The sequence below is a fragment of the Phytohabitans sp. LZ39 genome, assembly GCF_059359075.1.
On the sequence record NZ_JCADBM010000025.1, the window covers coordinates 1 to 112835 of the forward strand.

Annotated in this window: 107 protein-coding genes (1 of these 107 running past the window's edge); 54 read left to right on the forward strand and 53 right to left on the reverse strand. The window is 70.8% G+C overall.

The genetic code is table 11. From position 1 onward, the window contains the following. Positions 1 to 456: 456 nt before the first annotated feature. Positions 457 to 1653, reverse strand: a complete 1197-nt coding sequence (mqnC, locus tag AC5L36_RS36255; RefSeq protein WP_441223318.1) for a cyclic dehypoxanthinyl futalosine synthase — start codon at positions 1651 to 1653, stop codon at positions 457 to 459. A gap of 183 nt (positions 1654 to 1836) precedes the next feature. Between mqnC and AC5L36_RS36260 the strand changes: the two genes are divergently transcribed. Beyond that, on the forward strand, positions 1837 to 3384 hold the full coding sequence (locus AC5L36_RS36260; RefSeq protein WP_441223319.1) for a phospholipid carrier-dependent glycosyltransferase: 1548 nt from the start codon (positions 1837 to 1839) through the stop codon (positions 3382 to 3384). Here AC5L36_RS36260 and paaE read toward each other — a convergent pair. From paaE to paaA, 5 genes are all read right to left on the reverse strand, one after another. Further along, positions 3372 to 4478, reverse strand: a complete 1107-nt coding sequence (paaE, locus tag AC5L36_RS36265) for a 1,2-phenylacetyl-CoA epoxidase subunit PaaE (RefSeq protein WP_441223320.1) — start codon at positions 4476 to 4478, stop codon at positions 3372 to 3374. The genes AC5L36_RS36260 and paaE overlap by 13 nt on opposite strands. A 61-nt stretch (positions 4479 to 4539) precedes the next feature. Beyond that, the gene (paaD, locus tag AC5L36_RS36270) at positions 4540 to 5007 is read right to left on the reverse strand and encodes a 1,2-phenylacetyl-CoA epoxidase subunit PaaD (protein WP_441223321.1); all 468 of its coding nucleotides are present in this window, start codon (positions 5005 to 5007) and stop codon (positions 4540 to 4542) included. Then, positions 5001 to 5696 carry a 1,2-phenylacetyl-CoA epoxidase subunit PaaC gene (paaC, locus tag AC5L36_RS36275; RefSeq protein WP_441223322.1) on the reverse strand — a complete coding sequence of 232 codons (696 nt, stop codon included), beginning with the start codon at positions 5694 to 5696 and terminating at the stop codon, positions 5001 to 5003. Before paaC ends, paaD begins: the two co-directional genes overlap by 7 nt. After that, on the reverse strand, positions 5693 to 5980 hold the full coding sequence (gene paaB / locus AC5L36_RS36280) for a 1,2-phenylacetyl-CoA epoxidase subunit PaaB (RefSeq protein ID WP_441223323.1): 288 nt from the start codon (positions 5978 to 5980) through the stop codon (positions 5693 to 5695). Before paaB ends, paaC begins: the two co-directional genes overlap by 4 nt. Next, entirely contained in the window at positions 5977 to 6990 is a 1014-nt protein-coding gene (paaA, locus tag AC5L36_RS36285) for a 1,2-phenylacetyl-CoA epoxidase subunit PaaA (protein ID WP_441223324.1), read from the reverse strand. Before paaA ends, paaB begins: the two co-directional genes overlap by 4 nt. A 244-nt stretch (positions 6991 to 7234) precedes the next feature. Between paaA and AC5L36_RS36290 the strand changes: the two genes are divergently transcribed. Next, positions 7235 to 8140, forward strand: coding sequence for a hypothetical protein (locus AC5L36_RS36290; protein WP_441223325.1), 906 nt, complete (start codon positions 7235 to 7237; stop codon positions 8138 to 8140). A 5-nt stretch (positions 8141 to 8145) separates the two neighbouring features. Beyond that, positions 8146 to 9054, forward strand: coding sequence for a serine hydrolase (locus AC5L36_RS36295; RefSeq protein ID WP_441223326.1), 909 nt, complete (start codon positions 8146 to 8148; stop codon positions 9052 to 9054). Here AC5L36_RS36295 and AC5L36_RS36300 read toward each other — a convergent pair. Genes AC5L36_RS36300 through AC5L36_RS36310 form a run of 3 tightly spaced genes read right to left on the reverse strand, consistent with a single transcriptional unit; the run spans position 9044 to position 11780 of the window. After that, a complete protein-coding gene (locus AC5L36_RS36300; protein WP_441223327.1) occupies positions 9044 to 9883 on the reverse strand; it encodes a menaquinone biosynthetic enzyme MqnA/MqnD family protein in 840 nt (279 codons plus the stop codon). The genes AC5L36_RS36295 and AC5L36_RS36300 overlap by 11 nt on opposite strands. Before the next feature lie 34 nt (positions 9884 to 9917). After that, complete coding sequence (locus tag AC5L36_RS36305; protein ID WP_441223328.1) at positions 9918 to 11159, reverse strand: MFS transporter; 1242 nt, start codon at positions 11157 to 11159, stop codon at positions 9918 to 9920. Between the two features lie 45 nt (positions 11160 to 11204). Then, complete coding sequence (locus AC5L36_RS36310; RefSeq protein WP_441223329.1) at positions 11205 to 11780, reverse strand: ArsR/SmtB family transcription factor; 576 nt, start codon at positions 11778 to 11780, stop codon at positions 11205 to 11207. Positions 11781 to 12031: 251 nt separating this feature from the next. Here AC5L36_RS36310 and AC5L36_RS36315 point away from each other — a divergent pair, with 251 nt between their 5' ends. The 4 genes from AC5L36_RS36315 (at position 12032) to AC5L36_RS36330 (ending at position 16151) form a co-directional block, all read left to right on the forward strand. Then, a complete protein-coding gene (locus tag AC5L36_RS36315; protein WP_441223330.1) occupies positions 12032 to 14035 on the forward strand; it encodes a HelD family protein in 2004 nt (667 codons plus the stop codon). A gap of 27 nt (positions 14036 to 14062) precedes the next feature. Further along, positions 14063 to 14614, forward strand: a complete 552-nt coding sequence (abmR, locus tag AC5L36_RS36320; protein ID WP_441223331.1) for an ATP-binding transcription factor AbmR — start codon at positions 14063 to 14065, stop codon at positions 14612 to 14614. Positions 14615 to 14647: 33 nt separating this feature from the next. Next, a complete protein-coding gene (locus AC5L36_RS36325) occupies positions 14648 to 15805 on the forward strand; it encodes a 4-hydroxybenzoate 3-monooxygenase (RefSeq protein WP_441223332.1) in 1158 nt (385 codons plus the stop codon). Positions 15806 to 15887: 82 nt separating this feature from the next. After that, entirely contained in the window at positions 15888 to 16151 is a 264-nt protein-coding gene (locus AC5L36_RS36330) for a hypothetical protein (RefSeq protein ID WP_441223333.1), read from the forward strand. Here AC5L36_RS36330 and AC5L36_RS36335 read toward each other — a convergent pair. Beyond that, the gene (locus AC5L36_RS36335; protein WP_441223334.1) at positions 16148 to 16933 is read right to left on the reverse strand and encodes a DUF6082 family protein; all 786 of its coding nucleotides are present in this window, start codon (positions 16931 to 16933) and stop codon (positions 16148 to 16150) included. The genes AC5L36_RS36330 and AC5L36_RS36335 overlap by 4 nt on opposite strands. A gap of 353 nt (positions 16934 to 17286) precedes the next feature. Between AC5L36_RS36335 and AC5L36_RS36340 the strand changes: the two genes are divergently transcribed. The 3 genes from AC5L36_RS36340 to AC5L36_RS36350 are packed head-to-tail and all read left to right on the forward strand — an operon-like array spanning position 17287 to position 21011. Beyond that, complete coding sequence (locus tag AC5L36_RS36340; RefSeq protein ID WP_441223335.1) at positions 17287 to 18732, forward strand: FAD-linked oxidase C-terminal domain-containing protein; 1446 nt, start codon at positions 17287 to 17289, stop codon at positions 18730 to 18732. Then, positions 18729 to 19760 (forward strand): FAD-binding oxidoreductase, encoded by a 1032-nt coding sequence (locus AC5L36_RS36345; protein ID WP_441223336.1) that lies wholly within the window; start codon positions 18729 to 18731, stop codon positions 19758 to 19760. Before AC5L36_RS36340 ends, AC5L36_RS36345 begins: the two co-directional genes overlap by 4 nt. A 9-nt stretch (positions 19761 to 19769) precedes the next feature. Then, entirely contained in the window at positions 19770 to 21011 is a 1242-nt protein-coding gene (locus AC5L36_RS36350; RefSeq protein WP_441223337.1) for a (Fe-S)-binding protein, read from the forward strand. Here the strand turns inward: AC5L36_RS36350 and AC5L36_RS36355 are convergent. Further along, the gene (locus AC5L36_RS36355) at positions 20953 to 21819 is read right to left on the reverse strand and encodes a helix-turn-helix transcriptional regulator (protein WP_441223338.1); all 867 of its coding nucleotides are present in this window, start codon (positions 21817 to 21819) and stop codon (positions 20953 to 20955) included. The genes AC5L36_RS36350 and AC5L36_RS36355 overlap by 59 nt on opposite strands. A 116-nt stretch (positions 21820 to 21935) precedes the next feature. Here AC5L36_RS36355 and AC5L36_RS36360 point away from each other — a divergent pair, with 116 nt between their 5' ends. Beyond that, positions 21936 to 22691: an SDR family oxidoreductase gene (locus tag AC5L36_RS36360; protein ID WP_441223339.1), complete on the forward strand. Its 756-nt coding sequence runs from the start codon at positions 21936 to 21938 to the stop codon at positions 22689 to 22691. 3 nt (positions 22692 to 22694) lie between these two features. Here AC5L36_RS36360 and AC5L36_RS36365 read toward each other — a convergent pair whose 3' ends face one another. The 3 genes from AC5L36_RS36365 to AC5L36_RS36375 form a co-directional block, all read right to left on the reverse strand. Next, the gene (locus tag AC5L36_RS36365; RefSeq protein ID WP_441223340.1) at positions 22695 to 22973 is read right to left on the reverse strand and encodes a hypothetical protein; all 279 of its coding nucleotides are present in this window, start codon (positions 22971 to 22973) and stop codon (positions 22695 to 22697) included. Between the two features lie 76 nt (positions 22974 to 23049). Then, positions 23050 to 23577 carry a SigE family RNA polymerase sigma factor gene (locus tag AC5L36_RS36370; protein WP_441223341.1) on the reverse strand — a complete coding sequence of 176 codons (528 nt, stop codon included), beginning with the start codon at positions 23575 to 23577 and terminating at the stop codon, positions 23050 to 23052. Continuing rightward, a complete protein-coding gene (locus tag AC5L36_RS36375; protein WP_441223342.1) occupies positions 23574 to 25052 on the reverse strand; it encodes a sodium:solute symporter family protein in 1479 nt (492 codons plus the stop codon). The genes AC5L36_RS36370 and AC5L36_RS36375 overlap by 4 nt, the downstream gene beginning before the upstream one ends. On the opposite strand from AC5L36_RS36375, the gene AC5L36_RS36380 reads away from it, so the two are divergent. From AC5L36_RS36380 to AC5L36_RS36440, 13 genes are all read left to right on the forward strand, one after another. Further along, positions 25007 to 25303 carry a DUF3311 domain-containing protein gene (locus AC5L36_RS36380; RefSeq protein ID WP_441223343.1) on the forward strand — a complete coding sequence of 99 codons (297 nt, stop codon included), beginning with the start codon at positions 25007 to 25009 and terminating at the stop codon, positions 25301 to 25303. The genes AC5L36_RS36375 and AC5L36_RS36380 overlap by 46 nt on opposite strands. A gap of 16 nt (positions 25304 to 25319) precedes the next feature. After that, a complete protein-coding gene (locus tag AC5L36_RS36385) occupies positions 25320 to 27515 on the forward strand; it encodes a carbon starvation CstA family protein (protein ID WP_441223344.1) in 2196 nt (731 codons plus the stop codon). Further along, positions 27512 to 27694, forward strand: coding sequence for a YbdD/YjiX family protein (locus AC5L36_RS36390; RefSeq protein WP_441223345.1), 183 nt, complete (start codon positions 27512 to 27514; stop codon positions 27692 to 27694). Before AC5L36_RS36385 ends, AC5L36_RS36390 begins: the two co-directional genes overlap by 4 nt. A gap of 893 nt (positions 27695 to 28587) precedes the next feature. Beyond that, the gene (locus tag AC5L36_RS36395; protein ID WP_441223346.1) at positions 28588 to 29520 is read left to right on the forward strand and encodes an ABC transporter substrate-binding protein; all 933 of its coding nucleotides are present in this window, start codon (positions 28588 to 28590) and stop codon (positions 29518 to 29520) included. After that, entirely contained in the window at positions 29517 to 30575 is a 1059-nt protein-coding gene (locus AC5L36_RS36400) for a FecCD family ABC transporter permease (protein WP_441223347.1), read from the forward strand. The genes AC5L36_RS36395 and AC5L36_RS36400 overlap by 4 nt, the downstream gene beginning before the upstream one ends. Continuing rightward, complete coding sequence (locus AC5L36_RS36405; protein ID WP_441223348.1) at positions 30572 to 31342, forward strand: ABC transporter ATP-binding protein; 771 nt, start codon at positions 30572 to 30574, stop codon at positions 31340 to 31342. Before AC5L36_RS36400 ends, AC5L36_RS36405 begins: the two co-directional genes overlap by 4 nt. Before the next feature lie 63 nt (positions 31343 to 31405). Further along, the gene (locus tag AC5L36_RS36410) at positions 31406 to 32743 is read left to right on the forward strand and encodes a GlnX family signal transduction membrane protein (RefSeq protein WP_441223349.1); all 1338 of its coding nucleotides are present in this window, start codon (positions 31406 to 31408) and stop codon (positions 32741 to 32743) included. Further along, the gene (locus tag AC5L36_RS36415; RefSeq protein WP_441223350.1) at positions 32740 to 33717 is read left to right on the forward strand and encodes a glutamate ABC transporter substrate-binding protein; all 978 of its coding nucleotides are present in this window, start codon (positions 32740 to 32742) and stop codon (positions 33715 to 33717) included. The genes AC5L36_RS36410 and AC5L36_RS36415 overlap by 4 nt, the downstream gene beginning before the upstream one ends. Then, entirely contained in the window at positions 33660 to 34928 is a 1269-nt protein-coding gene (locus AC5L36_RS36420; protein ID WP_441223351.1) for a hypothetical protein, read from the forward strand. Before AC5L36_RS36415 ends, AC5L36_RS36420 begins: the two co-directional genes overlap by 58 nt. Beyond that, positions 34925 to 37192: a serine/threonine-protein kinase gene (locus tag AC5L36_RS36425; protein ID WP_441223352.1), complete on the forward strand. Its 2268-nt coding sequence runs from the start codon at positions 34925 to 34927 to the stop codon at positions 37190 to 37192. The genes AC5L36_RS36420 and AC5L36_RS36425 overlap by 4 nt, the downstream gene beginning before the upstream one ends. Beyond that, positions 37189 to 38154, forward strand: a complete 966-nt coding sequence (locus tag AC5L36_RS36430) for a PP2C family protein-serine/threonine phosphatase (protein WP_441223353.1) — start codon at positions 37189 to 37191, stop codon at positions 38152 to 38154. Before AC5L36_RS36425 ends, AC5L36_RS36430 begins: the two co-directional genes overlap by 4 nt. Then, the gene (locus tag AC5L36_RS36435; protein WP_441223354.1) at positions 38151 to 39446 is read left to right on the forward strand and encodes a VWA domain-containing protein; all 1296 of its coding nucleotides are present in this window, start codon (positions 38151 to 38153) and stop codon (positions 39444 to 39446) included. Before AC5L36_RS36430 ends, AC5L36_RS36435 begins: the two co-directional genes overlap by 4 nt. Beyond that, a complete protein-coding gene (locus tag AC5L36_RS36440) occupies positions 39446 to 40141 on the forward strand; it encodes an FHA domain-containing protein (protein ID WP_441223355.1) in 696 nt (231 codons plus the stop codon). Before AC5L36_RS36435 ends, AC5L36_RS36440 begins: the two co-directional genes overlap by 1 nt. A gap of 67 nt (positions 40142 to 40208) precedes the next feature. Here AC5L36_RS36440 and AC5L36_RS36445 read toward each other — a convergent pair whose 3' ends face one another. Beyond that, a complete protein-coding gene (locus AC5L36_RS36445) occupies positions 40209 to 42065 on the reverse strand; it encodes a M14 family metallopeptidase (RefSeq protein WP_441223356.1) in 1857 nt (618 codons plus the stop codon). A gap of 157 nt (positions 42066 to 42222) precedes the next feature. Here AC5L36_RS36445 and AC5L36_RS36450 point away from each other — a divergent pair, with 157 nt between their 5' ends. Together AC5L36_RS36450 and AC5L36_RS36455 are read left to right on the forward strand one after the other, a co-directional pair. After that, positions 42223 to 43560, forward strand: coding sequence for a C39 family peptidase (locus AC5L36_RS36450; protein ID WP_441223357.1), 1338 nt, complete (start codon positions 42223 to 42225; stop codon positions 43558 to 43560). A 59-nt stretch (positions 43561 to 43619) separates the two neighbouring features. After that, positions 43620 to 44042 carry a PPOX class F420-dependent oxidoreductase gene (locus tag AC5L36_RS36455; RefSeq protein ID WP_441223358.1) on the forward strand — a complete coding sequence of 141 codons (423 nt, stop codon included), beginning with the start codon at positions 43620 to 43622 and terminating at the stop codon, positions 44040 to 44042. On the opposite strand, the gene AC5L36_RS36460 is transcribed toward AC5L36_RS36455, so the two are convergent. Genes AC5L36_RS36460 through AC5L36_RS36470 form a run of 3 tightly spaced genes read right to left on the reverse strand, consistent with a single transcriptional unit; the run spans position 44039 to position 45282 of the window. Next, positions 44039 to 44305, reverse strand: coding sequence for a DUF4229 domain-containing protein (locus AC5L36_RS36460; protein WP_441223359.1), 267 nt, complete (start codon positions 44303 to 44305; stop codon positions 44039 to 44041). The two genes, AC5L36_RS36455 and AC5L36_RS36460, sit on opposite strands and share 4 nt — an antisense overlap. A gap of 10 nt (positions 44306 to 44315) precedes the next feature. Then, positions 44316 to 44738 carry a hypothetical protein gene (locus AC5L36_RS36465; RefSeq protein ID WP_441223360.1) on the reverse strand — a complete coding sequence of 141 codons (423 nt, stop codon included), beginning with the start codon at positions 44736 to 44738 and terminating at the stop codon, positions 44316 to 44318. A 40-nt stretch (positions 44739 to 44778) separates the two neighbouring features. After that, the gene (locus AC5L36_RS36470; protein WP_441223361.1) at positions 44779 to 45282 is read right to left on the reverse strand and encodes a hypothetical protein; all 504 of its coding nucleotides are present in this window, start codon (positions 45280 to 45282) and stop codon (positions 44779 to 44781) included. 125 nt (positions 45283 to 45407) lie between these two features. Here AC5L36_RS36470 and AC5L36_RS36475 point away from each other — a divergent pair, with 125 nt between their 5' ends. Continuing rightward, complete coding sequence (locus AC5L36_RS36475) at positions 45408 to 46937, forward strand: C40 family peptidase (RefSeq protein WP_441223362.1); 1530 nt, start codon at positions 45408 to 45410, stop codon at positions 46935 to 46937. Positions 46938 to 47066: 129 nt separating this feature from the next. Here the strand turns inward: AC5L36_RS36475 and AC5L36_RS36480 are convergent, their stop codons facing one another. Continuing rightward, positions 47067 to 48266 carry a hypothetical protein gene (locus tag AC5L36_RS36480; RefSeq protein WP_441223363.1) on the reverse strand — a complete coding sequence of 400 codons (1200 nt, stop codon included), beginning with the start codon at positions 48264 to 48266 and terminating at the stop codon, positions 47067 to 47069. A gap of 124 nt (positions 48267 to 48390) precedes the next feature. Here AC5L36_RS36480 and AC5L36_RS36485 point away from each other — a divergent pair, with 124 nt between their 5' ends. The 3 genes from AC5L36_RS36485 (at position 48391) to AC5L36_RS36495 (ending at position 51906) form a co-directional block, all read left to right on the forward strand. Next, the gene (locus AC5L36_RS36485) at positions 48391 to 49587 is read left to right on the forward strand and encodes a hypothetical protein (RefSeq protein WP_441223364.1); all 1197 of its coding nucleotides are present in this window, start codon (positions 48391 to 48393) and stop codon (positions 49585 to 49587) included. Between the two features lie 277 nt (positions 49588 to 49864). Beyond that, on the forward strand, positions 49865 to 51154 hold the full coding sequence (locus AC5L36_RS36490) for a DEAD/DEAH box helicase (protein ID WP_441223461.1): 1290 nt from the start codon (positions 49865 to 49867) through the stop codon (positions 51152 to 51154). Positions 51155 to 51282: 128 nt separating this feature from the next. Continuing rightward, positions 51283 to 51906 (forward strand): putative glycolipid-binding domain-containing protein, encoded by a 624-nt coding sequence (locus AC5L36_RS36495; RefSeq protein WP_441223365.1) that lies wholly within the window; start codon positions 51283 to 51285, stop codon positions 51904 to 51906. Here AC5L36_RS36495 and cds1 read toward each other — a convergent pair. Both cds1 and AC5L36_RS36505 read right to left on the reverse strand, forming a co-directional pair. Continuing rightward, positions 51872 to 52984, reverse strand: a complete 1113-nt coding sequence (gene cds1, locus AC5L36_RS36500) for an L-cysteine desulfhydrase Cds1 (protein ID WP_441223366.1) — start codon at positions 52982 to 52984, stop codon at positions 51872 to 51874. The two genes, AC5L36_RS36495 and cds1, sit on opposite strands and share 35 nt — an antisense overlap. Then, entirely contained in the window at positions 52962 to 53438 is a 477-nt protein-coding gene (locus AC5L36_RS36505) for an Lrp/AsnC family transcriptional regulator (protein WP_441223367.1), read from the reverse strand. The genes cds1 and AC5L36_RS36505 overlap by 23 nt, the downstream gene beginning before the upstream one ends. A gap of 184 nt (positions 53439 to 53622) precedes the next feature. Here AC5L36_RS36505 and AC5L36_RS36510 point away from each other — a divergent pair, with 184 nt between their 5' ends. Further along, the gene (locus AC5L36_RS36510; RefSeq protein WP_441223368.1) at positions 53623 to 53937 is read left to right on the forward strand and encodes a BldC family transcriptional regulator; all 315 of its coding nucleotides are present in this window, start codon (positions 53623 to 53625) and stop codon (positions 53935 to 53937) included. A gap of 48 nt (positions 53938 to 53985) precedes the next feature. Here the strand turns inward: AC5L36_RS36510 and AC5L36_RS36515 are convergent, their stop codons facing one another. Continuing rightward, on the reverse strand, positions 53986 to 54690 hold the full coding sequence (locus AC5L36_RS36515) for an SRPBCC family protein (RefSeq protein WP_441223369.1): 705 nt from the start codon (positions 54688 to 54690) through the stop codon (positions 53986 to 53988). 81 nt (positions 54691 to 54771) lie between these two features. Between AC5L36_RS36515 and AC5L36_RS36520 the strand changes: the two genes are divergently transcribed. Then, positions 54772 to 55503: a TetR/AcrR family transcriptional regulator gene (locus AC5L36_RS36520; RefSeq protein ID WP_441223370.1), complete on the forward strand. Its 732-nt coding sequence runs from the start codon at positions 54772 to 54774 to the stop codon at positions 55501 to 55503. Here AC5L36_RS36520 and AC5L36_RS36525 read toward each other — a convergent pair. Beyond that, a complete protein-coding gene (locus tag AC5L36_RS36525; RefSeq protein WP_441223371.1) occupies positions 55500 to 56120 on the reverse strand; it encodes a UbiX family flavin prenyltransferase in 621 nt (206 codons plus the stop codon). The two genes, AC5L36_RS36520 and AC5L36_RS36525, sit on opposite strands and share 4 nt — an antisense overlap. Before the next feature lie 61 nt (positions 56121 to 56181). Here AC5L36_RS36525 and AC5L36_RS36530 point away from each other — a divergent pair, with 61 nt between their 5' ends. After that, positions 56182 to 57111, forward strand: a complete 930-nt coding sequence (locus tag AC5L36_RS36530; protein WP_441223372.1) for a terpene synthase family protein — start codon at positions 56182 to 56184, stop codon at positions 57109 to 57111. Positions 57112 to 57365: 254 nt separating this feature from the next. Here the strand turns inward: AC5L36_RS36530 and mqnP are convergent, their stop codons facing one another. The 3 genes from mqnP to AC5L36_RS36545 all read right to left on the reverse strand — a co-directional run bounded on the left by mqnP (position 57366) and on the right by AC5L36_RS36545 (position 61778). Continuing rightward, positions 57366 to 58220, reverse strand: coding sequence for a menaquinone biosynthesis prenyltransferase MqnP (mqnP, locus tag AC5L36_RS36535; RefSeq protein WP_441223373.1), 855 nt, complete (start codon positions 58218 to 58220; stop codon positions 57366 to 57368). Next, positions 58217 to 59680 carry a menaquinone biosynthesis decarboxylase gene (locus AC5L36_RS36540; protein WP_441223374.1) on the reverse strand — a complete coding sequence of 488 codons (1464 nt, stop codon included), beginning with the start codon at positions 59678 to 59680 and terminating at the stop codon, positions 58217 to 58219. The genes mqnP and AC5L36_RS36540 overlap by 4 nt, the downstream gene beginning before the upstream one ends. Before the next feature lie 103 nt (positions 59681 to 59783). Next, a complete protein-coding gene (locus AC5L36_RS36545) occupies positions 59784 to 61778 on the reverse strand; it encodes a S8 family serine peptidase (RefSeq protein WP_441223375.1) in 1995 nt (664 codons plus the stop codon). 410 nt (positions 61779 to 62188) lie between these two features. Between AC5L36_RS36545 and AC5L36_RS36550 the strand changes: the two genes are divergently transcribed. Next, positions 62189 to 62719 (forward strand): hypothetical protein, encoded by a 531-nt coding sequence (locus AC5L36_RS36550; protein WP_441223376.1) that lies wholly within the window; start codon positions 62189 to 62191, stop codon positions 62717 to 62719. Positions 62720 to 63767: 1048 nt separating this feature from the next. Here AC5L36_RS36550 and ccsB read toward each other — a convergent pair. The 6 genes from ccsB to hemL are packed head-to-tail and all read right to left on the reverse strand — an operon-like array spanning position 63768 to position 69527. Then, positions 63768 to 64736 carry a c-type cytochrome biogenesis protein CcsB gene (ccsB, locus tag AC5L36_RS36555; RefSeq protein ID WP_441223377.1) on the reverse strand — a complete coding sequence of 323 codons (969 nt, stop codon included), beginning with the start codon at positions 64734 to 64736 and terminating at the stop codon, positions 63768 to 63770. Continuing rightward, entirely contained in the window at positions 64736 to 66280 is a 1545-nt protein-coding gene (gene resB, locus AC5L36_RS36560; RefSeq protein ID WP_441223378.1) for a cytochrome c biogenesis protein ResB, read from the reverse strand. The genes ccsB and resB overlap by 1 nt, the downstream gene beginning before the upstream one ends. Next, the gene (locus AC5L36_RS36565; protein ID WP_441223379.1) at positions 66280 to 67032 is read right to left on the reverse strand and encodes a cytochrome c biogenesis CcdA family protein; all 753 of its coding nucleotides are present in this window, start codon (positions 67030 to 67032) and stop codon (positions 66280 to 66282) included. Before AC5L36_RS36565 ends, resB begins: the two co-directional genes overlap by 1 nt. A gap of 1 nt (position 67033) precedes the next feature. Beyond that, entirely contained in the window at positions 67034 to 67579 is a 546-nt protein-coding gene (locus AC5L36_RS36570; RefSeq protein WP_441223380.1) for a TlpA family protein disulfide reductase, read from the reverse strand. Beyond that, positions 67579 to 68229: a histidine phosphatase family protein gene (locus AC5L36_RS36575; RefSeq protein ID WP_441223381.1), complete on the reverse strand. Its 651-nt coding sequence runs from the start codon at positions 68227 to 68229 to the stop codon at positions 67579 to 67581. The genes AC5L36_RS36570 and AC5L36_RS36575 overlap by 1 nt, the downstream gene beginning before the upstream one ends. Then, a complete protein-coding gene (gene hemL, locus AC5L36_RS36580) occupies positions 68226 to 69527 on the reverse strand; it encodes a glutamate-1-semialdehyde 2,1-aminomutase (protein WP_441223382.1) in 1302 nt (433 codons plus the stop codon). Before hemL ends, AC5L36_RS36575 begins: the two co-directional genes overlap by 4 nt. Before the next feature lie 101 nt (positions 69528 to 69628). On the opposite strand from hemL, the gene AC5L36_RS36585 reads away from it, so the two are divergent. Continuing rightward, entirely contained in the window at positions 69629 to 69946 is a 318-nt protein-coding gene (locus AC5L36_RS36585; protein ID WP_441223383.1) for an STAS domain-containing protein, read from the forward strand. On the opposite strand, the gene AC5L36_RS36590 is transcribed toward AC5L36_RS36585, so the two are convergent. After that, positions 69896 to 71527 carry an AfsR/SARP family transcriptional regulator gene (locus tag AC5L36_RS36590; protein WP_441223384.1) on the reverse strand — a complete coding sequence of 544 codons (1632 nt, stop codon included), beginning with the start codon at positions 71525 to 71527 and terminating at the stop codon, positions 69896 to 69898. The genes AC5L36_RS36585 and AC5L36_RS36590 overlap by 51 nt on opposite strands. Positions 71528 to 71644: 117 nt before the next feature. Here AC5L36_RS36590 and AC5L36_RS36595 point away from each other — a divergent pair, with 117 nt between their 5' ends. After that, positions 71645 to 72409, forward strand: coding sequence for a hypothetical protein (locus AC5L36_RS36595; RefSeq protein WP_441223385.1), 765 nt, complete (start codon positions 71645 to 71647; stop codon positions 72407 to 72409). Between the two features lie 57 nt (positions 72410 to 72466). Here AC5L36_RS36595 and AC5L36_RS36600 read toward each other — a convergent pair whose 3' ends face one another. Together AC5L36_RS36600 and AC5L36_RS36605 are read right to left on the reverse strand one after the other, a co-directional pair. Then, entirely contained in the window at positions 72467 to 73012 is a 546-nt protein-coding gene (locus AC5L36_RS36600; RefSeq protein ID WP_441223386.1) for a hypothetical protein, read from the reverse strand. Further along, on the reverse strand, positions 73009 to 74037 hold the full coding sequence (locus AC5L36_RS36605) for a helix-turn-helix transcriptional regulator (RefSeq protein WP_441223387.1): 1029 nt from the start codon (positions 74035 to 74037) through the stop codon (positions 73009 to 73011). Before AC5L36_RS36605 ends, AC5L36_RS36600 begins: the two co-directional genes overlap by 4 nt. Positions 74038 to 74289: 252 nt before the next feature. On the opposite strand from AC5L36_RS36605, the gene AC5L36_RS36610 reads away from it, so the two are divergent. The 3 genes from AC5L36_RS36610 to AC5L36_RS36620 are packed head-to-tail and all read left to right on the forward strand — an operon-like array spanning position 74290 to position 76666. Beyond that, positions 74290 to 75048: a hypothetical protein gene (locus tag AC5L36_RS36610; RefSeq protein ID WP_441223388.1), complete on the forward strand. Its 759-nt coding sequence runs from the start codon at positions 74290 to 74292 to the stop codon at positions 75046 to 75048. Then, the gene (locus AC5L36_RS36615) at positions 75045 to 75803 is read left to right on the forward strand and encodes a hypothetical protein (RefSeq protein WP_441223389.1); all 759 of its coding nucleotides are present in this window, start codon (positions 75045 to 75047) and stop codon (positions 75801 to 75803) included. The genes AC5L36_RS36610 and AC5L36_RS36615 overlap by 4 nt, the downstream gene beginning before the upstream one ends. A gap of 56 nt (positions 75804 to 75859) precedes the next feature. Further along, positions 75860 to 76666 (forward strand): hypothetical protein, encoded by an 807-nt coding sequence (locus AC5L36_RS36620; RefSeq protein WP_441223390.1) that lies wholly within the window; start codon positions 75860 to 75862, stop codon positions 76664 to 76666. A 91-nt stretch (positions 76667 to 76757) separates the two neighbouring features. On the opposite strand, the gene AC5L36_RS36625 is transcribed toward AC5L36_RS36620, so the two are convergent. Both AC5L36_RS36625 and AC5L36_RS36630 read right to left on the reverse strand, forming a co-directional pair. Then, positions 76758 to 77300, reverse strand: coding sequence for a response regulator (locus AC5L36_RS36625; protein ID WP_441223391.1), 543 nt, complete (start codon positions 77298 to 77300; stop codon positions 76758 to 76760). Beyond that, on the reverse strand, positions 77300 to 81670 hold the full coding sequence (locus tag AC5L36_RS36630; protein WP_441223392.1) for a HAMP domain-containing protein: 4371 nt from the start codon (positions 81668 to 81670) through the stop codon (positions 77300 to 77302). Before AC5L36_RS36630 ends, AC5L36_RS36625 begins: the two co-directional genes overlap by 1 nt. A 104-nt stretch (positions 81671 to 81774) precedes the next feature. On the opposite strand from AC5L36_RS36630, the gene AC5L36_RS36635 reads away from it, so the two are divergent. Then, positions 81775 to 83853: a SpoIIE family protein phosphatase gene (locus AC5L36_RS36635; protein WP_441223393.1), complete on the forward strand. Its 2079-nt coding sequence runs from the start codon at positions 81775 to 81777 to the stop codon at positions 83851 to 83853. A gap of 54 nt (positions 83854 to 83907) precedes the next feature. On the opposite strand, the gene AC5L36_RS36640 is transcribed toward AC5L36_RS36635, so the two are convergent. Next, the gene (locus tag AC5L36_RS36640; protein ID WP_441223394.1) at positions 83908 to 84351 is read right to left on the reverse strand and encodes a YciI family protein; all 444 of its coding nucleotides are present in this window, start codon (positions 84349 to 84351) and stop codon (positions 83908 to 83910) included. A 73-nt stretch (positions 84352 to 84424) separates the two neighbouring features. Then, entirely contained in the window at positions 84425 to 85705 is a 1281-nt protein-coding gene (locus AC5L36_RS36645) for an FAD-binding oxidoreductase (RefSeq protein ID WP_441223395.1), read from the reverse strand. 66 nt (positions 85706 to 85771) lie between these two features. Between AC5L36_RS36645 and AC5L36_RS36650 the strand changes: the two genes are divergently transcribed. Next, a complete protein-coding gene (locus AC5L36_RS36650) occupies positions 85772 to 87859 on the forward strand; it encodes a S9 family peptidase (protein WP_441223396.1) in 2088 nt (695 codons plus the stop codon). Between the two features lie 59 nt (positions 87860 to 87918). On the opposite strand, the gene AC5L36_RS36655 is transcribed toward AC5L36_RS36650, so the two are convergent. After that, complete coding sequence (locus tag AC5L36_RS36655; protein ID WP_441223397.1) at positions 87919 to 88728, reverse strand: Ldh family oxidoreductase; 810 nt, start codon at positions 88726 to 88728, stop codon at positions 87919 to 87921. Between the two features lie 101 nt (positions 88729 to 88829). After that, entirely contained in the window at positions 88830 to 89771 is a 942-nt protein-coding gene (locus AC5L36_RS36660; protein ID WP_441223398.1) for a threonine ammonia-lyase, read from the reverse strand. 65 nt (positions 89772 to 89836) lie between these two features. On the opposite strand from AC5L36_RS36660, the gene AC5L36_RS36665 reads away from it, so the two are divergent. Both AC5L36_RS36665 and AC5L36_RS36670 read left to right on the forward strand, forming a co-directional pair. Then, positions 89837 to 90376, forward strand: a complete 540-nt coding sequence (locus AC5L36_RS36665) for a DUF4352 domain-containing protein (protein WP_441223399.1) — start codon at positions 89837 to 89839, stop codon at positions 90374 to 90376. 61 nt (positions 90377 to 90437) lie between these two features. Further along, entirely contained in the window at positions 90438 to 90797 is a 360-nt protein-coding gene (locus tag AC5L36_RS36670; protein WP_441223400.1) for an STAS domain-containing protein, read from the forward strand. A 10-nt stretch (positions 90798 to 90807) separates the two neighbouring features. Here AC5L36_RS36670 and AC5L36_RS36675 read toward each other — a convergent pair whose 3' ends face one another. The 3 genes from AC5L36_RS36675 to AC5L36_RS36685 are packed head-to-tail and all read right to left on the reverse strand — an operon-like array spanning position 90808 to position 94859. Further along, on the reverse strand, positions 90808 to 92496 hold the full coding sequence (locus AC5L36_RS36675) for a glycerol-3-phosphate dehydrogenase/oxidase (protein WP_441223401.1): 1689 nt from the start codon (positions 92494 to 92496) through the stop codon (positions 90808 to 90810). Next, a complete protein-coding gene (glpK, locus tag AC5L36_RS36680) occupies positions 92493 to 94007 on the reverse strand; it encodes a glycerol kinase GlpK (RefSeq protein WP_441223402.1) in 1515 nt (504 codons plus the stop codon). The genes AC5L36_RS36675 and glpK (AC5L36_RS36680) overlap by 4 nt, the downstream gene beginning before the upstream one ends. A 12-nt stretch (positions 94008 to 94019) precedes the next feature. Next, entirely contained in the window at positions 94020 to 94859 is an 840-nt protein-coding gene (locus AC5L36_RS36685) for an MIP/aquaporin family protein (protein WP_441223403.1), read from the reverse strand. 126 nt (positions 94860 to 94985) lie between these two features. Between AC5L36_RS36685 and AC5L36_RS36690 the strand changes: the two genes are divergently transcribed. From AC5L36_RS36690 to AC5L36_RS36700, 3 genes are all read left to right on the forward strand, one after another. Further along, on the forward strand, positions 94986 to 95846 hold the full coding sequence (locus tag AC5L36_RS36690) for an IclR family transcriptional regulator (RefSeq protein WP_441223404.1): 861 nt from the start codon (positions 94986 to 94988) through the stop codon (positions 95844 to 95846). Then, complete coding sequence (glpK, locus tag AC5L36_RS36695; protein WP_441223405.1) at positions 95843 to 97333, forward strand: glycerol kinase GlpK; 1491 nt, start codon at positions 95843 to 95845, stop codon at positions 97331 to 97333. The genes AC5L36_RS36690 and glpK (AC5L36_RS36695) overlap by 4 nt, the downstream gene beginning before the upstream one ends. Positions 97334 to 97557: 224 nt before the next feature. Then, on the forward strand, positions 97558 to 97986 hold the full coding sequence (locus AC5L36_RS36700) for a GNAT family N-acetyltransferase (protein ID WP_441223406.1): 429 nt from the start codon (positions 97558 to 97560) through the stop codon (positions 97984 to 97986). Here AC5L36_RS36700 and AC5L36_RS36705 read toward each other — a convergent pair. From AC5L36_RS36705 to AC5L36_RS36735, 7 genes are read right to left on the reverse strand one after another with little or no spacing between them, the layout of a single operon-like run. Then, positions 97970 to 98440, reverse strand: coding sequence for a hypothetical protein (locus tag AC5L36_RS36705; RefSeq protein ID WP_441223407.1), 471 nt, complete (start codon positions 98438 to 98440; stop codon positions 97970 to 97972). The genes AC5L36_RS36700 and AC5L36_RS36705 overlap by 17 nt on opposite strands. Before the next feature lie 13 nt (positions 98441 to 98453). Further along, complete coding sequence (locus tag AC5L36_RS36710) at positions 98454 to 99644, reverse strand: ABC transporter permease (RefSeq protein WP_441223408.1); 1191 nt, start codon at positions 99642 to 99644, stop codon at positions 98454 to 98456. Beyond that, complete coding sequence (locus tag AC5L36_RS36715) at positions 99641 to 100336, reverse strand: ABC transporter ATP-binding protein (protein ID WP_441223409.1); 696 nt, start codon at positions 100334 to 100336, stop codon at positions 99641 to 99643. Before AC5L36_RS36715 ends, AC5L36_RS36710 begins: the two co-directional genes overlap by 4 nt. Continuing rightward, the gene (locus AC5L36_RS36720; protein ID WP_441223410.1) at positions 100333 to 101559 is read right to left on the reverse strand and encodes an efflux RND transporter periplasmic adaptor subunit; all 1227 of its coding nucleotides are present in this window, start codon (positions 101557 to 101559) and stop codon (positions 100333 to 100335) included. The genes AC5L36_RS36715 and AC5L36_RS36720 overlap by 4 nt, the downstream gene beginning before the upstream one ends. Before the next feature lie 41 nt (positions 101560 to 101600). Then, positions 101601 to 103097 (reverse strand): sensor histidine kinase, encoded by a 1497-nt coding sequence (locus tag AC5L36_RS36725; protein ID WP_441223411.1) that lies wholly within the window; start codon positions 103095 to 103097, stop codon positions 101601 to 101603. 2 nt (positions 103098 to 103099) lie between these two features. Beyond that, positions 103100 to 103816 (reverse strand): response regulator transcription factor, encoded by a 717-nt coding sequence (locus AC5L36_RS36730; protein WP_441223412.1) that lies wholly within the window; start codon positions 103814 to 103816, stop codon positions 103100 to 103102. 44 nt (positions 103817 to 103860) lie between these two features. Continuing rightward, the gene (locus tag AC5L36_RS36735; protein ID WP_441223413.1) at positions 103861 to 105108 is read right to left on the reverse strand and encodes an efflux RND transporter periplasmic adaptor subunit; all 1248 of its coding nucleotides are present in this window, start codon (positions 105106 to 105108) and stop codon (positions 103861 to 103863) included. A 185-nt stretch (positions 105109 to 105293) separates the two neighbouring features. Between AC5L36_RS36735 and AC5L36_RS36740 the strand changes: the two genes are divergently transcribed. After that, positions 105294 to 105842, forward strand: a complete 549-nt coding sequence (locus AC5L36_RS36740) for a hypothetical protein (RefSeq protein WP_441223414.1) — start codon at positions 105294 to 105296, stop codon at positions 105840 to 105842. A gap of 131 nt (positions 105843 to 105973) precedes the next feature. Here the strand turns inward: AC5L36_RS36740 and AC5L36_RS36745 are convergent, their stop codons facing one another. Then, positions 105974 to 107203: a CynX/NimT family MFS transporter gene (locus tag AC5L36_RS36745; RefSeq protein WP_441223415.1), complete on the reverse strand. Its 1230-nt coding sequence runs from the start codon at positions 107201 to 107203 to the stop codon at positions 105974 to 105976. 188 nt (positions 107204 to 107391) lie between these two features. Between AC5L36_RS36745 and AC5L36_RS36750 the strand changes: the two genes are divergently transcribed. The 7 genes from AC5L36_RS36750 (at position 107392) to AC5L36_RS36780 (ending at position 112480) form a co-directional block, all read left to right on the forward strand. Beyond that, on the forward strand, positions 107392 to 108018 hold the full coding sequence (locus tag AC5L36_RS36750; protein WP_441223462.1) for a FadR/GntR family transcriptional regulator: 627 nt from the start codon (positions 107392 to 107394) through the stop codon (positions 108016 to 108018). A 25-nt stretch (positions 108019 to 108043) separates the two neighbouring features. Then, positions 108044 to 108490: a large conductance mechanosensitive channel protein MscL gene (gene mscL, locus AC5L36_RS36755; RefSeq protein WP_441223416.1), complete on the forward strand. Its 447-nt coding sequence runs from the start codon at positions 108044 to 108046 to the stop codon at positions 108488 to 108490. Between the two features lie 28 nt (positions 108491 to 108518). Further along, positions 108519 to 108746 (forward strand): hypothetical protein, encoded by a 228-nt coding sequence (locus AC5L36_RS36760; RefSeq protein ID WP_441223417.1) that lies wholly within the window; start codon positions 108519 to 108521, stop codon positions 108744 to 108746. 23 nt (positions 108747 to 108769) lie between these two features. Further along, a complete protein-coding gene (locus AC5L36_RS36765) occupies positions 108770 to 109111 on the forward strand; it encodes a PadR family transcriptional regulator (protein WP_441223418.1) in 342 nt (113 codons plus the stop codon). Continuing rightward, positions 109108 to 109935, forward strand: a complete 828-nt coding sequence (locus AC5L36_RS36770) for an ATP-binding cassette domain-containing protein (protein ID WP_441223419.1) — start codon at positions 109108 to 109110, stop codon at positions 109933 to 109935. Before AC5L36_RS36765 ends, AC5L36_RS36770 begins: the two co-directional genes overlap by 4 nt. Then, positions 109932 to 110618 (forward strand): hypothetical protein, encoded by a 687-nt coding sequence (locus tag AC5L36_RS36775; RefSeq protein WP_441223420.1) that lies wholly within the window; start codon positions 109932 to 109934, stop codon positions 110616 to 110618. The genes AC5L36_RS36770 and AC5L36_RS36775 overlap by 4 nt, the downstream gene beginning before the upstream one ends. 419 nt (positions 110619 to 111037) lie before the next feature. Continuing rightward, positions 111038 to 112480, forward strand: a complete 1443-nt coding sequence (locus AC5L36_RS36780; protein ID WP_441223421.1) for a stress response protein — start codon at positions 111038 to 111040, stop codon at positions 112478 to 112480. A gap of 10 nt (positions 112481 to 112490) precedes the next feature. Here AC5L36_RS36780 and AC5L36_RS36785 read toward each other — a convergent pair whose 3' ends face one another. Next, positions 112491 to 112835, reverse strand: partial view of a sensor histidine kinase gene (locus AC5L36_RS36785; protein WP_441223422.1) — the end only. It continues 1257 nt past the right edge of the window; 345 of the gene's 1602 nt are visible here — the last part of the coding sequence; the start codon falls outside the window, past its right edge — the gene reads right to left on this strand; the stop codon is at positions 112491 to 112493.

Below are 112835 nucleotides of genomic sequence, written 5' to 3' on the forward strand. Positions count from 1 at the left end.
AAGACCCGAAGTCAGTCCGTCGTAGGGTCAGACCCCCGACGGGAGGTGCTCACAAACATCATCTCTGTCCGTCGTGGTCCCGACCGTCGCTCCCGCGGCCTCACCCCTGCTTCGTTGGTCGCGCCGCGACAACGGATCGTGGTACCTAGCTGTCCCTATGGCGGCAGCTGAGTACCACGATCTTTTGAGTTGAGCGCTCGACGGATCAGCAGAAGGCTCCCACTTACCCAGGACAACGACGCTCGGCTCGCCTGTCGATCCAGCGAAAGAGCACTGGGGTGGGCGTGACCCGCGGACCCGGCAGTGGAGGTCGGGGTTTCGGCGAGCCCCGCGAGCCGCCGACCGGAGCGGTGCCCGCGGGAGCATACGGTCCGCAGCTGGCGCGGGCCGGGGCGTATGAGACGGATTGCGCCGGGCGGAAGCCGCAGCGATGCGGGGGGCTGGACCTTTATTCGGCTACTTGCTGTCGACCAACGGGAGGTCGATGCGGGTGCCGGCGCCGCCGCCGGGGAGGGCGATCGACGAGAAGTGCGAGACCACGCGGTCGTCCACCGGGTCGTCGGCCGGCGTGTGGTGCACGGCCAGGTGGCGGTAGAGCGTGTCGCGCTGCGCCGGGATGCGGCCCGCCGACCGGATCATCCAGATCAGGTCGTGCAGGTTGGAGCGGTGGCGGGCGCCGGCCGAGGAGATCACGTTCTCCTCCAGCATGATCGAGCCGAGGTCGTCGACGCCCATGTGCAGCGAGAGCTGCCCCGCCTCCTTGCCGGTGGTGAGCCACGAGGCCTGTAGGTGCGCCACGTTGTGCAGGAAGATCCGGGCGACCGCGATGAACCGCAGGTATTCGATCGTGGTGGCCTGCGTGCGGCCCTTGAGGTGGTTGTTTTCCGGCTGGTAGGTCCACGGGATGAACGCCCGGAAGCCGCCGGTGCGGTCCTGCACGTCACGGATCATCGCGATGTGCTCGATCCGCTCGGCGTTGGTCTCGCCGGTGCCCATCATCATCGTGGCGGTCGACTGGACGCCCAGGCGGTGGGCCGCCTCCATGACCTCCAGCCAGCGCGCGCCCGACTCCTTCAGCGGCGCGATCGCCTTACGGGGGCGGTCGGGCAGCATCTCCGCGCCCGCCCCGGCGATCGAGTCGAGGCCGGCGGCCTTGATGCGCACGATCGCGTCTTCGATCGAGACGCCGGAGACCTTGGCCATGTGCAGGATCTCGCTCGGGCCGATCGAGTGGATGGCCAGCTGCGGATACGCGCGCTTGACCGCGGAGAAGAGGCCCTCGTAGTACTCCACCCCGTACTCCGGGTGGTGGCCACCCTGGAGCATGACCTGCGTGGCGCCGAGCTCGACCGCCTCGCCGCACCGCCGCAGGATCTCCTCCATCGGGTGCGTCCAGCCCTCGGCGTGCTTGGGCGCCCGGTAGAACGCGCAGAACTTGCACGCCGTCACGCAGACGTTCGTGTAGTTGATGTTGCGGTCGATGAGGTACGTCACGATGCCGTGGGGGTATCGGCGGCGACGCACCGTGTCGGCCGCCTCGCCCAGCGCGTGGAACGGCGCATCGGTGTAAAGCAGGAGCGCCTCGTCGGGCGTGATCCGCCCGCCACCGGCCCCACGCTGGAGGATGTCGTCGATCTCAGCGCTCGCGTTCACGAATCCGAGACTACGGGAAGGTGAGCGCCTCGATATGCTGGCGCCGCGATCTGTGAAGGGCGCCGCACAGCGGGCATTGTCCAGGCTGTGGGGTGCGCCGGCATGGGCTTGCCCAATTCGCCTCAAGTGCGGGCAAAGGGCTCCTAGTCTGACGGCTGACCGCCACCGGAAGCGAGGCGATCCGTGACCGCCACCCTCAGCCACGACGACGTGGAGGCGCAGCCGGCACCCGCCGACCCGCCAAGCCGACGAAGGCGCATGGAGCGGCTCTTCCGGCTCGCCCGGCGCCACAGCGCCTTTCTCGCGATCATCGCGCTCGGCGGCCTACTGCGGGCGCTGTTCATGCTCTCGTACAAGCCGGCCTTCTGGTACTTCGGCGACAGCGGCGTCTACATCTCGATGTCCGAGGCCAAAGACCTCGTCGCCAGCCCCACCCGGGCCCTGGGCTACGTGGTGGCGCTGAAGTTCCTAGAGCCCACCCACACGTTCATGTCGCTGATCTTCCTTCAGCACCTGGCCGGGCTCGTGCTGGCCGCCACCATGTACGCGTTTCTCCAGCACCGCGGCGCGCCCCGCTGGCTGTCCTGCCTGGCGATCGTGCCGGTGCTCTTCGACTCGCTCTTCCTCACCGTCGAGCACTACCTGCTGCCCGACCTGATCCTCACGTTCTGCATCGGCATGGCCATCATCGCCGTGCTCTGGAACAAAAAGCCCAGTTGGCGGGCGACCGGAGTGGCCGGCTTCCTGCTGGCCTGCGCGTGGTTCACCAAGCCGACCGCGCTGCCCGTCGTGGTCCTCATCGGGCTCGTGCTGATCATCCGTTGGGTGGGCTGGCGCGCGCTCGTCGCCTACGCGGTCACGTTCCTCATCCCGTACCTGCTGGTGATGAACTGGATCGGCGACCGGCAGAGCGTCTACGGCTCGCAGTCCGGCATCGCCCTCTACGGGCGAGCCGCGATGATCGCCGACTGCTCCCGGATCGATCTCACCTTCGAGGAGCAGACCCTCTGCCCGACCCGGCACTTCGACCGCGCCGACGCGTACTTCTGGACGAGTCCGCCGAAGCGGCGCTACATGGCGTACACACCGGAGGGCGCCAAGCTCTACACCGACTTCTCGATGGCCGTGATCAGGCAGCAGCCGGGCGACTACCTGCGCTCGGTGGGCAAGGAGAGCCTCGCGCACTTCATCCCCGGCTTCCGGCTCGGGCCGGACAACGACTGCCTGCGCCTTCGCTGGTCGCCGCCGACCGAGTTCCGCGATACGCAAACCGTGCCCAACCGCTGCTATCCGGCACAGGCACGGGGCGATTTCCAGAGGTGGGCGGCCGATCCGAAGACCGGTCCGGAGGCGACGGCGGTGACCCGCACCCTGCACTGGTACGGCCAGTATGTGCGGTTCATCCCGACCACGCTGTCGATCAGCCTGCTGCTCGTGATCGCGTCGCTCGTCTGCGGCGTGCGGCTTTTCCGGTGGCGCAGTCCCGGCCCCATCGTGCCCGGACGCATCCGGCTCGACGTGGTCGTGCTGCTCTTCGCCGGTGTCGGCCTCACGATCCTCACGGTCGCGATCGGCATGTACGAGGCCAGATACGCCATGCCCGCAGTGCCGCTCGCCTCCCTGGGCGCCGCACTCGCCATATTCGGTCTCACAAGCGGGAGAGTGCGGCCGTCACCCCCGGACGATGCGGAAAAGGCGGAAGAGGAGAAACCTGAGCCTCAGGCGTCGTAGTCGACGATCAGCCGCTCGGTGTCGGGGCTGGACTGGCAGGTCAGCACGTAGCCGGCGGCCACCTCGTCGGGCTCGAGCGCGAAGTTGCGCGCCATGGTGACCGAGCCCTCGACCACCCTGGCCCGGCAGGTCGAGCAGACCCCGCCCTTGCACGCGAACGGCAGCTCCGACCGCACCTTGAGCGCCGCGTCGAGCACCCGCTCGCCAGCGCCCATCGTGAAGCTCGACGCCCGCCCGTCCAGCAGGATCGTCACCTCGGTGCCGCCACGTCCGTCGGGCTCCGGCCGCCGGGGCGGCTCCGGCACCTCGTCGACGTGGAAAAGCTCGGTGTGTACGGCCTTGTCCGGCACGCCCCGCCCGGACAGCACCGCCCGGGCGTCGGTGACCATCCCGTACGGCCCGCAGAGAAACCACTCGTCGATCGAGTCGCCGGGCACGAGCGTGTCGAGCAGCTCGGCCAGGCGCGCCGCGTCGACCCGGCCGGAGAGCAGCCGCGCCTCCTGCGGCTCGCGGGAGAGCACGTGCACCACGTGCAACCGGTGCCGGTGCACGTCTTTCAGGTCGGCCAGCTCCTCGGCGAACATGACGCTGCGCGCGTACCGGTTGCCGTACACGATGGTGAACCGGCTGGCCGGCTCGACGGCAAGGGCGGTCGCGACAAGCGAGAGCACCGGGGTGATGCCCGAGCCGGCGACCACCGCGCCGTAGTGGCGGGCCCGGTCGGGCGCGAACCCGGTCGTGAAGTGCCCCAACGGTGGCATGACCTCGACGGTGTCGCCGCGCCGCAGCGAGCGGGCGGCGTAGGCGGAGAACGCGCCGCCCGGGATCTCCTTCACGCCGATCCGGAGGCGGCCTTGTGCGGCCAGGTCGGCCGGGGTGGAGCAGATCGAGTACGACCGGCGCACGTCTTCGGCCTCGCCGGCGAGGCGCACGGTCAGGTGCTGCCCGGCCCGGAAGTCGAACGTCTCGCGCAGCTCCGGCGGCACCTCGAAGGTGACCGCCACCGCGTCGTCGGTCAGCCGGTCGACGGCCTCGACGGTCAGGTGGTGAAACACCGGCCGGCGGCGCACCGGCGTCTTGATCGTGACCGTCATAGCGCCCTCACGTGGTCGTGCCGCGGCGGACGCTGAGCCGGCGGCCTGGGCAGCGTGCGCGTCATAGCGCCTTCATGTGGTCGAACGGCTCGGAGCATGCGCGGCACCGCCACAGCGCCTTGCACGCCGTGGAGCCGAAGCGGCTCAGCTGCTCGGTGTCCGGCGAACCGCAGCGCGGGCAGCGCACGCTCAGCGTGAGCGTGACCGGACCGGCGGGGTGCGGCGGCGCGATGTGCGCCGCGGCCAGCTTCGCCCGGCCCGACTCGCTGATCCAGTCGGTCGTCCACGGTGGACCGAAGACGGTGCGCACCTCCGCGTCGGCGTGGCCGGCGGCGGTGAGCGCGGCGCGGATGTCCGCGCGGATCACGTCCATCGCGGGGCAGCCGGTGTACGTCGGTGTGATCGTCACCGTCACGTGACCGGTGCCGGCGTCGACGCTGACGTCGCGCAGGATGCCCAGCTCTTCGATCGTGACCACGCGCAGCTCGGGGTCGACGACGGCCGCGGCGGCCTCGCGGGCGGTCACCATTTCGCCCCCGGATGGGCGCGGTGCAGCACCTGCATCTCCGCCAGCAGGTACGACAGGTGCTCGGTGTGCACACCGGCCCGGCCACCGCCCGGCGCCCAGCCGTCAACGGGCCGGTCGAGCGTCGCCTCGGCCAGCACCGGCTCCACGTTGGACAGCCAAATGTCGCGGCTCACGTCACCGCTGGTCAGCTCGTGCGTGTACGGCCACAGGGCGTCGACCGCGTCCTGCGCGCGCCGGTGCGACTCCTCGGTGCCGTCACCGAGCCGGATCATCCACTGTGCACTGTGGTCGAGGTGGTACGCCGACTCCTTGCGCGCCTTGGCCGCGATCGCCGCCAGCCGCTCGTCGTCACCACCGGCCAGCTTCGTATAAAGCGGCAGCTGGTACGCGGACAGGAACAGCAGCTTGGCGATCGTGACCGCGAAGTCGCCGTTGGGCAGCTCGACAAGCAGGCAGTTGCGAAACTCCCGGTCGTCGCGGAGGAAGGCGAGCGCGTCTTCGTCGCGGCCCCGCCCCTCGATCTCGCCGGCGTACGTGAGCAGCAGCCGCGCCGCGCCGAGCTGGTCGAGGGCGAGGTTGGCGAGCGCGACGTCTTCCTCCATCTCCGGGGAGCTGGCATGCCACTCGGCGAGGCGCTGCGCCGCGATCAGCGCGTCGTCACCGAGCTGGAGCAGGTAGTCGGCCTTCACAGGTGCTGTGTCCCCTCGGGCACCTCGTAGAAGGTGGGGTGCCGGTAGACCTTGTCGGCGGCCGGGTCGAAAAACGCGTCCTTTTCGTCCGGGCTCGACGCGGTGATCTCGGCCGCCGGCACCACCCAGATCGAGACGCCCTCCTGGCGACGGGTGTAGAGGTCGCGGGCGTTGCGCAGGGCCATCGTGGCGTCCGGTGCGTGCAGGCTCCCCACGTGCCCGTGTGACAGCCCGCGTCGCGGCCGGATGAACACCTCCCACAGCGGCCAGTCGTTTCCGCTCATGCCGCCGCCTTCTTCTTGGCGTACGCGGCGGCCGCCTCGCGCACCCAGGCGCCTTCGTCGTGGGCCCGGCGGCGGTGTGCCATCCGCTGGCGGTTGCACGGCCCGTCGCCCTTGATGACGCGCATCAGCTCGTCGTAGTCGGGCTGGGTGTAGTCGTGCGCCTGCCGCTCCTCGTCCCACCGGAGGTCGGGGTCGGGCAGCGTCAGGCCGAGCACGCCGGCCTGCTGCACGCACATGTCGACGAAGCGCTGGCGCAGCTCGTCGTTGGAGAAACGCTTGATCTTCCAGGCCATCGACTGCTCGGAGTGGGTGGAGTCGGCGTCCGGCGGGCCGAACATGGCCAGCGACGGATACCACCACCGGTCGACCGCGTCCTGCGCCATCGCCCGCTGCGCCTCGGTGCCGTGGGAGAGCGTGTGCAGGATCTCGAAGCCCTGCCGCTGGTGGAAGGACTCCTCCTTGCAGATGCGGATCATCGCCCGCGCGTACGGCCCGTACGAGCAGCGGCACAGCGGCACCTGGTTGACGATCGCGGCGCCGTCGACCAGCCAACCGATCGCGCCCACGTCGGCCCAGGTGAGCGTCGGATAGTTGAAGATCGAGCTGTACTTTTGCCGGCCGGCCAGCAGCATGTCGACGAGCTCGTCGCGGCTGACCCCGAGCGTCTCGGCGGCGGCGTACAGGTAGAGGCCGTGGCCCGCCTCGTCTTGCACCTTGGCGAGCAGGATCGCCTTGCGCTTGAGCGTGGGTGCTCGGCTGATCCAGTTACCCTCCGGCTGCATGCCGATGATCTCGGAGTGCGCGTGCTGGGCGATCTGCCTGATCAGCGTCTTACGGTACGAATCCGGCATCCAGTCGCGCGGCTCCACCTTTTGGTCCGCCTGGATCACGGCATCGAAGTACGCGACCTCACCATGGGTCGCCTCAGTGTCACGGGCCGCAGCCTCGCGAAGTGCCGCCTCGGCCGCCTCAACCTCGCCCAGGAGGTCCGGGATGTCGTTGCCGTACACCTCCCGAGTGTTACATCTCGTGGACGTCTTGGCCAGTACGTGTAATAGATCAGGGCGGAAAGTAACGCCGCCGTAACCGTGGGTATCCACTGTGGAGTGAGCCGCGTCACGGACGCTTCGGTAATACCGGCTTCTATGTACCGATAAGGGCGCAAATGGGTTCGAGTACTCATGGCAAGGCGAGTTTGGAGCCGTAGACTCCGGGACGCACATCCCTCGGTATTGACCCCATGAAAGCCCCCTCATGCGTCTTCGCACGACGGGCCTCGCTATCGCCGCACTCGTTCTCGGTGGCGGAGCCCTGTTCGCCGTCACCTCGCAGTCGGGTGACGATCCGGTGACGCCGGCCGCCAGCGGCGTCGGCGCGGGTGGTGCCGTACCCACAACACCGTCGCAGTCACCGTCTTCCTCGCCGGAGACCACCATGGCCACGCTCGCCGCCGGTCCAGTCGAGGTCTCGGTGGACGGGTTCGCGGCCTGGGCGCTGCTCCACCGCCAGACCGGCAAGATCGCCGGCTCCGACAACATGACCGCGACCAGCTCCACCGAGTCGATGATCAAGGTCTGGCTCGTCGCCGACTACCTGCGCCGCAACCCCGAGCCCTCGGCCGACCGCCTGGCCGAGGCGAGCACGGCGATCCGCGACAGCGACGACGACGCGGCCCAGTCGCTGTACCTGGCCGGCGGCGGCGACGAGGTCGTACAGCGAATGATCTCGATGTGCGGCCTGACCGACACGAGCATCGCCCGGCCGGGCTGGTGGAGCTACACCCAGATGTCCCCGCGCGACGCCGTGCGGCTCGGCGAATGCGTGAAGAACGGCACCGCGGCCGGGTCGAAGTGGACCGCGTGGGTGCTCAAGGAGATGACGCTCGTCCGCGGCACGACCGCGGCCGAAGACCAGCACGAGACGTCCGGCGGCGGCCGGTGGGGCATCATCGACGGCCTGCCCGAGGAGATCGTCAAGCAGGGCGTCGCCATCAAGAACGGCTGGACGGCCATCTGGGCCGACGGCAACTGGCACGTCAACTGCCTGGCCGTGACCGACGACTGGGTGCTCGCGGTGATGCTGCGATACCCCACCGCGCACGGGCTCGACTACGGCGCCAACATCTGTCGCACCATCACCGAGCAGCTCGTCCGGAGGTAGTTCGAATGGCGGCAAAGCGGCAGTCCAACCGATGGATGTGGTGGCTGCTCGGCGGCACCGCGCTGCTGGGGCTGGTGCTCGCCGGTGTCGGCCTGCGTACGCTCCCCGGCTCCCCGATCTCCGCGAATGCCGCGTCGCGTTTCGAAACCGCGACCCCATCGGCGTCCCCGTCGGTCAAGCAGACACCGAAGCCCACGCCGAAGCCCACTCCCTCGCTCAAACCCCTTGCCGTACACCCGGCGAAGGTCACGATCGACTCCAGCGGCTGGTGGTCGTGGTCGATGATCGACCGCCGCACCGGCAAGGTCTACGGCTCGTCCAACATGACGCAGACCAACACCACCGCCTCGCTCATCAAGTCGTGGATCGGGGCGGACTACCTGCGCCGGGCCGCCGAAAACGGCCAGACCCCGAGCGCCGCCCGCATGCAGCAGCTCAGGATCATGATCCGAGACAGCGACAACCAGGCCGCGCAGTCACTGTGGGAGGCGAGCGGCGGCTCCGCGTCGATCAGCCGACTCATCAAGACGTGCAAGCTGACCGACAGCAGCGCGGACAAGACGAGGTGGAGCAACACCAACCTCTCCGCCCGCGACACCGCGCGGCTGGGCGTGTGCATCGCGGACGGCCGCGCCGCCGGCCCCAAGTGGACGAAGTGGCTGCTCAACGAGATGCGCGCGGTACGCGGCGTGGGCGACTTCGGGATCCGCAAGGCGTTCCCGGCGACCACCCAGAAGAACATCGCGATCAAAAACGGCTGGGTGACCCGCGACGCGCTCGGCGAATGGCACGTCAACTGCCTCGCCATCGGCGACGGCTGGACGATGGGCGTGATGACCCGCTACCCGGCCAGCCTCGGCTACACCCACGGCGCCAAGATCTGCGAAAACGTGGCCCGCCAGCTCAAGAGCTGAAGAACGCCGGCCCGTCCGCGGGCAACGACGGCACGTCGCCCCGCTCCGCGGCCCGGGCGGCAAACTCGCGCAGCCCGGCCACCTGCCGTTCGCCGAGCGAAAAGTCCAGCGTCCGGAAGTACGACGCGAGGGTCGCCGCGTCGAACGGCTCCCACCGCGCCGCGCTGGCCGCCACGTCGTCGAGCTCGGACAGGCACAGGTCGCGCGAGTGCAGGAACGACTCGTGCACCTCCTTGACCACGCCCGGATGGTCGGCGGCGAAGTCGCGGCGCACCGCCCACACGGCGAAGACCATCGGCAGGCCCGTCCACTCCCGCCACGCCTGCCCCAGGTCGGTGACCGAGAGGCCGCGGCGCGGCGCCTCGTACAGCGCGCGCAGGGCCACGTCGCCGATCAGCACACCGGCGTCCGCCTCCAGCAGCATCTGGGTGAGGTCGGGCGGGCAGCTGAAGTACTCGGGCCGGGCGCCGTACCGCTCGGCGAGCAGCATCTGGGCGAGCAGCACGCCGGTGCGCGAGGTCGAGCCCAGCGCCACCTTGGCGCCGTCGAGGTCGGGCAGCGGGCGGGTGGAGACCACGTTGACCGAGAGCACCGGACCGTCGCTGCCGACCGCGAGATCGGGCAGGAGCAGCAGGTCGTCGGCCTTGCGCAGGTACTCGACGAGCGAGATCGGCCCGATGTCCAGGTCGCCGGCGACGAGCGCGGCGCTGAGCCGGTCGGGCGAGTCTTTGTGCAGGTCGACGTCGATGAGGGCGCCGGAGCGCATGAGGCCCCAGTAGATCGGCAGGCAGTTGAGGAACTGGATGTGGCCGACTCGTGGACGCCTCATGATCCCCACCGTATCGGCCGGTAGGCGTCAGGAATCAGGCGGATGCCGCAGAAGTGGCCCACGCCGCACGCGGTGCTTTTCGTTCACCGCGTACCGCCCGCGTCACGGGGATCGCCACCAGCGCGACCACGACGAGGCCGGCCAGGCCGCACGCGGCGACGAGGGGCCGCGGCGCGAAGCTCTCCAGCAGCAGCCCACCCGCCAGGTATCCGAACATGCCGGCACCTTGGATCGCCGCCCCCTGCACCGCGAAGGCTCGCCCACGCGCCTCCGCCGGCACCCGCCGGGCCATGACCATGGCGAGGAAGACGTTGAGGCCGCCGTTGAGCACGCCGCCGGCCAGCCAGAGCGGCACGAGCCAGCCCACGGCGGGCACGGCCGCGCCGGCCAGCACCGCCAGACAGCACAGCCCGAGCATCAGCACCAGCCCGTTGACCAGCGCACCGTCGTCGGCCGCCCGTCGCGCCGGCCGGGTGAGCAGCCACGCGCCGGCCAGCATGCCCGCCGTCCAGGTGGCCTGGACCAGCCCGAACGCGGTGGTCGAGCCACCCAGCGTCTCCCGCACGAAGAAGATCTCCACGACGCTCACGGCACCCACCCCGGCGATCGTCGCGGCCACGGCCGCGGTCACCGCCAACACCATCGGATCCCGCCGCAGCCGCCACGCGACAGTCGCTGTTTTGTGGGTGTTCCGGCTATTTCTGGTGGTACGCAGGAGAAGTCCTGCCGCCACCAGAGCGAGATAACTCGCACCATCGATGAGCAGCGGGACCTTGGTGCCGAACTCCCCGACCAGCAGGCCGGCGAGCGCGGGCCCGACCAGCACGCCGACCGAGCCGGCGGTCTGGTTGAGCGCGGTGGCGCGAGGCAGGTCGTCCCGGCGCACCATCTCGGGCAGCAGCGCGGAGAGCGTCGGCTGGGTCACCGCCAGCCCACAGGCGAGCAGCGCCACCAGCGCGATGATCAGGGCGGTGCCCTCCGCGTACGCCAGCACGACGCAGATCCCCGCCTGCGCGACACCCGCGCCGACCAGCAGCGTGCGGCTGTCCACCCGGTCGGCGAGCCGCCCGGTGAGCGGGGCGAGGACGACCAGCGGCAGCACCGCCGCCAGCATCAGCCCGGAGACGGCCAGCCCGCCCGCACCCGCCGACTGGAGGGCCAACGCCAGCGCGGTCGCGGCGAGAAAGTCACCGCACGTCGAAACCCCACGCGCCCCTGCCGCGAGGTAGACGTCACCCCACCGTGAACGCGCCTGTTCGGCAGATGCGAAAGACATACTTCGAAAGTAATGCTTCACATCTGCGAGGGCAAGGGGTGGCGTTCAGTCGAGCGGCACCGCCTTGTAGGTGACCGCCACGGTCCGCGCCCCCTCGGGCGGGTCAGCGACGCGATGCCGCCGCTTGTACGGCTCGATCAACCGCATCACCTCGGCGTTGAAGGACCTGAGCTCGTCGGCGGTGAGCAGCAGCACCGACTCGTTCATCAGCGCGGACGACGCCCACTCCGCCGGCTCGTCGCCCACGCGGGACAGCCACCCACGGATCCGGTCGACCTCCCGGGACAGGTACGCGTCGACCAACGCCCCCTCGGCCGCCTGCGTCTCAGGATCACCGGACACACCGGGATCCACCTGCCACGAATGCACCGTGCTGCGCCAGACCCGCTCGCGCGCGTCACCCCGGCTCGGCGCCTCCTCGACCAGCCCGTAACGCGCCAGCGCACGCAGGTGGTAGCTGGTCGCACTCGGCGAAAGCCCAGCCACCTCGGCCGCCTCGGTCGCCGTCAGCGCCGCACCGCTGGTGCCCAACTCCTCCATGATCGCCAGCCGCGCCGGATGCGCGAGCGCCCGCATCACCTGCGGGTCGGTGATCGTTAACCGCTGCTGCTCCGCCGTCACCCCCGTAGTCTCCCGCCCCCTCATGCGATGGCCGCAATGTCCCCGTCGTCGCGAGCCCGTCGCCGCACCTGCTCGGCGGGAACGTCCAATTCGCGTGCCCTCGATAAATGGATGGAGGTAGGCGGGCTACGGAGCGTAATCTGGATGGCCGCTTGACGGCCGTGGTGAGCATGCACCGCATCGGACGTCCCCTACGCGCCGAGGCCGCTTGTTTCTCGGATACGCGAGCAGTCACCAACCACTGCTGAAGGATGACCGTGCCCGCACAGGATCTTGACACCGAACTCACTGCCGAACAAGAACATCTGGCCGCCTCCCGGGCGGCGCTGAAACGGATGCGGGAGCGGGCCGAGGCGCTCTTCGCTACCGGTGACCAGGTGGCCGGCGACGCGTACGCGGCCGAGACGCTCGGGCGTACCCTCTCGCGCCGGGTGGCCGAGCTGGCCGACAGCCCGGACACGCCGCTGTTCTTCGGGCGGCTGCGATTCTCCGAGAGCGACCACCACATCGGACGGCGGCATGTCGTCGACGCGGTTGGTGAGCCGATGGTGCTCGACTGGCGGGCGCCGATCTCGCGGGCGTTCTACCGGGCCAGCGCCCGCGACCCGCAGGACGTGCGGGTGCGGCGCCGCTTCGGCTACAGCGGTGGCGTCCTGACCAGCTTCGAAGACGAGCACCTCGACCGGGGTGAGGAGCTGGGCACCGCGAGCCGCATCCTCACCGCCGAGATCGAGCGGCCGCGCGTGGGGCCGATGCGCGACATCGTGGCCACGATCCAGCCGGAGCAGGACGAGCTGGTGCGCGCGGACCTGGCCGACTCGATCTGCGTGCAGGGCGCGCCGGGCACGGGCAAGACCGCGGTCGGCTTGCACCGGGCGGCCTACCTGCTCTACCTGCACCGCGAGCGGCTGCGCCGCAACGGCGTACTCATCGTGGGGCCCAACCGGGCGTTCCTGTCGTACATCTCGGCGGTGCTGCCCGCCCTCGGCGAGGTCGAGGTGGCGCAGACCACGTTGGAAGACCTGATCGCCCGCGTACCGGTACGTGCCACCGACCCGCCCGAGGTGGCCGCCCTCAAGCACGACGAGCGGATGGCCAGGGTGCTGCACCGGGCGCTGTGGGGCGGCATCCGCAAGCCGGACGCGCCGATCGTGGTCTCCGACGGCTCGTACCGGTGGCGGATCGCCGAGGAGCCGCTGCGCCGGATCGTCGACGAGGCGCGCCGCGAGGGGCTGCCCTACGAGACGGGCCGCGAGCGGGTACGCGCCCGCGTCGTCGGCCTCCTCCAGCGCCAGAGCGAGGCCCGCCGCGGCGACTCGCCGGGCGAAGCGTGGCTGCGGCGGATGGGGAAAGCCAAGCCGGTGACCGAGTTCCTCGACGCGGTGTGGCCGGCCGCGACGCCCGAAGGGCTCGTGTACCGGCTGCTCGCCGACGCCGACACGCTCGCCCGCGCGGCCGGTGACGCGCTCACCCCCGAGGAGCAGGCGGCTCTACTGTGGACGAAGCCGGCGCGTACCCCCAAGGCGACGCGGTGGAGCGCGGCCGACGCGGTGCTGCTCGACGAGGCGGCCGGGCTGATCGAGCGGCCCGGCGGCTTCGGCCACGTCGTGCTCGACGAGGCGCAGGACCTCTCCGCCATGCAGTGCCGCGCGATCGCCCGCCGCAGCGAGCACGGCTCGATCACACTCCTCGGCGACCTGGCGCAGGGCACCGCGCCGTGGGCCGCCACCGACTGGCGGGAGTCGCTGCGTCACCTCGGCAAGCCGGACGCGCCGGTGGTGCCGTTGACGGTCGGCTTCCGGGTACCCGAGGCGGTCGTGGCTCTCGCCAACCGGCTGCTGCCGGCGCTCGCGGTGCGTGTACCCGAAGCTCGGTCGCTGCGGCATGACGGGGAGCTGACGGTTCGCGCGGCGGACGACCTGGATGCCACGACGGTGGGTGAGGTGCGGGCGGCGCTGGCGCACGAGGGTTCGGTGGCGGTGATCGCGGCGGACGCCGCAGTGGAGCGGCTGCGCGCGGCGCTGGCCACGGCCGGCGTGGCGGCCGCGACCCTGGAGGACCAGGAGGCGCGGGTCACGGTGGTGCCGGCGAGCATGGCCAAAGGCCTGGAGTACGACCACGTGGTGGTCGTCGAGCCGGCGGAGATCGTGGCCGCGGAGCCGCGCGGGCTGCACCGGCTGTACGTGGTGCTCACCCGCGCCGTGTCCCGCCTCTCCGTCGTCCACGCACAACCACTGCCGGCGGCCCTTGTGTAAGACGTGTTGCAGTGTAATTGTGTAATCATGCGCGACAGGACATGGGCGGGAGCCCGCCAGGAGCCGCCGCCGGCACACGACGCGGCGGCGTGGGTCACGGGTGCGGTGCCGGAGGGGTGGTTCACCGAGCCGCCCGAGATCGTCATCGACCGGGACGAGATCGTGATCGTCGGGCGGCTGCCCGAGCCCCAGCTCGCCGAGGGTGCGAGCGACACCGACAAGGCCGCCGCCGAGGCCGGCCGGATCAACCAGCACCGCGAGGACACCCGCGACCGGCGGATCAAGATCGCACAGCAGCTTGAGCGCCGCTACCAGCGCAAGGTGGCCTGGGGAGCAGCGTGCGGCGGCACACAGGTGCTCTTCACCAACCTCTCCGCCCCCGTCATGACCCGGCTCCGCCAGCCCGAGCGCCAGGTGCTCGACACGCTGGTCGAGGCCGGCGTCGCCCGCTCCCGCTCCGACGCGCTCGCCTGGTGCGTACGGCTGGTCGGCGAGCACACCAACACCTGGCTCGACGACCTGCGCGGCGCGATGGGCGCGGTCGCCGAGTTGCGCAAACGAGGTCCAGAGGTCTCCTAGCGTCGAGAGACGCGACGGGGCAGCATGCAGGACATGCGTACCCAGGTTGCGATCGTCGGTGCCGGCCCCGCCGGCCTGATGCTGGCCCACCTGCTGCGGCTCGGCGGCATCGACTCGGTGGTGCTGGAGCGGCGCAGCCGCGACTACGTCGAGCGGCGGGTCCGCGCCGGCGTGCTCGAGCACCCCACCGTCGAGCTGCTGCGGGAGGCCGGCGTCGCCGACCGCCTCGACCGCGAAGGCATGCCACACCACGGCATCTCGCTGCGCTTCGACGGGGCCGACCACCGCATCGCGCTGTCCGACCTGACCGGCAGGAGCATCACCGTGTACGGGCAGCAGGAGGTCGTCAAGGACCTCATCGCGGCTCGGGTGGCCGCCGGCGAGCCGCTGCTGTTCGAGGTCTCGGACGTGATGCTCGACCCCGCGACGCCACTGGTCACCTTCACCGACGCCGGCGGCACGCGGCAGGAGTTGGAGTGCGACTTCATCGCCGGCTGCGACGGCTCGCACGGCGTCTGCGCGCCCCACGTGAAGGCGACGGTGCACGCGCACGACTACCCGTTCGCGTGGCTGGGCGTGCTGGCCCAGGCGCCCCCGTCGCACAGCGAGCTGATCTACACGCACCACGAGCGGGGCTTCGCCCTGCACAGCATGCGCACACCCGAGATCACCCGCCTGTACCTCCAGGTCGCGCCGGACGAGCGGATCGACGACTGGTCCGATGACCGCATCTGGGACGAGCTGGGCAGGCGGCTCGCGGCGGACGGGTTCACGCTGGCGACCGGCCCGATCCTGGAGAAGGGCATCACGACCATGCGCAGCGTGGTCACCGAGCCGATGCGCCAGGACCACCTCTTCCTGGCCGGCGACGCCGCACACATCGTCCCGCCCACCGGCGCCAAGGGCATGAACCTGGCCATCGCGGACGTGTGGGTGCTGGCGGAGGCGCTGGGCGCGTATCTCAGGGAGGGCCGCTCGGACCTGCTCGACGCGTACGACGAGACGTGCCTGCGGCGAGTGTGGCGGGCCGAGCACTTCTCCTGGTGGATGACCAGCATGCTGCACCAGGCCCCCGGCGCGGACGACTTCCAGCGCAAGCTCCAGCTCGCCCAGCTCCGCTACGTCGCCTCATCCGAGGCCGCCGCGACAAGCCTCGCCGAGAACTACGTCGGCCTTCCGCTACGACGTTGAGCCGAACAGACCGCCATATCGGAGTCTCAATCTCCGCGTGCCGACCACCACTGTGGACGATCATCCGCTAGCGTTCGGGCCTGTGTCTCCCGACCATGGCGCGCCCTTCGGGCGGATCGATCGGCGACTGGGGTCGACGCCCCAGGAACGCGGCAGTATGGACAACGGCACGTGCCCGGACATTTTTGAGCTGAGCGATGGCCGGTTCGCCATCGTCGGCACCGACGCCACCGCCGAACTCGACGGGCACCTACCTGCCGACGCGGGCAGGGCGAGCTATGAGCGCATCGTCGTCATCAGTAGGGAGACGCTTCTGCACGCCAAGCGCCACATTCCCGATCTTTAACCAGAGGGATTCGTCACGGGCCGTGCGTCCGCGTCTAGGTGTTTCCAGGCCTTGGACGGCGTCTCCCGCCCCTGATCAGCCGATCGCGCAGCCGCGAGGAGGTCTTCGTACTCCTCGCAGATGCGATTCGCCGCGGACGCGAAGGCGTACTCGTCGGTGCCCGGGACCAGCGACGTACGCGCCTTGGCGGCCGCGCGCCAGTACTCTCGCATGAGCGAGCTGGTGAAGAGCTGGCGCAGATGGTTCTGCACTTGTTCGTCGGTGGTGTAGTCACTGATGCGCAAGCCCAGGCGCATGTGCTGAAAGATCAGGTTTGCGTAGAGGTACTGACGCTCTTTCTCGCGGGATACGCCAGGTTCCAGGGGTGGCCACACGGCAGCCAACGAGGGGTCGTCGATGCTCATGCGGATAAGATCGACATGCAGCATCCGCAGGCTAGCTTCGGCACTACGATGCAACTCGATTTGGGATTGGTGAAGCGACTCACGCTGCATCGCGAGCTCGGTCCGCTGCAACGCCAGCTCCCGAGACTGAAGCCAGAGCGTAGCGATCAGGGCCGCCAGCGCGAGCCCGGAAACGATCGCGTTGACCACACCGAAGCTGTCGCCGACACTCGCCCGCTCAGCCCAGTCAGTGGGTGTGTCCAGTCGTTGCAGTGCGGCCACGACTCCCAGCCCCAGCAGCAGAATAACGAAGATCACCAGCGCGGACGCGGCTATCCACTTACTGGTTCGGACCGTGACCTCGGCATTGATCTCGGGGCCACCGGATCTCGTACTCATGGCTGTTCCGTTAGAAGTACCGAACTTGCATACAGGAACCCGTCCGCTACAGGCCAGTCCTGCAATTGCAATTTTCGGCGCGTGAACCCGATCGCCACTATTTCCGCACGGAGATCTTTGCGTCGAACGCCGTCGTTCCTCCCCATGGATACATAGTGTGCTAACCTGCGCAAGGTTGCCAGCATGCAGCGATGACTGATTGATGAAAGCCGCCTTCACGACATTCAGTCGGCACAGTCATCAATGCGAAATGAAATCTGTCGAATAGCCACGTGGCGATTGGCAACCTCTCTGATCTCGGCAATAGCCACCCGCCTGGACGGCTGCTAGCGTCGGGGCGGGAGGAGGCGCCGATGTCCCTCGCTGAGCTGCGTGACGAGCTGACCGCCCGCCTTGGCCGTGACGGGGTGATCACCGATCCGGCGCACCTGCGGACGTACGAGTGTGACGCCCTCACCGGCTACCGCGTGGTGCCGGCCCTCGTTGCCCTGCCGCGCGACGCCGCCGGGGTCGCGGCCGCCGTCGCCGCATGCGCCGCCTACAAGGTGCCCTTCGTGGCGCGGGGCGCGGGCACGGGGCTCTCCGGTGGGGCGTTGCCGGTCGCCGACGGGGTGGTGATCTCGCTACAGCGGCTGCGGCGGGTGGTCGAGGTCGACCCGGTCGACCGGCGGGCCACGGTGGAGCCGGGCGTGACCAACCTCGACATCAGCCGCGCCGCCGCGCGGTACGGGCTCTACTACTCGCCCGACCCGTCCAGCCAGCAGGTCTGCACGATCGGCGGCAACGTGGCGGAAAACTCGGGCGGGGCGCACTGCCTCAAGTACGGGTTCACGGTCAACCACATCCTCGCGGTCGACGTGGTCCTTCCCGACGGGAGCACCACGCGCCTCGGCGGGGACGCGCCGCACCAGGCGGGGTTCGACCTGCTCGGGGCGTTCGTGGGCACCGAGGGCACGCTGGGCATCGTGACCGGCGTGGTCGTGCGGCTGCTGCACACGCCGGCGACGGTGCGCACGCTCGTCGCCAACTTCGACTCGACCAAGGACGCCGGCGACGCGGTCACCGCGGTGATCGCGGCGGGCATCGTGCCGGCGGCGATCGAGATGATGGACAACCTCGCGATCCAGGCGGTCAACCAGGCCGTCGACGCGGGCTTCGACCCGGACACCGCGGCCGCGCTCATCGTGGAGCTGGATGGGCCGGCCGACGAGGTGGAGGCGCGCTTCGCCGACCTCACGCGGCTCTGCGCCAGGGCCACCGAGGTGACGATCGCGCGGGATGCCGCGCACCGGGCGAAGATCTGGCAGGGGCGGAAGGCGGCGTTCGCGGCGGTGGGCCGGCTCAGCCCCAACTACTTCGTGCAGGACGGGGTCGTGCCGCGCACCCGGCTGGGCGAGGCGCTCACCCGGATCGCGGAGATGGGCGACGCGGCTGGCATCCGTGTGGCGAACGTCTTCCACGCCGGCGACGGCAACCTCCACCCCCTCGTGTTGTACAGCGAGGAGCGTGGCGAGCACGAGCGGGCCGAGGCGCTCTCCACCGCGATCGCCGAGCTCTGCGTCGAGCTGGGCGGCTCGCTCTCCGGCGAGCACGGCATCGGCACCGACAAGGCCTGTTCGATGCCGCGCATGTTCTCCGAAGACGACCTGGCCACGATGCAGCGGCTGCGGGCGGCGTTCGACCCGGAAGGGCTGTGCAACCCGGGCAAGGTCTTCCCCACCCCGCGGCTGTGCGGGGAGCGGCCGGGGCCGTACCGCCCGCACCCGCTGGAAGCGGCCGGCGTCATCGAGCGGCTATGAGGCCGGGGTCGCTGGCCGAGCTGCGTGACGCGGTACGCGACACGCGCGGCACCCTGCTGGTCAAGGGCGCGGGCACGGCGCAGGGCTGGGCCGGCTCGCCTGACCCGACCGACCATGTGCTGGAGACGACCGGGTTGACCGGTGTGGTCACGTACAACCCCGCGGACATGACCGTAGCGGTGCGGGCCGGCACGCCGTTGACGGTGCTACAGCAGGAGCTTGCGGCGGGCGGGCAGCGGGTCTCCCTGGATCCCGCCCGCCCCAAGGCGACCGTCGGCGGCCTCGTCGCCACCGCCGACTCGGGGCCGTTGCGGCACGCGTTCGGCGGGCCGCGCGACCTGCTCATCGGCGTCACCGTGGTGCTCGCGGACGGCACTGTCGCCCGCTCCGGCGGCCACGTCATCAAAAACGTCGCCGGGTACGACCTCGGCAAGCTGCTCTGCGGCTCGTTCGGCACGCTCGGGGTGATCGCCGAGGTGGTGCTGCGGGTACACCCGCTGCCGCCCGCCTCCCGGACGGTCTCCATCCCCTGTGACGCGGCGGAGGCCGTCGAGCACACGGGACGGGTGCTGGAGGCGCGCCTGGAGCCGGCCGCGCTGGAGTGGTGCGACGGCGAGCTGCTCGCCCTGTACGAAGGCGTCGAGTCCAGTGTGGAGCTTCGTGCGGCCGCGACGCCCGGCGGTACGACACTGTCCACAGCGGACGCCGAGGCGGCATGGCGGCGGGTTGCCGCGGTGCACGACGGCGACGTGGTGGTGCGCTGCGGCAGCCGGCCCAGCCAGCTCGCCGCGGTCGCCAAGCACGCGACGTCGATGACGAGTAGCGCGGCGGTGGGCGTGCACACGCTCGAAGTGGCCGACGTCGATCGGCTGCGCGAGGAGTTCGCGCAGGTGACGACGATCCGCCGGGCGCCGGACACCGCAGCCTGGGGCGAGCCACACCCGGCAGTGCCACTCATGCGCGCGGTCAAGCAGCGCTTCGACCCGGACGGGCGGCTCGGCCCCGGCCGGTTCAGGCCGTGGTTCTAAGGGGGAGACGTGGCCTTCGACCTGGACCGGGCCCTGCTCGACGAGTGTGTCCACTGTGGCTTCTGCCTGCCCACCTGCCCCACGTTCGTCCTGACCGGTGACGAGGCCGAGTCGCCGCGCGGCCGCATCTACCTCATGGGCCTCGCCACCCGCGGCGAGGCGCCGGTCGCCGGGCCGGTCACCCAGCACCTCGACTCCTGCCTGGGCTGCCTCGCGTGCGTGCCGGCCTGCCCGTCCGGCGTGAAGTACAACGCGTTGATCGAGTCGGCCCGCCCGCAGATCGACCGCGAGGTGCCCCGCGACAGGTTCTTCCGGTCGGCGGTGTTCGCGCTCTTTCCTTATCCACGACGGCTGCGGGCGGCCGCGCTCCTCGGTCTGCTCTACCGGCGGCTGGGCATCCGCTGGCTGACTCACCGCTCAGGTTTGCTGAAACGCCTGCCGGCCAGGGCGCGCGCGCTCGAAGGGCTGCTGCCGCCGGTGCGGCTGAAGGACCTGTTCACGAAGACGAAGGGTGATGAGAAAGGCACCGTGGCCCTGCTCACGGGCTGCGCCCAGCGGGTCTTCTTCAAGCCGGTCAACGACGCGACCGCGCGCGTCCTCGCGGCCGAGGGCTGCGCGGTCGCCGTGCCGAAGGGGCAGGGGTGCTGCGGCGCGCTCAGCCTGCACACCGGGCGCGACGAGGAGGCGCGGGCGTTCGCGCGGCGCACGGTGGACGCGTTCGAGGGGTACGAGACGGTCGTCGTCAACGTCGCGGGCTGCGGCTCGGTGCTCAAGGAGTACGGCGAGCTGCTGCGCGACGACCCGGAGTACGCCGAGCGGGCGGCCGCGTTCGCCGGCCGGGTGCGAGACGTGAGCGAGGTGCTCGCCGGGTTGGAGCCGGTGGCGCAGCGGCACCCGCTGCCCATCCGTGTCGCCTACCACGACGCCTGCCACCTGGCGAACGCCCAGCGGATCACCCGCGAGCCGCGCGACGCGCTGCGCACGATCCCCGGGCTGGAGCTCGTCGAGGTGCCCGAGGAGAAGATCTGCTGCGGATCGGCGGGCGTCTACAACCTGCTCCAGGCCGGCACGGCCGAGCAGCTCGGGCGGCGCAAGGCGGAAAACCTGACGTCCGCGCGCCCCGATGTGATCGCGACCGGCAACGCCGGATGCCTGCTGCAAATCCGCCGGTACACAGAGGACGGTCCGCTGATCATGCACCCGGTGGAACTGCTCGACCACTCAATTCACGGGCGTCCGCTGACGCGGTGACGCTGCCGAGCAATGCCAGCGCCTGCGCGGACGGGCTGCCCGGCTCGGCGTGGTACACGACAAGGAACTGCCCCGGGCTGCCGTTCACCGCGAACGTCTCGTACGCCAGCGTGAGCTCGCCGACCAGCGCGTGGAGGAAGCGCTTGGTGCCCGCGGTCTTGACGCCCACGTCGTGCCGCGCCCAGAGCCGCCGAAAGTCTTCGCTCTTCAACGACAGCTCGCCGACAAGCTCGGTGAGGCGCGGGTCGTCGAGGTCGGTGCCGGCGCTGGCGCGGAGGGTGGCGACCGTCTCCGCGGCGACGGTGTCCCAGTCGGCGTAGATCCGCCGGGCTTCGGGATCCAGAAACATCACTCGCAGCTGGTTGGCCCCCTTGACCGAGCAGTGGTTGAGCGCGGCGGCGAGCCGGTTGTTGGCCAGCACGTCCAGGTAACGGCCCAGCACGAGGGCCGGTGTGTCGACCCACGCGTCCAGCAGGCGCGCCAGCCGCGGACTGGCCCGCTCCGGCTGGCTGGAGCGGCGCCGGCGGCGGGTCGCCGGGCGGGCCAGCTCGCGCAGGTGTGCCACGCCCTCGTCGTCGAGCGTGAAGACCCGGGCGAGCGCCTCGATGATCTGCTCGGACGGGTGCTTGTCGCGCCCCTGCTCGAGCCTGATGTAGTAGTCGGCGCTCATGCCGGCGAGCAGGGCGACCTCTTCGCGGCGCAGGCCGGGCACCCGGCGTCGCCCCGGGTCGGGCAGGCCGAACTCTTCCGGGCGGGTCAGCTCCCGCCGCGCTCGCAGAAACTCACCGAGCCGGTTGTCGCTGTCCATCCCCCGAGCCTAGGCCGGCCCCCGGGCGGCGAGCCTGGTCCCCGCACTACCAGGATGCGAACCCCCAGGAAAAGGCCGTCCTGGTAGCCCGTCCGCGAGGCGGCGACGGTGGAGCCATGACTGACAACAACACCCTCTCCGGCCGGGTCGCGGTAATCACCGGCGCCACCAGCGGCATCGGTGCCGCCACCGCCCACCGCCTCGCCGCGGCCGGCGCGTCCGTCGCCCTCCTGGGGCGGCGCGAGGACCGCCTCAAGGGGCTGGCCACCGAGATCGGCGCGGCCGCACTGCCGGTCGCCGTCGACGTCACCGACCAGGACGCCCTGAACGCGGCCGCGACCACCATCCGCTCGGCCCTTGGCCGGGTCGACCTCGTGGTGGCGAACGCGGGCGTGATGCTCCCCGCGCCCTTCGAGTCGGCGCAGACCGCCGAGTGGGACCAGATGGTCAGCACCAACATCAACGGGCTGCTCTACACCGCCCGCGCGTTCGTCGACGACCTGCTCGCCGCGGCGGCGGACGGCAAGCCGGCGGACCTGGTGCTGGTCGGCTCGATCGGCGGTCACACCGTGTTCTCCAACTACGCCGTCTACACCGCCACCAAGGCGGCCGTCGCGCACCTGACCCGGGGCCTGCGTGCCGACTTCGGTCCACGCGGGGTACGGGTCAAGAACGTCGAGCCGGGCTTCGTCAGCACCGAACTGGGCGACGGCATGCTCGACGGCGGCCAGCGCGAGGTACTCGCGCAGATGCGGCAGGCCGTGCCGCCGCTGCCGCCGGAGGACATCGCGGACGCGATCGCGTACGCCACCGCCGCCCCCGCGCGGGTGAACGTGGCCGAGATGATCGTGCTCCCCACGGTGCAGGGCTAGCCGTTACGGCGGTATGACGCGGGTCGCCGGCTCGGTCTGGTGGATGCGGGAGCGGTCGTCGAAGATGATCGGGTCGTGGTCGCGGGTCTGGTTGAGCGCCCAGAGGCCGATCAGATCGGCAAGTGCGAAGACGATCGCGACCAGCACCGCCAGCACGAGCCGGCGCCGGCGCTCGCGGCGCAGCCACTCGGCGCGCGCCTTCTTGTACGCGGGCGGCGCGGCCTCGATCCCCGCGGCGAGCGCGCCGAGCGTCTCCCGCAGCTGGTCTTCAGTGCCGCTCACGACCGTCCTCGCTTCGCCGCGGGCGGCCGCGAGGCTCCAAGTCCGCTGAGCCTGATGATTCGCTCGCTTCGCTCCCTCATTGTCGTTCCTCCAGCACCCGCGTGAGGGCGGCCATCCCGCGCGAGGTGTGTGACTTCACCGCGCCGGGCGAGATGCCCATCGCCTCGGCGATCTCGGCTTCACGCAGCCCCAGCCAGTGTCGCAGCACGAGCGCCTCCCGCTGCCGTGCGGGCAGTTCTTTGAGCGCCGCCACCAGCGCCCGCTGGTCGTCGTGGAGCAGCGCCTCCGCCTCGGCCGAGCTGCCGGCCGGCGGGGCGGTCTCCGGTGTGGCGTGCTTTCGCACGACCTGGAGGTGGCGCAGGCGCATGCGGGTGAGGTTGCAGACCACCGACCGCAGGTAGGGCAGGGCCTTGTCCGCGCCTTGGAGCTTCTTCCAGCGCCGGTACAGCTGGTAGAACGCCTCCGCCACGATGTCTTCCGCGTCGTCGGCGCCGAGCAGCACGGCGAGGCGGTGCATGGCCGCGTACTGCGTCTGGAAGAGCTCGGCCAGCGCGGCGTCGGCCTCGGCGGCGTCCTGCTGTGCCCGGATGAGCGGTGAGGTCATGTGGCGCGCACCGCCTGCCGTTCACCGGCCCGCGCGAAGAACGGCGTGAGCAACACCGCCACGGCCAGGTTGAGGGCGAACGCGACAAGGGCCGCGTAGACCGGCACGTCCGCGCCGCCGATCCCCACCGAGACCACCGACGAGAAGCCGCCCCAGACCACGAGCAGCGTGCCTGCGACCATGCCGACCGCCCAGCCCGCGAGCAGCGCTCTCCGGTGCAGCCAGGTGGTGAAGAGGCCGATCGCCACCGCGGGGAACGTCTGGAGGATCCACACCCCGCCCAGCAGCTGGAGGTTGATCGCGTCCTGGTTGCGCAGCCCGAGGACGAACGCGACCGCGCCCACCTTCGCGGTCAGCGACACCGACTGGGCGATGCGCATCTGGTGCTTGGGCGTGGCGGTCGGATGGAAGTACTCGACGTAGATGTTGCGGACGAAGGCGGTGGCCGCCGCGATCGACATGACCGCCGCGGGCACCAGCGCCCCCACCACGAACGCGCCGAACAGCACGCCGGTCAGCGCGGCCGGCATCAGCTGGTCGACCAGCAGGGGTACCGCCGACTCGGCGTTGCCCGGCGGCGCCTGCACCCCGGCGGCGAGCGCGGCGATGCCCAGCACGCCGAAAAGTCCCAGCACCGCGGTCCAGGCCGGCAGTGCCACCGTCACCTTGCGCAGCGTGTCCGGCCCCTTGGCGGCGAACGCGGCGGTCAGCACGTGCGGGTACATCAGCAGCGCCATCGCCGAGCCGAGCGCGAGCGTGGCGAAGGCCGGGAACAGCTCGGGCTCCAGCGCGAGCGCGGTGTGGCGGGTCGCCGCCGTCTCGAACATCCGGCCCGGCCCGCCCAGCTCGTCGAGGACCACCGCGACCACCGCGAGCGTGGCCCCGAAGATCGCCGCGCCCTTGACGATCGAGATCACCGCGGGCGCGCGCAGCCCGTGCCGGTAGGTCGCCAGCGCCAGCACGCCGAACACCGCGATCAGCGCGAGGTCACCGGCCAGCCCGCGGGGGTACAGGCCACCGGCGGTGAGCACGGCCCGGATGCCGAGGAGCTGGAGCGCGATGTACGGCATCGTGGCGAGGATGCCGGTCAGCGCGACCGCGAGCGCGAGCGGCGGCGAGTCGTACCGACCCTTCACGTAGTCGGCCACCGTGATGTAGCCGTTGTCGCGTGCCGCCGTCCACAGGCGCGGCAGCAGCACGAACGCGAGCGGGTAGACGATCACCGTGTACGGGAGCGCGAAGAAGCCGAGCGCGCCCGCGCCGTACACGAGGCCGGGAACCGCCGCGAACGTGTACGCCGTGTAGATCGTGCCGCCGAGCAGCAGCCACGTCGTCGGTGCGCCGAAGCGGCGGCCGGCCAGCGCCCAGCCCTCCAGTGTGGGCAGCGAGTCGTCCCGCCGGAACCAGCGCGCACCGACCGCCACCAGCGATGTCCCGCCGACGACGGCGAGGAACGCGGCCACGGTGGCGAGCACGAGATCTCCCTGAAACATCGGGTAAACCGAATGCACTGGTTGGGCAACTCTGCCATGTGACGTCGAACACTGCACGGGCGATCGCGGGCGGCTGCCTGGCCGCCCCATTTGTCGCCTTGCTGTGGGTGCCCTTCTATGCCGGCGGCGGTCCCTCACTCGCCGGGGTGCCGTTTTTCTACTGGTACCAGATGCTTTGGGTGCCCTTGAGTGTTCTACTCATGTTCATCGCCTACTTGCTGCTGCGTCGTTAGCTCTCGGAGGCCCCCTATGACGACCACCACTCCCGCGAGCCCGCCGAGTTCCCCCGCCCCCGCCCGCCGCCAGCTCAACCCGAGATCGATCGCGATCTGGGGCGCCGTGGCCATCGCCGGCGCGATCGCCTGGGGCGTGCTCGCCCTGTCCCGCGGCGAAGAGATCAACGCGATCTGGCTCGTGGTGGCCGCGATCGCCTCGTACGCGATCGCGTACCGCTTCTACGCCCGCTTCATCGTCCGCAAGGTGCTCAAGGTCGACGACACCCGAGCCACCCCCGCGGAGCGCCTGGACAACAGCATCGACTACCAGCCGACCGACCGCCGGATCCTGGTCGGACACCACTTCGCGGCCATCGCCGGCGCCGGCCCGCTGGTCGGCCCGGTGCTCGCCGCGCAGATGGGCTACCTGCCCGGCACCATGTGGATCATCTTCGGCGTCATCTTCGCCGGCGCCGTACAGGACATGGTGATCCTGTTCTTCTCGATGCGGCGCAACGGCAAGAGCCTGGGCCAGATGGCCCGCGACGAGATCGGCACGGTCGGCGGCATCGCCGCGCTCATCGCCGTCTTCTCCATCATGATCATCCTGCTGGCCGTGCTCGCGCTGGTCGTGGTCAACGCGCTGGCCAAGTCGCCGTGGGGCACCTTCTCCATCGCGATGACCATCCCGATCGCCCTGTTCATGGGCTTCTACCTGCGGACACTGCGTCCGGGCCGGGTCATCGAAACCACCGCGATCGGCGTCGCCCTGCTGCTGCTCGCGATCGTGGCGGGCGGCTGGGTGCAGGAGTCCGGCCTGGCCGACACGTTCACGCTGAGCCCGGAAACCCTCACGATCTGCCTGATCATCTACGGCTTCTTCGCCTCGGTGCTGCCGGTCTGGATGCTGCTGGCCCCACGCGACTACCTGTCCACGTTCATGAAGGTGGGCACGATCGCACTGCTCGCCATCGGCGTGATCATCGCCGCGCCGGCGCTACAGACCGAGGCCGTGACGAAGTTCGCCAGCAGCGGCACCGGCCCGGTCTTCTCGGGCGAACTGTTCCCGTTCGTCTTCATCATCATCGCCTGCGGCGCCCTCTCCGGATTCCACTCGCTGATCTCGTCCGGCACCACGCCCAAGATGATCCAGAAGGAGTCGCAGGTGCGGCTCGTCGGCTACGGCGCGATGCTGATGGAGTCGTTCGTCGCGGTGATGGCCCTGATCGCCGCCTGCATCCTCGAGCCCGGCCTGTACTACGCGATGAACGCACCCGCCGGCCTCCTCGGCTCCACAGTGGAGAGCGCGTCGGCCGCGGTGACCAACCTGGGCTTCACGATCACCCCGCAGGACCTCAGCGCCGCGGCCGCCGAGGTCGAGGAGCAGACGCTCGTCGCCCGCACCGGCGGCGCACCAACCCTCGCCGTGGGCATGTCGGAGATCTTCTCCAGCGTGATCGGTGGCTCGAGCCTGAAGGCGTTCTGGTACCACTTCGCCATCATGTTCGAGGCGCTCTTCATCCTGACCACTGTGGACGCCGGCACCCGCGTCGGCCGGTTCATGCTCCAGGACACGCTCGGCAACATCTGGAAGCCGATCGGCCGAGTCAGCTGGAAGCCGGGCCTGTGGGCCACCAGCGCCGTAGTGGTGCTCGCCTGGGGCTACTTCCTCTACACCGGCGTCACCAACCCGCTCGGCGGCATCAACCAGCTCTTCCCGCTCTTCGGCATCGCCAACCAGCTACTGGCGGCCGTCGCCCTGGCGGTGGCGACCACGATCCTGGTCAAGAGCGGCCGGCTGAAATGGGCCTGGGTGACGGCGATTCCGCTGGCCTGGGACGCCACGGTCACGCTGACCGCGAGCTGGCAGAAGGTCTTCTCCGACCAGCCGGCGATCGGCTTCTTCGCCCAACGCGACCGGTACGCCGACGCCCTGGACCGCGGCGAAGTGCTGGCACCCGCGAAGAACCTCGACGACATGCGGGCGGTGGTGACAAACTCCACGGTGGACGGTGTGCTGTCGGCGCTGTTCGCCATCCTGGTCATCATCGTGATCGCCAACGCCGCCTGGGTCTGCTTCAAGGCGATCCGCGCCCGCGCGCCACTGCCCACGACGGAGGCGCCGTACGTGAAGTCCACCATCGTCGCCCCGGCCGGCCTCTTCGCCACCGCCGAGGAAAAGCGCGAGATGGCGGCGGCGTCGGCCGGCTCCGGGGGTGACCGGACATGAGGCGCGCGCTGGCGGCCGTCCGCTGGTACTTCCGGGAGCTGAGCGGCGAGGCGGAGTACGACCACTACGTCGAACGCCACCGCCGCCTCCACCCGGACCAGCCCCTGATGACCCGCCGCGAGTTCGAACACTGCCGCACCGACCGCCGCGACGAAAACCCCACGGCCAGCTGCTGCTAATGCGGTGACCATGACCATGCCGGGTCCGCCCTCATCGGGGCGGACCCGGCCGATTCCCGAAATGTGACCTACCGCGATGCCCGTCGTGGTCCATGCCGCCGCTCCTGCGGCTTTATCCGCCCGCCGCTGGTCGCACCCAACTCCCGGCCGCGCCCACCCCACTCATTGAGATCCAGAGACCTTTCGGGATCAAGGTCGCCGTCCGTCGTGGCGTTGCCTCGAGGCAGATTTGCCCACGTCCGCGTCAGCGGCGGACCGTATGCTCCCGCGGGCACCGCTCCCGGCCGGCGGCTCGCGGGGCGAGCCGAAATCCCCGGCCGTCCGCTGCCGGCTCCGCGAGACAAGCCCCGAGGGGGTCTTCGCGGCCCTTACCTCCGCCATCCAGACGCACCGTAACCAGCCCAGGGTCGGGACTTCGGTTGCTTTCCGATTGCCGATCCCGGAAAGAGACATTGTGGGACGAACGTCGACCCCGGCCTGGCGCGAGCCACTTCACCCGCCCTGTTTCCTCGGCCGGCTGGGCGCAGGGGTGAGTGTGACCAGCGGCGGACGGGTGAGGCCGCGGGAGCAACGGTCTGGACCACGACGCACATCGCGGTAGCTCAAATCTCTGTCGGCATAAGGGATTCGCGGCACCAGCCGGGCTGGGGGTATGCGACGGGTAACCCCACGTCCACGCTGCGGTAACGTGCAGACGACCGCCCGCAGCGAATCCGGACGACAAACCGGAGCTGTCCCGCAACTGTGATGCCGTACCGGCGCAAACCGGACGGACTAGCCAGGTCGCCTGCGGACGGTCGCGAACAAGCGCTCTCGAGGAAGGGCGCCTCGCGGACGGAGCGGACGACCCCTCCAGTCGGCGAAGCACCAGATCCTCGACCGACAGGAGGACCATGAGAAGACAGGTCACAGCGGCCGCGATAGCGGCTGCCGCGGCGATCGCGATGAGCGGGTGCGCCAGCGACGACAACGCCGACCCCGGCTCGGGCGCCACCAGCGCACCGGCCGCCGCCTACCCGGTCACCGTGGGCACGATCACGCTCGACAAGCGGCCCGAGAAGATCGTGTCGCTGTCGCCGAGCGCGACCGAGATGCTCTTCGCCATCGGCGCGGGGTCGCAGGTCACCGCCGCCGACGACAACTCGAACTACCCACCTGAGGCGCCCAAGTCGGAGCTGTCCGGCTTCCAGCCCAACGCGGAGGCCATCGCCGCGAAGTCGCCGGATCTTGTCGTGCTCTCCAACGACACCAACAAGGTGGTCGACCAGCTCACCACGCTGAAGATCCCGGTGTACCTGGCGGCGAGCGCGGTCACGCTGGACGACACGTACAAGCAGCTCGACGACCTCGGCGCGCTCACCGGGCACGCCACCGAGGCGGCCTCCACCGTGCAGCGGATGAAGGAGGACATCGCCAAGCTGGTCAAGGACGTGCCGCAGCGGGCGACCAAGCTCACCTACTACTACGAGCTCGACCCCACGCTGTACTCGGTGACGAGCAAGACGTTCATCGGTGCGCTTTTCGCCCAGGCCGGCCTGGAAAACGTGGCCGACGCCGCCGACGCGGACGGCAAGAAGGGCGGCTACCCGCAGCTCTCGGCCGAGGCCCTGGTCAAGTCCGACCCGGATCTGATCTTCCTGGCCGATACCAAGTGCTGTAAGCAGTCGCTGGAGACGGTGAAGGCGCGCACCGGGTGGGCGAACATCACCGCGGTGAAGAACGGCAACGTGATCGAGCTCGACGACGACATCGCCTCCCGCTGGGGTCCGCGGGTCGTCGACCTCGTGCGGGTCATCACGGAAGCGGTAGCCAAGGTCCCCGCGTGACGAACGCCAGATCAAGGGCCGGCTGGATCGTCGCGGGCGTCCTCTCCGTCGTCGTCGCGGCGCTGGCCGGCCTGGCGTTCGGCCCGGTCAACCTGCCACCGGGCAGCGTGGCCGCCGAAGTGCTCAACCTCGTCCCGGGCGTACACATCCACAGCGGCCTGGACGAGCGCGAGATCGCCATCATCACCGAGATCCGGCTGCCCCGCGTCGTGCTCGCGCTGCTGGTCGGCGCGATGCTCGCGCTCGCCGGCGGCTGCTACCAGGGCGTCTTCCGCAACCCGCTGGCCGACCCGCACCTGCTCGGCGTCGCGGCCGGCGCCGGCCTGGCGGTGACCGCGGTCATCGCGTTCCGGATCGGCACCGGCTCAGCGGGCGGCGACGTCACCTCCGGCCTGCCGCTCACCACGCCGGTGGCCGCGTTCGTCGGCGCGGTGGGCGCGGTCGCGCTCACGTACCTGCTCGGCGTCTCCGGTGGCCGGGACCGCTCGCCGGCCACGCTGATCCTCGCCGGGGTGGCGGTCTCCGCATTCCTCGCCGCCGGCCAGACGTACCTGATGCAGCGCAACGTCGACGCCATCCGCGAGGTGTACTCCTGGCTGCTGGGGCGGCTGGCCACCGCGGGTTGGCACGACGTGCTGGTCATCCTCCCGTACGCGGTGGTGACCGGCGCCGTCCTGCTGCTCTTCCGCCGCGAGCTCGACGTGCTGTCCGTCGGTGACGACGAGGCGAGCAGCCTGGGCCTGCATCCGCAGCGCTCGCGCTACATCCTGCTCGCCGCCGCCAGCCTCGGCACTGCCGCGGCCGTGTCCGTGTCCGGCCTGATCGGGTTCGTGGGCATCATCGTGCCGCACACCGTGCGGTTGCTGGCCGGTGCCAGCTACCGCGTGATCCTGCCACTGTCGGTGCTCTTCGGGGCCGCGTTCCTGGCCCTCACCGACCTCGTCGCGCGCACGGTCGCCAGCCCGGCCGAGATCCCGATCGGCGTGGTCACCGCCTTCTTCGGCGCACCCTTCTTCGTGCTGGTGCTGCGCACCACGAAGCGGGTCACACTATGAACGCCGCGCTGGACGCGCTCGACGTGCGGGTCACCCTGGGCGGCGCACGGATCCTCGACGGCGTCGACCTCACGGTCGCCACCGGCGAGTGGGTCGCGGTCATCGGACCGAACGGCGCCGGCAAGTCGACGTTGTTGCGCGCCGTCGGCGGCCTCCTCCCCGCCGCCGGTGCCATCTCCATTTTTGGTACGCCCACCGAGCGCCTGTCCCGGCGGCAGCGCGCCCGGCTCGTGGCGACGGTCGCGCAGTCACCGGTCGTGCCGGCCGGCATGGCCGTCTTCGACTACGTGCTGCTCGGCCGCACTCCGCACATCCCGCCGCTGGGCCGGGAGTCCACCGCCGACCTGGCCGCCGCCGGCGAGGTGCTGGCCCGGCTCGACCTGCACCGCTTCGCCGACCGCCAGCTGGCCACGCTCTCCGGCGGCGAGCGCCAGCGGGTGTTTCTGGCCCGCGCGCTCGCCCAGGGCGCCCCGCTGCTGCTGCTCGACGAGCCGACCACCGCGCTCGACATCGGCCACCAGCAGGAGGTGCTCGACCTCGTCGACGAGCTGCGCCAGGACCGCGGTCTGACCGTGCTCGCCACCATGCACGACCTCTCCATCGCCGGCGAGTACGCCGACCGTATGGTGCTCCTCGCGAACGGCCGCGTGGCCGCGAGCGGCACCGCCCGCGAGGTGCTGACCGAGGAGCTGCTGGCGACCCACTACGGCGCCCGCGTACGGGTCATCGACGGCGATCACGGTCCCCTGGTGGTGCCCGTCCGCTAGGGCGCATGACAGGGGTGTCGGGCCTTGATGCGGTTGGCTACCTTGATCCCCGAGGTGGTGACGGTGACGACTCTCGTACGTGAACCGGAAACCCGGGCTCCCGCCGCCGCACCCGCGGCCCGGTTGCGCAGGCGGGCGGCAGGACAATTCCGCGGCACCCCGGGCCGGCTCGTGCTCGCCACGGTGGCACTCGTCGTGCTGGGCCTCGCCACCGGCGTCGCCGGCGTCGTGGGTGTGCGCCAGCGGGCCGGCCTCGTCGACGGCGCCGTGGCACAGAGCGGCGAGCTGGCCGTCGCGGCACAGCGGCTCTACCGCGCGCTCTCCGACGCCGACGCGACAGCCGCGAGCGCGTTCCTGACCGGTGGCGTGGAGCCGGTGGCCCTGCGCGAGCGCTACCAGGCCGACATCGCCGACGCGGCGGCCGCGCTCGCGATCGTCTCCGGCGGTGGCGCCGGCGGCGAGGAGGGTGCCGGCGCGGTTGCCCGGATCGCCGCGCAGCTGCCGGTCTACACCGGCCTGGTGGAGACCGCCCGGGTCTACAACCGCCAAGGCGTGCCGGTGGGCGGTGCGTACCTGCGCGAGGCCTCCGGCGTGATGCGCGAGCGCCTGCTGCCCGCCGCACAGGCGCTCTACAAGGCGGTCTCGGACGACCTCGACGAGGCGCGCGGCGACGCGGGCGCCTTCCCGTGGTTCGCGGTGGCGCTCGGCCTGCTGACGATCGCCGCGCTCGTGGTGGTCCAGCGCTACCTGACCCGGCGCACCAACAGGGTGTTCAACGTGGGGCTCGTCGTGGCCACCGTCGCCGCCGTGGCCGTGCTGCTCTGGCTGGGCGTATCCGCGCTGGTGACCGCCGGGCGGCTGGAGGCCAGTCAGGACCGCGGCTCGGAGGAGGTGGCCCGGCTCGCCGACGCCCGGATCGCCGCCCTCCAGGCCCGTGCCGACGAGTCGCTGACGCTCGTCGCGCGCGGCAACGGCAAGGTCTTCGAAGACGACTACGACAAGATGATGGACCGGCTCGCCGGTGACAAGCGCGACGGCGGTCTGCTGGTCGCGGGCGACGCCGACGGGCCCACGCGCGAATTCCTCGCGGCCGCGCTCAACGAGGCGAGAAACTGGGACTCGGCACACGGCAAGGTGCGCCAGCTCGACAACGACGGCCAGTACGACCAGGCGGTCACCTCGTCGGTGGGCACCGACCAAAACAGCACCGCCACCATCGCCAACCGGCTCGACGAAAACCTGTCCAAGGCGATCGACCACAACAGCGAGGTGTTCCGGGAAGAGGTGCGCGGCGCCGGCGGCTCGCTCTCCGGAGCCGACATCGGGGTCGGGTTCCTGGCCGCGCTGCTGGTGTTCGGCGCGGCGGCCGGCATCCAGCGGCGGCTGGCGGAATACCGATGAAAAAGCCCTTCGCCGCCGCGGTGGCCGCGCTGGCCGCGTTGGTGCTGGCCGGGTGTGGTGGCTCGGACAGCCCGCCGCCGGGTCCCGATCCGGCCCAGCCGGCCCGCCCCGTGGGCGTGCAGGATCCCGCGGTGCTGCCCACCACCAGTGCGGCGCCGACCGGCTCGTGCGACCCGCGGGCCAGTTACCGCCCCGCCGGCACGCTCCCCGCGCCCGGCCGGATGCCGTCCGGCTCGACGATGGCGCGCATCCAGCAGTCGGGCCGGCTCGTCGTCGGCGTCGACCAAAACAACTTCCGCTTCGGCTACCGCGACCCCAAGACCGGCAACCTCGTCGGCTTCGAGATCGACCTGGCCCGCGAGCTCTCCCGGGCCATCTTCGGCAGTCCCGACAAGGTGCTCTTCCGGGCCATCACCACGGCCGACCGGATCCCGGCGATCAACGAGGGGCGGGTCGACATCGTCATCCGCAGCATGACGATGAACTGCGACAGGTGGGAGCAGATCACCTTCTCCACCGAGTACTTCTCCGCGGGGCAGGCCATCATGGTCGCCCGTGATTCGCCGATCAAGGGGATCAAGGACCTCGCCGGCAAGAAGGTCTGCGCGGCCACCGGCAGCACCTCGATCCGCAACATCGCCGCCAAGGCGCCGGAGGCGAAGCCGGTGTCGGCCAGCGACGCGCTCGACTGCCTCGTGCTGCTCCAGCAGCTTCAGGTCGACGCGGTCTCCACCGACGACGCGATCCTGGCCGGCTTCGCCGAGCAGGACAAGGGCACCAAGATCTTGCCGGAGCGGTTCACCGAGGAGCCGTACGGCATGGCGATGAAGAAGGAGTCCGTCGACCTGGCGCGGTTCGTCAACGGCGTGCTGGAGCGGATCCGCTCCGACGGCACCTGGACCCGCCTGTACGACCGGTGGCTCTCCTCGCTCGGCGCCACCCCGCAGCCACCCGCACCGCGCTACAAGGGCTGACCGTGTCGACGCCGCCGCCGATGATGAGCCGCGACGAGGTCGATCGGGCCATCGTCGGGCTTGTCGCGGCGTACGACCGGATCTCCGCGGCGATGTTCGAGATGGACGCGCACCCGGCGCTCGTCCTGCTGCGCGGCGGCGGGCTGCGCGGGCGTACGGCGGATGTGGCGACCGAGGTGCTCGGGGCGGTCGAGGTGCTCTGGTCGCAGTTCGCCGCGCTGGGCGCCCACCTCGACCGCGCGAAGACGGTACGTGCCGAGCGTTCCCGGCCCGGCGAAGGCGAGCTGCGCCTGCTCACCTCGGTGCTGCGCCAGCCGATCGTGGGGCTGAGCGCCTCCGGCATCGTGCTCGACACCCTCGCCGGCGGCACACCGGCCTCGTGGCAGACCGTCCCCGGGCTCGCCGACGACCTGGAGACCGTGGCCGCCGAGGTCGTGCACGCGCTTGGCGAGGTCGAGGCGGCCACCACCCGGGTCGCCACGCTGTACGGGCAGCCGACCAGGGCATTGGAGAAGGCGACCGCCGACGCGACGAACCTTGGCGGTGACGCGCTCAAGGGGTCCGATGTGGACGGACTCGCGCGCAGGCTCGCCGACGCGCACGCCGAAGCGCTCAAAGACCCGATCGGCGCGAAAGCGCCACCGACCGGGCTGGTGTCCGAGATCGAGGCGCTGACCACACGGATCGCCGGCTTGGCGGCACTGCGCGGCGCGTACCCGGAAAAGATCCGGAGCCTGACCACCGCGGTCGACGAGGTGGCCGCGGCGGAGGCGGAGGCGCGCAGGGTCGGCGACCTCGCGGCGACGAAGATCGCCAACGCCGGCCTGCCGGCGGTGCCCGACGCGGTGGGTGGGCTGCGCGCACACATCGCGCAGCTCGGGCAGCTGCACCGCGAGGGGCGGTGGCTGCGCCTGGCCGACGAGCTGTCCATTGTGGAACGCTCGGTGGCGCAGGCGAAGGAGCGGGCGGCCCACCTCTTCGAGGCGGCCGACGGGCTGCTGGAGCGCCGCACCGAGCTGCGCGGCCGGCTCGACGCCTACCGCGCGCGGGCCGGCCGGATGGGGCTCGTCGAGCACGAGGAGCTCGCCGCCCTGCACCGCGCCGCACAGGATCTGCTCTACACAAGCCCTTGCGACCTGCCCGCCGCCACCCGCGCGGTGGTCGCCTACCAGCGTTACCTCAACCAGCTCACGGAGAGGGGCAACCCATGAGGTGTGTCCGGCCCGGCTGCTCCGGCACGTACGGCGCCGAGGGCTACTGCGACGAGTGCGGGCGGCGCGCGCCCGCCGGCGCGGTGCCGGCACAGCCCAAGGCGCCGTCGACGGTGTCGCCGGTCAGCGTCGCCACGTCGGCCGGCTCGGTGCCGACCACCACCGGGCGGGGCTCGACGCGCGGCTCCGGCCGCAGCCGCGGCGCCTCGCGCGGCGGGCTCGGCGCCGGCCTCATCGAGCTGCCCCGGGTGCCGCTGCGCGACCCGGCGACGGCCGTCATGCGCGACCCCAAGGTCTCCGAGTCACGCCGCTTTTGCAGCAAGTGCGAGGAGCCGGTCGGCCGCGGGCGCGACGGCAAGCCGGGCCGGAGCGAGGGCTTCTGCCCCAACTGCGGCACGCCGTTCTCGTTCGTTCCCCGGCTGTCGCAGGGCGACCTCGTCAACGACCGGTACGAGGTGCTCGGCGCGCTCGCGTACGGCGGGCTCGGCTGGATCTACCTGGCCCGCGACCGCAACCTCGCCGACTCGGCCACCGAACGCTGGGTCGTCCTCAAAGGACTGATCAACACCGCCGACGCGGACGCGATGGCAGCGGCGGTGACCGAGCGGCGATACCTGGTGGAGATCGACCACCCGAGCATCGTGAAGATCCACGACTTCGTGCAGCACCCCGACCCGAAGACCGGCGTGCCGGTGGGCTACATCGTCATGGAGTACGTGGGCGGCCAGTCGCTGCGCGATCTGCTGATGGCTCGCCGCGCCGAGGGCCAGCGGGTGCTGCCGCTCGCCGAGGTGCTGGCCTACGGCGCCGAGGTGCTTCCCGCCTTCGGTTACCTGCACGGGCGCGACCTGATCTACTGCGACTTCAAGCCCGACAACGTGATCCACGCCGAGGAGCAGCTCAAGCTCATCGACCTCGGTGCGGTGCGCCGCGCCGACGACGACGTGAGCGCGGTCTACGGCACGCCCGGATACCAGGCGCCCGAGGTGGAGCAGGTGGGTCCGTCGGTGGCCGGCGACATCTACACCGTCGGGCGGTCGCTGGCGGTGCTGAGCTTCGAGTTCCGCGGCTTCTCCACCACGTACGCGAAGAAGCTGCCGGACCGTGCCGACGTGCCGCTGTTCCAGCAGGAGGAGTCGTACCACCGGTTGCTGCTCCGTGCCACGCACATCGACCCGGCCCGGCGCTTCCAGACCGCGGCCGACATGAGCGAGCAGCTGCTCGGCGTGCTCCGCGAGGTGCTCTCGGCCGCCGACGGGCTGCCGCGGTCGGTGGTGTCGCGGCAGTTCACCCCCGAGCGGCGGGCCTTCGGCACCGCGGCGGGCGAGGTGACCCCCGAGTCGGTGCCGGCCGACCTCCTGCCGTCGGGAGTGGCCGCCGCGCTGCCGCTGCCCCAGGTCGACGTGCTCGACCCGGGCGCCGGCTTCCTCGCCACGCTCAGCAGCACCGACCCGGCCGAGCTGGTGCGGCAGCTGGAGTCGCCGCCCGTGCAGAGCACCGAGGTCGCGCTGCGCCTGGTCCGCGCCCGCATCGAGGCAGGCGACCTGGACGGAGCGGTGAACGGGCTGGACGTGCTGTCCGTCACGGACCCGTTCGACTGGCGGATCGACTGGTACCGGGGCATCGCCGCGATGGCCGCCGGCAAGGCCGGTGAGGCGCGGGTGGCGTTCGACGCCGTGTACGGGGACCTGCCCGGCGAGCCCGCCGCCCGCCTCGCGCTCGCCGCCGCGGTGGAGTGCACCGGCGACAAGGAGGCGGCCCAGCGGCTGTACGACCGGGTGTGGCGGATGGACCGGGGGTTCATCAGCGCCGCGTTCGGGCTGGCCCGCATCATGCTTGCCGCCGGCGACCGGAGCGGTGCGCTGGCCGTGCTCGACCAGGTGCCAGACAGCTCCAGCCACCACGTGACCGCGCAGGTCGCCGCCGTGCGGGCCAGCCTGCACGCGGGCGGGCCGCTCGCGCACGCCGACGACCTGCTGCGCGCGTCGGGCCGGCTGGAGCGGCTTGGGCTCGACGTGGAGCGGCAGGCCCGGCTGACCGTGGAGATGCTGGAGGCCGCGCTCGCCTGGCTCACCGCGGCCAACCTGCCGGCACACCGGCTGCCGGCCGGGGCGAAGGTGCTCGGCCACGAGCTCTCCGAACGGGGCCTGCGGTTCGGGCTGGAGCGGGCATACCGCACGATGGCCCAGATCGCCCGCGACCCGGATACGAAGATCGCGCTCGTCGACCGGGCCAACGCCGTACGCCCCCGGACGCTCGTATGAGGGTCTGTCCGGAGCACGGCCCGCCGAGTTCGCCGGAACACAAGTTCTGCGAGGTGTGCGGCCGCAACCTCGTCACCGGTGAGACGCTGCCGGTGCTTACGGTGTCGCTCTCCTCTCGCGCCGGCCTGGCGTGCACCGGGTGCGGTGAGTCCGGCACCGAGCCCTACTGCGACAACTGCGGGCGCCGGCGCTCCGCCGGGCGCGACCACGCGGAGCTGGACCTGAGCGCGGTCGCGGCGGTGACCGACCGGGGCCGGCGCCGCCCGCGCAACGAAGACGCCGTGGTGATCGCCCGATACGACGGCGGCCTGGTGTCGATCGTCTGCGACGGCGTCTCCACCTCGACCCGCTCCGACGCGGCCTCGCACGGCGCCGCCGAGGCGGGCGTGGCCGCGCTCCTCGACGCGCTCACCACCGGGGCCGACCCCGCCGAGGCGACCGCGCTGGGCGCCCGCGCCGCCGCGAAGGCCGCCCGCGCCGCCGCCGTACCCGACGAGAGCGACACCCCGCCCAGCTGCACGTACGTCTCCGGCATCGTCACGGCGGACGCGGTGACGGTGGGCTGGATCGGCGACAGCCGGGCGTACTGGCTCGGCGCCGACCCCGCCTGCCTCACCATCGACGACTCGATCGCCGGGCAGCTCGCCGCCGGCCGCCCCGCACCGGCCACAGTGGACGCCGATCCCACCTCGCGGGCGCTGATCCGCTGGCTGGGCGCCGACTCCGACGACGCCGAGCCGCAGGTGGTCTCGCTCCAGCCGGGCGGGGAGGGGCGGCTGCTGCTCTGCTCCGACGGCCTGCACCACTACCTGTCCGACCCCGCCGAGCTCACCGCCGCGGCCACCGGCACCCCCATCGAGGTGGCCCGCCACCTCACCACCGTGGCCCTCGAGGGCGGCGGCCACGACAACATCGCCGTCGCCATACTGTCGTTCCCCGCTGTAGGAGGCTCCTCCGCATGACCGCGCAGTTCACGGCCGAGGTCGACCAGAACGAGTACCTGCCCGAAGGCGGCCGCGTCGTCGACGCGATCGTCACGGTGACCGCGCAGGGCGGCGACCTGCGCACCGCATCCCCGGCGCTGAGTGCCGCGCAGGTCATCATGGTCGACACGTCGGGCTCGATGGCGATGCCCGGCACGAAGATCGCGGAGGCAAAGAAGGCCACCGCCGTCGCGATCGACACGCTCCGCGACGGCGTGGCGTTCGCCGTCGTCGCCGGCACCGCGGGCGCCCACATGATCTACCCGGGTGACACCCGCATGGTGCCGGCCAACGCGCAGACCCGGGCCGAGGCCAAGGCCGCCGTCTCCCGCCTGCGTGCCGACGGTGGCACCGCCATCGGGCGCTGGCTCGACCTGGCCAACTTCCTCTTCGCCGGCCAGCAGGCCGAGGTAAAGCACGCCATCCTGCTGACCGACGGGCAAAACCAGCACGAGACGCCGCAGGACTTCCAGAAGGTGCTGGACGCCTGCGAGGGCAAGTTCATCTGCGACAGCCGCGGCGTCGGCACCGACTGGGTGGCGACGGAGCTGCGTAAGGTCGCCTCCACCCTGCTGGGCACGGCCGACGGCCTCGAAGACCCGTCCGAGCTGCCCGCCGCGTTCCGCGCGATGACCGAGGCGGCGATGGGCAAGTCGGTGGCGGACGTCTCGCTCCGCGTCTGGACCCCAGCCGGCTCGACGATCCGGTTCGTCAAGCAGGTGTACCCGCAGGTCGAAGAGCTGACCGGCCGCCGCGTCGAAGTCAGCGCCCGCATCGGCGACTACCCGACCGGGGCCTGGGGCGCGGAGAGCCGCGACTACCACATCTCCGTCGAGGTCGAGCCCGACGCGGTCGGCGAAGAGGTGCTCGCCGCCCGGTTCAGCCTGGTCAGCGGTGGCCAGGTGCTGACCGAAAAGCTCGTGCTCGCCCGCTGGACCGACGACACCGCGCTCTCCACGAAAATCAACCCGCAGGTCGCCCACTACACCGGCCAGGCCGAGCTCGCCGAGGTCATCCAGGACGGTCTCAAGGCCCGCGACCAGGGCGACATCGAGACCGCGACGGCCAAGCTGGGCCGGGCGGTGCAGCTCGCCAACGAGTCCGGCCACGAAGGCACGGCCAAGCTGCTCGCCCGCGTGGTCGACGTGGTGGACGCACCCACCGGCACGGTACGGCTGAAGAAGCAGGTGGCCGGCGTGGACGCCGAGCTGACCAACGTCCGCAGCACCAAGACGGTCCGCGTGAAGAAGAAGCAGCCGGAGGAGGGCTGATGGCCACCTGCCCCAAGGGCCACGAGTCGGCGACGCTCGACTACTGCGAGGTGTGCGGCGCCCGCATGGGCGCGGCGCCCGCCGCTGCCGCTCCTTCGCCGGCGCCCGCCGCTGCTCCTCCTCCCGCCCCGGATGCCGTGCTGTGCCCCGTGTGTGGCACTCCCAAGACCGGCCGCTTCTGCGAGGAGGACGGGTACGACTTTCTGCTCGCCCCGCCGGTGTCCACTCCCGCGGCCCCGTCGCCGGCCGCGGAGGCTCCGGTTGCCCCGCCCGCTCCGCCAGCCCCCGCCGCGTCCTGGGAGGTCGTGGTCCGCGCGGACGCGGCCTACTTCGAGGTGGTCAAGGCCATGGGCGGCGAAGACGCCGGCGGGCTGGCCATGCCCCGCTTCGTGGCCGAACGCCGCTTCCCGCTGACCGGCCAGCAGATGGTCATCGGCCGCCGCAGCCGCTCGCGCGGGGTCAGCCCGGACATCGACCTCGTCGGCCCACCCGAGGACCCGGGCGTCTCGCACGTACACGCGCTGCTGGTGCCCCAGGAGTCCGGGTGGGCGGTGGTCGACATGGAGTCCGCGAACGGCACGTACCTGAACGACCCGAACTCCAACCCGCTCGACCCCAACGTGGCGGTGGCCCTGAAGGACGGCGACGTGGTGTACCTGGGCGCCTGGACCGCGCTGACCATCCAGTCGACCTGACGGCGGTGCTTGGACGAGAGTAGGCCCCGGGCGCGTGCCCGGGGCCTACTCCTGTGGGGAACTGCCGCTAAGCCGAGGTGATGGTGACGTTGTCGAACCCGGCCTCGACCAGGCTGGCGCCCGACGCGTCGGTGGCCTCGATCAGGATGCGGATCGACTGGCCGGCGTACGGGGTCAGGTTGGCCGTCGCCGTGGCCCAGGAGCCGTTACGGTTGCTCGCCGCGCCCGCCTGGGTGAAGACCGGCGTCGTGCCGCCGGAGTGCACCACGCTGACCCGGAAGAAGTCGGCGGACGAGGAGTTCGAGCCGTGCGCCAGGTACCAGGCGAACGACAGGGACAGCGTGCCGCTCGACGGGAGCGTCACAGCCGGCGAGCGGGCGCTCGTCAGGCCGCCGTCGATGTCGAAGTCGCCGGCGGCGGCGCCGGCCTGGAGACCGGTCGCCAGGTCGTTGCCGCCGGCGAACGGGGTGAGCTGCTTGGCGCCGCTGGAGTTGGTCGCCTGGGCGGCGCCCCGCGCCCACTGCCCGGTCGTGGCGGTGTCGGTGCTGGACGGGTTGACGGTCCAGCCGGTGTCGGTCTCGAGCGTGTCCGACCACACCGTCGTGCCGCCGCCGGTGCCGCAGTACTGGGCCTGCTTGCCGGTCGCGCGGTACGGGCAGTCGGCGTACTCGCTCAGGATCAGCACCGCCTCACGGTTGCGTGAGGTCTGCGCCGGGATGACCTCGTCGGGCGGGTAGAAGCCGCCGCCGGTGGCCGAGCCCGGGTACATCTCGAACGTGTACGCCCAGATGCCGTGCTGCCCCCACATCCAGTCGATGCTGTCGCCGTCGGTGATGTACAGGTCGGAGGACTGCTCCGGCGTGTACCCGTTGGTGGCCGCCATCTGCTGCCCGATCGTGCGGAAGACCGCTTCCTGGTCGGCGTTGAGGCCGGGAGCGGTGTTCGCGGTGGTGTAGCCGAACGGCCAGAGGACGAGCTGGGAGTACGTGTGGAAGTCGATGTTCATCTTGATCTGCTGCGTGCCGCCGACCACCCGGCTGTTGACGAAGTCGCGCAGCCGCTGGGTTTCCGGAGCCGAGAAGGCGGACGGGCCGCGGTAGGTCTCGGAGCCGGTCGAGCCGGACGAGCCGCCGCAGCAGCCCCAGTTGTACGACCAGTTGCGGTTGAGGTCGGTGCCCACATTGGAGGAGCCCGAGTTGGGCTGCCGGTTCTTGCGCCAGGACCGGTACGAGCCGGTGGCGACGTCGTACTCGCTGCCGTCCGGGTTGACCGTCGGGATGATCCAGATCTCGCGGCTGTTGACGATGTTGGTGACCCGCGAGTCCGAGCCGTAGCTGTCCGTGAAGAGGTTGAGCAGGTAGATCGCCATCTCCACGGTCAGGTGCTCGCGCGCGTGCTGCTGCGAGTTGAAGAGGATCTCCGGCTCCGCCTCGTCAGTGGCGACGTTGTCGGAGATCTTGACGGCCATGATGTCGCGGCCCTCGTACGAGTTGCCCAGCGAGATCCGGCGGGCGATCGAGGGGTGGTCGGCCACCACCTGGTTGACCACGGTGTTGAGCTCGGCGTAGTTGTGGTACGCGGAGTCGGCCGGCGGGAAGTCGAACGTGGTCACGCCGTCCGGCGCCGCGACCGGCACCGGCACGACCTGGAAGCCGAGCTTGCGGATCGCCAGCACCTCGGACTGGATCGCCGAGACGTAGATCTTCCCGTGCTCGATGTAGTCGACGGCCGCGCCGGTACGGGCGATGGCGTCACGGTCCGCGAACGTGCGCGGGCCGATCACCGTGTACTGCACGGCGACCTCGGCCGTCTTCGGGCCGGGATCTGGCTGGGCGCGGCCGGGGCTGCTGGTGATCAGCAACAGCCCGGCCGCGAGAGCCGCGCCGAGGATGATCGCCCGGCGTGGCTTCAGACGGGTGGACATCAACGACCTCCTGGGGGTGGGGAGATCCCATGTGTACTGAAGAAACTGCACCACATCCCGAGCCATCGCCGTAATGCCAATGTGGTCGTCCCGCCGACAAAGACTTTCTTGAGTGCCACCTCTGGCGAAACTTCCCTTCAAACGGGATAGTGTCCGCATGGTCAGAACCACCGCCGTAGCCGTCACGGCCCTCGCGCTGTTTGGCCCCGCGGCACCGGCCGTCGCCGCCTCCGCGGCACCGGCCACAACCGGAGGAGCCATCAGCCAAGACGAACAAATCACCTTCCAGCGCTGGTCCACGTATCAGGACTGGCGCGGCGGCACGCACCAGGGCACCGTGGCCCTCCCGGGCGTGCGTACGGGCATCACCATCGGCCGGCCCGCCGGCACCGTCGACTACACCGACCCGCACACGGGAGCGACGAAGACCTGGGCGTACGCGACCTGGACCTCACCGGTCCGCAAGGTCGGCTTCGACGCCAGCGAGCTGGTCGCCTCGTGGAACGCCGAGACGCCTGCCGGCACGTGGATCCAGGTCGAGATGCAGGGCACCTACAACACCGGTGACCGCACACCGTGGTACGTCATGGGCCGCTGGGCCTCCGGCGACCAGGACATCCGCCGCACGAGCGTCAACCGCCAGGGCGACCCGTGGTCGACGATCTTCACCGACACGTTCTCCATCGACGACGTGGCCAACGGCGTGATGCTGCGCGGGTACCAGCTGCGCCTCACCCTCTACCGCGCGCCGGACCAGTGGCGCTCGCCGCGCGTGTGGATGGTCGGCGCGATGAGCTCGTTGGTGCCCGACCGCTTCACCGTGCCGCTCAGCAAGGGCCGCATCGCGTGGGGCCGGGAGCTGGTCGTGCCGCGCTACTCGCAGAACGTCCACGAGGGCCACTACCCCGAGTACGACGGCGGCGGCGAGGCCTGGTGCTCCCCCACGTCGACGGAGATGGTCGTGGAGTACTGGGGACGGCGACCCTCTGAAGAGGACACGTCCTGGGTGGACCCCACCTACCCCGACCCGACGGTCAACCACGCGGCCCGCATGGTCTACGACTACACGTACGACGGCGCGGGCAACTGGCCCTTCAACACCGCGTACGCGGCCTCGTTCCCCGGGCTGGACGCGTTCGTGACGCGGCTGCACTCGCTCGACGACGTGGAGCGCCTCATCCGCGCCGGCATCCCGGTCATCACGAGCCAGTCCTTCCTCGCCAGCGAACTCGACGGGGCCAACTACGGCACCTCGGGCCACCTCTTCGTTGTGGTGGGATTCACAGCCGAGGGCGACGTGGTGATCAACGACCCGGCCAGCTCCTCCAACGAGGCGGTGCGCAACGTCTACCCGCGCGAGCAGTTCGAGACCGTGTGGCTGCGCACCAAGCGCATCAACGTGAGCGGCGGCGTGTCCAGCGGGTCCGGCGGCATCGCGTACCTGATCAAACCCTGGTGGAAGCCCTGGCCGCAGGCGGCGGGCCTGCCGCGCTGAGGGCTCCGCGGGCCCGCCGCCATTTGGCGGCGGGCCCGCGACAGGGTATTCGGTTGACCATGACCGACGTGTTTCCGCCCGAGACCCATGCGGACCTCCTCGACCGTCCCCTCTTCGCCCACCTGGCCACCGTCCGACCCGACGGCTCACCGCAGAGCAGCGTCATGTGGTTCGACTGGGACGGCAAGCGGATCCGCATGACGCACACCAAGACCCGCCAGAAGTTTCAGAACCTCGCCCGAGAGCCGCGGATCGCGCTCTCCATCGCCGACCCGGAGGACGGGTACCGCTTCCTCGAGGTGCGCGGCGTGGTCGAGACCATCGAGGACGACGACGCCGAGGCATCGTTCTACAAGTCGCTCCAGCAGCGGTACGGCATGGACTACCCGATCAAGGACGCGCCGGTGCGGGTGGTCATGACGATCCGCCCGACATCGTTCGTCGCGGTGACCAACGGCGGCGTGGTCGCGCGGGTCCCCTAGCCGTCGCTCTTCTTCGGCTCGTCGTCTCCGGCCAGGGCGGCGCGCAGGCGATCCTTCTCCGCCTTGCGCCGCTCTGCCGACGAGGACATCTGGTTGGCCACCTGGTCGCGCAGCCCGCGCAGCAGGATGAACGAGAAACCGGCCGACGCGACGAGCGCGATCAGCAGCTTGACGAAGATGTCGAGGCTGACCGGCACCAGCGCGGCGAAGACGACCGCGAACAGACCGACCCGAGCCAGGGTGTACTTGACTACCGGGCTCATGCCGTATTCCTTACCCTGTCCGGTGGGCCAGCCACCGGATGCCGTAGAACCAGATCAGCGAGTAGGCCAGAGCAAAGGCCACCGCGGCCGCGGCGCCGGACCAGAGCGGACCCGCCTCGTTGAGCAGGCCGGCGATCAGCAGCCCGAAGGTGATCGAGACGGCCGCGCCGACCAGCGCGACGACCACCCGGGCGGCGCCGAACGACCAGGCCCGAAACTCCTCGACGAACGCCCACGCCGGCAGGATCACGGCCAGCCAGCCCGAAGCCCGGCCGAAGTCGCCGAAGCCGAGCAGCGAGAAGCCGCCGTCGAAGACGAGCAGCGCGAGCACGCCGATGACCAGGCCGGCCAGGACCAGGCCCAGCAGATCGGTCACGGCGAGGATCCGCCCGTCGGCGTCGCGCCGGGGAAAGCCACTCTGCGCCTCAGTCATGACCCATTGAGGGTACTGCCGCCGGGGTGAGCCCCTGTGCTCAGGCCCAGACCTGCTGCGGCGTGGCGCGGCGCTCGGCCAGTGAGACCGGCGGGTCGAACTCGCGGACCACGTTGCCGTCCGCGTCCCGCTCCACCGGCCGGAAGCCGGCGTCCCAGATCAAGTGAAGGATCTCGTCGCGGTCGGCGTCCGCCGGGGCGACAAGGTCGTCGACGCCGAAGTTGAGGGCGAGCTGGGCCAGCGCGGTGGAGTGGTCCGCGGTCGAGCAGGTCACGTGGCGCGGGCCGATGATCGCGAGACGGGCGACCGCGAACCGCCGGAGCACCTCGGCCGGCGCCGGCGCCTCCGCCGTCTTGTCGGAAACCCGACCGCCGCCGATCATGAAGGTCACCCGGTCGCCGTGATGGGCCGCGCGACGGTCGTCGGCGAGCCGCCCGAGCCAGGCGAGGTCGTCGCAGGCGGCCAATTCCTCGCTGTCCCGCCCGGTAAGCCGGTCACCTGCGTAAACACGCTCTTCGATCTCTTGCCTGCGCGCCGCGTCCATGCCGACGAGCCTAGTCACCCCTTACGTCATCCAGCTCTCAGGTACCCGTTACCTGCTCTCCAATCGACATAGCTGCCTCCGTGCGGTAGGACAGAATAGGACGCGAGTGGCGGGGAGAGACGCGTATGGCGAAGCGCAAGGGCAGGCATCAGGCGCGACCGGACGGGTTCATCAGTCCCGTCCTACGGCCGCTGGCCTGGTCCGCCATGCTCGGCGCCGCCGCGGCGGCCGCGTTCGCCGCGCCGAGCTACGCGGAGCCGACGCCCAACACGATCCCCGACGCCGGCTCCCGGCCCGCGACCTCGGGCACGTTCCAGCTGCCCGGCGCGACCACGCCGCCCACCGGCAGCACCTACACGCCGCCCACCTCGGTCACCGGCCCGCTGGCCACGCAGATCTACAACGCCGAGGTCGAGATCGGCCTGCTCAGCGAAGACCTGCTGAAAAAGCGCGAGGAGCAGGCGCAGGCCCGCACCGACCTCGCGATCGCTCACCGCCAGCTCGACGAGGCACGCGCCGCCGTCGCCAAGGCCGAGTCCGCGGCCGAGAGCGCGGCCGCCCAGGCGATCAAGGAGGCGGCCGAGCTGCCGCCGGGTGCGTTCGGCTCCGACCTGCACGGGCTGAGCGAGCTGTCCCGCATCCAGCGCGGCGAGTCCTCCACGGCCAAGAGCGACGCGGCCGAGCACGAGGTGGCCCGGGCCAAGGACGCCGAGCGGGTCGCCCAGGAGGCGTACAACACGGCGCTTGCCAAGGAAAAGACGCTCGTCGGGCAGTTCAACACCCTCGAGGCGACACTCAAGACCAAGGAAGCCGCTCTCACCGAGGTCAAGGACCGCAACGCGGCCCAGCTCGCGGTGATCGAGCAGGAGCGCGAGGTCAACGAGTCCAAGCTCAGCAAAGACTTCCTCAACGACGAAAACATCGCCGGGATGGCCGCCCACCCGCTGGCCATCAAGGCGGTCAACTTCGCGCTCGGCGAGCTCGGCAAGCCGTACGTGTGGGGAGCCGAAGGTCCAAACGCGTACGACTGCTCCGGCCTGATGTGGGCCGCCTACCGCAGCGCCGGCTACCAGCTGCCTCGGGTTTCCCGCGACCAGTTCGCAAACACCCGCTCCAAGAGCGTCTCCACCAGCGCGCTGCTCCCCGGCGACCTGCTGTTCTTCAGCTCCAACGGCCTGGCCAGCGGCATCCACCACGTCGGCATGTACCTCGGCGACGCCAAGATGGTCCACGCGCCCAACAGCCGCGAAAAGGTGAAGGTCTCCACGGTCTGGTATTCGCGGCTCTTCGCGGCCACGCGGATCTACGGCGCGGTGTCGGCGCCCACCACGCCGCCGACGACGACCCCGCCCACCAAGCCGCCCACGACCAAGCCGCCGAAGACCACCCCGCCGCCCACCAGCAAGCCGCCGACGACGCCACCGACCACCCCGCCCACGACGCCGCCGACCACCCCGCCGACGACGCCACCCACCACGCCGCCGACGACCCCGCCAACTCCGACGCCGTCCCCGACGCCCGACCCGCCGGATACGGAGGAGCCGAGCAACCCGCCGGCTACCGCCACCAGCAGCGCGGCTCCGGCCACCTCGGAGGCAGAGCCCAGTTCGTCCGCTTCCTCCGATTCGCCCGAGGCGACGACCTCTGGCGGCTGACGGCGCCGTCCGCATGGTGGGCGGCATGGTTTGACGGTTGGGGCAGGTAGGCGCCCACAACCCGACTCCGGGTGTCCGGGCGCCGGTCGATGTGGCACGGTAAACCTGAAGGGCGCTCCGGTCCGGCCGTCACCGGTCCGGCGCGGCGGGGGAGCGGGAGGCGATGATGGACGAGCGACGAGATCCGCCGGCCGCCGGAAAGTCCGGCGAGCCGACCGGGCCGGCGGCTGAGCTGCCGCCACTGCCGCCTCCCCCACCGGTGGGCACGATGCTGCCCGAGCCGCCGCCGGAGTACCTGCCGGAGGCGTACGAGATGCCGCCGCCCCCGCCCGAGGGTGCGCTGTGGCCCGGCTTCGCCTCCCCCGCCGAGCCGGACGCCGCTGCCACGCCCAGCCCGCCACCACCGCCGGCCGCCTCCACGCCTGTCAGCGCGCCACCGACCCCCGCGTCCGTGAGCGCGCCGCCGGCGTCTCCCACCTTCGGGTCCGTCAGCGCGCCACCGGCGGCCGCCGCTTCCGCGTCCGTGAGCGCGCCGCCGGTGTCGCCGGCCGGGGCGCCGGGTTCCGGCGCGGCGGTTTGGCCCGCGCCCACGCCACCGCCGTCACCGGCGGCCGCAGTCGCGCCGATCGTGCCGGCCTGGAGCAATCCGACGCCCAACGACCCGCCTGAGCCGGTGCGCTCACGGCCCGGCATCGTCGGTCGGGCGTCGGTCTCGGGTGCGGCCCCACCCGCGCCGTCCGACCTGGCCGCGCTGCCGGCACCGCCCGCGACGGGGCGTACGTACCGGGCCGGCGAGTCGAGCGCTCCGCCCGCGCCCAGCGTCCCGCCGGTGGTGCCGCCGCCCAGCCCGGTCGCCTGGGCCGCCTCCGCTTCGGCGCCGCCCGCACCGGTGTCGGGTGCATCGGCCTCCGCGCCTCCGGCACCCGTCTCCGGCGCGCCGACCTCGTCGCCGCCGGCATCTGTCTCGAGACCGCAGGCGTCCGTTTCGACACCGCAGGCGTCCGTCTCCTCGCCGCCCGCGTCGTCGCACGCGTCTGCGTCGCCACACGCGTCGGCGTCGTCGCCTGCGTCGTCGGCGGCTGGGCTGCCGGTGCCGGTGAAGTCGCCGGTCCCCGGCCCGCCCTTGGAGCGGCGCCAGCCGAAGGTGCCGCAGGCCGAAGCCTCGCCGTGGTCCGCTTTCGAGGTGCCGTGGCGTGACTCCGCCTCCGGATCTAGCGACGCCAAGCCCGAGGAGCGCGCGTCGCAGCCGCCCGAGCCGCCGGCGGTGCGCGAAGTCCCGGCGTACTCGGTGCCGTCCGCCACGCCCACCCCGCCCGGTGGTGCGCTCACGCCGCCTGCTCCGCCCGGTGGCGCGCTCTCGCCACCCGCTCCGCCTGGTAGCGGGCTCACGCCGGCCGCTCCGCCCGGTGGCGCTGCCGCGTCGGAGAGCGGGCCGGCCGAGCCCGAATACCTCGTGCCGCAGCAGCGGCCGGCTCCTCGCGGCGACTCGCTCGCCCCCGCGCTGGGCGCCCGCGCCAGGGTGAGCGTGCCCGGTGCGGGTCCGGTCTCGGCCGAGGAGGCGGCGGTCGCCGCGCAGCCCGCGGCGGGTCGCGCCCGGGTCTACCGTGCCGGCACTCCGGACCCGGAGCCACCCGAGCCGCCCGGCCCGCCCGCTCCGGAGCCACCCGGTCCAGGGCCGGCGCCCAACCCGTTCCCGCCACCGGAGCCGGTGCCGCCGGTGCCGATCCCGCCGGCGCCGGGGCCCGATCCTGGGCCGTCGCCGGGGCCGGGGCCGCAGCCGCCGGAGCCACCGCCGCCGTTCCCGCCGCCACCGGCGATGTCGGTGCCGCAGGTGGTGCCCCCGTCGTCGGCCGCACCCGTCCGTGGTGCGGCCAGCCCGCTGACACCCCGCGGAGCGGCCTCGCCCGCCGTGGCGCCGTCGCCGCACCTCGCGTCGCCATCCGGGCCGCAAGCGGCCGCGCCACCGTCACACCTCGTGCCGCCACCCGGGCCGCAAGCGGCCGCGGCGCCGCCATACCTCGCGCCGCCGTCATCTGGGCCGCCCATAGCCACGCCGCCGTCACACCTCGCGCCGCCGTCCGGGCCGCCCGCGCCCGCGGGGGCGCCGGTCGTGCCGGCGGCCGCGCTGCCGAGTTGGCCGCCGGCCGGTAACCCCACGGCGCCCGGCCGGTGGAGCGCTGTCGACCAGCCGCCGCCGGTGAGCGAGCCGGCAGCAGCACCACCACCGCCCGCTCCGAGCCTTTTCTCGGCGGCGCCGGCACCGGCGGAGCCAGCACCCGCCCCGAGCAGCCCGCCGCCTACCTCGGCACCGCCGGTCTCCACCTCCCCCGAGTACGGGGAATGGGCACGTGACCAGGGCGTCCGCGGCGATCAGCGTCCACAAGGGACGGTCTACGGTGGCGGCGGTTCCGCGCCCGCCCAGATGACCATGGCGGTGGCCGGCGGCAGCCCGCTGGAAAACTCCGGCTCGCTGACCGGCCACATCCTCTCCCAGGGGCGGTCCGATGGGCCGGCGCCTCGGGCCAATACCGCCAAGGTCTTCCTGATCATGGCGCTTGTGTTGGGAATCCTCGTGGCCGTCGGTGCGTTGGTCGTACTGGCAACCGGAGACACGTTCTCCAACCTGTTCGACAGCTTCCTCAACAGCTGACCCCAGGGTGAGCCTCCCCACGACCGGGTATATGCGTGTGGCCGCGCGAGCGGCTGCCCGTACACTTGTCGAGATCTACTGACCCGGCGCGCTTGAAGATCGCGCGTCCTTGGGCGTTCTTTGGGGCGATACACCGGCGGCTGCCCATGGCCGCGGCGGGGCCACGCGAAGAGGCGCCCTCCGCTGAGAGGTTTACTTGACCGCGTTCGCTGATCCCAGCACGTTCCCATCCGCCTTCGACTCCTCCACCACTGAGGCTTCTTTCGCCGACCTCGGCCTGCCCACGCCGCTCGTGCGCGAGCTCGACCGGGAGGGCATCCTCACCCCGTTCGAGATCCAGAGCGCGACCGTCCCCGACGCGCTGGCCGGCCGTGACGTGCTCGGCCGCGGCCAGACCGGCTCGGGCAAGACGCTGGCATTCGGCCTGCCGCTGCTCACCCGGGTCTCGGCCGGCGAGCGGGCCCGGCCGCGCCACCCGCGCGCGCTCATCCTGGTGCCGACGCGTGAGCTGGCCATGCAGGTCGCCGACGCGCTGCGGCCGCTCGGCCGCGCGGTGGGTGTGTTTATGAGCACGGCCGTCGGCGGTGTGCCCTACGACCGGCAGATCGACTCGCTGCGCCGCGGGGTCGAGGTCCTCGTGGCCACGCCCGGCCGGCTCAAAGACCTGATCGAGCGCGGCGCCTGCTCGCTCGACGACATCGCCATCACCGTGCTCGACGAGGCCGACCAGATGGCCGACATGGGCTTCCTGCCCGACGTCACCGAGCTGCTCGGCAAGACGCCGGCGGGCGGCCAGCGGCTGCTCTTCTCGGCCACGCTCGACGGCGACGTCGACACGCTGGTGCGGCGCTTCATGACCGACCCGGTGACGCACTCGACCGCCCCGCCGGTGGCGACCGTCACCACGATGGACCACCACCTGCTGCTGATCCCGCCGCACGACAAGTTCGGCGTGACGGCCGCGATCGCCGCCCGCAAGGGCCGCACGATCATGTTCGCGCGCACCCAGATGGGCGTCGACCGGCTGGTCGGGCAGCTCGCCGCGGTGGGCGTGCGGGCCGGTGCGCTGCACGGCGGCAAGACCCAGCGGGCACGCACGCGGACGCTCGCGGAGTTTCGCGAGGGCCGCACCAACGTGCTCGTCGCCACCGACGTCGCCGCGCGCGGCATCCACGTCGACGGCATCTCGCTGGTGGTGCACATCGACCCACCCAAGGACGAGAAGGACTACCTGCACCGGGCCGGGCGCACGGCGCGGGCCGGCGAGTCCGGCGCGGTGGTGACGCTCGTGCTGCCCAAGCAGCGCAAGCCCACCCTCGCGATGCTCAAGCGCGCCGGTGTCGAGCCGGGCGAGACCCGGGTGCGCGCCGGTGAGGCCGCCCTGGCCGAGCTGACCGGCGCCCGCGAGCCCAGCGGCGTCCCGGTGGTGGAGGAGCCCACGTCCCCGCCCGCGCGCCGGAGCGACCGCCCACGCGGCTACCGCCACGACGGCCGTCCCCGTGGAGACCGTCCGCACGGCGGCCGCCGCCCCGGCGGCAACGATCGCCGTCCGGCCCGCACGCACTGAGGAACGCCCCAAGAGGGCAGCCCTGTTGGGCGTGAATTCCTGAAAGGGCTCCCCTATACCCGTCCAGACGGGTACAGGGGAGCCCTCTTGGCTCCTCGGAGGGGTGGCGCGGCGGTAGCGTCTCCACCATGGCGCCGCTACCCAAGGCACTGCTGTGGCAACGTACCGACACGACCGGCACCGATCTGGCGCTCGTCGACGACCGGCGCGGGCTCTACGCGCGGGGCATCGCGACCGCCGTCGACCCGATCCCGTACGTCTGCCGCTACGAGCTCGTCACCGACGAGACCTGGGCCACCGCCCACCTCGACGTGAGCGTCGAGGGGGCGGGCTGGCTGCGCACGCTGCGGCTGGAGCGGGCGGTGGGCCGGTGGCGGGCGACCACCGCCGAGCAGGGTGACCTCGACCGGGCATTGGCCAGCGCCGGACACGCGCCGGTGGGCCTGCCCGGCACCGAGGACCCGGGCCGGCTGCACGACGCGACAGACGTCGACCTCGGCGGCTCGCCGCTGCCCAACACCCTGCCGATCCGGCGGCTTTCCCTGCTCACCGAGCCGCCCGGCACCACTCACCGCCTCAACATGGCGTGGGTGCTGGTGCCGAGCCTGGAGGTGCTGCCGAGCGAGCAGACCTACCGGGTGGTCGACGAGAGCACGGTCCGCTTCGACATCGACGGGTTCGGCGCCGAGCTGGCCGTCGACAAGGAGGGGTACGTGGTCAAGTACCCGGGGCTGGCCGAGCGGAAGGCATGACCCCGGTCGCCAGGAAGCGGTCGAGGATCCCCAGGTAGGGGGCCATGTCGAGGCCCTGTGCGGCGACCCATTCGTCCGAGTAGTAGGTATTGACGTAGCGCTCGCCGCCGTCGCAGAGCAGTGTCACCACCGACCCCGCCGCGCCGGCCGCGCGCATTTCGGCGATCAGGCCGAAGGCGCCCCACAGGTTGGTACCCGTGGATCCGCCGACGCGGCGGCCGAGCAGCGCGGAGGCCGCGCGCATCGCGGCGAGTGAGGCGGCGTCCGGCACCCGCACCATGCGGTCGACGAGCGTCGGCTGAAACGACGGCTCCACCCGCGGCCGCCCGATGCCCTCGATGCGCGAGCCGAGGCCGGTCTCGTGGGTCCAGTCGGCCGCCTGCCAGGCCGGGTAGAACGCCGAGTTTTCCGGGTCGACCACACACAGCTTGGTGGGGTGGCGGCAGTAGCGGGCGTACCGGCCGATGGTGGCGCTGGTGCCCCCGGTGCCAGCGCCGACGACGACCCAGGCCGGCACGGGGTGCCGTTCCAGCGCCATTTGCGCGTAGATCGACTCGGCGATGTTGTTGTTGCCCCGCCAGTCGGTGGCCCGCTCGGCGTACGTGAACTGGTCCATGAAGTGCCCGCCGGTGTCTTCGGCCAGCCAGCGGGCCTCGACCACGACGGACGCCGGGTCCTCGACAAGGTGGCACTTGCCGCCCTGAAACTCGATCAGCGCCACTTTCTCCGGCTGCGTGGAGGCCGGCATCACGGCGATGAAGGGCAGGCCGAGCATGCGGGCGAAGTACGCCTCGGAGACGGCCGTGGAGCCGGACGACGCCTCCACGATCGTGGTACGAGGGCCGATCCAGCCGTTGCAGAGGCCGTAGAGGAAGAGCGAGCGGGCGAGCCGGTGCTTGAGCGAGCCGGTGGGGTGGACGGACTCGTCCTTGAGGTACAGGTCGATGCCCCAGTCGGGGGGCAGCGGAAACGGCAGCAGGTGGGTGTCGGCGGAGCGGTTGGCGTCGGCCTCGACCTTGCCGATCGCGTCGGTCACCCAGGCGCGGTCGGAGTCATTACACCGATCGAGGAGTTCCATCCTCGGACCGTAACAGGGGCTGCGGCCGGTCTTCCCACTTGGTGGAGAGGGCGATCGCGGTCCGCGTAGAGGCCACGCCCGCGGTGCGGTTGAGCCGCACGATCAGGGTCTCCAGCTCGTGGATCGTGGCCACCCGCACCTTGATGAGGAACGACTCCACGCCGGCCATGAAGTAACAGGACTCGATCTCGGGCAGGGCGCGCAGGGCGTCGAGCACGTCGTCGGGGTCGGCGGCGGAGTCCTGCACGATGCCGATCAGGGCGGTGACACCCAGCCCGATCGCCTCCGGCTCAGCATCCGCGCGGTATCCGCGGATCACCCCGCCGCTCTCCAGCTTGCCCACGCGATCGTGCACCGCGGGCGCGGAGAGGCCGACCTGCCGGGCCAGCTCGGCGTAGGAGAGCCGGGCATTCGCCCGCAATAGCTCCACAAGCCTCAGATCTATGTCGTCCACCGGTGGTAGACATTAACAGTCGGGGAGATGAGCAAGGCTCGCAAATCCTACTGGCTAACTTCCCAGACAGTGCGTTTTCCCTGTTTCCCGGACACGGCACGCTCGCGGTGCTGTAATGACCGTACGTCCCTATCGAGGCTGTCGGGTCCAACCTATGGCCATCGTGCGACGCGAGGGAGGGGCCGTGGACACTGGAGATCGTCTGCTGACGCCGGGCGAGGTGGCTGCGCTGTTCCGCGTCGATCCAAAGACCGTGACCAGATGGGCGGCCGCGGGCCGGATCGGCAGCATTCGCACGCCCGGGGGCCACCGCCGCTTCCGCGAGTCGGAAGTGCGCGCGCTCCTTGAGGGTGAGGGCGAGCTGGACGAGCTGCGCGATGAGCAGCAGCCTCCGTCCACCGCCAACAGGCCGCGCAACGAGGGTCCAGGCGCACATCCTGGTCCGTCTCGGAGCGCCGGCCACCACACGCCCAGCCCGGGCAACGTCAACATGCGCTGACGCGCTCCGGGCTCCCGTGACGATGCGCCATGGGCTGACATGAGGCCCTTAGTGCCTGTTGTTGGAGTTTGCCGATTCGGCGACCGCCTTGACGCCGGCCAGCCAGGAATCCACGCCGGCCTGTAGGGCGGCGCTCGGCAGAAACCGCGCCAGGATCGGGGCGGCCAGCGACTCGCGGCAGCTCAGCACGGTGCCGGTGCCCTTGGCCGCCAGCTCGTAGACGTGCGCCACCCGTGTGCCAGCGGCGACGCTCGTATACGTGAGCCGCTGGCCCGGCTCCACCAGGGCGAAGCGCGACGTGAGCCGGTTGGCACCGGCCTGCCAGGTGAACCGGACCCCGGGCGCGGCCGGCCCTTCGGCACGCACGTCCGAGATGTCGGCCCGGATCGTGGGCCAGCTCTCGACCTCGGCGAGCACCGCCCAGACGCACTCGGGCGTGGCCTCGATCACAATCTCGCCAGCGGCCTGCGTGGGCGCGAGCTCGTCGACCCGGCCGCGGCCCACATAATCCGAGTGAAGCGTCTCCGCGCTGGGCCCGGCGTAGGTGAGCTGCGCGACCGGGTCGTCCACGGACCCTTGCCCCAGCAGGTCCAAGTCGAGGAGCAGGGCTCCCGCGGTGAAGCCGGCGCCCCGGGCCGAGGCGAGCAGCTCCTCGGGCGCGTCGACCTCGGTGACCTCCAACCCGCCCGTCGCCTTCGAGATCGTGACGACCCTCCCGTCGCCGGCACCCGGCGCGATGATCGCGTACTGCATGTTTCCTCCCCGATCTTTGGCGTTACCGTACGTCGTACGATACACCGTACGATAGACGGTACGTTAAGCACAATGGAGGCCATGCCCATCCCAGTCGACCCGGCTCGGTCGCTCGCGTTGCTGTGGCGCACCCAGGAGCGCACCTCGCGCCGCGGCAGCGAGCTGTCGGTGGACCGCATCGTGACCGCGGCGATCCAGCTCGCCGACGCCGAAGGGCTGGCCGCCGTGACCATGCGCTCCGTCGCCGGCGTCCTCGGCGTCGGGACGATGAGCATCTACACCCACGTGCCCGGCAAGCCCGAGCTCGAGGCGCTGATGCTCAACCAGGTTCTCGGCGAGGGACTCGACGGCGCCGTCGCCCAGCTGCCCTGGCGCGCCGCACTCGAAGAAGTGGCGCTGCGCGACTGGGACCGATATCACCGGCATCCCTGGCTGCTGGAGCTGGCGACCCGGCGGCCACCGGTCGGTCCCAACGTCATCGCGAAGTACGAGGGCGACCTGCGGGCGATGGCCGGCACCGGCCTCGGACCCGCGGAGATGAAGGCGGTCCTGATGACGCTCATCTCGTACGTCCAGGGCGCCGCCCGCGCCTCCGTCGAGGCGGCACAGTCCGGAGTCAGCGAGCAGCAGTGGTGGGCGGCACACCAGCCGTACCTGTCGACGGCCTTGGACCCGAAGCGGTTTCCGACCGTGGACGCGGTCGGCCTCCTGGAGCCCGGGTCCGGGGACAGCGCCGCCGATCACCGGTTCGCGTTCGAGTTCGGCCTCGCGCGCATCCTCGACGGGATCGACGCCTTCGTCCGCGGCTCCTAGGACCCGAGCTCACCCCGCCAGCGGCGGAAGAGCGAGTGCGGCACACCCAGTGCGTCCAGCGCCTTCCCCGCGACGAAGTCGACGAGCTGCTGCGCGGAGGCGGACGCCCCGGCGCCGTAGAAGCCCGGACTGGCCGGCAACACCACGGCACCGGCGTCGTGCAGCGCGATGAGATGGCTCAGGTGGCTGCGGGTCACCGGCGTCTCCCGTGGCACCACGACGACCCTGCGCCGTTCCTTGAGGTTGACCTCGGCGGCCCGCTGAAGCAGGTCCTTCGAAAGGCCGATCGCGATGCCGGCGCACGCGGCGGTGCTCGCCGGAACGACCACCATCCCCCGCGCCGGGTAGGAGCCGCTGCTCGGCCCGGCAGCCAGGTCGCCGGCCGGCCAGTGCGCCACGTCGGCACCACCCAGGTCGCGCCCCAGCCACTTGGCCAGGTCGTCCTTCCAATGGGCGTCACGGAACGGCGCGCCGGTCTCGTCGAGGATCGTCAGCCGGGCCGCCCGGGACACCACAAGGTCGACGGACTCACCTGCATCGAACAGTCCACGGAGGACCGCCGCAGCGTACGGCGTCCCGGATGCACCTGAAACACCGACGATCCACGGATTCCGCATTGTTCCAGCGTAGGGCTACCGTCGGCCAAAGCTGATGTTGGCGGGACAGCAGGAGGCTGCGATGTTGCCGACGATCTCCCTCGATCTCCAATGCCCGATTCATCCGGTTATCTCACCCTACGCGGAAGACGCCCACAACTGGCTCGACGGTTGGACCCGCGGCCACGGGTTGCCCGACGTATACGCCGACCGACTCGCCGAGGGTCGCATCGCGCGGTACGCGGCGCGCCTCTACCCCGACGCGAGCCCCGGCGACCTGCGCGTGCTCTCCGCGCTGTTCACCTGGTTCTTCCTCATCGACGACGAGTGCGACCGGGCCAGCGTCCCGGAGCCGGAGCGGGTACGCGCGCTCGTCGGCGGTGCGCTGTCCCTGCTGCGTGGCGAGCCCGCCACCGGCGGTCGCGCGCTGCCCGGCCCGCTCGGCACCATGCTCGCCGACGCCTGGCGCGAGCCGAACCGCCGCATGCCGGCACGGTGGCGGGCCCGGTTCGTCGCCGCGGTCGAACATCACCTCAGCGGCGTGATCGTGGAAGCCCGCAACAAGGCCGGCGGCCACCGCCCGCGCGTCGAGGAGTACGTCGAGCTGCGCCGGGCCACCTCCGCGGCGTACGTGGCGCACACGCTCATCGACTTCGCCGGCGGCGGCCAGCCGGTGAGCGAGTCGTTCTACCGTCACCCGGCCGTGCGAGCCTTCAGCCGAACGGGTAACGACCTGCTCTCGTGGTTCAACGACCTGCTCTCACTGGAGCGGGACGCGGCCACGTCGGGCGGGCACAACCTCGTGCTGGCCGTGGCCGCCGAGCGTCACGTCCCGATCGAGGAGGCGGCCGCAGCGGCCCGGGAACGCTGGCACCGCGCCATGCGCGAATTCCCATCCCTGCGAGCCGCGGCGCCCCCTCACGGCCCAGCCGGCCGCCGCTACCTGGACGGCGTAGAACACGCCGTCCGCGGCACCATCGACTGGTCCCACGAAAGCGCCCGCTACAACTGACGCCGAGGCACACCCGAACAAGGCTGTTGATCAGGGACTTGGTGGCGCACCACGCCGGCCGCCACGCCCACCAAATCCCTGATCAACAGCGCGAGCCGCGCGGGCGTCGACCCCAGCAAGGTGCCTTGGGCTTGAACCGCGGACGTGGCAGCGGAGGTCGGGGATCTCGGCGAGCGCCAGCGAGCCGCCGACCTCCGCGTTCTCCGGCGGGAGCAGCGGTCCGCCGCTGACGCGAACCCGGGAAAGTAAAGGCCTTAGGAGTAGTAGTCAAGGACGGCGAATGCGAAGAGGGCGATGCCGACGAAGCCGTTGGCGGTGAAGAAGGCGCGGTTGACCCGGGACAGGTCCGTGGGCGTGACCACGACGTGCTGATAGCCGAACGCGACCGCGGTCAGCGCGAGCCCGACCCACCACAGCCAGCCGAAGTCGACAAGCTCGCCGTAGTAGACGAACAGGGCGAACGTCACCAGGTGGACTACCGACGACAGGCCGAGCGCGAACGGTACGCCGTAGCGCGCCGGGACGCTGCGCACGCCGATTTCGCGGTCGACGGTGGTGTCCTGGCAGGCGTAGATCAGGTCGAATCCGCCGATCCACAGGCCCACCGCGATGCCGAGCACCCAGGCGGGCCACGAGCCCTCGAACGTGCCGGTCACGGCCAACCAGGCGCCGACCGGGCCGACCGCCTGCGCGACCGCCAGGATCGCGTGGGGCCAGTCGGTGAAGCGCTTGCCGTACGGGTAGACGACGAGCGGCACCACCGCGAGCGGTGACAGCACCAGGCAGAGCGGGTTGAGCAGGGCGGCGGCGCCGAGGAAGACGACGAGCGCGACCGCCGCGCCGGTCCAGGCCGTGCGCACCCGCACCGCCCCGGTCACCAGCTCGCGCTTGGCGGTGCGCGGGTTTTGCGCGTCGATGTGACGGTCGATGATGCGGTTGGCGGCCATCGCGAACGTGCGCGCGCCCACCATCGCGACCGTGATCAGCAGCAGGTCGCCCCAGCGCACGCCGCCGCCCAGGTGGCGCATGGCGGCGAGTGCGGAGAGGTAGGCGAACGGGAGCGCGAAGACCGAGTGTTCGATGGCGACGAGACGCAGGAAAGCTTTCATGAGATCCCGTACTCTTTCCAGCGCTTGTCGACCAACGCCTTGACCTCGGGCGACATGACCGCCTCGTCCGGCCAGCCGCGCGTGTACCCCTCGGTGGCCAGCTTGCGGGTCGCGTCGACGCCCGCCTTGCCGCCCCAGAACTGCTGGTACGACGAGTGGTCGAGGTGGTCGACCGGGCCCTGGGTGAGCAGCAGGTCGTGGTCGTAGTCGACGTTGCTGAACGCGCGGAACGCGACCTCGTTGTAGTCGTGCACGTCGCAGTCGTCGTCGACCACCACGATCAGCTTGGCCAGCGAGAGCAGGTGGGCGCCCCAGATCGAGGACATGACCTTCTGCGCGTGCTTCGGGTACCGCTTGCGGATCGAGACGATCACGCAGTTGTGGAAGACGCCGGCCTCCGGCATCGAGTAGTCCACGATGTCCGGGATGAGCAGCTTGAGCAGCGGTAGGAAGATCCGCTCGGTGGCGTGGCCGATCGGGCCGTCCTCCTGCGGCGGCTTGGAGGTCACGATCGAGTGGTACACCGGATCGCGCTGGGTGGTCATGCATTCGACGTGGAACACCGGAAACGGCTCGACCGGCGTGTAGAAGCCGGTGTGGTCGCCGAACGGGCCCTCCGGGAGGCGCTCGCCCGGCTCGACGTACCCCTCCAGCACGACCTGGGCGTGCGCCGGCACCTGAAGCGGCACGGTCAGGCAGTCGACCATCTCCACCCGCTCGCCGCGCAGGAAGCCGGCGAACAGGTACTCGTCGATGTCGCTCGGCAGCGGCGCGGAGGCGCTGTACGACACCACGGGGTCACACCCGAAGGCGATCGCGACCGGCAGCCGCTCGCCCCGCCGCTCGGCCACGGCGTGGTGCGCGGTCGAGTCCTTGTGGATCTGCCAGTGCATGCCCAGCGTGGTGGGCGAGTGCTGCTGGAGCCGGTACAGCCCGAGGTTGCGCTTGCCGGTCTCCGGGTGCTTTGTATGGGTCAGCCCGTAGTTGTGGAAAATCCCACCGTCATCGGGCCACGTCTGCAAGCCGGGCAGGCGGCCCAGGTCGACGTCGGCGCCCCGGTAGATCACCTGCTGGCAGGGCGCGGTCTTGACCTTCTTCGGCGGCACGGACTTGAGCTGCATCACCTTGCCGAGGCCCTCGCGGATGCCCGACCAGCCGACCGGCAGCTCCGGCTTGATCAGCTCGCCGATCCGGGCACCGATCTCCTCGACGCTCTCCACGCCGAGCGCCATCGCCATGCGGCGCTGGGTGCCGAAGAGGTTGATCGCCAGGGGCATCTCGCCGCGGGTGGGGCGCTCGAAGAGCAGCGCCGGCCCCCTAGCCGCCACCGTGCGGGTGACCACCTCGCTGATCTCCAGCGTCGGGTCGACCGGCACCGTGACCCGGCGCAGCTCGCCGGCCTGCTCCAGGGCCCCGAGGAAGTCCTTCAGCCCCGCGTACGGGAATCCGCGTACCGCCATGGGTGCAAGTCTCGCCTACCGGCTCGTAACCCCCATGACGCGGGTGGCCGCCGAGTCAGGTGCGACACCTGGCTCGACGGCCACCCGAGGTGGAGCTTGTCGATCAGTACACGTAGCCGAAGGCCTGCCACGTGTCGAAGGACTCGCGGCTGGCGATCAGCGGCTTGGCACCGGCCTGCTCAGCGGTCACCAACAGGAAGTTGGCCTGCGACTGGAGACCGATGGAGCCGTCACCGAGGTGGTAGTACCAGAAGCTCTGCCACTCGGCGATCGCCGTACGGCTGGCGATCAGCGGCTGGGCACCGGCCGCCTCGGCGGTGACGTACTTGTTGTTCGCCTTGGCCCGGAAGGCAACCGCGTCGCCGCCCAGGTCGATCATGTCGAACTGCTCCCACCCGCCGACCGCCGTGCGGCTGGCGATCAGCGGCTTGGTGCCACCGCTCTCCGCCGACACGATCTTGCCGTTGGCCAGGGCCCGCAGGCTGATCACGGAGACCGGAGAAGCCCAGTTGAACTTTTCCCAGTTACCGATCGCGGGGCGGCTGGCGATCAGCGGCTTGGTGCCACCGCTCTCCGCCGACACGTAGTTGCCATTGGCCAGCGCCTTGAGGCTGATCGTGCCGTCGGCGTTGTTGACCAGCTCGTACTTCTCCCAGTTACCGATCGCGGGACGGCTGGCGATCAGCGGCTTGGTGCCACCGCTCTCCGCCGACACGTAGTTGCCGTTGGACTTGGCCTTGAACGAGATCGTGCCATCGGCGTTGCTGACGACGTCGAACTGCTCCCAGGTGTTGACCACGCTGCCGCTCGCGATCAGCGGTGACGCGCCCGCGCTGGGAGTGGTGACGAACTTGTTGTTGGCCAGCGCGCGGAGACCGGTGGTCACCGGCAGCGCCGAGCCGATCCGCAGGAGCCGGTCGGTCGAGCCCGGCCCAGGGTTGCGCACCGCGGCGCGGGTCGCGGCGCCGACGATCCGGGCGTGCACCTGCTGCGGTGTCCACCCCGGGTTTTCGGAGAGGAGCAGGGCGGCCGCGCCGGCGACGTGCGGGCTGGACATCGAGGTGCCGGTGTACCGGGCGGTCGCGGTGTCGCTGTCGTTGACCGAGGACAGGACGTTGTTGCCCGGTGCGAAGATGTCGACGCACGTGCCGTAGTTGGCCCACGACATCCGGAAGTCGGCCTGGTCGGTGCCGCTCACCGTGATGGCCGCCGGAATGTGCGCCGGCGACTGGTCGCAGGCGTCGAGCGGCAGACCGAACTCGTCGCCGTTACCCGCCGACACGACGTAGGTGATACCCGAGTTGATCGAATTCTGCACGGCCTGGTCGAGCGCCACGCTCGCGCTGCCGACCCCGAGACCGAGGCTCATGTTGGCCACCGCCGGCTTGACGGCGTTGGCCGTCACCCAGTTGACACCGGCGATGATGTCGGCGACCTCACCGAGCGGGCCGCAGGGGAAGACCCGCACCGCCACCAGCTGTGCGCCCTTGGCCACGCCGTAGTCACGGCCGCCGATGGTGCCCGCGACGTGCGTGCCGTGCCCGTCACAGTCGTTGGCGTTGGTCGGCTCCTGGTCGTCGACCGTGTTGATGCCGTAGCTGGCGCGGCCGCCGAACTGCTCGTGCGAGATGCGGATGCCGCTGTCGATCACGTACGCGTGGACGTTGCCGGCCACGTTGGGGTACGTGTACGAGCGGTCGTAGGGCTGCCACTGCTGGTCGATCCGGTCGAGGCCCCAGGCTTGCGTGTTTTGCTGCGTGTCATTGAGCGCCACCAAGCGGTTTTGCTCGACATACGCCACATCGGGGTGCTTCGCGACGAGCTTGGCCTGAGCGGCCGTCATCTTCGCGGCGTAGCCCCGCAGGCCCTCGGTGTAGGTGCGGCGGACCGTGCCGCCGTACGTCTTGGCGAGGGACTTGGCATCGGCGTTCACGTCGGCGGCCTTCGCCTTACCGTCCTTGAACACCACGATGTAGCTGTCTTTGATGACTTTGCCGTTGTCCGGGTGGACGACGGCGGGCCGCTTGACGCTGCCCCGATCGCTAGGCGCGGCAGAGGCCGCACCACCGCTGACGACCGCGGTGACGGAGGACGCCATCGCGGTAAGGACGACGGCGGCCACAGCCGAGCGACGCGCTCGGCGAAGTTGGAACACGACAGACTCCCCGTAGGTTCAGCGTCCACTGTGGAGGGGTGGACGGACACTGCCTTCCGGCAAAAGACGAGGCCCATCCTCGTCTATGGGGTGCGATGTACGGCTCATCCGTTCGGACGAAAGGCTCTGAACGGAAACAGCCCATCGGGTGAATCACTCCCGAGGCGAATGTGGGTTTGTCAAATGTGGGACGTGTCAGATGGCGCCGATCGGCGCGGCGATTGGCGATCGGCGGGCTTTGTGTGGCAATCCTGGCGGTCGCCGAACCGGCCAGATCGGTAGCTTACGGCCAGTACCATCACCTCGGCGCCGGGACTGTCGGCGAATGGACAGGCGTAGTCGGACGTTTGACAGTGCGTGATACCGGTGTACGCGCCGGCACGCACGACTTCGTCGCGACCCGCTTTCTGGCCAAGCGCGAATCGGGCGGGCGCACGGCGTGGCTCGAGGCGGGCTGGGCGGAGACGGGTTGGTCCGGCAGCGGGCGGCAGCGGGTCTACACGTACGACACCAACCGCGGCCAGTGGACCTTCTACGACCAGTACGAGCTCGCCGACGGCGACCAGATATGGATTTCCGTACACACCAAGCGGGACGGCGTGTGGGAGGCCTGGCTCTGGTGGCGGGGCGGCTGGCACCTGTTGACCAACCAGCGCCTGGGCACCGAGCGGGCTCAGCTGGAGCAGTACGTCGAGGTGCACGTCGACGGCGAGGGGGCGATCGCGGTGCCACGGGTCGCGGTCGACAACGTCCAGGTGCGTGACGGAAACGCGGTCCGGTACTGGCGCGAAGCCGACGTGCGTACGGCCTCCGGCGGTGGCTCCGGCGGCTACTGCCTCGACTGGGCCACCCGATTCGACACCTGGACCGCGGGCAGTTGTTGACGGGGCGGCGCGCCTGCGGCGAGCTGGGGCCACAGGTGCCACAACTCTCCGCCGGTACGGTCGGCGAACGGCGCTGTCGCGCCGGTGTTCAGCCACGTATGGCTGCTCGTCCAAGCCTCCCTGTCGGTGTTCTGCGCGGTGACCTGGATCCCGCCGTACCGTCCCAAGGTTGTCCACATAGGAATACGTCAGCGGCATGAGTGCGGTGCCGGACGGTTGGCCCTGCATCGCGACGGTCGGCGCGTGGGAACTCAGCGGGAAGGACGCCGCTGTCGAGCACGGTGCCGCTTCGGTCCAGCAATCGAGCCGGCGCCACCTTGCGAAACCCGGCGCCGGTGAGGCACGCTCACCGATCAGCCGGCGGCGTCAGGCAGGATGGTGGATTTCGAACTTCCAGCCAGCTCCCGAACCAGCCCTGATGATGGTGGTGACATGTGGGAGTGTGCCCGCCCGCCATACTCTGGCCCGCCTCCGGTTCGGGCAGGCCGACCTCACCAGCCGTGTTGACGGCTAACCGCAACCGGACCGCGCTGCCGCAATTGTGGACGAGGACGGGAGTGGCGCCGGCGAGGATTTAGTAGGTGCGGACCTTGTCGACGGTGAGGTCGTAGACGCGCTGGTGTTGACTCAGGCGCGGGTGCACACAACGGTTGGCGACCGGTGGTCGGCGGTCTCGAAGGCGTACCCGGGTTTGGGGTCCTGGCGTACACCCAGCGGTTTTCGCCGTTTACCGGAATGGGTGTTCGTCGGTCGCGGTGGTCGTCGCCATCCGGTCGCCCTTATCGCCGTCTACGTCGACGGTGACATCGACAAGCTTCTTCTCGCTTGCTGGTGCCGTCGGCCATGAGCACGGTGGTGCCGCCGGTGAAGCGCCGCGCCCGTGGGCAGCTCACAGCTGGTTGGCGCGGTCGAAGCCGGGCGCCTTGGCGGCCGGCGGCGGCGCCACGGACGCCGCGTTGCGCGCCGGCTGCGGCCGCTTGTCCAGCTGCTTCAAACGGGTACTGGCGGCGCGGCGACCGCGGCACGCGGACAGAACGTCCGATTGGGGCTACAAGCCGCCGTACGAGTGGAGGCCGGTGAAGAAGATGTTGACGCCGAAGAGGTTCATCAGCATCGTGAGCCAGCCGATCACCGCGATCCACGTGGCGGTCGTGCGCTTGACGCTCGGCGTCGCGCGGGCGTGCAGGTAGCCGGCGTAGACGATCCAGGAAATGAACGCCCAGACCTCCTTGGGGTCCCAGCCCCAGTAGCGGCCCCATGCCGCCTCCGCCCAGATCGGGCCGGCGATCAGGGCGCCGAACGTCCAGATCGGAAACGCGAACGCGTGCAGCCGGAAGGTCAGCCGGTCGAGGGCCGCCGCCTCGGGGACGCGCGGACCCAGCGAGTACGGGAAGCTGCGCTTGCCCCGGTCGTAGCCGCTGCGGATGAGGAACATGGCCGCCGGCACGAAGCCGAGCAGGAAGATGCCGGACGAGAGCACCGCGGCCGAGACGTGCACGACGAACCATGTCGACTTGAGCGCGGGCACCAGTGGCGCCACGTCGGTGTAGAGCACCATGCCGGCGACGCCGAGCAGCAGCACCATCGCGGTCGCCACGAAGAGGCCGAGGTGGCGGATCGCCGGCCGCTGGGAGAGCACGACAAGCCAGGCCACGCTGCCCACGAACGTCACCGAGAGCACGAACTCGTACATGTTGCCCCACGGCATGCGCTCCGCCGCGATGCCGCGGGTGACGAGCGTGCCGAGGTGGACGAGCGCGGCGAGGGCGGTGACCGCTACGGCCGCCTTGCCGGCTAGGGCGGCCCGGTCGCGCTTTGCGAGAGGCGGCTCCAGCGGCTCTTCCACCTCGACCGCGGCGGACGGGGCCCCGACCGCGACCAGCTCGCGTGCCGGCAGCGCGGCAGCCCGGCCGATATGGCTGCGGTTGCCGAAGGCGTACTCCGCCGCGTGGCAGACCATCGCCGCGACGTATGACAAGATCGCGACGACCAGGAGCTGATCGGACAGTGCGGACATCAGCGTTTCTCCACGGCCTCGATGGTCTGCTTGAACTCCTCGGCGAACCCGGAGTAGTCGGTGCGCGGCAGCCCACCGGCCTCCACCAACCTACTACCTCCCGTAGTGGCACGGAAGAACACCCTCCGGCGCTTGCCGGTCAGCGAGAGCAATAGCCCCAGCAGGCCGATCGCCGCGCCACCGAGCGCGATCTTTTCGCCCGGGTCGTAGCGGATGGAGAGCGTGGCGTACTGCCGCGTGCCGAGGAACTCCACCGTGCTGCCGTCGTCGAGCGTCATCTTCTCGCCGACCCGCAGTAGTGTCGCGTCGCCCACGCGCTTGAGCCGTCCGTTGGCGACCTGCCGCTGGTCGAGGCGGTAGATCGAGCCCGGGATGCCGGCGTCGAGCCCGAGGTTGCCCCGGTAGGCCCACAGCATCAGCGCCGGCGAACGCTCCGCGGGGAAGACCGAGCGGGTGTACGGCGGCTGGTTGGGCGCGGTGGGCAGGTAGAGGCCCTCGAACGCCACCTGCGCGTCGGGGTCGCGGGCGCCGGACGCCTTCGGGTCGACGTTGGCGTCCGGGAACGCGGCGACGCCCTCGCTGGTCAGCATGCCGTCGACGGTCAGGAACGGCGCGACGGTGGTCTGCGCCTGCCCGTACTTGTCGGTGTATCGGATCACCGGCGCGTACCCGTGGCCGAGGAGGTAGACGTTGGCGCCGTCGAGGCGCAGCGGGGAGTTGACCGAGAAGTCGCGCGGCGCGCCGTCGTCCACCCGCACCGTCGCCCGGAAGGAGGACGGCTGCCCGCTCGGCAGGAAGTCGGCGTGGAAGTCGGTCAGCTCCAGGCAGAAGCGGGGCAGGTCGGCCCCGTCGACCCGAGGACCGAGGCCGGACTCGTCAAACTGCTGGAGCGTGTTGCAGAACGCCGTGTCGGCGCCGGCGACGAGCAGGCGGTTGCCGTGCCAGCCGTACCAGGAGCCGAAGGCCACGCCGGCGAGCACCGCGAGCAGCGCGAAGTGGAAGAGCAGGTTGCCGGTCTCCTTGAGGTACCCCTTCTCGGCGGAGACGGTGTCGCCGCGGACCGCGACCCGCCAGCGGCGCTTGCGCAACGCGGCGCCGATCTCCTCGGCACCACCCACGGCCTGCTCGACGGTCGCGTGCTGCGGCAGCCGGTCGAGCCGGGCCGGCGCCTTGGGCGGGGCGCTGCGCATCGCCCGCCAGTGCTCGGCCAGGCGCGGCACGACGCAGCCCACCAGCGACGTGAAGAGCAGCAGGTAGATCGCGGAGAACCAGATCGAGGCGAACACCTCGAACATGCCGAGCCGGTCGAGCACCGGTGCGAGGTCGGGATGCTCGGCGAAGTACCGGTCGACGTCGTCGATGTTGACGCTGCGCTGGGGCAGCACCGAGCCGGGGATCGCGGCGACGGCGAGCAGGAAGAGCAGGATCAGCGCGGTGCGCATGCTGGTCAGCTGCCGCCAGGAGTTGCGCAGCATCGCGATCAGCGGGTTGGCCCGCCCCGGCCCCGGTGCCGGCGAGGTCGCGCGCTCCTCGGTGGCCACCATCAGATGCTGACCTCTCCGACGCCGACGGTCGTCTGTAGCCAGATGAGGAAGCTCTGCCACCCGCCGGTGACCAGCGCGAGCCCGACCACGATCAGCAGCGCGCCGCCCGCCCGGGTGACCCATTGGCTGTTGCGCCGGATCGCCTTGAACACCCCGAGCAGCTGGCGGAAGCCCAGCCCGAAGGCGACGAACGGCAGGCCGAGCCCCAGGCAGTACGCGACCGCGAGCACCACCGCCCGGTCGGCCTTGCCGCTGACCGACGCCATGGTCAGCACCGCGCCGAGCGTCGGGCCGACGCAGGGCACCCAGGAGAGCGCGAAGACGGCGCCGAAGATCGGCGCCCCGATCAGGCCCGCGTTGGGCAGCTTGTGGATCCGGAACTCGCGCTGCATCCCCGGTACGAGGCCGAGGAAAGCCAGCCCCAACACAATGATCAATGCACCGCCGATGATCTCCAGCAGCCGCCTGTTGCCCAGCAGCGCACCGGTGGCGCTGGTGAAGAGCACCGCGGTCAGCGTGAACACGACCGTGAAGCCGGCGATGAAGAGCGACGTGCCAGCGAGTACCCGGCGCATCCGCTGGGTGCCGGCGTCGAGTTCGGCACCGGACAGCCCGGTGACGTACGACAGGTAGCCCGGCACCAGCGGGAGCACGCACGGCGAGAGGAAGCTGACCAGCCCGGCGAGGGCGGCCGCGCCGATCGCCAGCGCGAGGGGACCGCCGTTGGCCAGCTCCCGAAACGTCTCGCCCATCTCAGCTCTTCTCGGCCGCCACCCGGGCGACGATCGGCTCGAAGTCGGCCGCCTTGACCGAGGCGCGGATCACCACCGCGATCCGGCCCTCGCGGTCGAGCACGATCGTCGCCGGGATGGTGTTGGGCGGGATGTCGAAGTCGAGGGCCAGCTTGCTGGACGGGTCGATGACGCTGGGGTAGGTCACCTTGCCCTGCTGAAAGGCCTTGGCCTTGTCACGGTCGTCGCGGATGTTGATGCCGAGGAAGCGCACGCCGCGATCTTTGGTGGCGAGGTAGACCTGCTCCAGGTCGTCGATCTCGGCCCGGCAGGGCGCGCACCACGAACCCCAAAAGTTGATCACCACGACCTGGCCGCGATCCTGGCTCAGGTCGTACCGGCCGCCCTCGAGCAGCTCACCGGAGAGTCGCGGTGGGGTCGGGCGCTTGTCGACGGGACACTCGATCGTCCCGGTCGAGGAGGTGTCGCAGCCGTCGCGCTCGCCCCCGTCGCACGCGGTGAGTGTCGCGGCGAGGAACAGAGCGGCGAGCGCGGCCCGAAGTCGCATCAGGCGCCTTTGGCCGTCCGGGCGCCCGGCGACATCGCGACAAGGTGTGCGGCCGGCTCGGAGTAGCCGATGCCGACGATCTTCTCGTCTTCGAAGTGGAACGAGGTGAGGCTGGCCAGGCCGCACTGCCGGCGCCGAGGGTCGTGCCAGAGTCGTTTGCGCTCGACGTACCGGCGGAGGATCCACACCGGCAGCTGGTGCGAGACGCAGACCGCCTCGCGCCCGTCGGCCGCCACCCGCGCGGCGTGCAGCGCGGCGAACATCCGCTCGGCGATCTGCTTGTACGGCTCACCCCAGGAGGGGGTCACCGGGTCGCGCAGCACCCACCAGTTGCGCGGGTCGCGAAACGAGCCGTCGCCCGGACCCACCTTCTTGCCCTCGAACCAGTTGGCGCTCTCGATCAGCCGCTCGTCGACCGCCACCGGCAGCTTGAACTGGGCCGCGATCGGCTCGGCCGTCTCCTGGGCGCGCTCCAGCGGACTGGCCACCACGTAGGCGACGTCGCGCTCGGCGAGGGCCTGCGCCGCCGCCTTGGCCATCTGCCCGCCCAGCTCGGAGAGGCGGAACCCGGGCAACCGGCCGTACAGGATCTTGTCTGGGTTGTGCACTTCCCCGTGCCGAAGCACATGCACCACCGTGCTGCTGGTCATGAATCGCTCCCCGCTGCCGCCGCGGCGGCCGCTGCCGCGGGCAGTGCCGCCGATATCACTTCCAACGCGTCGTCGCCGATCGCGGTGGATACGAACCATGCCTCGAACGCGCTGGGCGGCAGGTAGACCCCGCGGCTCAGCATCGCGTGGAAGAACGCCTTGAACGCGGCGACATCCTGCGTCTTGGCGCTGTCGTAGTCGAACACCGAGCCGCCGGTGAAGAAGATCGAGAACATGTTGCCCGCGTACGCGAGGCGGTGCGCGACTCCGGCCTTGCCGAGCGCCTCGCTGGCGAGCCCGCCGACGACGGTGGCGGTCTCGTCGAGGCGGCGGTAGACCTCGGCGTCGGCCAGGCGGAGGCTGGCCAGCCCGGCGGCACAGGCGAGCGGGTTTCCGGAGAGCGTGCCGGCCTGGTAGACCGGGCCGGCCGGGGCGAGGCGACCCATGATCTCCGCGCGCCCGCCGAAGGCCGCGGCGGGAAGGCCACCGCCCATGACCTTGCCGAACGTGTACAGGTCGGCGTCGACCGGCTCGATCTCGGCCCAGCCGCCGCGGGCCACCCGGAAGCCGGTCATGACCTCGTCGACGATCAGCAGGGCGCCGTGCCGGTGGGCGATCTCGGCGAGCGCCTTGTTGAACCCGTCGTGGGGGGCGACGACGCCCATGTTGCCCGCCGCGGCCTCGGTGATCACGGCCGCGATGTGCTCGCCGTCGGCGGCGAAGGCGGCCTCCACGGCGGCCACGTCGTTGTACGGCAGCACGATGGTCTCGCTCGCGGCCGCGCCGGTGACGCCCGGCGAGTCCGGCAGCCCGAGCGTCGCCACGCCCGACCCGGCGGCGGCGAGCAGCGCGTCGACGTGCCCGTGGTAGCAGCCGGCGAACTTGACGACCTTGGCGCGGCCGGTGAAGCCGCGGGCCAGCCGGATCGCGGACATCGTGGCCTCGGTGCCGGAGTTGACCAGGCGCACCTGGTCGATCGGCGTACGCGCGACGATCTCCTCGGCGAGGTCGACCTCACCCGGCGTGGGTGTGCCGAAGCTGGTCCCGCGCGCCGCGGCGGCCTGCACGGCCGCGACCACCTCGGGGTGCGCGTGGCCGTGGATCAGCGGGCCCCACGAGCAGACAAGGTCGACGTAGCGCCGGTCGTCCGCGTCGTACATCCACGGACCGTCACCACGGACCATGAAACGGGGCGTGCCGCCGACCGCGCGGAACGCTCGAACGGGTGAGTTGACCCCACCCGGCACTATGGCTCGGGCGCGGTCGAAGAGGGCGTCGGATCTCGGCGTGTCACTCACGGTCCAGCCATTCTGACAGCGTTACCTGACGTGGGGGCAAAGCCCCCCGGCCGGGGGGCTTCCACCGGGCGGCCTCCCCTAGATCACGATAGGCTGATGGGGTGGAACGTCCGGAGTTGTCCATCGCGGTGCTTCGCGATCCCGACGAGATCGTGCTCAAACTCGCGGGTGAGATCGACATGCTCACGGCCGCCCGGCTTTCCAGCGTCGTCAATGAGCTCCTGACCGACGCGCCCGTGCGCATCGTGCTCGATATGGCAGGGGTCACGTTCTGTGACTCGCAGGGCCTCGGCACGATCGTGGTGCTGACCAAGAAGGCGAGCCACACGCAGAGCGTGCTGCTCCTCACCAACCTGGGCGACTTCCTGCTACGCGTGCTGGACATCACCGGCTTGCGGTCGGCCCTCACGGTCCGGTAACCGTCCGAAGATCAGGAGTCCGCGCAGCGAGTCGGCGAGCTTGGGCGTGATCACCTGGCGGGCGACCATGTGTTCGACGGAGGCGTAGGGCCCGTGGAGCGCGCGGTCGGCCACGATCATCTGCGTGAGGTACGTGGTCACGCCCGGTAGCATCGCGATCACGTGTTCGGGCACGGCATTGATGTCGACGAGCCCGCCGTCGTCAAACTGGCGGGGCAGGTCGGGGCGGCCGATCAGCAGCTCGCGGGCCAGGTCGGGCCTCCAGCGCACGATCTGGAGGGCCTGCTCGCGGCGGGCGGCGCGGTGGGGATCGGCGTCCCGCGCCCGTTTCACCGTCAGCGCTCCGATGATCGCGGCGTGTACGGTGCTGGCGCTCCACACGACGAAGGCGGCGAGGAACCACGCCCAGCCGTGCGCCTCCGAGAGCTCCGCGTCCGGATCGTCGAGGTTGGGATCGGTGAACAGCGCGACCAGCGACACCACCGCGAGGAGCAGGTAGCCGGCCGCGGCCAGCGCGTTGGGCCAGCTCCGCCGCCGCAGTGCGTAGACGCCGACGACGAGCCAGCTGAGGTAGCCGCAGGTGCCGAAGGTCAGCACGATCGCGCCGACCAGCCAGACCCACGCCCACCACCGCGACGGCCGGTCGGGCGGCAACCGCAGCGGCGGAAGCATCGCCGGGCTGGGCATCGAAGGAGGCGTGGGCGGCGCACCCGGCGGCGGTGACACGGGTGGTGGCGAGACAGGCGCGGCCGGTGCCGGACTGTCCACCGGGGCGGCGAGCGTGGGATCCGAACGCAGGATCCGCTGGTGCAGCTGCTGGAGTGGCTCGCCCGGCTCGGCGCCGAACTCCTCCACGAAGAACGCGCGCGCGTCCCGGTATGCCGCGAGCGCCTCCGCCTGCCGGCCGGTGCGGTAGAGCGCCAGCATCAGGTGGTGGCGCAGCTGCTCGCGGAGCGGGTATTCGGCGATGAGGCGGACCAGCTCCGGCACGAGCGTGGCGTGGCGGCCGAGCATCAGCTCGGTCTCGGCCCACGACTCCAGCGCGGCCGCCCGGCTCTCCGACAGCCGGTCGCGTGCCGCGTCGAACACCGCCCCGGTCAGCCCGGCGAGCGGATCCGCCCGCCACAGCGCGAGGGCGGCCTGAAGCTCCGCCGCGGCCCGGACCAGCTGGCCCGCCTCGCGCGCGGCCAAAGCCTGCCGGACGCGGTCGCGGAAGACGTCGGCGTCCAGCGCGCCGGGCTCGATGCTGAGCATGTATCCGGCCTCGGTCAGCGTCAGCAGCTGCCACGGCGCGCGCAGCGTGCGCTCGGGCTCGAGGGCGCGGCGCAGGCCGGCGACGTACTTCTGCACGACGTTCGCGCCGTTTCCCGGCGGCTCGTCCTGCCACACCGCAGTGACGATCTGGGACGCGCTGACCGGACGGTTGGCGTTGAGCAGCAGCACGGCCAGGACCGCGCGCTGCTTTACCGGGCCGAGCGCTATCTCGTCGTCGCCGTCGAAGGCGCGTACGGGACCCAGGATCTCAAAGCGTTTCAGCTCAGCCTCACCCCGTCTGACCAGGCCATGTCGCGAAAACGGCAAGCGACCGCAGCGATGCGGCAGCCATGCGCAGCATAACGGCAGCGTTCCAGCAGGGTCGCTTTCCACGATCGCTGGGCGCACCACCCGCGCATCCGGAAAACGCATAGAGAGACTGAGATGAGGCGAAGGATCTTCCTCGCGCTCACCGCGAGCGCGCTACTGATCACCGGCTGCCAAGGCGCCGTCGACGCGGCCGATCCGCCGCCCACACCGGCCGAGAAGCTTCGGGACGCGGTGCCGGACGGCTCGCAGGGCACTTTCCGGTACACGATGAAGGAGCTGGAAGGCGACGCGAAGGGTGAGGTAAACCCGAAAGACAAGCGGATGACCTACACGGCGGTATTCAAAGACAAAGATCTGGGCTTCAGCATGACGATGGCGATCGTCGTCATCGACCAGCAGGCCTGGACGAAGGTCACGTTCAGCGGGACCAAGGGCATCACCGGGCTGCCCAAGCTGCCGCCGAAGTGGCTGGAGCTGGACACGTCCAAAGTGGACGACCCGGAGGACGTGAGGTACACGCACCCGGACCCGACCGGCGCCGTGGTACTGCTCGACCACATCGTGGACGCGACGGAGACGTCACAGGGGGCGTTCAAGGGGACGGTCGACCTCACGGCGGCGGCTGAGGTGGAGGTGGTCGACGCCGAGGCGCTGACCGCCCTGGGCGAGAAGGCCAAGGCGGTGCCGTTCGAGGCGGCCGTCGACGGTTCCGGGCGGCTCACGTCGCTCGCGCTCGACGTGCCCGCGGCGGGCAAGGCGGCCGCGTTCACGTGGGAGGCGACGTTCAGCGACTACGGCACCGCACCGGCGGTGAAGGCACCGCCGGCGGCGCAGACAGTGCCCGCACCGCCGGAGGCGTACGACCTGCTGAACGGCTAGCTTTCTCGGTCGAGGCTCCTCTCACATCGAGAGGAGCTTCGACCATGGGCGCCGGGTTCAGACGCAGTTGCCGCAATGTGGCACCGGGTCGTCGTCGTCCCGCCCTGGCGGCGGGCCAACCGTGACGCGATGGGCCACCAGAGGGTCGTAGACCGGGATCGGCCTCACGCTCAGCTGCTCGCTCCCGTCCACCGGATCAAGGGCGTAGCACGACAGCCGGCCGTTCTGTTCGGGGTTGAAGACGAGGCATATCGCCCGAGGCGGGTAGTCCGGTCGTTGCGCGTCGAGAGTCCGGGTAAAGCCGGCCGCATCGGCCGTGCCAGCAAGATCGTCGGCATTGGAGTATCCGATGAGCCGCCCGGTCGTCGCGGACAACCCGTAATAGGCGACGGTGAACGCGGCGCCGGGCGGCAGGGGGCTGGATGGACAGGGCAGGATCCAGCCGCTCACGCTGACGTTTCCCAGCGGGGCCGGCCGCGCGCTCATCTCACCCGTGGCGCACGCCGCCGTGGTCCACGACACCGGCACCGCGCTGGCCGGGGCGGGTGCCGCCACGATCAGCGCCGCCACGGCGACGAACAACGGGCGGGTCCACAGTTTCACCGGATGTCTCCTTCGGTCGTCGTCGTGCTCGCGGCGGGTGAGGTGGCGACGCCCAGGGCGCCGATGGCGACGCCGAGCTGGAACCGGTTTTCCACACCGAGGCGGTCCATGAGGCCGCGGAGCAGGTTGGACACCGTGCGCCGGCTCACCCGCAGCACGGCGGCGGCACTCGCGTCGGTGTGACCCGAGACCAGCAGCGCGATGAGGTCCTGCTCCCGCGTGGACAGCGAAAGCCTCGCCATACGCTGCTCCTGTCCCGGGACGGCCATCGACCAATGCCGCTCGAAGAGCTCGACCAGCGCGGCGACGACGGACCCGTCGGTCACTTCGAGGTATCCGTGGTCGAGGTTGTCGGCGGTGACCGGCATAAACGCCACCCGGCGGTCCAGGACGATCAGCTTCGTCGGCACGTCGATCGCCTGCCGGTAGTCCGGGCGTTCGTCTCCGGACGATCGGCCGTGTGCCACCAGCGGATCGGCATCCACCGGCTGCACACCCAGCACGCGCATGCGCACTCCCCTGGACAGCAGTGTCCGGTCGAGCGGCACCGCGGAGCGGGCGGACTCCGCGTCGAACTCCCGGTCGGGTTGCATCGCCAGGTGTTCGTGCCGGACGACGCCGTTCAACTCGGCCAGGCGCTCGCGGGTCATCGCGCGACTCGGCAGGTGCCGCAGGCCGTCACCGAGCGGCACCGGCGCCGCGCCGGCCCCGCGCGACCGCTGCCTCGCCGGCGTCGACCGGCGACGGTGCTGACGCAGTGCCGAAATGACATCGTCTGGTTTCCCAGCCGTCCAGACGGTCTCCGTCCGATCCGGGCGCCGGCGCCCGCCGACCACGCCGAGGGACGCCAGCTCTTCGATCGCCGCCGCCACTCGCGACGGCGGCAGGCCGAGATCATGCTCCAGCCGCACCGCCGTCCGCGCCCCCAGCGTCAGCAGGCAGCGGTACACGAGGTCGGCATCGACCGACGAGCCATATCTGACCAGTGACGGTGCCGGTGGACCAAGGACTTTTGAACCCCCCACGCCGCCCAGAAAACCACGACGCTTGTCCATGTACGAGCGTGTTACCGAGTCGTGATGTGCCGATGCACAATCGCGCATGATCGCTTGCCAGGCCACGGATACGCGTTGATGCGCGATTGCGAATGTGGCGCGTAACGAAACAGATACGGCGACGAGCCGTGGCGTCGCGAATGGTTTCCTCCCTTGGCATTGCCTGAAGGGAGTGGTGGGTTGAGAGGGTTGTTGCGTGGTCTGGCCGCGACCATTCTGGTCGTGGTGGCCACAGTCGGGTTGGCGCGGCCGGCATTGGCCGACTGGCAGCCGAAGACACCAGAAGACATGAACGAGTTCACCGAGCTGACCGACGCCTATCTCCGGCTGACCGAGGCGTTCGGCGGCGGGGGCGGTGGTGGCGGCGGGGGGCCGGAGCTGGAGGAGGCGATCCGCCAGATCATCGAGGCGGTCGAGCAGGCGAAAGACCAGATCGTCCAGCACATCGACGAGATCACCAGCGCCGAGGTACAGGCGTGCGTGCGTACGCACACGATCGAGTTCGCCGACATCGAGAACATGAGCCGTACGGTCCTTCAGCTGTGGGCGCAGGACGCCACGTTCTGCGCGTCGCAGGCGACCGAGTACTTCTCCGCGGTGAGCACCCTGCGAGCGGCCGACAACATCGGCTTTCTCACCGGTGAGATCTACATGATCGCGTCCGCCGCCCGGGCCAAGGCGGGCTTCAGCATCGTGGCGCTGGTGGAAAACAACATCCGCGCCAACGAAGCCATCATCGCGAGGCTTACCCCGACGAACTGCGCCATCAAGCGGCACCCGCCGGAGCAGGGAACTCCGCCGGAGCGGTGGTGGGAATGCACCGCGTACAACGGCGACGTCGGAAGGTCGGGCATCTGCACCGGCTTCGCGTGCCAGCCGAATCGGGCGGTCGCCGAGGATCGCGCCACGCTCAAGACGAGCCGGGCGATCGCCAAGGACGCGTTGCCGAGACTGCGGGCGGCGTTGGAGGGAGCCGCTTGAGCGCGAAACTGACGCGCCGGTTGGCGGCGTCCGCCGTCGTGGCGGGGATGGTGCTGGCGGGCACGGCCACGCCGGCGCGGGCGGAGGTCGTCCCGGCTCCGCCCCCGGCCGGCCCGGTCATCACCGTGGTGATTTCGATCTCCAGCTTCTTCGAGGAGGAAGAGGAGGAACTGTCGGCCCAGGAGGTCGCACTGCTGATCCGTGAGTCAATTGGGGCGATCGACACCGCCCGTGCCGAGGTGCAGCAACACCTCGACGCGCGCATCGCCGCAGATGTCAACGTGACCCTTGCGGCGGCGCGGATCGAAATGCTCGACTACGCGGCCTGGCGCGACGACGAGATCGCACTCTGGGAAAACGCCAGGAAGTTCAACACCTGGGCCAACAACGCCAGCGCCTACCTCGGGGCCGTCCAGAGCAGGGCCGCCGAGGACAAGCTCGGGCTGGCGGTCAACACGCTGTATCCGCTTGCCGTGATGCTGCGCGTCGATGCCGGAGCGGTCAACGGGGCACGGGAATTGCTGCGGGACCAGATCGACATCAACCGGTGGCTCGTGGACCGGCTCGCGCCGGCCTGCCACCAGACCCAGCAGCACTACGAATGTGTCGGGTACGACGGCACGACGGTGCGCGAGGCGGAGCCGACCACCGAAGAGAAAAAGCAGGAGATCAAGTTTCGGGCCGGGCAGCACACGAGCTGGGCGGTTGCCACGCGGGTCCTGCCCGAGCTCGAGCGCGCCCTGGCGGAGCTGTGAGGAAGGGGTTGTACATGAGAGGTCTCACATGGCGGCGCGGTATCGCCACGCTGGTCGTGGCGCTGGCGGTGATCCTGCCCGGCACAGCCCGGCCCGCACAGGCGGCCGATGACGTCCATCGGGTGCCGGCCGTCGAAAACCTCGTCAACGTCGTGTTCGTCGGTCTCGACATGTTCGTCAATCGGGACGCCTCGCCGTCCCGATTCCTGGAAATGGCGAGGCAGCTTTCCGGCGCCGTGGGCCAGGCCGTGCCGACCACGGCGGAAGAGGTCAGGAAGCACACCGACAGCGTGGTGGTCGCGGACGTGAACGGCTACCTGAACCACATCAGAGTCGAGATGGTCGACTTTACGGTTTGGGCGGACAACGAGATCGCCGCCAGCGACAACGCCAGAGACTTCGCGCGGTATGCGGGCGCGGCCAAGGCTCAGCTGGAGCGACCCGGCATCGACCAGACTTCGGCCAACGCGATCGGGTTCGCCATCAACGTGCTCTACGCGAACGCGGTCGTTGTTCGTGACCTGGAGATTCTGGGCTACCCGGGCGGAGGAACCCAGCTTCTCGTCGATCAGATCGCCGCCAATCGACACATGAGCCAACGGCTGGCGCCGGAGTGCCGCTACGTAGCCCTTCCGGCGCCGGAAGGCTCGATCCACCAGGTATACCGATGCAGAGGAGCCGACGGCACGGTCAAGGAAGGCCCGCTGGAGGTCTTCATGGTCGGCGTCGGCTGGTTAGAGCCCCAGCTCACCGACGCGCAGCGGAAGGCACTCGCGGAGGCCGCCGGCGCAAAGACGAGCTGGGCGGTGGCCGTCTCGATCCTGCCCGAGTTGGAGCGCGCGCTCGCCCAGCGGACGCCATAACGCACCTCGGTCAAGGCTCCCCTCGAGTCGCCGGCTCGAGGGGAGCCTTGCTCACGCGTACTCGATCCGCGTCTGTCGCCTCAACGGGTGGCTAGCCCCAGCGGGCCTGCTCCAGGAGGGTGACCGCGCGTTCTTGGGCGTCCGGGTCCGACGAGCGCAACAGTGTCGTGGCCTCGTCGACCGCCTCGGTGAGCGCGCGCCACTGGGTCTCGCGCTCACGGACCACTTCGGACTGTGCCTGTAGCTGCTGGGTCTTGATCCAGAGGTCGACGAAGACCGAGACCTTCGCGCGCAGCACCCACGGGTCGAACGGTTTGGTGAGGTAGTCGACCGCGCCGACCGAGTAGCCGCGCAGCGCCAGCTGGGCGTCGCGGTCGGCGGCGGTCAGGAAGATGATCGGGACGTGGCGGGTGCGTTCGCGGCGTTTGATGTGGCTGGCTGTCTCGAAGCCGTCCATATCGGGCATCTGCGCGTCGAGCAGGATGACCGCGAAGTCGTCTACCAGGAGTTGCTTGAGCGCGGCCTCACCGCTCTCCACGGCCACCGTGTGTACCGGTAGGCCTTGGAGGATGGCTTCGAGCGCGACTAGGTTGTCGCGCCGGTCGTCGACCAGCAGCGCCTTGGCGACACCCATTAGCTGATTACCTCCCGGCCGCCCCCGTTTACCCAGGCTGCCATCATCTCGATCAGCTCGTCGAGGTCGACGGGCTTGGTGATGTAGTCGCTCGCACCCGCTCCGATGGCCGACTCCTGGTCGCCGGGCATGGCCTTGGCGGTGAGGAAGACGACCGGCAGCTCGGCGAAGCGGTGGTTGCGGCGGATGGCGCGCGTCGTCTCGTAGCCGTCCTGGTCCGGCATCATCGCGTCCATCAGCACGATGTCCACCTCCGGGTGCTCTGCCAGCAACCGTACGCCATCGACCCCGTTGTCCGAGTAGAGAACCGTCATGCCGTGTAGCTCCAGCGCGCTGGTCAGGGCGAAGACGTTGCGCACGTCGTCATCGATGATCAGCACTGTGGCGCCGTCCAGCTGGCGGGCGGCGGGTGACGCCGGGCGCTCGGCCTCCGCCGGCTGCCGCAGCAACGGCAGGTCGGCCAGGGCCGGCAGGTCGGGCAGGTTGGACTTGGTCACCGGCAGCGCGATCGGCAGCGGCGTCTGCACCGCGTCGGGCATCAGCACGTCCGGTAGCAGCAGCGTGAATGTGGAGCCCTGGCCGGGCGACGAGGACACCGTGATCGTGCCGCCGAGCAGGCGGGCCAGGTCGCGGCTGATCGACAGGCCCAGTCCGGTGCCGCCGTAGCGACGGCTTGTCGTGCCGTCGGCCTGCTGGAACGCCTCGAAGATCAGGTCGAACTTGTCCGCCGAGATGCCGATGCCGCTGTCGGCCACGGTGAACGCGACGAGCGGCCGCGCCGACGCCGCCTGCTCTTCCGGCGCGGCGGGGGCGATGGTGAGCGTGACCGAGCCGCTGTCGGTGAACTTGACCGCGTTCGACAGCAGGTTGCGCAGGATCTGCTGGAGGCGCTGCGCGTCGGTGACCACGGCCGCGGGCAGCCCCGGCTCGACGGTCACCGCGAAGTCGAGGCCCTTCTCCTCGGCCTGCGGTGTGAACGCCTGCTCGACGTACGCCCGGATGTCCTGGAGGTTGACCTCGGTGGGCTCGACGTCCATCCGGCCCGCCTCGATCTTCGCGACGTCGAGGATGTCGTCGATCAGCGAGAGCAGGTCGGATCCGGCACTGTGGATGGTGCGGGCGAACTCGATCTGCTTGTCGGTCAGGTTGTGCTCGGTGTTGTCGGCCAGCAGCCGGGCCAGCAGGAGCAGCGAGTTGAGCGGCGTGCGCAGCTCGTGGCTCATGTTGGCGAGGAACTCCGACTTATACGCCGAGGCCCGGGTGAGCTGCTGCGCCTTCTCCTCCAGGCCGATCCGGGCCAGCTCGATCTCGCGGTTCTTCGTCTCGATGTTGGCCTTCTGCTCGGACAGCAGCTGCGCCTTGTCTTCCAGCTCGGCGTTGGTGCGCTGGAGCTCCGCCGACTGTTCCTGGAGCTCGTGCGCGAGCCGCTGCGACTGGGAGAGCAGCTCCTCGGTACGCCGGTTGGCCTGGATGGTGTTGAGCGCGATGCCGATCGTGGAGACGAGCCGCTCCAGGAACGAGATGTGCAGGTCGGAGTAGGCGTTGACCGAGGCGAACTCGATCACGCCGAGCATCTCTCCCTCGAAGAGGATCGGCAGCACCACGACGTCGCGGGGCTTGGTGGTCAGCAGCCCGGAGCGGAGCGTCAGCGCGCCGGTGGCGTCGGTGCTGACCCGGATCATCCGCCGCGATACCGCCGCCTGTCCGATCAGCCCCTCGCCGGGACCGAAGACCACCTCGTTGGTACGCGTGACGTAGCCGTACGACGCGGCCAGGCGCAGCCGCGTGGTGGCCTCGTCGTTGTCGACCAGGAAGAACGCGCCCAGCTGGGCCTCCACGAGCGGGGTGACCTCGCCCATCAGCATCCGGCAGACCTCGCCGAGGTCGCGCTGGCCCTGGAGCAGGCCGCCGATCCGGGCCAGGTTGGAGTCGAGCCAGCTCTGCTCGGCGTTCTTCCGGGTGGTCTCCCGCAGGGCCACGATCATCTGGTTGATGTTGTCTTTCAGCTCGGCGACCTCGCCCTGGGCCTCGACCGTGATCCGCTGGGTCAGGTCGCCCTTGGTCACCGATGTGGACACCTGCGCGATCGCCCGCAGCTGCGTGGTGAGCGTGGCGGCGAGCTGGTTGACGTTTTCGGTGAGGTCACGCCAGGTACCCGAGACGCCCTTGACCCGGGCCAGGCCGCCCAGCTTGCCCTCGATGCCCACCTCGCGGCCGACCCGGGTGATCTCCTCGGCGAACGAGGAGAGCTGGTCGACCATCGTGTTCACGGTGTTCTTCAGTTCGAGGATCTCGCCCTCGGCGTCGACCGTGATCTTCTGCGAGAGGTCGCCCTTCGCCACGGCGGTGGTGACGCTGGCGATGTTTCGCACCTGGCCGGTCAGGTTGGAGGCCATGAAGTTGACGTTGTCGGTGAGGTCACGCCAGGTGCCGGCGACGCCGCGTACCTGGGCCTGACCGCCGAGCTTGCCCTCGGTGCCCACCTCGCGGGCGACGCGCGTGACCTCCTCGGCGAACGAGGAGAGCTGGTCGACCATCGTGTTCATGGTGTTCTTCAGCTCCCAGATCTCACCCTGCGCGTCGACGGTGATCTTCTGGGAGAGGTCGCCGCGCGCCACGGCGGTGGAGACCTGGGCGATGTTTCGCACCTGGGCGGTGAGGTTTGACGCCATGAAGTTGACGTTGTCGGTGAGGTCGCGCCAGGTGCCGGCGACGCCGCGTACCTGGGCCTGACCGCCGAGCTTGCCTTCGGTGCCCACCTCGCGGGCCACGCGGGTCACCTCGTCGGCGAACGACGACAGCTGGTCCACCATCGTGTTCACGGTGCTCTTGAGTTCGAGGATCTCGCCGCGGGCGTCCACTGTGATCTTCTGGGAGAGGTCGCCCTTGGCCACGGCGGTGGTGACGCTCGCGATGTTTCGCACCTGAGAGGTCAGGTTGGAGGCCATCGAGTTGACGTTGTCGGTGAGGTCGCGCCAGGTGCCGAGCACGCCCTTCACCTGGGCCTGGCCGCCGAGCTTGCCCTCGGTGCCGACCTCGCGGGCCACGCGGGTCACTTCGTCGGCGAACGAGGAGAGCTGGTCCACCATCGTGTTCACGGTGTTCTTCAGCTCGAGGATCTCGCCGCGGGCGTCCACTGTGATCTTCTGCGACAGGTCGCCCTTCGCCACCGCGGTGGAGACCTGGGCGATGTTTCGCACCTGGGCGGTGAGGTTGCCGGCGAGCTGGTTGACGCTCTCGGTCAGGTCGCGCCAGGTGCCCGCGACGCCGCGCACCTGGGCCTGGCCGCCGAGCTTGCCTTCCGTACCAACCTCGCGGGCGACCCGGGTGACCTCCTCGGCGAACGAGGAGAGCTGGTCGACCATCGTGTTCATGGTGTTCTTCAGCTCAAGGATCTCGCCCTGGGCGGCCACGGTGATGGTCTGCGAGAGGTCGCCCTTCGCCACGGCGGTGGAGACCTGGGCGATGTTTCGTACCTGGGCGGTCAGGTTGGAGGCCATCGAGTTGACGTTGTCGGTGAGGTCTTTCCAGATGCCCGCCACGTTGGGCACCTCGGCCTGACCGCCGAGCTTGCCTTCGGTGCCCACCTCGCGGGCCACCCGGGTCACCTGCTCGGCGAAGGTGCGGAGCGTGTCGGTGAGCGAGTTGATCGTGTGGGCCAGCTCGGCGACCTCGCCCTTCGCCGACACGGTGATCTTCTGGGAGAGGTCGCCGCTGGCGATCGCGGTGGTCACCTGCGAGATCGACCGCACCTGGCTGGTGAGGTTGGAGGCCATCGTGTTGACCGAGTCGGTCAGGTCGCGCCAGGTGCCGGCGACGCCGCGCACGTCGGCCTGCCCGCCCAGCGCACCCTCGGTGCCGACCTCGCGCGCCACGCGGGTCACCTCGTCGGCGAACGAGGAGAGCTGGTCGACCATCGTGTTGACCGTGCGGCCGATGCGGAGGAACTCACCGCGTAGCGGGCGGCCATCGATCTCCAGCGCCATGTGCTGGGAGAGGTCGCCGTCTGCCACCGCCACGATGACCCGGGAGATTTCGGTGGTCGGGCGGCCCAGGTCGTCGATAAGTGAGTTGATGGCCCGCGCGTGGTCGGCCCAGGCGCCGTCGACGCCTTCTTCGTCGAGGCGCTCGGTGAGCCGGCCGTCCCGACCCACGATCCGGCTGATCTTGCGAACTTCGAGGTTTTGCCGCTCCTGAAGAGCCACGACGTCGTTGAACGCGTCGGCCACCTCGCCGGCCACTCCGGCCCGGCGGGGAAGGCGCACCTTCAAATCACCGCGGCGCACCCGCCGCAGCGCGTCCGCCAGCTCATTGAGGACAGCGGCCTCGTCCGACGCCGGCCGGGTGCTCACCTGCTTTGCCGTGGTCATGCAGTCCTCGCTCACCTTGGGTGGTTCTCCACATCATGGCCCGTGGTGTGCGGCAGATGCGAGCGCGCGAAGCGGGAGTCGTGAGGCTACGGGCCTTAGCCACGATGGCGGACCGACGCCGCTTGGATGAACCCGGTCGGTCGGTAGAGGATGCAAGCGTGTCAGCGGAGGTCAGCGGGTCTTACCCGGCGGCGGAACACGTCCGGCGCGTCAGGCTGCCCGCCGACCGGCGAACGCCGGCCGCGGCGCGTGCGGTCGTGCGGTCGGTACTCGCCGAGGCAGACCTCGATGAGCTGCTCAACGAGGCGTTGCTGCTGACCACCGAGCTCTCCACCAACGCGGTGGTGCATGCCGGCACGGAGCTGGACATCGAGGTCATCGCGGGTCCTACCGGCCTGATGGTCACGGTCACGGACTACGAGGCCAGCCCGGCGGAGAGCCTGACAGCCGGCCCGCGCAACAACGAGATAGACATCTCGGACGTATCGGAACGCGGCCGCGGGCTGCTGCTGGTCGACCACTTCGCCAGCCGGTGGGGCACGACACACATGCCGACCGGCAAGGGCGTGTGGTTTCGGCTCGACCGCAAAGACGTGCCACCCGTGGGCTTGCTCCCGGAGGCACCCGCGCCGACCGCCGGTGCCATCACGGCGCTGCTCCAGATCGCGCCCGAGGCGCACGCCGAAGACGCGCTCGCCGACTTCGCCGCCCACCTGCTGTCTCGGGTGTCCGAGCTGGTGGGCGCCGCCGGCGGTGCGGTCCGCCTCGACCGGGGCGAGGGCGGCGGGGCGCAGCTGCTCGCCCGGTACGGCCGCCAGCCGCGCCCCGGCGCCCAGCTGCTGCGGGTGCCGCTCAACGTCAACCGGCCGTACTCCGGGGAGCTGGAGCTCGATGTCGCGCCCTCCGGGTACGCCGGGCCGCTCGCCGGGCTGGCCGCCGAGCGCCTCGCCCTGCACCTGGAAAACGACCGCCTGCGCCGGGCCGACATGCGCCGCCAGACCTGGCTGACGTTTCTCGCCGAGGCGAGCGAGCTGCTCGCCCAGTCGCTCGACGTCAACCTCACGCTCGCGCTCATCCCGCAGCTCGTCGTGCCCCGGCTCGGGCAGTGGTGCGCGGTGCACACCACCGACGAGTGGGGCCGCCTTCAGCTCGCCGCCGCCACCCACGCGGACGAGTCGGCCCTGCCGCAGGTACACGAGATGTTCCAGGAAAGCGGGCCGGAGTCGCCGATCGCGCGGCTGCGCGAGGCGTCCCGCAGCGGCTCGCAAGTGCCGCTCGGCCCGCCGCTGGAAGGTTTCGCCGTGCCGCTGGCCGCGCGGGGGCAGCGCCTCGGCACGCTCTCCGTCGGCCGGCACCAGCGGCACCGGCATGACGCCGAAGAGATCGCGATCCTCGAAGACGTCGCCCGCCGGGCCGCGCTCGCCGTCGACAACGCCCGCATCCACGGGGAACGCCGCAAGGTCGCGCACACCCTCCAGCAGTCGCTGCTGCCGCCGGTGCTGCCGGTGGTCAAGGGCATCGGCTTCGCCGCCGAGTACGTGCCGACCGGCGACGCGGCCGAGGTGGGCGGCGACTTCTACGACGTCGTACCGCTGCCGGACGAGCGGTGGCTCGTGGTCGTCGGCGACGTCTCCGGCAAGGGCGTGCAGGCGGCCGCCGTCACCGGGTTGGTACGCGACGTGATCCGGGTGCTCGTCCGCGACGGCAAGCCGCTGCCGGAGGCGCTCGGCCGGCTCAACGACACGCTCGTCGAGCGGGGCGGCGGGCGATACTGCACGCTCGCGCTCGCCGCGGTCGGCCGTGGCGACGGCGACCAGCTCGACGTCGCGCTGCACCTGGCCGGCCACGACCGGCCGGTGCTGGTGCGGGCCAACGGGCGCGCCTCGTTCGTCGGCACCGGTGGCACCGCGCTCGGCCTGCTCGACACGATCGCCACGCCGGTCGCCACCGTGCCGCTCAGCCCCGGGGACGCGCTCGTCTTCTACACCGACGGCGTCACCGAGCGGCGACGCGGGCGCGAGCTGTTCGGCCCGGAGCGGCTGCGCGACACGGTGGCGCCGCTGGCCGGCTACTCCGCCGACATCGTTGCCGCGCGCGTCCGCTCCGCCACGATGGGCTTTTCCGTGGAGGATCCCCGCGACGACATCGCCATCCTGGTCCTGCGCAACGATCCCGAGAGCTGACTTTCGACGGCGGCCCGACGCCTGCGCACCGGGCCGCCGCCACGCGTGTCGCCGTTACAGGCCGGGGATCTGCTCCCTGAGCCGGCGGTCCCGCTCGCGCTGCTCGTCGGTCACGTTGACGAGCTCGTCGGTCTCGCCGACCTGGCGTACCTCGATGACACCCTCGACGCCGGGCGGGACCGCGACCTCGATCGGGCAGCGGGAGGCCCACTCGATGGCTTCCTCCTTGGACCGCACCTGGATCAGGTAGAAGCCGGCGATCAGCTCCTTGGCCTCGGCGAACGGGCCGTCGACCACGGAGCGCTTGCCGTCCTTGTAGACCACCCGGGCGCCGGCCGAGCTCGGGTAGAGCCCCTCGGCGGCGAGCAGGACACCGGCCTTGGCCAGGTCTTCGTTGTACTTCAGCATCGCGCCGACGACCTCCTCCGGCGGCTGGGTGATCGCCTCGCCGTCTTCCGGCGCTGGCGGGTCGCCCTTGAGAAGCAGCATGAATCGCATCGTTCGACTCCCTCGTTCGTTCGTAGCACCTTGGCTTACCAACGCGTCGAACGAAGCGCACGCCAATCGACACTCAGACGCCGAAAAATTTGCCAGGGGCGAGACGGCCGGCCGGGTCGAAGCGGTCCTTGACCCGGCGCACGAGGTCTGGGCTGGCCATCGGCCCCCACATGTCGACGGTGTCGCGGATGTGGGGCGGCGCGGTGACCACGACGCACGAGCCGGCGCGGGCGAGCAGCACCCCGCGCACGGCCTCCAGCACGGCGGCGACCCGGTCGGGGTGGGCGTCGCCGGGCAGCGACGCGTGGATCACGCCGGTGCCAGCCGAGCCGCGCACGGGCACGGCCGCGCCCGCGGCGTCGCGGATCGCGTAGATGGCCGCGTGCAGGTCGGCCGCGGGCACGGTGACCCGCAGCGCGACGTCGTCGGGGCCAAACGGGTAGCGCCCCCACCAGGGCGGTGGCTCGGAGCGGATCGAGGAGTCGCCACCGAGCATGTCGGCGATCTTGGTGGACCGCTCGAGCACCTCACCTGGCTCGCCCTCCAGCAGCACCGCGAGCGTGCCGGGACCGCGTGGCGCGCGCTGGCGGGGCACCAGTATCGGCCGGCTGGCCGGGAGGTCGAGCTCGACGGCGGCGGTCTGCACCCGGCTCCGGAGCACGCCACGCACCAGGTCATACAACTCCAGGGGAGTCCAGACCGAGCGCCGCACCCAGGCCCGGGAGGCCGGCTCGGGCAGCACCTTGACGGTGGCCGCGACGATCACGCCGAGCGCCCCCGACGACCCGCACAGCAGCCGGCCGACGCCCCGGTCGGGCGCGCCCTCAGCGGCCCGACCGCCCGAGTGGGTCAGGATGCCGGTGGCGCTGACGTAGCTCACGCCGGCGAGCTGGTCGGCGACCGAGCCGTAGCGGTGGGCCAGCGGGCCGGCCTCGTCGGCGGCGATGACGCCGCCGATCGTGGCGCCGATCGACGGGCCGTCGAGCGCCAGCCGCCAGCCGCCCCGGGCGAGCGCCGACTGCGCGGCCCGCAGCGGTGTGCCGGCGCCGATCTCGGCGACGCCCTCGGTGGGCGCGTGGTGCCACACGCCGGCCAGCCGGCCGGTGTCGAGCAGCAGGTCGGCGCGGGTAGGCCGGGCACCCCAGTCGAGCTTGGTGGCGGCACCGCGGGCCACCACGGCCAGGTCGTGCTCGACGGCGAGACGCACGATGGCCGCGACGCCGTCGATCGTGGGTGGTGCGGCGACCCAGCTGGCGGGGGTGCCGCCGACGGTGTCGGCCGGACCGGCGAGGCGCGCGAAGCGCATGCCGCAGATGTCGACGAGGCTCCGGAAGAGGGCTCCCCGCGACGTCATCGAACAAGTGTACGAAGACCACCACGCTCACGCCAGCCCTCATGACGCCCGGTAACGTGGTCGGACGTGACGACCGAAACCGCCGCGACCCCACCGGTCGCCAAGCGCGTCCCCGCCGAACGCACCCACCACGGCGACACCGTCGTGGACGAGTACGCGTGGCTCGCCGCCAAGGACGACCCGGAAACGATCGCGTACCTCAAGGCGGAGAACGCCTTCACCGAGGCGGCGACGGCACACCTCAAGGGCCTGCGCGAGACGCTCTTCGAGGAGACCAAGCGGCGCACCAAGGAGACCGACCTTTCGGTGCCCACCCGCAAGGGCGACCACTGGTATTACACGCGCACGGTCGAGGGCCAGCAGTACGGCATCCACTGCCGGCGGGCGGTGCGCGACGGCGAGACCGAGCCACCATCCACTGAGGACGGCACCCCGCTCGACGGCGAAGAGGCGCTGCTCGACGGCAACGCGCTCGCCGAGGGGCACGACTTCTTCTCGCTCGGCACGTTCGACATCAGCTCCGACGGGCGGTGGCTGGCCTACTCCACCGACTTCGCCGGCGACGAGCGCTTCACCCTGCGGGTCAAGGACCTGAGCACCGGCGAGGTGCTGGCCGACGAGGTGCCCGGCACGTTCTACGGCAGCGCCTGGTCCGCGGACGGCTCCACGCTCTTCTACCTCACCGTCGACGAGGCCTGGCGGCCGTACCGGGTGTGGCGGCACGCGGTCGGCACCGCCGCCAGCGACGACGTGATCGTGTACGAAGAGGCCGACGAGCGCTTCTGGGTCGGCGTCGAGCTGACCCGCTCGGAGAAGTTCATCGTGATCGACGCGCACAGCAAGATCACGAGCGAGGTGCGGGTGATCCCGGCCGGCAACCCGACCGGCGAGCCGGCGATCGTCGCGCCGCGCCGCCAGGGCGTCGAGTACTCGGTGGAGCACCACGGCCACCGTTTCCTGATCCTGCACAACGACGGCGCCGAAGACTTCGAGCTCGCGTACACGTCGGCCGACGCGCCCGGCGACTGGGCCACGCTGATCCCGCACTCGCCGGGCACCCGGCTGGAGGGCGTCGACGCGTTCGCCAACCACCTCGTCGTCTCGCTCCGCAAAGACGGCCTGACCGGCCTGCGCGTGCTGCCGGTGGGGTCGACGGACACGTACGACATCGACTTCCCCGAGCCGATCTACAGCGTGGGCCTGGACGCCAACCCGGAGTACGGCACGTCCACCGTGCGGCTCAACTACGCCTCGTTCGTCACGCCCGAGTCGGTCTACGACTACGACCTCGTTACCCGCACCATGGTGCTGCGCAAGCAGAAGCCGGTGCTCGGCGAGTTCGACCCGGCGGCGTACGAGCAGCACCGCGACTGGGCACTGGCCGACGACGGCACCCGCGTGCCGATCTCGCTGGTCTGCCGCGCCGGCACGCCCAAGGACGGCACCGCGCCCGCCGTCATCTACGGGTACGGCTCGTACGAGGCGAGCATGGACCCCTGGTTTTCCATCCCCCGCCTGTCCCTGCTGGACCGTGGCGTGATCTTCGCGGTCGCACACATCCGCGGCGGCGGCGAGCTCGGCCGCCGGTGGTACGAAGAGGGCAAGCTACTCGCCAAGAAGAACACGTTCACCGACTTCGTGGCCTGCGCCCGCCACCTCGTCAAGGCGGGCTGGACCGCCACCGACCGGCTGGTCGCCCGCGGCGGCTCGGCGGGTGGCCTGCTGATGGGCGCGGTGGCCAATCTGGCGCCGGACGCGTTCGCCGGCGTGGTCGCGCAGGTCCCGTTCGTCGACGCGCTCAACTCCATCCTCGACCCGTCGCTGCCGCTGACCGTCACCGAGTGGGAGGAGTGGGGCAACCCGCTCGACGACCCCGAGGTGTACGCGTACATGAAGTCGTACACGCCGTACGAGAACGTGGCCGCGGTGGACTATCCCGCGATCCTGGCGGTGACGAGCCTCAACGACACCCGGGTGCTCTACCACGAGCCGGCCAAGTGGATCGCCCGCCTGCGCGCCACCGCACCGGCTGGCGAGTACCTGCTGAAGACCGAGATGGGTGCCGGTCACGGCGGCCCGAGCGGCCGGTACGACGCCTGGAAGGAAGAAGCCTTCGTGGCGGCGTGGATCCTGGACCGCCTGGGCGTCGCCTAATAACCCACCTCCAAGATGGGGCTAGCCATTCGTCGGCGACTGAGGCGGCGTCCCTAGCGTCACGGATGGCGGGCGGGGCCGCCCGGCAGGGCGGCCAGCTCCGACCAGAGGGCGTCGTCGACTGGGATGCCGTCGCGGATGTGGGTGGCGCGGGTCGCGGCCTCGGCCTCGCCGGGCACGGCCATCGGCACGGCTGTCGCGACCAGCAGCGCGCAGAGCCGCTCCGCGTGCTGCCGAAACTCGTCGACCGGCCGAAACGCCCCCACGTCGATCGCGACGATGACTGTCCCGCCGGGCTGGTCCGGTCCGGACGTCGCGGGCTGAAACGCGCCGGAGAGCAGGCCGCCGATCACCTCGACCATGAAGGCCAGACCAGCGTCCGCCGCCACCTCGGCGACCAGGGGTGGCCGGCCGCCCGCGCGTGGCGCCGCCCAGGTGAGCGGCCGCGCGTGGCGCAGGGCGAGGCCCACCGCGCCCTCGGTGGCGAGAGTCCGCACGTACGCGCCGAGCCGGCCCACGTCGCCGCAGTTGCCGATCGTGGCGCTGGCTACGCCGTACTGCCGGGCGAGCCGGCGCACGTGCTCGACCGCCGCGCGTAAAGCTAGCTCGCCGAAACCGCGCTGGCCGTCCACCACGGCGGCCGCGGCGCGCACGCCGCCCAAGCGGGGGACGGCTTTGGGGTCGAGTGTGCCGGCTCTGATCGATGCCAGGTAGGGCACGAGGCGGCGCACGCCGAACTCTTCGTGTCCGGCCAGGTCGGCCTCGACCAGGGCGGCGGCCACGATCTCGGCGCCCGCGCGCGTCGCGCCGGCCGCCAGCAGCACCTTTGTGGCGATCGCGACCAGGTCGTGGGCGTGGACCACCGTCATGCATCCCTCCGGGCAGCCGCGTTCCACCGGACGGAACACACACATCCATAGAGCTGTGTCACATTATGGGCGTCGGCGCGGAAGCCGTAAACCCGGACAGGTCACGATATGGCGGCTATCAACAGTTGTGGATCGACGTTGCCGCCGGAGACCACCGCGACCGTACGCCCCGCCGGAAGTTCGGCGGCGTGGAAGAGGCGGGCGGCCGCCGCCACGGCGCCGGTGGGCTCGACCACCAGGCGGGTTTCCCGGACGATCTGGGCCATCGCGGCGCGGATCTCGTCTTCGGTGACAGTGACGATGCGGTCCAGGCGCTCGCGCAGGTGGGCGAAGGTCAGCTCGGAGAGGTTGGTCCGCACGCCGTCCGCGATCGTGCGGTAGGTCAGCTCGGTCGGCCAGGTCACCAGCTCGCCCTTGGCCAGCGACTCCTGGGCGTCGGCGGCGAGCTCGGGCTCCACGCCGATCACCTTGGCGTGCGGCAGCAGCGCGGTGATGGCGGTCGACACGCCCGCGCCGAGGCCGCCGCCGCCGACCGTCACCAGCACCACGTCGACGTCCGGCATGTCCTCGGCGATCTCCAGCCCGATCGTGCCCTGGCCGGCGATGACGTCCCGGTGGTCGAACGGCGGGATCAGCGCCAGCCCGTCCTTCGCCGCGCGCTCCTGGGCGGCGTCGAGGCGCTCGGGCGGCGGCACCAGCACCACCTCGGCGCCGAACGCCCGTACCTGCTCGACCTTGACCGCCGGCGCGACGTCCGGGATCACGACGACGCAGGCCGCGCCGGCGCGGCGGGCGGCGTACGCGAGCGCCTGCCCGTGGTTCCCCGAGGAATGGGTGATCACGCCACGGGCCCGCTGCTCGGCGCTGAGCCGGGCCACCGCGTTGGTGGCGCCGCGGAGCTTGAACGAGCCGACCGGCTGGAGGCTCTCGGGCTTGAGCCACAGCTCGTCGTCCCAGCGGGCGGGCAGGAGCGGCGTGCGGACGGTCACGCCGGCGATGTTGCGGGCGGCGGCGCGGACGTCGTCCAGGGAGATCAGCTGCATGGGGTCAAGCGTGCCTTATCAGGAAGCCGACCCAAGAACATCGGACAAAAGCCTAGAATCACCCAATGGGAGAGCGTGGAGCACGTACCGCGGTGTTGCTCGGCGCCGCCATCGTGCTTCTCTCGCTGTGCGGCTGCGCGGGAGTGGTGGCCGCGACGGTGACCTGGGGCGACGACATGTACCGCCGGCTCACCCAAGACCGCGGCGACACGGTGGCGGTCGGTGAGGCCGGGCGGGACGGCGCGTTCGAGTTCACCGTCAACCGGATCGACTGCGGCGTCGCCCAGATCGGTGACTCGTTCGTCAACCAGACCGCGGTCGGGCAGTTCTGCCTCACCGAGCTGACCGTGCGCAACGCGGGCAACCGCCCCGCCACGTTCGCCGACGCGCTCCAGCGGGCGTACGGGCCGGACGGCGACCGCTACGCCGCGGACAGCGCGGCCGGGATCCTGGCCAATTCGGAGCAGCAGCTCTTCCAAAACCAGATCAACCCTGGTAACCGAGTGACTGGCGTGGTGGTATACGACATACCACGCGACAGTCACATCGCCGAGCTGGAACTGCACGAGTCCGAACACACGGCCGGCCTCCGGGTGAGGGCCTAGGCCCCTCTCCTGCGCGCGGAACGCAGGAGGAGTACCTTCGTCCCCGTACGGGAGGTAGCGAATGTCCTTGACGGTGAGTACGGTTCAACACGGTGACGTGGTCGTCGTGACGGTTGCTGGCGAGCTTGACATGGGCACGGCGCCACAGCTCCAGGACCAGATCACTGATCTGCTCGACAAGGGGCGGAGCCGGCTCGTGTTCGACCTTGCCGACCTCTCCTTCTGCGACTCGACCGGCCTGTCGGTCTTCGTCCGCGCCAAGAACAACTGCGACGAGGCCGGCGGCATCTTCCGCCTCGCCGCACCACAGCGCGGCGTGCTGCGGATCCTCGAGGTCAGCGGCCTGGTCGAGGTGCTGGAGACCTACCCGACGGTCGAGGAGGCGCGGACGGCGGGCGCCGCCGCACCCGCCGCCGACTGACCTTCCCGCATCAGGTGACCTTGAGGCGTTCGGCGTCCGCCGCCTCGTCGTCCTCCTGCTCCTGCGAGGCCCGTTCCGCGCGCACCCGTGCGTGGTAGTGCTCGACCTCCTGGTCGACCCGATCCGGAGACCACCCCAGCACGCCGGCCATCAGCTCCGCGGCGGGCCGCGCCGCCGCGTCTCCACGGTCAAAGACCTCGATCGAGATCCGGGTACGGCGGGTGAGCACGTCCTCCAGCCGCAGTGCCCCCTCGTGGCTGGCCGCGTACACGACCTCGGCGCGCAGGTAGTCGTCCGCGCCCTCCAGCGGCTCGCCGAGCTTGTGATCCATGTCGATCAGGTCGAAGACCTCGTCGGCCAGCGTGCCGTACCGGCTGAGCAGGTGCTCGACCCGCGCCACGTGCAGGCCGTGCTTGGTCGCGAGCGCGCGGCGCTGGTTCCACCGCGCGGCGAAGCCGTCGGCGCCGACGAGCGGGATCTTGTCGGTCACCGACCGCGGGGCTCCCCCACCCATCCCGTCGACCGCGGCGTCCACCGCATCCGCCGCCATCACCCGGTACGTGGTGAACTTGCCCCCGGCCACCACCACCAGACCAGGCGACGGGCTGCCCACCACGTGCTCGCGGGACAGCTTCGAGGTCAGCTCCGACTCACCGGCCAGCAGCGGGCGGAGTCCCGCGTACACGCCCTGCACGTCCTCCCGCGTGACCGGGGTGACCAGCACCCGGTTGACGTGTTCGAGCAGGTAGTCGATGTCCTTGCGGGTCGCCGCCGGGTGCGCCTTGTCCAGGTGCCAGTCGGTGTCGGTCGTCCCGATGATCCAGTGCCGGCCCCACGGGATCACGAAGAGCACGCTCTTCTCGGTTCGCAGGATGATCCCCGTGGAGGAGCGGATGCGGTCGCGTGGCACCACCAGGTGGATGCCCTTGGACGCCCGCACGTGAAACTGCCCCCGCTCGCCGACGAGCGCCTGCGTGTCGTCGGTCCAGACGCCGGTCGCGTTGATCACCTGGCGGGCGCGCACCTCGATCTCGCGCCCGTGCTCCTGGTCGACCACCTGGACGCCGGAGATCCGGTCTCCCTCCCGCAGGAAGCCGGTCACGCTGGCCCGGGAGGCGACGTGCGCGCCGTACCCGGCGGCGGTCCGCACCAGGAACTCCGTGAACCGCGCGTCGTCGACCTGCGCGTCGTAGTACCTGAGCGCCCCGACGAGCGAGTCCTTGCGCAGGCCGGGCGCCACCCGCAGCGCGCCCCGGCGGGTCAGGTGCCGGTGCCGGGGCAGGCCGCGCGCGTTGCCACTGGAGAAACCGAGCGTGTCGTAGAGCAGCACGCCGGCGCCCGCGTACACGCGCTCCCAAGCGTGGTGTTGGAGCGGATAGAGGAACGGGACCGGCCGCACCAGATGCGGGGCGAGGCGCTGAAGGAGCAGCCCACGCTCCCGCAGCGCCTCCCGCACCAGCGCGAAGTCGAGCATCTCCAGGTAGCGCAGGCCACCGTGGATCAGCTTGCTGGATCGGCTGGATGTGCCGCTGGCCCAGTCGCGAGCTTCGAGCAGGCCGACGGAGAGGCCGCGGGTGACGGCGTCCAGCGCGGCGCCCGCGCCGACCACACCGCCACCCACAACCACGACGTCCAGCTCGCGCCCGTCGCCCATGGCGTCAAGCGCCCGCGTCCGGGCCTGTGGCGAGAGCTGGCTCATACGTCCACCCAGTCCAGGGTCCGCTGTACCGCTTTCTTCCACTTGGCGTACCCCTCGTCGCGCTGCTCGTCCGACCAGGTCGGCGACCAGCGCTCGCTCTCGTTCCAGTTCTGGCGCAGCTCGTCGGTGTTCTTCCAGAAGCCGGTGGCGAGGCCCGCCGCGTAGGCGGCGCCGAGCGCGGTCGTCTCCGCCACCACCGGGCGGCTCACCGGCACGCCGAGGATGTCCGCCTGGAGCTGCATGCACAGCTTGTTGGCGGTGACGCCACCGTCCACTTTGAGCACGTCGAGGTGAACGCCGGAGTCCTGCTCCATCGCCACCGCGACGTCCCGGCTCTGGTAGCAGATCGCCTCGAGCGTGGCGCGGGCCAGGTGGGCGTTGGTGTTGTACCGGGAGAGACCGACGATCGCGCCACGCGCGTCGGAACGCCAGTACGGTGCGAACAGGCCGGAGAAGGCGGGTACGAAGTAGACGCCCCCGTTGTCCTCCACCTGCGCGGCGAGCGACTCGCTCTGCGCCGCGCCGCTGATGATGCCCAGCTGGTCGCGCAGCCACTGCACGGCGGAGCCGGTCACCGCGATCGAGCCCTCCAGCGCGTACACGGCCGGCGCGTCGCCGAGCTTGTAGCACACGGTGGTGAGCAGGCCGGACTTCGAGCGCACGAGCGACGTACCCGTGTTGAGGAGCATGAAGTTGCCCGTGCCGTAGGTGTTCTTCGCCTCGCCCTCGGCGAAGCAGACCTGGCCGACCGTCGCCGCCTGCTGGTCACCGAGGTCCGCGGTGAGCGCCACCTCGCCGCCGAGCGGGCCGTTGGCGAGCGTCACGCCGTACCGGTTGGGATCGGACGAGGGGCGGATCTCCGGGAGCATCGCCCGCGGGATGTTGAAGAACGAGAGCAGTTCGTCGTCCCAGTCGAGCGTCTCGAGGTTCATCAGCATGGTCCGGCTGGCGTTGGTGACGTCGGTGATGTGCACGCCGCCGTCGACCCCGCCGGTGAGGTTCCAGAGCAGCCAGGTGTCGGTGTTACCGAAGATCGCCTCGCCGCTCTCCGCCGCCGCGCGCACCCCGTCGACGTTCTCCAGGATCCACTGGATCTTGCCGCCGGAGAAGTAGGTGGCCGGTGGCAGGCCGGCCTTCTGCCGGATCACGTCACCCCGCCCGTCGCGGTCGAGTGCCGCGGCGATCTGGTCGGTGCGCGTGTCCTGCCAGACGATCGCGTTGTAGTAGGGCCGGCCGGTGCGCCTGTTCCACACCACGGAGGTCTCGCGCTGGTTGGTGATGCCGAGGGCGGCCAGGTCGGTGGCACTGAGCCCGCGCTGGTTCATCGCGGTGCGGACGACCGCCGTGGTGCGCTCCCAGATCTCCAGCGGGTTGTGCTCGACCCAGCCGGCCTTCGGCAGGATCTGCTCGTGCTCCAGCTGGTGGATGCCCTTCACGTTGCCGCCGTGGTCGAAGATCATGAATCTCGTACTTGTCGTGCCCTGGTCCACCGCACCGACGAAGTCAGCCATTCTCGTTCTCCTTTACTGTCCGGCCCGCACGGTCTCCGCACCGGATGGCGACGGGATCTCGCCTGGCTCCGGCGGCCCCTCCTTGGGCAGGAAGCGACCGATGAGCAGCTGGTACAGGCCCGCACCGCCGAGCCCACCGAGGAGCGGCCCGACGATCGGCACCCAGAAGTAGAAGTCGTTGTTCTGATCGCGGAAGGCTGTGCCGTACCCCGTGATGAAGGATGCCAGCCGCGGCCCGAAGTCACGGGCGGGGTTGATCGCGTACCCGGCGTTGGTTCCCCAAGCCATGCCGATGCCGACGACGAGCAGGCCGATGACGACCGGGGCGAGGTTGGCGGCGGGTGTGTTCTGGCGGAGGTCGGTGAGAGCGAGGATCACGAAGAGCAGGATCGCGGTACCGATGATCTGGTCGCGGAAGCCGCCCCACATGTCGACCGGGAGGGCACCGTTACCGGGGAGCGTGGAGAAGACGCCTTGCGACTTGATCGTGTGGCCGGGATCGAAGGCACCGAGGACCTCGGTGTAGTTCCACCGCACGATCAGCGCGGCGACGAACGCACCGAGGGTCTGAGCGCCCATGTAGGGCAGGACCTTGCGCCACTCGAAGCCCTTGAAGACCGCGAGGGCGAGGGTCACCGCCGGGTTGAGGTGTGCGCCGCTGATCCGGGCCGCCACGTAGACGCCGAGTGTGACGCCGAGGCCCCACGCCCACGCGATGCTGTCGTGGTCACCGATGCCGCCCGCGACGACCTGCGCTACCACCCCCACCCCGAAGAGGATGAGGATCATCGTGCCCGCGAACTCCGCTGCCAGCTCGCCAAGGAGTCCCGGGAGTCTCATGCGCTGTGCCATGTTTCCTCCTCGTACCCGGGATGTTACGAAGCGCCACGGTAGGTACGTACGAGCTTTGGGTCAACGAACCCTGGTCGGCATTGTCGAACACTGTTGCTACAGGCAGAACGGGGTTAGCATGCGGCCGTGCCCGGACAGGTGCAGTCCATCGCTCGCGCCGCCGCCATCCTCCGGTTGCTCGCCGGGGGCTCGGGGCGGCTCGGGTTGCTCGAAATCGCCCGCGCCCTGGACCTGCCGAAGGGCACCGCGCACGGGATCGTCCGCACTCTCCAGGACGTCGGCTTCGTCGAACAGGACAAAACGTCCGGGAAGTACCAGCTCGGGGCGGCCCTGCTGCACCTCGGCACCAGCTACCTCGACGTCAACGAGCTGCGCTCCCGCTCGATCAACTGGGCCGACCCGCTGGCCGCCCGCAGTGGCGAGGCCGTGCGGATCGGCACGCTGCTGGACAGCAAGGTGCTGGTCGTGCACCACGTCTTCCGGCCCGACGACACCCTCCAGACGCTCGACGTGGGCGCGCTCCTCCCGCCGCACGCCACCGCGCTGGGCAAGGTGCTGCTCGCGTACCAGGCCGGAGGGCTGGCGACGTCCGATCCGAGGAGCGAAGCGACGAGGACGGACGGAGCCGGCACCCCCGGCCGGCGCGAGCGGAGCGAGCGCCAACCAGCCCAGTCGCGCGGCGGCGGGTACGGCGACCTGGCGCCCTACACCCGGCGCACCCTCGCCACTCCGCGCACCCTCGCGCGGGCGCTGACGGCGATCCGGGAGGCGGGCTGGGGGTCGGAAATCGAGGAGATGACCGTCGGCGAGGCCGGCATCGCCGCGCCCATCAGGGGTTACGGCGGGCTGGTGGTCGGCGCCATCGGCATCTCCGGACCCGTCGAGCGGGTCTGCGACGCGCACGGCCAGCCCCGGGTCGCCCTCGTGACACAGGTACGCGAGGCAGCCCGTGCCGTATCCCGTGACCTTGGAGGTCGGGGCGTATGAACGGTAGCTACGTCGTCTCCATCGATCAGGGCACCACATCCACCCGGTGCATCGTGTTCGACCACCGTGGCCAGCTCGTCTCCGTCGACCAGCGCGAGCACGCCCAGCACTTCCCCCGCCCTGGCTGGGTCGAGCACGACGCCATGGAGATCTGGCGCAACGTGGAGAAGGTCGTCCCCCGCGCTCTCTCCCGCGCCGGCATCGACGCCAGCCAGATCGCCGCGATCGGCATCGCCAACCAACGCGAGACCACCGTCGTGTGGGATCGCCGCACGGGGCTACCGGTGGCGCACGCGATCAACTGGCAGGACACCCGCACCGACGCGCTGGTCGAGGAGCTGGCCCGCGCGCCCGGGGCCGAGGAGGTGCAGCGGCGGTGCGGGCTGCCGCTGAACACGTACTTCTCCGCGCCCAAGCTGCGCTGGCTGCTCGACCACACGCCTGGGCTGCGCACCCGGGCCGAGCGCGGCGACGTGCTCTTCGGGACGATCGAGAGCTGGCTGATCTGGAAGCTGACCGGCGAACACCTGACCGACGTCACCAACGCCAGCCGCACCATGCTCATGGACCTCTCCACACTGTCGTGGCATCCCGACTCGCTCGACTTCTTCGGCATCCCTGTGTCCATGCTTCCGGAGATCCGTTCGTCGGCGGGCATCTTCGGCACCGTGCGCACCGTCTTGCCCGGCGTACGCCTCGCCGCCGCCCTCGGTGACCAGCAGGCCGCGCTGTTCGGGCAGACGTGCTTCACGGCCGGCGAGGCCAAGTGCACGTACGGCACCGGCAGCTTCCTGCTGCTCAACACCGGCGCCGGCCCGGTGCGCTCGCAGCACGGGCTGCTCACCACGGTCGGCTACCGCATCGAGGGGCAGCCGGCGGTGTACGCCCTGGAGGGCTCGATCGCCATCACCGGGTCGCTGGTGCAGTGGTTTCGCGACGGGCTGGGCATCATCACGTCCGCGCCGGAGATCGAGACGCTCGCCCGCACGGTCGAGGACAACGGCGGGTGCTACATCGTGCCCGCGTTCTCCGGCCTCTTCGCGCCGCACTGGCGGAGCGAGGCGCGCGGCGTGATCGTGGGCCTGACGTCGTACATCACGAAAGGACATCTCGCGCGAGCCGTGCTGGAGGCCACCGGCTGGCAGACCCGCGAGGTGGTCGACGCGATGAACGCCGACTCGGGCCTGCTGCTGCGGTCACTGAAGGTCGACGGCGGGATGACCTCCGACAACCTGCTCATGCAGTTTCTCGCCGACGTGCTGGACGTGCCCGTGGTACGCCCGATGGTCGCCGAGACGGTGTCGCTAGGCGCGGCCTACGCGGCCGGGCTGGCGGTCGGCTACTGGCCCGACCTGGAAGGGCTGCGCCGAAACTGGCACCGCGCGGCGCAGTGGCTGCCCAATGTGGACCCGGCGTGGCGCAAGACCGAGTACGACAACTGGCAGCGCGCCGTCGAACGCACCTTCGGCTGGATCCAACCCCACTAGTTGTCGACAACCCCCCCGGTCCGCGTCACTGCGGACCCCATGCTCCCGCGGCGCAAGCCCACCTCGCTCCGCGCCCGCAAGAGGGCTGCCCTCTTGGGCGTGAATTCTGAGGAGGGCTCCCGTATACCCGGCCAGACGGGTGAAGGGCTGCCCTCTTGACGCCGCGAGCCGCCTCCCGTGCACGGGCCCAGTCTTGAACGCCGCCTGCGGGATAGCGTACCCGCGTGGATCTTCGGGAGGTGGAGCTGCGGGATCGGGTGGCGGACGAGCGGCTGCCGCAGCTGATGGCGCTCTTCGCGGCCGGCTGGTGGACAGCCGACCGCGCGCCCGAGGACGTGGCCGCGATGCTCGCCGCGTCCGATCTGGTCTTCGCGCTCGTCCACCGGCCGGACGACCGCATGGTCGGTTTCGCGCGCGTGCTCACCGACGGGGTGTACCTCGCGCTGGTGCTCGACGTGCTCGTGGCGCCCGACATGCGGGGCTCGGGCGTCGGGGCGATGCTGATGGACGCCGTCGTGCGGCACCCGCGGCTGGCGGCGGTCGGCAGCGTGGAGCTGGTCTGCCAGCCGGAGCTCTTTCCCTTCTATCGGCGGTGGGGCTTTACCGAACAGGTGGGCCGCTCGACGCTGATGCGCCTCACTCGGTCTTCGTGACCGAGGTCGCGGCGACGGTGCCCTCGCTGTCGGCGCCGCCCTCCACGCTGACCTTGTCGCCGGACTTGAGGTCCTTGAGCTTGCCCGGCACCCGCACGGACGTCTCGCCGTCGGTGCGGATGGTGACCACCTCTCCGGACTCGGTCTCCACGTACACGGTGGTGCCGTCGACCAGCTTGACCGTGCCGGTCGTGGCTTGCTCGCGTTGGGTGGTGCCGCCCGGCGGGCCTCCACCGGTGTAACCCCCGGGGAAAGCGAAGCCGCCCTGCCCGCGCTGCCCACCGACGCCCGGTGTGGCCGCGGTCGGTGTGTCGCCGTACGCCTTCTGCACCTCGATGCCGGCCACGAAGCCGCTGACCAGCAGCAGTGCCAGGCCGAGGGCGATGGTCCACCTATTCCACCAGCGGCGGCTCGCGGCGGCGGCCAGCTCGGCGTCCAATGTAGATGCGGTCACGCGGTCTCCCGGGTCACTCGTAGCGGAGGGCGTCGATGGGACGCAGGCCGGCCGCGCGGTTGGCGGGGACGCTGCCGAAGAAAAGGCCGATCGCCACCGAGACGCACAGCGCGAGAGCGATCGAGCTGGGCACGATCACCGGCTCGACGCCGACGATCGTGAAGTTGCTGCCGATGAGCGCGGCGGCCACGCCCAATCCGCCGCCTAGGAGGCTGAGCATCGTCGCCTCGGCCAGGAACTGGGTCAGGATCACCCGCCGGGGTGCGCCGAGCGCCTTGCGGATGCCGATCTCGCGGGTCCGCTCGGTCACCGTGACCAGCATGATGTTGGTGATGCCGATGCCGCCGACCAGGAGGCTGATGGCGGCCACCGCGCCGAGCAGCGTGGTGAACGTGTCGGCGGTCTCGGTCTGCGTCTCCAGCAGCTGCGAGGCGTTTTGGATGCGATAGGGCTGCGTCGTCGACGAGGCGGACGTCTCGATCCGAGTCGAAAGGATCAGCGAGACCTCCGACTGCGCGTCGGCCACCTTCTCCGAGGAGGCGGCCTCGACGATGATCGAGTTGAACGGGCCGTATCCGGTGAGCGCCTGCTGCACCGCGGTGAGCGGGGCGATCGCCACGTCGTTGGCGTCGTTGAAGCCGGAGGCGCTGCTCTTTTCGTCGAGCACACCCAGCACCGTGAAGAGCGCCCCGCTCACGGTGATCTCCTCGCCGACCGGGTCGACACCGGGGAAGAGCTCCTCGGCGACGGTCTGCCCGATCACCACGACGCGACGACCCTGCGCCAGGTCGTCGGCTGTGAAGGCGGCTCCGGTGCCGACCGGTGAGTTGGACGCGCCGAAGTAGCTCGGATAGCTCCCGACGAACTGCTGCACCGAGTGGTCGGTGCCCTGGTAGGTGAGCGTCACCTGGGTGCTGGTGACCGGCGATACCGACGTGACGTCGGGCGCGAGCACCGGGTCGTCGAGCGCGTCAGCCACTTCTGCCGTGAGCACACCGCTGCCGCCGATGCCCTGCACGGTCAGCGTCTTTGTGCCCAGCGCCTCGATCCGCTCGGCGACCTGCCGGGCCGAGCCGTTGCCGACAGCGACGAGCAGGATCACGGCGGCCACGCCGATCAGGATGCCGAGCATGGTGAGGCCGGAGCGCAGCTTATTGGCACCGATGCCGCGCGCCGCGAAGCGCAGCACTTCGAAGACGCTCATGTCAGCACCGGCTCCTGCTTGACGTCGGAGGAGATCTGGCCGTCGAAGAGCCGGATCAGGCGGCTGGCCCGGGCGGCCACGTCTGCCTCGTGGGTGATGAGCAGGATGGTGCGGCCGGCGGCGTGCAGGTCGTCGAGGATGTCGAGGATGTCCTCTGTGGAGCGGCTGTCGAGATTGCCCGTGGGCTCGTCGGCGAGCAGCAGCGCGGGCTCGGTCACGAGTGCGCGGGCCACCGCCACACGCTGCTGCTGGCCGCCGGACAGCTGGTTGGGCTCGTGGTCCGCCCGGTCCGCGAGCCCAACCATGTCCAGCGCGACCCGCGCCCGGCGCCGGCGCTCCGCCGCCTTGACCCCCGCGTAGGCAAGTGGAAGCTCCACATTGGCCAGTGCGCTCGTGCGAGGAATCAGGTTGAAAGACTGGAAGACGAAGCCGATCCGCCTGTTTCGCACGAGGGCGAGCTGGCGGTCGTTGAGCCGGCTCACGTCGACGCCATCCAGCAGATACCGCCCCGCGGAAGGGATGTCGAGACATCCCAGGATATTCATCAACGTGGACTTGCCGGAGCCGGACGAACCCATGATGGCCACATACTCACCGCGCTCGACGGTCAGCGAGACTCCGCGCAGCGCGTGCACCACGGCCGCGCCTTCGCCGTAGACCTTCGTGACGCCGCGGACGTCGAGGACGCTCACCGGCCGCCTCCCGGCCGCACGCCGCCACCCTGGAGCCCGCCGCCGGGGAAGCCGCCGCCGGGGAGCCCGCCACCGCCGGGGAATCCGCCCTGGTTGGTGGATGTGGTGGGCATGTTGATGACCACCTGGTCGCCGACCGCGAGGCCCGACGTGATCTCGGTGGCGCTGTCGCCCTCTAGGCCGATCTCCACCGGGCGGACCACGCGCTGGCCACCCTCCAGCACGGTCACCGTATGGCGGGTGCCGACGCTGGTCAGGGCGGCCGAGTTGACGTAGACGACGTCGTCGACCTGCCCGACGGTCACCGACACCTCGACGCTCTGCCCGGCCCGCACGCCCTCGGGCAGCTTGTCGAGCGTGAAGGTCACGCCGTAGGTCACGACGTTGTTTTGCGATGTGGCATTGGGGTCGATTGCGGCGAGCTTGGCGGTGGCCTCGGAGCCGGGCAACGCATTCCACGTGACGGTGCCGGTCTGCCCGCCTTTGAGCTTCGTGGCGTCGGCCTCGGCGACGGAGGCGGAGACCTCCAGCCGGGTCAGGTCGGCGATCTCGACGAAGCCGGACGACGACGAATCCGACCCGGAGCTGCCGCCGCCGCTCGTGCCGGTCGATCCGGTGCTCCCACCGCTGCTGCCGTCGCTCGATCCGCTGCCGCTCGATCCGCTGCCGCCGCCGGATGCCGAGCTGCCCACCGTGCCGTTGACGGCGGTCACCGTGCCGGCCATCGGCGCCTTGAGCGTCGTGCCCGCGACGCCATCCTCCGCCTCCGCGACGTCGAGCTCCGCCTGCTCGACCTCGGCCTCCGCCTCGGAGGTGTCGCTGTCTGCCTCCTCGGCGCGGTCGAGCGCGGCCTGCGCGGCGTCGAGATTGGCCTCGGCGGCGTCGAGCTGCCGCTGCGCTGCCGTGTCGTCCACGATGGCCAGCACCTGGCCTTTGCTCACCTTGTCGCCGACCTGGACGCGGATCTCGGTGACCGTGCCCGAGGTGCCGAACGAGGCACTCGCCGTCGAAGCGCTCCGCACGGTGCCGGACGCGGAGACGGTGGCGGTGACCGTGCCCCGTGCCACCGGGACCGTCCGGCTCCCGCCGGCGCCCGACTCGGCGGCCTCGGCCCTGGCAAACGACGTATACGCCCACGTCGCGGCGCCGGCCACGGCCAGCGCGAGCACAACGTTGACTAGCAGGGCCGGCGACAGGCCCAGCCTCGGGAGAGAGCGGCGCATGCGCGACAGCTTGGAGGAGGCGGCTCGGAGCAGGCCCCGGGCTAGCTCAAAGCTGACTGGGAACCCGTCGGCAGCAGCACCCGGAACGCGGAACCCTCGCCCGGCCCGGACTCCAGCTCGACCCGGCCACCGTGGCTGCTCACGATCGCGGCCACGATCGACAGCCCCAGCCCAGAGCCGCCATTGCGCCGCGCGCGGCTCGGATCCGCCCGGTAGAGCCGCTCGAAGATGCGCCCGGCGTGCTCGGCGGGCACGCCCGGCCCGTTGTCGGCGACCTCCAGGACGGCGACCGGCACCCGCCTGGGCAGGTCGTCTCCCACCGCGGCGACCGTGGCGCCGTGCGACCGGTATGCACCCAGCCGCCCCACCCGCACGGTGATGTCGGCCTGCTGCGGCGTGTGCTGGAGCGCGTTGGCGACGAGGTTGGTGGCGACCTGGCGGAGCCGGTGCTCGTCGCCGAACACGGTCACCGGCTCGAAGCCACACCGGTCGCCCCCGAAGCTGGCGAGCCGCACCGGCCGGTCGGGCCGCCGGGCGTGCGCGTCGCGGATCGTGTCGGCGGCGATGGCGAGCAGGTCGACGGGGCGCCGCTGCGGCTCGCGCTGGCGGTCGAGCTTGGCGAGCAACAGCAGGTCTTCGACCAGCAGGCCCATCCGCGCCGCCTCCGCCTCGATCCGCGACATCGTCTCGTCGAGCATCGGGCCGGCCGGTGCGCCACCGCGCCGGTACAGCTCGGCGAAGCCCCGGATCGACGTAAGCGGCGTGCGGAGCTCGTGTGACGCGTCCGCGACGAACTGCCGGATCCGCTGCTCGGACGCCGTGCGCGCGGCGACCTCCGACTCGATCCGGTCGAGCATCGAATTGAGCGCGATGCCCAGCCGCCCCGGCTCGGTGTGCGGGTCTGCGTCGTCGACGCGGCGGGTCAGGTCGCCCGCCGTGATCTCGGTCGACGTGCGCTCCATGCTGGTCAGCGGGCGCAGGCCGATGCGGACCACCAACGCGGCGACGAGCCCGAGGAGCAGGAGCACGATGAACATCACGACCAGGTCGATGACCAGCAGCAGGTCAGCGGTGGCGTCGACCTGCCGCAGCGAGACGGCCGGGACCGCGATGCCACCGTCGGCGTGCTCGATCACCACCACGCGCCAGTAGTCTTCACCGTCGGCCGACTCCACCGTGAACGGCTTGCCGCCGAGCCGCTCGGACAGCTCTTCATACGATCCGACGCGTGGTGGCGAGATTTCGTCGGCCGTGGTCTCGGGCATGGGCATCTGGTTGCCCTGTGCGTCGAAGACGACCATCGTGCGGAACGTGTCGAACGGCCCCCGGGTGAAGCCGTCATTGGGGCGGGGCTTGAGCTGCCTGGGCTCTTCGGCGATGCGGCGCATCCCCATGAGCTGGTTGTCGACTTGGTCGGTCAGGTATTGCTTCAGCAGCAGGATGCCGGCCGCGTTGGACGCGACCAGGGCGACCGCGGTGAGCGCGGCCACCACGACGACGAGGCGGGACCGGAGCGTCCAGTGCCGCCACCTCGGCATCCTCATTCGTCCGGGGCCCGGGGCAGGCGCAGCGCGTAGCCGACACCGCGCACCGTGTGGATGAGCGGCGGCTCCCAGCAGTCGATCTTTTTGCGCAGGTAGTACACATACGACTCGACGATCCGGCCGTCGCCGCCGAAGTCGTAGCTCCACACGCGATCGAGGATCTGCGCCTTGCTCACCACCCGACCGGCGTTGACCAGCAGATAGCGAAGCAGGTTGAACTCGGTCGGCGACAGGTCGACGAGCCGCCCGGCGCGGCGCACCTCGTGCGCGTCTTCGTCAAGCTCGAGATCGGCGTAACGCAGGACCCCGCCGTCGCCGTCGCCATTGGGCTCGATGCGGCTGCGGCGCAGGATCGCCCGGATGCGGAGCACGACCTCTTCGAGACTGAACGGCTTGGTGACATAGTCGTCGGCGCCGACCGTCAGCCCGGAGATGCGATCCTCGACCGCGTCGCGCGCGGTCAGAAACAACACGGGCACGCCCGGTCCCGAGCCGGCCCGCAGGCGCTGGGCGACCTGAAACCCGTCGAGGTCGGGCAGCATCACGTCGAGCACCACCAGGTCTGGCTCGAACTCGACCGCCGTGGCCAACGCCTCGTGCCCGCCGCCGGCCACCCGCACGTCGAAGTCGATGAGGCGCAGCGTCGCGGAGAGCAGCGCACAGATATTGGGCTCGTCGTCGACGACGAGCACTCGGGTCAAGCGGCCAGCCACGTCACCCTTCTACGGGAACTGCCTCAGAGTTCGCTGGGAACTACCTAGGCGCCAGCTATGACGATCTCATCACCTTCGATGAGTCCACTCTTGATCTCGGTGTACTGATCGCCGCGCAGGCCGACCTCCACCGTGCGGGTCTCGTCGCCGGCGGCCGTCCTGACGACGACCTCGCCGCCGCCCCGCACCGCCGTCGAGGGCACCCGGAGCACACCGGTGACCTCGCTCGTCTCGACCCGGACGCTTGCGCTCTGGCCGACGAGGAGCTCCGCCGGGACCTCCTCGAACGCGAGCACCGCGCCGTATCGCACCATGTTGCCATCGGCGACGCCCACCGGGCTGACCCGGACGACGCGGGCGGCGAACTCCTCGCCCGGCCGGTTGGCCAGCGTCACCACCGCGCTCAGGCCGACCGTGAGGTGGCCGGCGTCGGCCTCGGGGAAATCGGCCGCCACCTGCATGCCGGCCACGTCGGCCAGCGAGACGAACGTGCTGCCGGCACCCACTTCGGCGCCCACCTCGCCGGCGACGGAGAGCACCTTGCCGGCGATCGGCGCCTCGATCTTCGTGCCGGCCAGCTGATCCTTCGCCTCGGCGAGGGTGAGCTCGGCGCTCGTCACCCGCTGCTGGGCCGAGAACACGGGGTCGCCGGACCGCGCGCCGGCACAGCCGGAACTCTGCCCGCCGCCCGGCGCGGAGCCGCCGCCGGGCGCGGAGCCGCCGCCGGGACGGGACGGTGTCGTGGAGCGCGGCACCTGACGCGGCGGCGACTGCGCCGAACGGGACGGCGAGGGCGACGCGGACGGCTGGACGCTCGGCGAGGGCGCTGGCGACGGAGTGGGAGACGGGGAGGGAGAAGTCAGCGCCACCGGGACGGCGCAGGCGCTCCCCGCGCTGTCGGCGGCCTCCTCCGCCTCGTCGAGCGCCTCCTCGGCTTGGTCGAGCGCGTCCTGGGCGTCGTCGACCCGCTCCTGCGCGTCGGTGGCGTCGATCTCGGCTAGCACCTGGCCGGTCTTTACCTGGTCGCCGGCGCGCACTTTGACCACCGTGACCGTGCCGTCGGTGGCGAAGCTGAGCGTGCGCGTCTGCGCGGGCTCGAGCGAGCCGGTCGTCGCGACCGCCGTGGCGACGTCACCCCGATCGACCCGGGCCGTGCCGCTCGCCGCCGGCGGCGCGGGCTCGCCGCTGGTCAACGCATATGCCCCCGCGGAGCTGAGCACGACGACCAGCACGACGAGAGCGCACACGACAAGCCGCGTGCGGCCACGCCATTTCTTCCGGCGAACGCCCATGAGCCGCGAGTCTCGGTGGTCCACCTCGCAGGCGGCTGAGCCGTACCTCGGAGTTTGCTCAGAGTCGATTTGAAGGGTTCTCCGAGCTTCGCCTGACGCGGCGTGGAGGTAGCGGCGGTTGCATAAGCCGGCGTGCCGCGGCGCTTCCCCCAAGCGGCCGCGGCACGACCAAAGATGGAGGACCTGTGTCTCTGCGCACGCGTTGGACCCTCGCGCTGGCGGCCGGCTCGGCGGCTCTGCTCCTCGCCGCCGCGTGCGGCTCAGACAGCGATTCCGGTGATCCCGCCGACGCCGCGGGCGGTTTCTCGGCATACATGGACTGCCTGCGCGACCAGGGCATCGACATCCCGGACACGGTGCCGTCCGGCCGGCCGAGCGGCTTCCCGTCCGGCCGGCCAAGTGATTTCCCGTCCGGGCGGCCGACCGCCTTCCCGTCCGATCGGCCCTCGGGTGCGCCGGGCGGCGGGCGGATGGGCGGCTTCCGGCCGGAGGGTGTCGACGACGCGACCTGGCAAAAGGCGCAGGAGGCCTGTGCCTCGGTCCGGCCCACCGGCGGTCCCGGTGGCGCCGGCCCGGGCGGCGGGGCCAACCGCGAGGCCGGCGCCGCCTATCGAAACTGTCTCGCGGACCGTGGCGTCGACCTGGGTGCCAACCCGAGCACGACCGACCCCAAGGTCGCCGAGGCCATGCAGGCCTGCGCGGTGCTCCGCCCGAGCGCCTCGCCCACCCCTTAAGCTCGCGAGTCAAGCACCGCACGTGCTAGCACGGCCCACCCCCGAGCCCACGAATCAAGCCACCGCTCCCCAGGCCTGAGCGAGGCCAGCGTTCAACGACGGCCCAGCCCCGGGCCGGGAGAGGAGCCGCGTCAGTCTTCGACGAAGCGGCGCCGTGCGACCGCCAAGCCCGCCACCGTCTGGATGAGCGCCGCCGCTACGAGGAAGCCGATCGGCAGGTGCCAGCCGCCGGTGATCTCGTAGAGCGTCCCGACCACCAGCGGGCCGAGTGCGGCGATGAGGTAGCCCACGCACTGGGTGAAGGCGGACAGCGCTACGGTCCCCTCCGGAGTCCGCGCGCGCAGCCCGATCATCACCAGCGCGAGCGGAAACGCGCCCTGGCCGATCGAGAGCAGCACCACCCACGCGACGGCGCCGCCGTGCGGGGCGAGGGCGAGGCCGACATACGAGGCGACCATCATGGCCGACAGGCCCAGTATGAGCGGCCGGAGGTTGCCGAGCCGCATCGCGAGCGCGGGCATGACCAGTGCCACCGGGATGCCCACAGCGGTCACGCCGGCGAGCAGCAGGCCGGCCGTCTGCGGGCGATAGCCGGAGTCGCGAAAGAGCTGGGCCAGCCAGCCCATCGTCGCGTAGCCGCTCAGTGCCTGCGTGCCGAAGTAGATGGCCATCGCCCAGCCCACCCGCGTACGGGCGGGGCGCACCCGGCCGGTCAGCGGTGCGGTCGCCGCGTGAGCGCCGGAGCCGCGGAGCACCGCGGGCAGCCACGGAAGCACGGCGATCACGGCAAGCACCGACCACGCGCCAAGACCGGCCCGCCACGAGCCGAAGGCGTCCGCGATCGGCACGGCGGAGGCGGCGGCGACCGAGGCACCGGCGGTCAGCGAAACCGTGTACGCGCCGGTGACAAGCCCGGTGCGGTTGGGAAAGTGCTGCCGCACCAGCAGCGGGAGCAGGATGTTGGCGACCGCGATGCCGGCCAGCGCCAGCGCGCTCGTGGCCATGAAGACGATCGTGGAGCCGGTGGCGACCCGCACCACCTCGCCGGCCACCAGCGCGACCATCGCCGCGACCACCACCCGGCCGGGCGTGAAGCGGCGCACCAGCCACGGCGCCACCGCGCCGAAGGCGGCGAACGCGATCGTCGGCATCGTCGTCACCACGCCGGCCATGGCGCCGGACAGGTGCAGACCGGTGCGCACCTCCTCGAGGAGGGCGCCGAGGCTGGTGATCGCGACGCGCAGGTTGAGCGCGACCAGCAGGATGCCGGCGAGGACGAGGGCGGTGCCCCGTGTGCGGGCGGGCGCGGCGGCGGAAACAGGGGCGGTGAGTGTCGATGCTGGCGGAGCCACGATCACCATCCTAAAATCATGGGATGATTTATGGTCGGGTGATGTAACCGATGCCACTCGCCCCAGCTCAAGGCGTGGGAGCGGACCACAAGCCCACGCCAGCGGGCCACCACCCCACCCCGGCCAGCCAGCCACCCACAGCGGCTCAAGACGTGGGAGCCGGCCACCAAACCACACCGGCCCGCCGGCCCACCCTCGTGCGCCAGGTGATCGACCAGCTCCGCGAGCAGGTCGCCGCCGGTGCTTGGCCGGTGGGCAGCCGCATCCCGACCGAGCCGCATCTGGTGGAGGCGCTCGGCGTGGGGCGCAACACCGTCCGTGAGGCGGTGCGCGCGCTCGTCCACGCCGGGGTGCTGGAGTGCCGCCAGGGCTCCGGCACCTACGTGATCTCGGCCGACGAGATGACCGGCGCGGTGAGCCGCCGCCTGGCCGGTGCGCAGGCAGCCGAGGCGGTCGAGGTGCGCCGTGCGTTCGAGGTCGAGGCCGCTCGGCTGGCAGCTCTGCGCCGTACCCCGGAGGACATGGCGGCGCTCGACGGAGCGCTCGCCGACCGCGAGGCCGCGTGGCGATCAGGCCGCGTCGACGATTTCGTCGAGGCCGACGCCGTGCTGCACACGGCGATCGTGGCCGCCGCGCACAATTCGATGCTGGCCGAGCTCTACGCCTCGTTCGGCGCGGCGATGCTCCGCGCCTCGATCGCGACCTGCGTGGGCGACGAGCTGCGCCCCGAGCACCGCGTGGATCACGACCGCCTGGTCGACGCGATCCGGGCCGGCGACCCGGCGCGGGCGGCCGCCGAGGCTGGGGCATTTCTGGAGGTATGACGCCGGGACCACTACGGTGCTGGGCATGCTCAAGGGTTTTAAAGACTTCGTCATGCGCGGCAACGTGGTCGACCTGGCGGTCGGCATCGTGATCGGCGCCGCCTTCACCACCGTGGTAGGCCAGTTCACCAAGTCGTTCCTGGAGCCGCTGATCCGGGTCATCTCAGGCGGCGAGGGGATCAAGGCCGGCGCGCCGGAGCTCCGCGGTGTCCCCTTCGACTGGGCGGCGTTCGTCAACGCCGCCATCGCCTTCCTCCTCACCGCCGCCGCCCTCTACTTCTTCGTCGTCCTCCCGATGAACAAGCTCGCCGAGCGCCGCCGCCGTGGCGAAGAGCCCCCGCCCGCCGCACCTAGCGAGGAGGTCAAGCTCCTCACCGAGATCCGCGACGCGCTCGTCTCCGCGCGCGTGCCCGAGCAGCAGCGGGGCGCCATCGACAACCTCGTCAACAAAGATCGACCCGCCGAACGATAGTCGAACATCTGTTCTATACAGTGCTCCGATGGAACGGCGAAAGCACTGGTGGAACGGCAAATGGGGGCGGCTCGCGCGCCGGGATGTGTACCTGCGCGCCGACGCCGACCAGTGGTTCGTGGAGCAGCGCGCGGGCGGGGCCGAGGGAGTGTCCCGCTTCTACGAGTACGACAGCGAGGACGAGGCCTACGAGGCCGTCCGCGCGCTCCTGAGCGGTCCGGACGATTGGCGCCCACTAGATGGCGACACTACCTAGATAGCTGTGCTACCTTCTCCGCCGTGGATCAAGACCGGCGGGGACAGTGGCTGCGCGGCGTGCTCGACGTCTGCGTGCTCGCCCTGCTGGCCCGCCGCGAGTCGTACGGTTACGAGCTCGCCCAGGCACTCGACCGGGCGGGCCTCGGCCAGATCCAGGGCGGCACGCTCTACCCCGTGCTCCTGCGCCTTCAGCGCACCGGCCTGGTCGCGGCACACTGGCGCGACGGTGAAGCCGGCCCCGCCCGCAAGTACTACCGGCTCACCCCGTCCGGGGAAGAGGCCGTGCGTCGCCTGTCGACGGAGTGGCGCGCGTTCGCCGGCCGCGTGGACGACCTGCTTATGGAAGAGGTGACCAGCCCATGATCGACGAGCGATGGTTGCAGGCACTGGGCCAAGAGCTCGCCCGCCACCGCCTCGCGCCGGACGTGGCGCACCACGTGGTCGCCGAGGCCGCCGCACACCTGCGCGACAGCGGGCAGCAGCCACTGCGGGCGTTCGGCACGCCGCAGGCGTACGCGGCTGCCGTCGCGGAGAGCCTGGCCAGCCAGCGCCGCCCGGCGCGGCGCCCACCGGGCCGCGTGCGGTTGCGGGCCAGCCAGATCACCAAGCGATACGGCCGCCGCACCGTCCTCAAGCCCACCGACCTGACCGTCCGCGCCGGCGAGGTGGCGGCGATCGTGGGTGCGAATGGTTGCGGCAAAAGCACGTTCCTGCGCATCTGCGCCGGCCTCCTGTCGCCCGACTCCGGCGAGGTGATGGTCGACGGCGTGTTGGGCTACTGCCCGCAGGACGGCGGCACATACGACTTCCTACTCCCCGAGGAGCACTTCGTGCTCGTGGGCGCCGGCCGCGGCCTCGACCGGGCCCGCTCGCGGCGACTCGGGCGCGCGGGCGCCGCGACCCTCCAATGGGACCCGGCCGGCGGCGTGCAGGCCCGCCACCTCTCCGGCGGCACCCGCCAAAAGCTCAACCTGGTCATGGCCGCCCTCGGCGACCCCGACGTGCTGCTGCTGGACGAGCCGTACCAGGGCTTCGACCGCGGCACATACCTCGACTTCTGGCAACACGTGTGGCGCTGGCGCGACGAAGGGCGGGCGATCGTCGTGGTCACCCACCTGCTCAACCAACTGGACCAGGTCGACCAGGTGCTCGACCTGACGCCCGGCACCCGGGAGGTCGCCGCATGAAGCTCCTGACCGTCGCCGAGATGGCACTGCGCGAGCTGTCGCGCCGCCGCGGCGTACTCCTGCTGCTCCTCACCCTCCCCCTGCTCTGCTACGTGGTGCGGCACGGCCAGATCGGCCAGTCGATCCGCTTCCTCATGCTCGGCCTCGCCTGGGCCGTGAGCACAGCGGCCCTCTTCGCCAGCGGCACAAGCCGCCACATCGAGCCGCGACTGCGCCTGTCCGGCTACCGCAGCCACCACCTCTACCTGGGCCGGCTTGTCGCGATGTGGCTGCTCGGCCTCACCGTCGCCACCCCGTTCTTCGCGCTCGTCGCCCTCGACCACGGCGGCGAGGTCCGGCTCGGCGCGCTGGCGGCGGCGATGGCGCTCGCGGTGACCGTGGCCGCCCCACTCGGACTCCTGATCGGCGCGCTCGTCCCCCGCGAGCTGGAGGGCACGCTCATCCTGCTGCTGACCATCAGCCTGCAAATGATGATCGACCCCGCCGACTCCATCACGCGCCTGACCCCGTTCTGGTCCAGCCGCGAGATCGGCACCTACGCCGTCGACCACACCGGCTCCGAGTACCTGGCCCGCGGCCTCGCCCACGGCCTGCTCTTCACGGTGATCGTGACCGCGGTGGTCGCCACCCTCTCCTCGATCCGCCTACGCACCCGGACCCACCTGCGCTACGCCGGACGGTGACGTTCCTAAAGGCAGATATACCCCGGTCCGCGTCACCCGCGGACCGCATGCTCCCGCGGGCACCGCTCCCGGCCGGCTCCTCGCTGGCGCTCGTCGAAACCCCGGCCGTCCGCTGCCACGTCCGCGGGACAAGCCCAAACCCACAGGCGTCTGCTTATGCGTGCACACCTGACAGCAACGCGGGCAAACTACTGAGGGCCCAATCAATACGTGTAAGGGATAGCGCATTTCGCTCACTATGTGGCTGTCCGAAGCGTCGATGTCAGCTAGACCGTACAGCGACTTCCACCGTCTCGCCGACCTACGCGACGCGCCATCACGCCTGCGTTTTTCAAGTGATCGGCCGGCATCGTTGGGCTCATTTCTGATCACTCGGCGTGTAACTTCCAGTTTCTACCGGTGAATCGAGGAGGTTATGGATGTCCGAAGACACGTGGCTTGCCGCTCGACTCATACCAACGTCCGGCATCAACGGGGCTGAGGAACAAGAACGTCGCGCCACCTCGGCGGTTCTCGCGGTGATGAGTGCGGTGCGAGAGTTCGGGCGGGCGCTCACCCAGCCACTTGGTGCTCCAGCCGGACCAGTTCAAACCTTCATCGAGGTCCCGTTCAAGCTCGGCGACAAGCAACTCTTTCCAGACGGCCTCATTCGGGTATCCCGTGGCCAACGCCAGTGGACCGCCCTTGTCGAGGTGAAGACGGGGAGCAACGAGTTGCGGGCGGACCAGGTGGAGGCATATTTGGAGATCGCACGCGAGCACAGCTTCGACGCCTTGATCACGATCTCCAACGAGATTCCACCGGTCGCGGGACAGCATCCCACTCCAATCGACAAGCGAAAGCTGCGAAAGGTCAGCCTCTACCATCTGCCTTGGACGGAGATCCTCACGCAGGCCGTCATGCAGAAGGAATACCGCGGGGTTGCCGACCCGGATCAGGCTTGGGTACTCGGCGAGTTGATCCGCTACCTCGAACACCCTCGTTCCGGCGCCATGGAGTTCAGCGATATGGGTCCGGCCTGGGTCGGCGTCCGCGACGGCGTGGCGGCGGGCACGGTCCGCGCAGGCGACACCGCAGTCGCCGAAGTGGCTGGCCGCTTCGACGCCTTGACCCGATATGCCTGCCTGCGGCTGGGCCGGCGGCTTGGTGCCGAAGTAACGCCAGCCCTCAGCCGACGCGACGTCGCGGAACCGGCCCTGCGCACACAAGCTTTGGCCGGCCAGCTGAGCGCGACCGGCGCCATGACCGGGGGCATCAAGATTCCCGGGGCGGTCGGCGCGATGCAGGTGACCGCCGACCTACGAGCTGGGCAAATCATTTGCCATGTCGACGTGGAGGCACCGAAGAGCGGAAAGCCGACCACGCGAGTCAATTGGCTGGTACGCCAGCTGAAGGACGCTCCGGAAAACACCCGTCTCGAGGCGTTCGTAATGCACGGCAGGGGCGAAGGCACCGCTGGGCTCCTTCGCCAGGTTCGCGAGGATCCGAGCACATTGATCAGCGATCCGACCCGCGAGCTTCGCGCGTTTCGGGTCGCGATGCACGCGCCGGCTGGTGCGAAACGCGGGAGTGGGCGCGGTGCCTTCATCGACTCGGTCCTCACCGCAGTCGACAATTTCTACGAACAGGTGATCCAAAACCTGAAGCCCTGGATGCCGGCGCCGCCACGCCTCCGCACAGCTGAAGACGTCCAGCCCGTCGAGCCGGTCTCGCCCAGCCTGGTGTCCACGGCGATTTCCTCCCAGGACGGCACCACCACCGTTACGACGGACGTAGATCGAAGGAAGTCCGACGAGCCGCAAGTGCCCGCCGAGCCGGTGCATGTCGGAGCCGCCCCGCAAAGCGAGAGTGACGACGTATAAGTAGAGAGCGCTACGTACGCAGGGCGGGGAGGGTGATGGTGAAGGTGGTGCCGACGCCCAGCTGGCTGGCGACCGTGATGGTGCCGCCGTGGTCGGTGACGATCTGGCGGGCGATCGACAGTCCCAGCCCGCTCCCACCAGTCCGCCGCCCGCGGGCCGAGTCCGCGCGCCAGAAGCGGTCGAAGACGTAAGGCAGCGACGCCGGCGCGATGCCCGTGCCGGTGTCTGCCACGCGCACCACGACGGCCGTGCGGTCGACGGCGCTGGAGAGGGTCACGCTGCCGCCGGCCGACGTCGCGCGCAGGGCGTTGGTGACGAGGTTGCCGAGCACCTGGCGCAGGCGGTCGGGGTCGGC

Bases quoted from the DNA above. Each gene is read 5' to 3' on its own strand.
- mscL (WP_441223416.1), top strand. From the start codon at position 108,044: ATGCTCAAGGGTTTTAAAGACTTCGTCATGCGCGGCAACGTGGTCGAC.
- AC5L36_RS36450 (WP_441223357.1), top strand. From the start codon at position 42,223: ATGGTCAGAACCACCGCCGTAGCCGTCACGGCCCTCGCGCTGTTTGGC.
- AC5L36_RS36440 (WP_441223355.1), top strand. From the start codon at position 39,446: ATGGCCACCTGCCCCAAGGGCCACGAGTCGGCGACGCTCGACTACTGC.
- AC5L36_RS36735 (WP_441223413.1), bottom strand. From the start codon at position 105,108: ATGGGCGTTCGCCGGAAGAAATGGCGTGGCCGCACGCGGCTTGTCGTG.
- AC5L36_RS36425 (WP_441223352.1), top strand. From the start codon at position 34,925: ATGAGGTGTGTCCGGCCCGGCTGCTCCGGCACGTACGGCGCCGAGGGC.
- AC5L36_RS36465 (WP_441223360.1), bottom strand. From the start codon at position 44,738: ATGACTGAGGCGCAGAGTGGCTTTCCCCGGCGCGACGCCGACGGGCGG.
- AC5L36_RS36475 (WP_441223362.1), top strand. From the start codon at position 45,408: ATGGCGAAGCGCAAGGGCAGGCATCAGGCGCGACCGGACGGGTTCATC.
- AC5L36_RS36565 (WP_441223379.1), bottom strand. From the start codon at position 67,032: ATGGGCGAGACGTTTCGGGAGCTGGCCAACGGCGGTCCCCTCGCGCTG.
- AC5L36_RS36675 (WP_441223401.1), bottom strand. From the start codon at position 92,496: ATGAGCCAGCTCTCGCCACAGGCCCGGACGCGGGCGCTTGACGCCATG.
- AC5L36_RS36670 (WP_441223400.1), top strand. From the start codon at position 90,438: ATGTCCTTGACGGTGAGTACGGTTCAACACGGTGACGTGGTCGTCGTG.
- AC5L36_RS36595 (WP_441223385.1), top strand. From the start codon at position 71,645: ATGAGGCGAAGGATCTTCCTCGCGCTCACCGCGAGCGCGCTACTGATC.
- AC5L36_RS36325 (WP_441223332.1), top strand. From the start codon at position 14,648: ATGCGTACCCAGGTTGCGATCGTCGGTGCCGGCCCCGCCGGCCTGATG.
- AC5L36_RS36340 (WP_441223335.1), top strand. From the start codon at position 17,287: ATGTCCCTCGCTGAGCTGCGTGACGAGCTGACCGCCCGCCTTGGCCGT.
- AC5L36_RS36335 (WP_441223334.1), bottom strand. From the start codon at position 16,933: ATGAGTACGAGATCCGGTGGCCCCGAGATCAATGCCGAGGTCACGGTC.
- AC5L36_RS36415 (WP_441223350.1), top strand. From the start codon at position 32,740: ATGAAAAAGCCCTTCGCCGCCGCGGTGGCCGCGCTGGCCGCGTTGGTG.
- AC5L36_RS36635 (WP_441223393.1), top strand. From the start codon at position 81,775: ATGGCGGACCGACGCCGCTTGGATGAACCCGGTCGGTCGGTAGAGGAT.
- AC5L36_RS36515 (WP_441223369.1), bottom strand. From the start codon at position 54,690: ATGCAGTACGCGATCATCGCGCCGGGTGCCGGCGACGGGAGGGTCGTC.
- AC5L36_RS36305 (WP_441223328.1), bottom strand. From the start codon at position 11,159: ATGTCTTTCGCATCTGCCGAACAGGCGCGTTCACGGTGGGGTGACGTC.
- AC5L36_RS36760 (WP_441223417.1), top strand. From the start codon at position 108,519: ATGGAACGGCGAAAGCACTGGTGGAACGGCAAATGGGGGCGGCTCGCG.
- AC5L36_RS36530 (WP_441223372.1), top strand. From the start codon at position 56,182: ATGTTGCCGACGATCTCCCTCGATCTCCAATGCCCGATTCATCCGGTT.
- cds1 (WP_441223366.1), bottom strand. From the start codon at position 52,984: ATGGAACTCCTCGATCGGTGTAATGACTCCGACCGCGCCTGGGTGACC.
- AC5L36_RS36385 (WP_441223344.1), top strand. From the start codon at position 25,320: ATGACGACCACCACTCCCGCGAGCCCGCCGAGTTCCCCCGCCCCCGCC.
- mqnP (WP_441223373.1), bottom strand. From the start codon at position 58,220: ATGAAAGCTTTCCTGCGTCTCGTCGCCATCGAACACTCGGTCTTCGCG.
- AC5L36_RS36430 (WP_441223353.1), top strand. From the start codon at position 37,189: ATGAGGGTCTGTCCGGAGCACGGCCCGCCGAGTTCGCCGGAACACAAG.
- AC5L36_RS36645 (WP_441223395.1), bottom strand. From the start codon at position 85,705: ATGACGTCGCGGGGAGCCCTCTTCCGGAGCCTCGTCGACATCTGCGGC.
- resB (WP_441223378.1), bottom strand. From the start codon at position 66,280: ATGGTGGCCACCGAGGAGCGCGCGACCTCGCCGGCACCGGGGCCGGGG.
- AC5L36_RS36775 (WP_441223420.1), top strand. From the start codon at position 109,932: ATGAAGCTCCTGACCGTCGCCGAGATGGCACTGCGCGAGCTGTCGCGC.
- AC5L36_RS36770 (WP_441223419.1), top strand. From the start codon at position 109,108: ATGATCGACGAGCGATGGTTGCAGGCACTGGGCCAAGAGCTCGCCCGC.
- AC5L36_RS36780 (WP_441223421.1), top strand. From the start codon at position 111,038: ATGTCCGAAGACACGTGGCTTGCCGCTCGACTCATACCAACGTCCGGC.
- AC5L36_RS36570 (WP_441223380.1), bottom strand. From the start codon at position 67,579: ATGCGACTTCGGGCCGCGCTCGCCGCTCTGTTCCTCGCCGCGACACTC.
- AC5L36_RS36300 (WP_441223327.1), bottom strand. From the start codon at position 9,883: ATGAGGCGTCCACGAGTCGGCCACATCCAGTTCCTCAACTGCCTGCCG.
- AC5L36_RS36685 (WP_441223403.1), bottom strand. From the start codon at position 94,859: ATGGCACAGCGCATGAGACTCCCGGGACTCCTTGGCGAGCTGGCAGCG.
- AC5L36_RS36405 (WP_441223348.1), top strand. From the start codon at position 30,572: ATGAACGCCGCGCTGGACGCGCTCGACGTGCGGGTCACCCTGGGCGGC.
- AC5L36_RS36545 (WP_441223375.1), bottom strand. From the start codon at position 61,778: ATGGCGTCCTCCGTCACCGCGGTCGTCAGCGGTGGTGCGGCCTCTGCC.
- AC5L36_RS36665 (WP_441223399.1), top strand. From the start codon at position 89,837: ATGGGAGAGCGTGGAGCACGTACCGCGGTGTTGCTCGGCGCCGCCATC.
- AC5L36_RS36435 (WP_441223354.1), top strand. From the start codon at position 38,151: ATGACCGCGCAGTTCACGGCCGAGGTCGACCAGAACGAGTACCTGCCC.
- AC5L36_RS36625 (WP_441223391.1), bottom strand. From the start codon at position 77,300: ATGGGTGTCGCCAAGGCGCTGCTGGTCGACGACCGGCGCGACAACCTA.
- AC5L36_RS36370 (WP_441223341.1), bottom strand. From the start codon at position 23,577: ATGACCTCACCGCTCATCCGGGCACAGCAGGACGCCGCCGAGGCCGAC.
- abmR (WP_441223331.1), top strand. From the start codon at position 14,063: ATGCGCGACAGGACATGGGCGGGAGCCCGCCAGGAGCCGCCGCCGGCA.
- AC5L36_RS36655 (WP_441223397.1), bottom strand. From the start codon at position 88,728: ATGACGGTGGTCCACGCCCACGACCTGGTCGCGATCGCCACAAAGGTG.
- AC5L36_RS36495 (WP_441223365.1), top strand. From the start codon at position 51,283: ATGGCGCCGCTACCCAAGGCACTGCTGTGGCAACGTACCGACACGACC.
- AC5L36_RS36630 (WP_441223392.1), bottom strand. From the start codon at position 81,670: ATGACCACGGCAAAGCAGGTGAGCACCCGGCCGGCGTCGGACGAGGCC.
- AC5L36_RS36575 (WP_441223381.1), bottom strand. From the start codon at position 68,229: ATGACCAGCAGCACGGTGGTGCATGTGCTTCGGCACGGGGAAGTGCAC.
- AC5L36_RS36470 (WP_441223361.1), bottom strand. From the start codon at position 45,282: ATGGACGCGGCGCGCAGGCAAGAGATCGAAGAGCGTGTTTACGCAGGT.
- AC5L36_RS36315 (WP_441223330.1), top strand. From the start codon at position 12,032: ATGACCGTGCCCGCACAGGATCTTGACACCGAACTCACTGCCGAACAA.
- glpK (WP_441223402.1), bottom strand. From the start codon at position 94,007: ATGGCTGACTTCGTCGGTGCGGTGGACCAGGGCACGACAAGTACGAGA.
- paaE (WP_441223320.1), bottom strand. From the start codon at position 4,478: ATGACGGTCACGATCAAGACGCCGGTGCGCCGCCGGCCGGTGTTTCAC.
- AC5L36_RS36295 (WP_441223326.1), top strand. From the start codon at position 8,146: ATGGCGGCAAAGCGGCAGTCCAACCGATGGATGTGGTGGCTGCTCGGC.
- paaD (WP_441223321.1), bottom strand. From the start codon at position 5,007: ATGGTGACCGCCCGCGAGGCCGCCGCGGCCGTCGTCGACCCCGAGCTG.
- glpK (WP_441223405.1), top strand. From the start codon at position 95,843: ATGAACGGTAGCTACGTCGTCTCCATCGATCAGGGCACCACATCCACC.
- AC5L36_RS36720 (WP_441223410.1), bottom strand. From the start codon at position 101,559: ATGCGCCGCTCTCTCCCGAGGCTGGGCCTGTCGCCGGCCCTGCTAGTC.
- AC5L36_RS36345 (WP_441223336.1), top strand. From the start codon at position 18,729: ATGAGGCCGGGGTCGCTGGCCGAGCTGCGTGACGCGGTACGCGACACG.
- AC5L36_RS36460 (WP_441223359.1), bottom strand. From the start codon at position 44,305: ATGAGCCCGGTAGTCAAGTACACCCTGGCTCGGGTCGGTCTGTTCGCG.
- AC5L36_RS36445 (WP_441223356.1), bottom strand. From the start codon at position 42,065: ATGTCCACCCGTCTGAAGCCACGCCGGGCGATCATCCTCGGCGCGGCT.
- AC5L36_RS36745 (WP_441223415.1), bottom strand. From the start codon at position 107,203: ATGGTGATCGTGGCTCCGCCAGCATCGACACTCACCGCCCCTGTTTCC.
- AC5L36_RS36710 (WP_441223408.1), bottom strand. From the start codon at position 99,644: ATGAGCGTCTTCGAAGTGCTGCGCTTCGCGGCGCGCGGCATCGGTGCC.
- AC5L36_RS36660 (WP_441223398.1), bottom strand. From the start codon at position 89,771: ATGCAGCTGATCTCCCTGGACGACGTCCGCGCCGCCGCCCGCAACATC.
- AC5L36_RS36290 (WP_441223325.1), top strand. From the start codon at position 7,235: ATGCGTCTTCGCACGACGGGCCTCGCTATCGCCGCACTCGTTCTCGGT.
- AC5L36_RS36395 (WP_441223346.1), top strand. From the start codon at position 28,588: ATGAGAAGACAGGTCACAGCGGCCGCGATAGCGGCTGCCGCGGCGATC.
- AC5L36_RS36520 (WP_441223370.1), top strand. From the start codon at position 54,772: ATGCCCATCCCAGTCGACCCGGCTCGGTCGCTCGCGTTGCTGTGGCGC.
- AC5L36_RS36455 (WP_441223358.1), top strand. From the start codon at position 43,620: ATGACCGACGTGTTTCCGCCCGAGACCCATGCGGACCTCCTCGACCGT.
- AC5L36_RS36525 (WP_441223371.1), bottom strand. From the start codon at position 56,120: ATGCGGAATCCGTGGATCGTCGGTGTTTCAGGTGCATCCGGGACGCCG.
- AC5L36_RS36725 (WP_441223411.1), bottom strand. From the start codon at position 103,097: ATGCCGAGGTGGCGGCACTGGACGCTCCGGTCCCGCCTCGTCGTCGTG.
- AC5L36_RS36540 (WP_441223374.1), bottom strand. From the start codon at position 59,680: ATGGCGGTACGCGGATTCCCGTACGCGGGGCTGAAGGACTTCCTCGGG.
- AC5L36_RS36390 (WP_441223345.1), top strand. From the start codon at position 27,512: ATGAGGCGCGCGCTGGCGGCCGTCCGCTGGTACTTCCGGGAGCTGAGC.
- paaB (WP_441223323.1), bottom strand. From the start codon at position 5,980: ATGAGCGGAAACGACTGGCCGCTGTGGGAGGTGTTCATCCGGCCGCGA.
- AC5L36_RS36360 (WP_441223339.1), top strand. From the start codon at position 21,936: ATGACTGACAACAACACCCTCTCCGGCCGGGTCGCGGTAATCACCGGC.
- AC5L36_RS36355 (WP_441223338.1), bottom strand. From the start codon at position 21,819: ATGGACAGCGACAACCGGCTCGGTGAGTTTCTGCGAGCGCGGCGGGAG.
- ccsB (WP_441223377.1), bottom strand. From the start codon at position 64,736: ATGTCCGCACTGTCCGATCAGCTCCTGGTCGTCGCGATCTTGTCATAC.
- AC5L36_RS36640 (WP_441223394.1), bottom strand. From the start codon at position 84,351: ATGCGATTCATGCTGCTTCTCAAGGGCGACCCGCCAGCGCCGGAAGAC.
- AC5L36_RS36380 (WP_441223343.1), top strand. From the start codon at position 25,007: ATGTCCCGCCGACGACGGCGAGGAACGCGGCCACGGTGGCGAGCACGA.